At 58.4% G+C, this 113,609-nt stretch carries 109 protein-coding genes, 2 tRNA genes and 1 pseudogene (2 of these 112 only partly in view); 55 read left to right on the forward strand and 57 right to left on the reverse strand.

Features of this window, described 5'->3' with window-relative positions; translation table 11 throughout:
* A protein-coding gene (mqo, locus tag H8F21_RS18145; protein ID WP_203480605.1) for a malate dehydrogenase (quinone) crosses the window boundary here: on the forward strand, positions 1-813 show its 3' portion. The gene continues 693 nt to the left of window position 1, outside the view; the window shows 813 of its 1,506 coding nt (coding positions 694-1,506); its start codon lies beyond the left edge, outside the window; the stop codon is at positions 811-813.
* A 54-nt stretch (positions 814-867) separates the two neighbouring features.
* Here the strand turns inward: mqo and H8F21_RS18150 are convergent, their stop codons facing one another.
* The 4 genes from H8F21_RS18150 to H8F21_RS18165 all read right to left on the reverse strand — a co-directional run bounded on the left by H8F21_RS18150 (position 868) and on the right by H8F21_RS18165 (position 2,811).
* Positions 868-1,155: a PA4642 family protein gene (locus H8F21_RS18150; protein ID WP_203480602.1), complete on the reverse strand. Its 288-nt coding sequence runs from the start codon at positions 1,153-1,155 to the stop codon at positions 868-870.
* 70 nt (positions 1,156-1,225) lie between these two features.
* Positions 1,226-1,693: a hypothetical protein gene (locus H8F21_RS18155; RefSeq protein WP_203480599.1), complete on the reverse strand. Its 468-nt coding sequence runs from the start codon at positions 1,691-1,693 to the stop codon at positions 1,226-1,228.
* An 83-nt stretch (positions 1,694-1,776) separates the two neighbouring features.
* A complete protein-coding gene (locus tag H8F21_RS18160) occupies positions 1,777-2,250 on the reverse strand; it encodes a WbuC family cupin fold metalloprotein (protein WP_203480596.1) in 474 nt (157 codons plus the stop codon).
* A 3-nt stretch (positions 2,251-2,253) separates the two neighbouring features.
* The gene (locus tag H8F21_RS18165) at positions 2,254-2,811 is read right to left on the reverse strand and encodes a hypoxanthine-guanine phosphoribosyltransferase (RefSeq protein ID WP_203480593.1); all 558 of its coding nucleotides are present in this window, start codon (positions 2,809-2,811) and stop codon (positions 2,254-2,256) included.
* A 164-nt stretch (positions 2,812-2,975) separates the two neighbouring features.
* Here H8F21_RS18165 and upp point away from each other — a divergent pair, with 164 nt between their 5' ends.
* Together upp and H8F21_RS18175 are read left to right on the forward strand one after the other, a co-directional pair.
* A complete protein-coding gene (gene upp, locus H8F21_RS18170; RefSeq protein WP_136478160.1) occupies positions 2,976-3,614 on the forward strand; it encodes a uracil phosphoribosyltransferase in 639 nt (212 codons plus the stop codon).
* A 2-nt stretch (positions 3,615-3,616) separates the two neighbouring features.
* Positions 3,617-4,891, forward strand: a complete 1,275-nt coding sequence (locus tag H8F21_RS18175; protein ID WP_203480590.1) for a uracil-xanthine permease family protein — start codon at positions 3,617-3,619, stop codon at positions 4,889-4,891.
* A gap of 90 nt (positions 4,892-4,981) precedes the next feature.
* Here the strand turns inward: H8F21_RS18175 and hemH are convergent, their stop codons facing one another.
* Positions 4,982-5,995, reverse strand: a complete 1,014-nt coding sequence (gene hemH / locus H8F21_RS18180; protein WP_203480587.1) for a ferrochelatase — start codon at positions 5,993-5,995, stop codon at positions 4,982-4,984.
* Positions 5,996-6,008: 13 nt separating this feature from the next.
* Complete coding sequence (locus H8F21_RS18185; protein ID WP_203480584.1) at positions 6,009-6,914, reverse strand: TIGR01777 family oxidoreductase; 906 nt, start codon at positions 6,912-6,914, stop codon at positions 6,009-6,011.
* Positions 6,915-7,101: 187 nt separating this feature from the next.
* On the opposite strand from H8F21_RS18185, the gene H8F21_RS18190 reads away from it, so the two are divergent.
* The 4 genes and pseudogenes from H8F21_RS18190 to H8F21_RS18205 all read left to right on the forward strand — a co-directional run bounded on the left by H8F21_RS18190 (position 7,102) and on the right by H8F21_RS18205 (position 11,372).
* Positions 7,102-8,088 (forward strand): NAD(P)/FAD-dependent oxidoreductase, encoded by a 987-nt coding sequence (locus H8F21_RS18190; protein WP_203480581.1) that lies wholly within the window; start codon positions 7,102-7,104, stop codon positions 8,086-8,088.
* Positions 8,089-8,237: 149 nt separating this feature from the next.
* On the forward strand, positions 8,238-9,203 hold the full coding sequence (locus tag H8F21_RS18195; protein WP_203480578.1) for a DUF523 and DUF1722 domain-containing protein: 966 nt from the start codon (positions 8,238-8,240) through the stop codon (positions 9,201-9,203).
* Between the two features lie 26 nt (positions 9,204-9,229).
* Positions 9,230-10,651: pseudogene (phrB, locus tag H8F21_RS18200) on the forward strand (deoxyribodipyrimidine photo-lyase); the annotation flags it as partial.
* Between the two features lie 67 nt (positions 10,652-10,718).
* Positions 10,719-11,372 carry an SDR family NAD(P)-dependent oxidoreductase gene (locus tag H8F21_RS18205; RefSeq protein WP_203480572.1) on the forward strand — a complete coding sequence of 218 codons (654 nt, stop codon included), beginning with the start codon at positions 10,719-10,721 and terminating at the stop codon, positions 11,370-11,372.
* Positions 11,373-11,410: 38 nt separating this feature from the next.
* Here the strand turns inward: H8F21_RS18205 and H8F21_RS18210 are convergent, their stop codons facing one another.
* The 6 genes from H8F21_RS18210 to hemA all read right to left on the reverse strand — a co-directional run bounded on the left by H8F21_RS18210 (position 11,411) and on the right by hemA (position 16,772).
* A complete protein-coding gene (locus H8F21_RS18210) occupies positions 11,411-11,929 on the reverse strand; it encodes an acyloxyacyl hydrolase (protein WP_203480569.1) in 519 nt (172 codons plus the stop codon).
* 113 nt (positions 11,930-12,042) lie between these two features.
* Positions 12,043-12,843 (reverse strand): glutamate racemase, encoded by an 801-nt coding sequence (murI, locus tag H8F21_RS18215; RefSeq protein ID WP_203480566.1) that lies wholly within the window; start codon positions 12,841-12,843, stop codon positions 12,043-12,045.
* The gene (locus tag H8F21_RS18220; protein WP_203480563.1) at positions 12,836-13,591 is read right to left on the reverse strand and encodes a molybdopterin-synthase adenylyltransferase MoeB; all 756 of its coding nucleotides are present in this window, start codon (positions 13,589-13,591) and stop codon (positions 12,836-12,838) included. Before H8F21_RS18220 ends, murI begins: the two co-directional genes overlap by 8 nt.
* Positions 13,585-14,415: a peptide chain release factor N(5)-glutamine methyltransferase gene (gene prmC / locus H8F21_RS18225; RefSeq protein WP_203480560.1), complete on the reverse strand. Its 831-nt coding sequence runs from the start codon at positions 14,413-14,415 to the stop codon at positions 13,585-13,587. Before prmC ends, H8F21_RS18220 begins: the two co-directional genes overlap by 7 nt.
* Entirely contained in the window at positions 14,416-15,498 is a 1,083-nt protein-coding gene (gene prfA, locus H8F21_RS18230) for a peptide chain release factor 1 (protein ID WP_203480557.1), read from the reverse strand. It lies immediately after the preceding gene.
* Entirely contained in the window at positions 15,495-16,772 is a 1,278-nt protein-coding gene (hemA, locus tag H8F21_RS18235; protein WP_203480554.1) for a glutamyl-tRNA reductase, read from the reverse strand. The genes prfA and hemA overlap by 4 nt, the downstream gene beginning before the upstream one ends.
* A gap of 176 nt (positions 16,773-16,948) precedes the next feature.
* Here hemA and H8F21_RS18240 point away from each other — a divergent pair, with 176 nt between their 5' ends.
* From H8F21_RS18240 to ychF, 8 genes are all read left to right on the forward strand, one after another.
* On the forward strand, positions 16,949-18,673 hold the full coding sequence (locus H8F21_RS18240; RefSeq protein WP_203480551.1) for a tetratricopeptide repeat protein: 1,725 nt from the start codon (positions 16,949-16,951) through the stop codon (positions 18,671-18,673).
* A 4-nt stretch (positions 18,674-18,677) separates the two neighbouring features.
* Positions 18,678-19,298, forward strand: coding sequence for a lipoprotein insertase outer membrane protein LolB (gene lolB, locus H8F21_RS18245; RefSeq protein ID WP_203480548.1), 621 nt, complete (start codon positions 18,678-18,680; stop codon positions 19,296-19,298).
* Position 19,299: 1 nt separating this feature from the next.
* Positions 19,300-20,145, forward strand: a complete 846-nt coding sequence (ispE, locus tag H8F21_RS18250; protein ID WP_203480545.1) for a 4-(cytidine 5'-diphospho)-2-C-methyl-D-erythritol kinase — start codon at positions 19,300-19,302, stop codon at positions 20,143-20,145.
* A 34-nt stretch (positions 20,146-20,179) separates the two neighbouring features.
* Positions 20,180-20,254: transfer RNA gene (locus H8F21_RS18255), tRNA-Gln, on the forward strand.
* A gap of 47 nt (positions 20,255-20,301) precedes the next feature.
* Positions 20,302-21,243 (forward strand): ribose-phosphate pyrophosphokinase, encoded by a 942-nt coding sequence (locus H8F21_RS18260; protein ID WP_028944092.1) that lies wholly within the window; start codon positions 20,302-20,304, stop codon positions 21,241-21,243.
* A 138-nt stretch (positions 21,244-21,381) separates the two neighbouring features.
* Positions 21,382-21,981, forward strand: a complete 600-nt coding sequence (locus H8F21_RS18265; RefSeq protein WP_203480542.1) for a 50S ribosomal protein L25/general stress protein Ctc — start codon at positions 21,382-21,384, stop codon at positions 21,979-21,981.
* A gap of 74 nt (positions 21,982-22,055) precedes the next feature.
* Positions 22,056-22,640 (forward strand): aminoacyl-tRNA hydrolase, encoded by a 585-nt coding sequence (gene pth, locus H8F21_RS18270; protein ID WP_136478178.1) that lies wholly within the window; start codon positions 22,056-22,058, stop codon positions 22,638-22,640.
* Between the two features lie 21 nt (positions 22,641-22,661).
* Positions 22,662-23,762: a redox-regulated ATPase YchF gene (gene ychF, locus H8F21_RS18275; protein WP_203480540.1), complete on the forward strand. Its 1,101-nt coding sequence runs from the start codon at positions 22,662-22,664 to the stop codon at positions 23,760-23,762.
* Positions 23,763-23,856: 94 nt separating this feature from the next.
* On the opposite strand, the gene H8F21_RS18280 is transcribed toward ychF, so the two are convergent.
* Together H8F21_RS18280 and H8F21_RS18285 are read right to left on the reverse strand one after the other, a co-directional pair.
* Positions 23,857-25,149 (reverse strand): carbohydrate porin, encoded by a 1,293-nt coding sequence (locus H8F21_RS18280; protein WP_203480537.1) that lies wholly within the window; start codon positions 25,147-25,149, stop codon positions 23,857-23,859.
* A gap of 88 nt (positions 25,150-25,237) precedes the next feature.
* The gene (locus tag H8F21_RS18285) at positions 25,238-27,673 is read right to left on the reverse strand and encodes a membrane-bound PQQ-dependent dehydrogenase, glucose/quinate/shikimate family (protein ID WP_203585133.1); all 2,436 of its coding nucleotides are present in this window, start codon (positions 27,671-27,673) and stop codon (positions 25,238-25,240) included.
* A 624-nt stretch (positions 27,674-28,297) separates the two neighbouring features.
* On the opposite strand from H8F21_RS18285, the gene soxR reads away from it, so the two are divergent.
* On the forward strand, positions 28,298-28,756 hold the full coding sequence (soxR, locus tag H8F21_RS18290; protein WP_203480532.1) for a redox-sensitive transcriptional activator SoxR: 459 nt from the start codon (positions 28,298-28,300) through the stop codon (positions 28,754-28,756).
* Between the two features lie 84 nt (positions 28,757-28,840).
* On the opposite strand, the gene H8F21_RS18295 is transcribed toward soxR, so the two are convergent.
* The 3 genes from H8F21_RS18295 to H8F21_RS18305 form a co-directional block, all read right to left on the reverse strand.
* Complete coding sequence (locus tag H8F21_RS18295; protein ID WP_203480530.1) at positions 28,841-30,001, reverse strand: MFS transporter; 1,161 nt, start codon at positions 29,999-30,001, stop codon at positions 28,841-28,843.
* Positions 30,002-30,122: 121 nt separating this feature from the next.
* Positions 30,123-30,266 carry a hypothetical protein gene (locus H8F21_RS18300; RefSeq protein ID WP_168198419.1) on the reverse strand — a complete coding sequence of 48 codons (144 nt, stop codon included), beginning with the start codon at positions 30,264-30,266 and terminating at the stop codon, positions 30,123-30,125.
* Positions 30,267-30,343: 77 nt separating this feature from the next.
* Positions 30,344-31,561, reverse strand: coding sequence for an MFS transporter (locus H8F21_RS18305; RefSeq protein WP_203480528.1), 1,218 nt, complete (start codon positions 31,559-31,561; stop codon positions 30,344-30,346).
* Positions 31,562-31,729: 168 nt separating this feature from the next.
* Here H8F21_RS18305 and H8F21_RS18310 point away from each other — a divergent pair, with 168 nt between their 5' ends.
* The 4 genes from H8F21_RS18310 (at position 31,730) to H8F21_RS18325 (ending at position 35,887) form a co-directional block, all read left to right on the forward strand.
* Entirely contained in the window at positions 31,730-32,251 is a 522-nt protein-coding gene (locus tag H8F21_RS18310; RefSeq protein WP_203480527.1) for an RNA polymerase sigma factor, read from the forward strand.
* Entirely contained in the window at positions 32,248-33,192 is a 945-nt protein-coding gene (locus H8F21_RS18315; protein WP_203480525.1) for a FecR family protein, read from the forward strand. The genes H8F21_RS18310 and H8F21_RS18315 overlap by 4 nt, the downstream gene beginning before the upstream one ends.
* A gap of 104 nt (positions 33,193-33,296) precedes the next feature.
* A complete protein-coding gene (locus tag H8F21_RS18320) occupies positions 33,297-35,717 on the forward strand; it encodes a TonB-dependent siderophore receptor (protein ID WP_203480523.1) in 2,421 nt (806 codons plus the stop codon).
* A gap of 93 nt (positions 35,718-35,810) precedes the next feature.
* Positions 35,811-35,887, forward strand: a tRNA-Met gene (locus H8F21_RS18325).
* Between the two features lie 68 nt (positions 35,888-35,955).
* On the opposite strand, the gene H8F21_RS18330 is transcribed toward H8F21_RS18325, so the two are convergent.
* A complete protein-coding gene (locus tag H8F21_RS18330) occupies positions 35,956-36,924 on the reverse strand; it encodes a FecR family protein (RefSeq protein ID WP_203480521.1) in 969 nt (322 codons plus the stop codon).
* Positions 36,925-36,975: 51 nt separating this feature from the next.
* Positions 36,976-37,593 carry a LysE family translocator gene (locus H8F21_RS18335; RefSeq protein ID WP_203480520.1) on the reverse strand — a complete coding sequence of 206 codons (618 nt, stop codon included), beginning with the start codon at positions 37,591-37,593 and terminating at the stop codon, positions 36,976-36,978.
* Positions 37,594-37,716: 123 nt separating this feature from the next.
* Here H8F21_RS18335 and H8F21_RS18340 point away from each other — a divergent pair, with 123 nt between their 5' ends.
* A complete protein-coding gene (locus H8F21_RS18340) occupies positions 37,717-38,595 on the forward strand; it encodes a LysR substrate-binding domain-containing protein (RefSeq protein ID WP_203480518.1) in 879 nt (292 codons plus the stop codon).
* Here the strand turns inward: H8F21_RS18340 and H8F21_RS18345 are convergent.
* Positions 38,583-39,200: a YcbK family protein gene (locus H8F21_RS18345; protein ID WP_203480516.1), complete on the reverse strand. Its 618-nt coding sequence runs from the start codon at positions 39,198-39,200 to the stop codon at positions 38,583-38,585. The genes H8F21_RS18340 and H8F21_RS18345 overlap by 13 nt on opposite strands.
* An 87-nt stretch (positions 39,201-39,287) precedes the next feature.
* Between H8F21_RS18345 and H8F21_RS18350 the strand changes: the two genes are divergently transcribed.
* The gene (locus H8F21_RS18350) at positions 39,288-40,427 is read left to right on the forward strand and encodes a hypothetical protein (protein ID WP_203480513.1); all 1,140 of its coding nucleotides are present in this window, start codon (positions 39,288-39,290) and stop codon (positions 40,425-40,427) included.
* 67 nt (positions 40,428-40,494) lie between these two features.
* Here H8F21_RS18350 and can read toward each other — a convergent pair whose 3' ends face one another.
* Complete coding sequence (gene can, locus H8F21_RS18355) at positions 40,495-41,133, reverse strand: carbonate dehydratase (protein WP_203480510.1); 639 nt, start codon at positions 41,131-41,133, stop codon at positions 40,495-40,497.
* A 118-nt stretch (positions 41,134-41,251) separates the two neighbouring features.
* On the opposite strand from can, the gene H8F21_RS18360 reads away from it, so the two are divergent.
* Complete coding sequence (locus tag H8F21_RS18360) at positions 41,252-41,575, forward strand: serine kinase/phosphatase (protein WP_203480507.1); 324 nt, start codon at positions 41,252-41,254, stop codon at positions 41,573-41,575.
* Between the two features lie 5 nt (positions 41,576-41,580).
* On the opposite strand, the gene rimI is transcribed toward H8F21_RS18360, so the two are convergent.
* Together rimI and H8F21_RS18370 are read right to left on the reverse strand one after the other, a co-directional pair.
* Positions 41,581-42,033 (reverse strand): ribosomal protein S18-alanine N-acetyltransferase, encoded by a 453-nt coding sequence (rimI, locus tag H8F21_RS18365; protein WP_203480504.1) that lies wholly within the window; start codon positions 42,031-42,033, stop codon positions 41,581-41,583.
* Entirely contained in the window at positions 42,026-42,817 is a 792-nt protein-coding gene (locus H8F21_RS18370) for an energy transducer TonB (protein WP_203480501.1), read from the reverse strand. Before H8F21_RS18370 ends, rimI begins: the two co-directional genes overlap by 8 nt.
* A 179-nt stretch (positions 42,818-42,996) precedes the next feature.
* Between H8F21_RS18370 and mksB the strand changes: the two genes are divergently transcribed.
* From mksB to mksF, 3 genes are read left to right on the forward strand one after another with little or no spacing between them, the layout of a single operon-like run.
* Entirely contained in the window at positions 42,997-44,274 is a 1,278-nt protein-coding gene (gene mksB / locus H8F21_RS18375) for an Mks condensin complex protein MksB (RefSeq protein WP_203480499.1), read from the forward strand.
* The gene (gene mksE, locus H8F21_RS18380; RefSeq protein WP_203480497.1) at positions 44,264-44,965 is read left to right on the forward strand and encodes an Mks condensin complex protein MksE; all 702 of its coding nucleotides are present in this window, start codon (positions 44,264-44,266) and stop codon (positions 44,963-44,965) included. Before mksB ends, mksE begins: the two co-directional genes overlap by 11 nt.
* A complete protein-coding gene (gene mksF, locus H8F21_RS18385; RefSeq protein ID WP_203480494.1) occupies positions 44,962-47,796 on the forward strand; it encodes an Mks condensin complex protein MksF in 2,835 nt (944 codons plus the stop codon). Before mksE ends, mksF begins: the two co-directional genes overlap by 4 nt.
* Before the next feature lie 65 nt (positions 47,797-47,861).
* Here the strand turns inward: mksF and H8F21_RS18390 are convergent, their stop codons facing one another.
* From H8F21_RS18390 to rplU, 5 genes are all read right to left on the reverse strand, one after another.
* On the reverse strand, positions 47,862-48,320 hold the full coding sequence (locus tag H8F21_RS18390; protein ID WP_203480672.1) for a CreA family protein: 459 nt from the start codon (positions 48,318-48,320) through the stop codon (positions 47,862-47,864).
* A gap of 7 nt (positions 48,321-48,327) precedes the next feature.
* Entirely contained in the window at positions 48,328-49,446 is a 1,119-nt protein-coding gene (proB, locus tag H8F21_RS18395; RefSeq protein WP_203480491.1) for a glutamate 5-kinase, read from the reverse strand.
* 75 nt (positions 49,447-49,521) lie between these two features.
* Positions 49,522-50,745, reverse strand: a complete 1,224-nt coding sequence (gene cgtA, locus H8F21_RS18400; protein ID WP_203480488.1) for an Obg family GTPase CgtA — start codon at positions 50,743-50,745, stop codon at positions 49,522-49,524.
* Positions 50,746-50,938: 193 nt separating this feature from the next.
* Positions 50,939-51,196 (reverse strand): 50S ribosomal protein L27, encoded by a 258-nt coding sequence (rpmA, locus tag H8F21_RS18405; RefSeq protein WP_045187979.1) that lies wholly within the window; start codon positions 51,194-51,196, stop codon positions 50,939-50,941.
* Between the two features lie 33 nt (positions 51,197-51,229).
* The gene (gene rplU / locus H8F21_RS18410) at positions 51,230-51,541 is read right to left on the reverse strand and encodes a 50S ribosomal protein L21 (RefSeq protein WP_010225695.1); all 312 of its coding nucleotides are present in this window, start codon (positions 51,539-51,541) and stop codon (positions 51,230-51,232) included.
* A gap of 252 nt (positions 51,542-51,793) precedes the next feature.
* Here rplU and H8F21_RS18415 point away from each other — a divergent pair, with 252 nt between their 5' ends.
* The 3 genes from H8F21_RS18415 (at position 51,794) to H8F21_RS18425 (ending at position 53,619) form a co-directional block, all read left to right on the forward strand.
* Positions 51,794-52,762, forward strand: a complete 969-nt coding sequence (locus H8F21_RS18415; RefSeq protein WP_136478216.1) for a polyprenyl synthetase family protein — start codon at positions 51,794-51,796, stop codon at positions 52,760-52,762.
* A 134-nt stretch (positions 52,763-52,896) separates the two neighbouring features.
* Positions 52,897-53,238, forward strand: a complete 342-nt coding sequence (locus H8F21_RS18420) for a zinc ribbon domain-containing protein YjdM (RefSeq protein ID WP_203480471.1) — start codon at positions 52,897-52,899, stop codon at positions 53,236-53,238.
* 132 nt (positions 53,239-53,370) lie between these two features.
* Positions 53,371-53,619 (forward strand): PA4570 family protein, encoded by a 249-nt coding sequence (locus tag H8F21_RS18425; RefSeq protein ID WP_203585134.1) that lies wholly within the window; start codon positions 53,371-53,373, stop codon positions 53,617-53,619.
* 73 nt (positions 53,620-53,692) lie between these two features.
* Here the strand turns inward: H8F21_RS18425 and H8F21_RS18430 are convergent, their stop codons facing one another.
* The 5 genes from H8F21_RS18430 to H8F21_RS18450 all read right to left on the reverse strand — a co-directional run bounded on the left by H8F21_RS18430 (position 53,693) and on the right by H8F21_RS18450 (position 58,402).
* On the reverse strand, positions 53,693-54,310 hold the full coding sequence (locus H8F21_RS18430) for an FKBP-type peptidyl-prolyl cis-trans isomerase (RefSeq protein ID WP_136478219.1): 618 nt from the start codon (positions 54,308-54,310) through the stop codon (positions 53,693-53,695).
* 86 nt (positions 54,311-54,396) lie between these two features.
* The gene (locus tag H8F21_RS18435) at positions 54,397-54,702 is read right to left on the reverse strand and encodes a DUF6482 family protein (RefSeq protein WP_136478220.1); all 306 of its coding nucleotides are present in this window, start codon (positions 54,700-54,702) and stop codon (positions 54,397-54,399) included.
* Between the two features lie 148 nt (positions 54,703-54,850).
* On the reverse strand, positions 54,851-55,339 hold the full coding sequence (locus H8F21_RS18440; protein WP_038614811.1) for a TIGR00645 family protein: 489 nt from the start codon (positions 55,337-55,339) through the stop codon (positions 54,851-54,853).
* Positions 55,340-55,461: 122 nt separating this feature from the next.
* Positions 55,462-55,803, reverse strand: coding sequence for a PA4575 family protein (locus tag H8F21_RS18445; RefSeq protein ID WP_136478221.1), 342 nt, complete (start codon positions 55,801-55,803; stop codon positions 55,462-55,464).
* A 160-nt stretch (positions 55,804-55,963) separates the two neighbouring features.
* Positions 55,964-58,402 carry a Lon protease family protein gene (locus tag H8F21_RS18450; protein WP_203480467.1) on the reverse strand — a complete coding sequence of 813 codons (2,439 nt, stop codon included), beginning with the start codon at positions 58,400-58,402 and terminating at the stop codon, positions 55,964-55,966.
* Between the two features lie 277 nt (positions 58,403-58,679).
* Between H8F21_RS18450 and H8F21_RS18455 the strand changes: the two genes are divergently transcribed.
* The 4 genes from H8F21_RS18455 to H8F21_RS18470 all read left to right on the forward strand — a co-directional run bounded on the left by H8F21_RS18455 (position 58,680) and on the right by H8F21_RS18470 (position 62,110).
* Positions 58,680-59,168 carry a DUF3015 domain-containing protein gene (locus H8F21_RS18455; protein WP_203480465.1) on the forward strand — a complete coding sequence of 163 codons (489 nt, stop codon included), beginning with the start codon at positions 58,680-58,682 and terminating at the stop codon, positions 59,166-59,168.
* A 75-nt stretch (positions 59,169-59,243) separates the two neighbouring features.
* A complete protein-coding gene (locus H8F21_RS18460; protein ID WP_203585135.1) occupies positions 59,244-61,097 on the forward strand; it encodes a DUF7840 domain-containing protein in 1,854 nt (617 codons plus the stop codon).
* A gap of 91 nt (positions 61,098-61,188) precedes the next feature.
* Positions 61,189-61,545 (forward strand): hypothetical protein, encoded by a 357-nt coding sequence (locus H8F21_RS18465; protein ID WP_203480459.1) that lies wholly within the window; start codon positions 61,189-61,191, stop codon positions 61,543-61,545.
* 67 nt (positions 61,546-61,612) lie between these two features.
* Positions 61,613-62,110, forward strand: coding sequence for a GreA/GreB family elongation factor (locus H8F21_RS18470; RefSeq protein ID WP_203480457.1), 498 nt, complete (start codon positions 61,613-61,615; stop codon positions 62,108-62,110).
* On the opposite strand, the gene gdhA is transcribed toward H8F21_RS18470, so the two are convergent.
* Both gdhA and ettA read right to left on the reverse strand, forming a co-directional pair.
* Positions 62,107-63,444 carry an NADP-specific glutamate dehydrogenase gene (gdhA, locus tag H8F21_RS18475; RefSeq protein ID WP_203543364.1) on the reverse strand — a complete coding sequence of 446 codons (1,338 nt, stop codon included), beginning with the start codon at positions 63,442-63,444 and terminating at the stop codon, positions 62,107-62,109. The genes H8F21_RS18470 and gdhA overlap by 4 nt on opposite strands.
* A gap of 256 nt (positions 63,445-63,700) precedes the next feature.
* Complete coding sequence (ettA, locus tag H8F21_RS18480; protein WP_203480450.1) at positions 63,701-65,365, reverse strand: energy-dependent translational throttle protein EttA; 1,665 nt, start codon at positions 65,363-65,365, stop codon at positions 63,701-63,703.
* A gap of 267 nt (positions 65,366-65,632) precedes the next feature.
* On the opposite strand from ettA, the gene H8F21_RS18485 reads away from it, so the two are divergent.
* Positions 65,633-69,460 carry a sensor domain-containing protein gene (locus tag H8F21_RS18485; RefSeq protein ID WP_203585136.1) on the forward strand — a complete coding sequence of 1,276 codons (3,828 nt, stop codon included), beginning with the start codon at positions 65,633-65,635 and terminating at the stop codon, positions 69,458-69,460.
* Between the two features lie 132 nt (positions 69,461-69,592).
* On the forward strand, positions 69,593-70,846 hold the full coding sequence (gene glyA, locus H8F21_RS18490) for a serine hydroxymethyltransferase (RefSeq protein ID WP_203480445.1): 1,254 nt from the start codon (positions 69,593-69,595) through the stop codon (positions 70,844-70,846).
* 71 nt (positions 70,847-70,917) lie between these two features.
* Here glyA and yjiA read toward each other — a convergent pair whose 3' ends face one another.
* The 3 genes from yjiA to H8F21_RS18505 all read right to left on the reverse strand — a co-directional run bounded on the left by yjiA (position 70,918) and on the right by H8F21_RS18505 (position 74,255).
* Positions 70,918-71,889, reverse strand: a complete 972-nt coding sequence (gene yjiA / locus H8F21_RS18495) for a GTPase (protein WP_203480442.1) — start codon at positions 71,887-71,889, stop codon at positions 70,918-70,920.
* Positions 71,890-71,972: 83 nt separating this feature from the next.
* Positions 71,973-72,170: a YbdD/YjiX family protein gene (locus tag H8F21_RS18500; RefSeq protein ID WP_008094130.1), complete on the reverse strand. Its 198-nt coding sequence runs from the start codon at positions 72,168-72,170 to the stop codon at positions 71,973-71,975.
* 18 nt (positions 72,171-72,188) lie between these two features.
* On the reverse strand, positions 72,189-74,255 hold the full coding sequence (locus H8F21_RS18505) for a carbon starvation CstA family protein (RefSeq protein WP_203480439.1): 2,067 nt from the start codon (positions 74,253-74,255) through the stop codon (positions 72,189-72,191).
* 182 nt (positions 74,256-74,437) lie between these two features.
* Here H8F21_RS18505 and H8F21_RS18510 point away from each other — a divergent pair, with 182 nt between their 5' ends.
* Together H8F21_RS18510 and H8F21_RS18515 are read left to right on the forward strand one after the other, a co-directional pair.
* A complete protein-coding gene (locus tag H8F21_RS18510; RefSeq protein ID WP_203480436.1) occupies positions 74,438-74,803 on the forward strand; it encodes a PilZ domain-containing protein in 366 nt (121 codons plus the stop codon).
* Between the two features lie 260 nt (positions 74,804-75,063).
* Positions 75,064-76,584 carry a nucleobase:cation symporter-2 family protein gene (locus H8F21_RS18515; RefSeq protein WP_203480429.1) on the forward strand — a complete coding sequence of 507 codons (1,521 nt, stop codon included), beginning with the start codon at positions 75,064-75,066 and terminating at the stop codon, positions 76,582-76,584.
* Between the two features lie 70 nt (positions 76,585-76,654).
* Here H8F21_RS18515 and radA read toward each other — a convergent pair whose 3' ends face one another.
* Positions 76,655-78,022, reverse strand: a complete 1,368-nt coding sequence (gene radA / locus H8F21_RS18520; protein ID WP_136478233.1) for a DNA repair protein RadA — start codon at positions 78,020-78,022, stop codon at positions 76,655-76,657.
* A 175-nt stretch (positions 78,023-78,197) separates the two neighbouring features.
* Between radA and mscL the strand changes: the two genes are divergently transcribed.
* Complete coding sequence (gene mscL, locus H8F21_RS18525) at positions 78,198-78,611, forward strand: large-conductance mechanosensitive channel protein MscL (protein ID WP_203480426.1); 414 nt, start codon at positions 78,198-78,200, stop codon at positions 78,609-78,611.
* A 48-nt stretch (positions 78,612-78,659) separates the two neighbouring features.
* Here mscL and H8F21_RS18530 read toward each other — a convergent pair whose 3' ends face one another.
* Positions 78,660-79,436 (reverse strand): ferredoxin--NADP reductase, encoded by a 777-nt coding sequence (locus H8F21_RS18530; RefSeq protein ID WP_203480423.1) that lies wholly within the window; start codon positions 79,434-79,436, stop codon positions 78,660-78,662.
* A gap of 239 nt (positions 79,437-79,675) precedes the next feature.
* Between H8F21_RS18530 and H8F21_RS18535 the strand changes: the two genes are divergently transcribed.
* Positions 79,676-80,383, forward strand: coding sequence for an autoinducer binding domain-containing protein (locus H8F21_RS18535; RefSeq protein WP_203585137.1), 708 nt, complete (start codon positions 79,676-79,678; stop codon positions 80,381-80,383).
* Positions 80,384-80,470: 87 nt separating this feature from the next.
* Positions 80,471-81,595 (forward strand): methyltransferase, encoded by a 1,125-nt coding sequence (locus tag H8F21_RS18540; protein WP_203480417.1) that lies wholly within the window; start codon positions 80,471-80,473, stop codon positions 81,593-81,595.
* A 96-nt stretch (positions 81,596-81,691) separates the two neighbouring features.
* On the opposite strand, the gene H8F21_RS18545 is transcribed toward H8F21_RS18540, so the two are convergent.
* From H8F21_RS18545 to H8F21_RS18555, 3 genes are read right to left on the reverse strand one after another with little or no spacing between them, the layout of a single operon-like run.
* The gene (locus H8F21_RS18545; protein ID WP_136478238.1) at positions 81,692-81,847 is read right to left on the reverse strand and encodes a DUF2474 domain-containing protein; all 156 of its coding nucleotides are present in this window, start codon (positions 81,845-81,847) and stop codon (positions 81,692-81,694) included.
* 11 nt (positions 81,848-81,858) lie between these two features.
* Positions 81,859-82,866 (reverse strand): cytochrome d ubiquinol oxidase subunit II, encoded by a 1,008-nt coding sequence (gene cydB, locus H8F21_RS18550; RefSeq protein WP_203480415.1) that lies wholly within the window; start codon positions 82,864-82,866, stop codon positions 81,859-81,861.
* A gap of 3 nt (positions 82,867-82,869) precedes the next feature.
* The gene (locus H8F21_RS18555; protein ID WP_203480413.1) at positions 82,870-84,294 is read right to left on the reverse strand and encodes a cytochrome ubiquinol oxidase subunit I; all 1,425 of its coding nucleotides are present in this window, start codon (positions 84,292-84,294) and stop codon (positions 82,870-82,872) included.
* 355 nt (positions 84,295-84,649) lie between these two features.
* On the opposite strand from H8F21_RS18555, the gene H8F21_RS18560 reads away from it, so the two are divergent.
* Positions 84,650-85,888: an MFS transporter gene (locus H8F21_RS18560; protein ID WP_203480410.1), complete on the forward strand. Its 1,239-nt coding sequence runs from the start codon at positions 84,650-84,652 to the stop codon at positions 85,886-85,888.
* Between the two features lie 21 nt (positions 85,889-85,909).
* Here the strand turns inward: H8F21_RS18560 and H8F21_RS18565 are convergent, their stop codons facing one another.
* Positions 85,910-86,389 (reverse strand): GNAT family N-acetyltransferase, encoded by a 480-nt coding sequence (locus tag H8F21_RS18565; protein ID WP_203480408.1) that lies wholly within the window; start codon positions 86,387-86,389, stop codon positions 85,910-85,912.
* 212 nt (positions 86,390-86,601) lie between these two features.
* Here H8F21_RS18565 and H8F21_RS18570 point away from each other — a divergent pair, with 212 nt between their 5' ends.
* Both H8F21_RS18570 and trmA read left to right on the forward strand, forming a co-directional pair.
* Positions 86,602-87,897 (forward strand): NCS2 family permease, encoded by a 1,296-nt coding sequence (locus H8F21_RS18570; RefSeq protein WP_136478243.1) that lies wholly within the window; start codon positions 86,602-86,604, stop codon positions 87,895-87,897.
* Entirely contained in the window at positions 87,894-88,979 is a 1,086-nt protein-coding gene (gene trmA / locus H8F21_RS18575) for a tRNA (uridine(54)-C5)-methyltransferase TrmA (RefSeq protein ID WP_203480406.1), read from the forward strand. The genes H8F21_RS18570 and trmA overlap by 4 nt, the downstream gene beginning before the upstream one ends.
* Before the next feature lie 55 nt (positions 88,980-89,034).
* Here trmA and H8F21_RS18580 read toward each other — a convergent pair whose 3' ends face one another.
* Positions 89,035-90,201 (reverse strand): alkaline phosphatase family protein, encoded by a 1,167-nt coding sequence (locus H8F21_RS18580; RefSeq protein WP_203480404.1) that lies wholly within the window; start codon positions 90,199-90,201, stop codon positions 89,035-89,037.
* Positions 90,202-90,365: 164 nt separating this feature from the next.
* Here H8F21_RS18580 and H8F21_RS18585 point away from each other — a divergent pair, with 164 nt between their 5' ends.
* The gene (locus tag H8F21_RS18585) at positions 90,366-91,226 is read left to right on the forward strand and encodes a shikimate dehydrogenase (protein WP_203480402.1); all 861 of its coding nucleotides are present in this window, start codon (positions 90,366-90,368) and stop codon (positions 91,224-91,226) included.
* A 49-nt stretch (positions 91,227-91,275) separates the two neighbouring features.
* Here H8F21_RS18585 and H8F21_RS18590 read toward each other — a convergent pair whose 3' ends face one another.
* Together H8F21_RS18590 and quiC are read right to left on the reverse strand one after the other, a co-directional pair.
* On the reverse strand, positions 91,276-91,944 hold the full coding sequence (locus H8F21_RS18590; protein ID WP_136478247.1) for a TetR/AcrR family transcriptional regulator: 669 nt from the start codon (positions 91,942-91,944) through the stop codon (positions 91,276-91,278).
* Positions 91,945-92,021: 77 nt separating this feature from the next.
* Positions 92,022-93,929: a 3-dehydroshikimate dehydratase QuiC gene (gene quiC / locus H8F21_RS18595; RefSeq protein WP_203480400.1), complete on the reverse strand. Its 1,908-nt coding sequence runs from the start codon at positions 93,927-93,929 to the stop codon at positions 92,022-92,024.
* Positions 93,930-94,229: 300 nt separating this feature from the next.
* Here quiC and H8F21_RS18600 point away from each other — a divergent pair, with 300 nt between their 5' ends.
* Positions 94,230-95,570, forward strand: coding sequence for an MFS transporter (locus H8F21_RS18600; protein WP_203585138.1), 1,341 nt, complete (start codon positions 94,230-94,232; stop codon positions 95,568-95,570).
* On the opposite strand, the gene H8F21_RS18605 is transcribed toward H8F21_RS18600, so the two are convergent.
* The 3 genes from H8F21_RS18605 to pcaH all read right to left on the reverse strand — a co-directional run bounded on the left by H8F21_RS18605 (position 95,567) and on the right by pcaH (position 98,025).
* Positions 95,567-96,445: a DMT family transporter gene (locus H8F21_RS18605; RefSeq protein ID WP_203480394.1), complete on the reverse strand. Its 879-nt coding sequence runs from the start codon at positions 96,443-96,445 to the stop codon at positions 95,567-95,569. The two genes, H8F21_RS18600 and H8F21_RS18605, sit on opposite strands and share 4 nt — an antisense overlap.
* 244 nt (positions 96,446-96,689) lie before the next feature.
* Positions 96,690-97,295, reverse strand: coding sequence for a protocatechuate 3,4-dioxygenase subunit alpha (gene pcaG / locus H8F21_RS18610; RefSeq protein WP_203480391.1), 606 nt, complete (start codon positions 97,293-97,295; stop codon positions 96,690-96,692).
* Positions 97,296-97,305: 10 nt separating this feature from the next.
* Complete coding sequence (gene pcaH, locus H8F21_RS18615) at positions 97,306-98,025, reverse strand: protocatechuate 3,4-dioxygenase subunit beta (protein WP_203480388.1); 720 nt, start codon at positions 98,023-98,025, stop codon at positions 97,306-97,308.
* Between the two features lie 200 nt (positions 98,026-98,225).
* On the opposite strand from pcaH, the gene ypfJ reads away from it, so the two are divergent.
* Positions 98,226-99,107, forward strand: coding sequence for a KPN_02809 family neutral zinc metallopeptidase (ypfJ, locus tag H8F21_RS18620; protein WP_203480385.1), 882 nt, complete (start codon positions 98,226-98,228; stop codon positions 99,105-99,107).
* Positions 99,108-99,306: 199 nt separating this feature from the next.
* The gene (locus tag H8F21_RS18625) at positions 99,307-101,226 is read left to right on the forward strand and encodes a methyl-accepting chemotaxis protein (RefSeq protein WP_203480383.1); all 1,920 of its coding nucleotides are present in this window, start codon (positions 99,307-99,309) and stop codon (positions 101,224-101,226) included.
* A 52-nt stretch (positions 101,227-101,278) separates the two neighbouring features.
* Here the strand turns inward: H8F21_RS18625 and ggt are convergent, their stop codons facing one another.
* From ggt to H8F21_RS18640, 3 genes are all read right to left on the reverse strand, one after another.
* Entirely contained in the window at positions 101,279-102,946 is a 1,668-nt protein-coding gene (ggt, locus tag H8F21_RS18630; protein WP_203480380.1) for a gamma-glutamyltransferase, read from the reverse strand.
* A 117-nt stretch (positions 102,947-103,063) separates the two neighbouring features.
* Positions 103,064-103,960 (reverse strand): LysR substrate-binding domain-containing protein, encoded by an 897-nt coding sequence (locus H8F21_RS18635; protein WP_203480375.1) that lies wholly within the window; start codon positions 103,958-103,960, stop codon positions 103,064-103,066.
* Positions 103,961-104,027: 67 nt separating this feature from the next.
* Positions 104,028-104,618 carry an NADPH:quinone oxidoreductase MdaB gene (locus H8F21_RS18640; protein ID WP_203480371.1) on the reverse strand — a complete coding sequence of 197 codons (591 nt, stop codon included), beginning with the start codon at positions 104,616-104,618 and terminating at the stop codon, positions 104,028-104,030.
* A 195-nt stretch (positions 104,619-104,813) separates the two neighbouring features.
* Between H8F21_RS18640 and H8F21_RS18645 the strand changes: the two genes are divergently transcribed.
* A complete protein-coding gene (locus H8F21_RS18645; protein ID WP_203480368.1) occupies positions 104,814-105,128 on the forward strand; it encodes a putative quinol monooxygenase in 315 nt (104 codons plus the stop codon).
* Here the strand turns inward: H8F21_RS18645 and H8F21_RS18650 are convergent.
* The gene (locus tag H8F21_RS18650; RefSeq protein WP_203480365.1) at positions 105,118-105,882 is read right to left on the reverse strand and encodes a sulfite exporter TauE/SafE family protein; all 765 of its coding nucleotides are present in this window, start codon (positions 105,880-105,882) and stop codon (positions 105,118-105,120) included. The two genes, H8F21_RS18645 and H8F21_RS18650, sit on opposite strands and share 11 nt — an antisense overlap.
* A 77-nt stretch (positions 105,883-105,959) precedes the next feature.
* Here H8F21_RS18650 and H8F21_RS18655 point away from each other — a divergent pair, with 77 nt between their 5' ends.
* Both H8F21_RS18655 and H8F21_RS18660 read left to right on the forward strand, forming a co-directional pair.
* On the forward strand, positions 105,960-106,898 hold the full coding sequence (locus tag H8F21_RS18655) for a LysR family transcriptional regulator (RefSeq protein WP_203480360.1): 939 nt from the start codon (positions 105,960-105,962) through the stop codon (positions 106,896-106,898).
* 47 nt (positions 106,899-106,945) lie between these two features.
* On the forward strand, positions 106,946-107,290 hold the full coding sequence (locus tag H8F21_RS18660; RefSeq protein WP_203480356.1) for a cupin domain-containing protein: 345 nt from the start codon (positions 106,946-106,948) through the stop codon (positions 107,288-107,290).
* A gap of 102 nt (positions 107,291-107,392) precedes the next feature.
* On the opposite strand, the gene mmsB is transcribed toward H8F21_RS18660, so the two are convergent.
* Positions 107,393-108,280: a 3-hydroxyisobutyrate dehydrogenase gene (gene mmsB / locus H8F21_RS18665; protein ID WP_203480353.1), complete on the reverse strand. Its 888-nt coding sequence runs from the start codon at positions 108,278-108,280 to the stop codon at positions 107,393-107,395.
* Positions 108,281-108,290: 10 nt separating this feature from the next.
* Complete coding sequence (locus H8F21_RS18670) at positions 108,291-109,817, reverse strand: CoA-acylating methylmalonate-semialdehyde dehydrogenase (RefSeq protein WP_203480350.1); 1,527 nt, start codon at positions 109,815-109,817, stop codon at positions 108,291-108,293.
* Positions 109,818-109,954: 137 nt separating this feature from the next.
* Here H8F21_RS18670 and H8F21_RS18675 point away from each other — a divergent pair, with 137 nt between their 5' ends.
* The 5 genes from H8F21_RS18675 to H8F21_RS18695 all read left to right on the forward strand — a co-directional run bounded on the left by H8F21_RS18675 (position 109,955) and on the right by H8F21_RS18695 (position 113,077).
* Positions 109,955-110,905 carry a LysR family transcriptional regulator gene (locus H8F21_RS18675; RefSeq protein WP_203585139.1) on the forward strand — a complete coding sequence of 317 codons (951 nt, stop codon included), beginning with the start codon at positions 109,955-109,957 and terminating at the stop codon, positions 110,903-110,905.
* A 312-nt stretch (positions 110,906-111,217) separates the two neighbouring features.
* Positions 111,218-111,559 (forward strand): hypothetical protein, encoded by a 342-nt coding sequence (locus H8F21_RS18680; RefSeq protein WP_203585140.1) that lies wholly within the window; start codon positions 111,218-111,220, stop codon positions 111,557-111,559.
* A 12-nt stretch (positions 111,560-111,571) separates the two neighbouring features.
* Positions 111,572-112,147: an SHOCT domain-containing protein gene (locus H8F21_RS18685; RefSeq protein ID WP_203585141.1), complete on the forward strand. Its 576-nt coding sequence runs from the start codon at positions 111,572-111,574 to the stop codon at positions 112,145-112,147.
* Positions 112,148-112,271: 124 nt separating this feature from the next.
* Positions 112,272-112,709 (forward strand): hypothetical protein, encoded by a 438-nt coding sequence (locus tag H8F21_RS18690; RefSeq protein ID WP_203585142.1) that lies wholly within the window; start codon positions 112,272-112,274, stop codon positions 112,707-112,709.
* A complete protein-coding gene (locus tag H8F21_RS18695) occupies positions 112,706-113,077 on the forward strand; it encodes a hypothetical protein (protein ID WP_203585143.1) in 372 nt (123 codons plus the stop codon). The genes H8F21_RS18690 and H8F21_RS18695 overlap by 4 nt, the downstream gene beginning before the upstream one ends.
* Before the next feature lie 295 nt (positions 113,078-113,372).
* On the opposite strand, the gene H8F21_RS18700 is transcribed toward H8F21_RS18695, so the two are convergent.
* A protein-coding gene (locus H8F21_RS18700; RefSeq protein ID WP_203585144.1) for a recombinase family protein crosses the window boundary here: on the reverse strand, positions 113,373-113,609 show its 3' portion. It continues 393 nt past the right edge of the window; the window shows 237 of its 630 coding nt (coding positions 394-630); the start codon falls outside the window, past its right edge; the stop codon is at positions 113,373-113,375.

Here is a 113,609-nt window from a genome sequence, read left to right on the forward strand (position 1 = left end):
GAAGTGGATGCCCGCTTCGTGTTCCTCGGCGCCGGTGGTGCTGCACTGCCATTGCTGCAGCAGTCGGGCATTGAAGAGAGCAAGGGCTTCGGTGGCTTCCCGGTCAGCGGTCAGTGGCTGCGTTGCGACAACCCGGAAGTGGTCAAGAAGCACCAGGCCAAGGTCTATAGCCAGGCCGCTGTTGGCTCGCCACCGATGTCGGTACCACACCTGGATACCCGTGTCGTCGACGGCAAGACTTCGCTGCTGTTCGGCCCTTATGCCGGGTTTACCACCAAGTTTCTCAAGCACGGCTCGTTCCTCGACCTGCCGCTGTCGGTGCGCATGGGCAATATCGGCCCGATGCTCGCCGTGGCCCGCGATAACATGGACCTGACCAAATACCTGGTCAGCGAAGTGATGCAGTCGATGGAGCAGCGTCTTGACTCCCTGCGCCGCTTCTACCCTGAAGCGAAAGCCGAGGACTGGCGCCTGGAAGTGGCGGGGCAACGCGTTCAGATCATCAAGAAAGACCCGAAAAAAGGCGGCGTCCTGCAGTTTGGTACCGAACTGGTATCAGCCAAGGACGGTACCTTGGCCGCACTGCTGGGGGCTTCCCCAGGTGCATCGGTGACTGTATCGATCATGCTAGACCTGATCGAGCGCTGCTTCCCCGACCAGACCAAGGGTGCCTGGGCCGCCAAGCTCAAGGAAATTTTCCCGGCCCGGGAAAAAGTCCTGGCTACCGACGCTGCCCTGTATCACAAGATCAGCGTGCAAAACGACGAGGCCCTGGGCCTGGTCGAAAACAGCCCGGCGCAGCATTACGCGTAACGCACCGGCATAAAAAAACGCCCTTCGGGGCGTTTTTTTATGCACGCACGTTAATCAGCCACGCGCCTTGTCGATGATTTCGATGTAGTCAGCGGCGTTGCGCTGGTCCTTGATCACGTCGACGAACGTCTGGCCATGCTCGTCCTTGCCGTCGACATCCAGGCCGGCCTCAACGAAGAAGCCGACAAAACGCTCGAAGTCATCGATGCGCAGGCCACGATAAGCCTTGATCAGCTTGTGCAGCGAAGGTGAAGTAGCATCCGCCGGTTCGAACTGCAGGAAGGACTTGATGTAGTCGTCACTGATCTCGTCGCCAATCACTTGCTTCTTGTCTTTACGCATTACCGACTCCAACTGAACCATCACGGACATTTTCACGGGCCGGCAGTTTACCCCTGCCCGGCACCAGCGCTCAACGCGCGCGTACAGCCCCGGTATGCAAATCGGCCCAGACGTGGCCATTGGCGTAACTGAGGAATTGTACGTAGACCGTGTTGTTGCGCAGCAAATCGATAATCACCTGATATTGGCTCGACGGGTAGTTCAGGCTCAGCACTTTGCGCCTGTCATCGAACACGGCTTTTTTCAGGCTCTTGCTCTCGGCATCAAAGCTGATCACTACCTGGCTGACCGTAGTCCCCTTGCTCAGCGGCTTGCCCTTGAGGCGCAGGGTCAAAGGTGATGTCACCGGGATCGGCTGCTGGTTTGACTGACGCTGGTTACCGACGACTACCGAGTAGTCGGTGACCTGGAGCAGTTGCTGGAACTCAGGCGCTTCCTGACGCAGGGACAAGTCATCTGGTGGCAGGAACTGACTGTGCAAGGGCGCAGCGGCCAGGGGCATGCTCAGTAGCAGAAGGACAGGGACAATCGCACGCATGACAGGCTCCTAGAGGCGGCCTGGCACTTTAGCATGGGATGATCATATCGCGGGGCAAGCCCACTGTTGATGATGCGGGGGATTCACTCGAATTGAGCGCGCATCCAGGCGTGGTACTCAGCAACCCCAGGCTCACCCTCGCGCGGCGCCCAGCTCGCCATTTCACCCTCGCCGACCGGACGGTAAGGACCGGACTTGCATTCAAACATCATGCTATCGGCCGCAAGCACAACCAGGCCATGGTAGGTGCCCGGCGCCAGGTCCACGCCGAGGCAGTCCCCACCGGCTTCGAGCACCCGCTTGTCCACCACCACACCCTGCTCGTCGAAGATCAGCAGCCCCAACTTGCCACGCAGCACGATCAGGCATTCCGCCTTGTCAGCCGACAGATGCCGGTGCGGCGGGATGTAGGTGGAAGGCTGGAGCCCTACCGCCATACGGTGGCAGGGCTCTTCCATGGCGTGGAAATTATGGTGCTGGCGGCCACGTGGGTTGGCAGCAGCCTTGCTGGCCAGCTCGGTAAACAACGATTGGTCGAGAAAACCGGGCTGGCGCATGGGTCAGAGCCCCTTGACGGCAAAAATACCGTTGGCGTTGCGCCAGTAACCTTTGTAGTCCATGCCGTAACCGAACACGTAACGGTCGATACAGCTCAAACCGCAGAAATCAGCCTTGAGTTCGGCACTCGCCTTGCGGTCGTGATCCTTGTCGATCAACACAGCGGTGTGCACAGCGCGGGCGCCAGCGTGCTTGCAGAAATCGATGATCGCGCTGAGGGTGTGCCCTTCGTCGAGAATGTCGTCGATGATCAGTACATCGCGGTCAATGAACGAAACCTCGGGCTTGGCCTTCCAGAACAAATCGCCGCCGCTGGTCTGATTGCGATAGCGAGTAGCGTGCAGGTACGAAGCTTCGAGCGGGAACTGCAGGTGGGTCAGCAGCTTGCCGGCGAAGATAAGGCCACCGTTCATCACGCAGAACACCACCGGGTTGCGTTCGGCGAGCACGTCGCTGATCTGGGCGCCAACGCGAGCAATGGCGGCCTCTACTTCGGCTTCGTTGTACAGGCAGTCAGCCTCTCGCATGACTTGACGGATATGCTCGAGATCAGCGGACATGGCGCTCTCCAGGGGGCTGCAAATGAGAAAAGCGGGCAAAGGTACGCATCCCAGGGCATCAGATCAAGCATTTATGGACTAACGTCCAGATTGCCTAGAGGACACACACGGCTGAATAGATTAATCTACCGCGGTTTTTTTGCCCGCCCCCCGGAGCTTTTCCTATGCCTATCCGTGAGATCCGCCATCCGCTGATCCGCCACAAGCTCGGCCTGATGCGCCGCGCTGACATCAGCACCAAGAATTTTCGCGAACTCGCCCAGGAAGTCGGCACGCTCCTGACCTACGAGGCCACCCAGGACCTGCCACTCGAAACCTACGAGATCGATGGCTGGTGCGGTAAGGTCCAGGTCGAGAAAATCGCCGGTAAGAAGATTACTGTAGTACCAATCCTGCGCGCAGGCATTGGTATGCTCGAAGGCGTACTCAGCCTGATTCCAGGTGCCAAGGTCAGCGCCGTGGGCGTTGCTCGCAATGAGGAAACCCTCGAAGCCCACACCTACCTGGAAAAACTTGCCCCGGAAATCGATGAACGCCTGGCGCTGATCATCGACCCGATGCTGGCCACGGGCGCGTCGATGGTTGCCACTATCGACCTGCTGAAAAAAGCCGGCTGCAAAGATATCCGTGCGATGGTGCTGGTAGCGGCGCCGGAAGGCATTGACGTGGTCGAGAAGGCGCATCCGGATGTGCAGATCTACACCGCTTCGGTCGATGAACGCCTGAACGAGCACGGTTATATCATTCCGGGCCTGGGCGATGCTGGCGACAAAATCTTCGGCACCAAGCAGAAGGACGCCTGAACATGCAGGATGAGTTCAACGACCCGCTCTGGCGTCAGGTCCTCTCCGGCGCGCAAATGCTCTTCGTAGCCTTTGGTGCGTTGGTACTGATGCCTCTGATCACCGGCCTCGACCCGAACGTCGCGCTGTTCACCGCAGGTTTGGGAACTCTGCTGTTTCAGATCGTCACCGGCCGCCAGGTTCCTGTGTTCCTGGCGTCCAGCTTTGCATTCATCACCCCGATCATTCTTGCCAAAGGCCAGTTCGGCCTCGCCGAGACCATGGGCGGGGTGATGGCGGCCGGATTTGTCTACACCTTCCTCGGCCTTGCTGTGAAGATCAAAGGCACCGGCTTCATCGACCGCCTGTTGCCACCTGTGGTGATTGGTCCGGTGATCATTTCCATTGGCTTGGCCATGGCCCCCATTGCCGCCAACATGGCAATGGGCAAGGCCGGTGACGGAGCAGAGCTGCTGCCGTACGGCACCGCAATGATGATTTCCATGCCAGCGTTGCTGACCACCTTGATCGTTGCCGTGTTCGGCAAGGGTATCTTCCGCCTGGTACCAATCATCGCAGGTGTGTTGGTAGGCTTTGGTCTGTCGTTCTACTTCGGTGTGGTCGATACCGCCAAAATCGCCGCCGCGCCTTGGCTGGCCGTGCCGCACTTCACCGCGCCAGCATTCAACTGGCAAGCAATCCTGTTCATCGTACCTGTCGCCCTGGCGCCAGCCATTGAACATATCGGTGGGGTGATTGCGGTAGGTAGCGTGACGGGGCGTGATTACCTGAAGAAACCTGGCCTTCACCGCACCCTACTAGGTGATGGCATCGCCACCACCACTGCCGGACTGTTCGGCGGCCCGCCCAATACGACTTACGCAGAAGTCACTGGCGCAGTAATGCTGACCAAGAACTACAACCCGAAGATCATGACCTGGGCGGCAGTATTCGCCATTACCCTAGCCTTCATCGGCAAGTTTGGCGCCCTGCTGCAAAGCATTCCAGTACCGGTAATGGGCGGAATTCTGTGCTTGCTGTTCGGTTCGATTGCTGCGGTGGGCATGAATACCATGATCCGCCACAAGATCGACCTCAGCGAAGCGCGCAACCTGGTGATCGTTTCGGTGACCCTGGTGTTCGGTATTGGTGGCGTGCTGGTCGGTAGCGGAACTGGCCCCGACGATTGGGGCCTCAAAGGCATCGCACTATGTGCGGTGGTAGCGATCGCCCTGAACCTGCTGCTGCCGGGCAATGACGGCTGGAAGAAAAAGGCACTGGACGACCAACTGCCTTAATCAATCGGCAAGAGCGGCATGCCCCGCGATGCGATATGACTGGAAAATCGCAATCGCAGGGCAAGCCCGCGCCTACCGGCAGCTCAAGAATCAGGCTTTTTCGCACATTCCTTTCAGCGCCTGCACCCACTGCGGGTGATCATTCAGGCAAGGCACCAACACCAGCTCTTCCCCGCCTGCCGCGATGAACTGCTCACGTCCACGATCACCGATCTCTTCCAGTGTTTCGATGCAGTCGGCGACGAAGGCCGGGCACATGACCAGCAGCTTCTTCGCTCCCGCCTTGCCCAACTCATCCAGACGGGCTTCCGTGTAGGGTTCGATCCATTTCGCCCGCCCCAGGCGTGATTGAAACGATACAGACCATTTGCCGTCGGCGATTCCCATCTTTTTCGCGAACGCCTGCGCTGTTTTCAGGCATTGGCCGCGATAGCAAACAGCAAGCATCTGCGCTGAAGAATCCCGGCAGCAATCCGCTGCCTGAAAATCATGCTTGCCCGTGGGGTCGAGCTTTTTCAAATGGCGCTCGGGCAAGCCATGGAAACTCATCAGCAGATGGTCGTAATCCTGTTCAAGGTATGGCCGCGCACTCTCCACCAAGGCATCGATGTATTCCGGCTGATCGTAGAATGGCTGCAGCACCGTCATCTCCAGAGGCAAATGCTGGTTGGCTATCACTTGCCGCGCCTGCTCGACCACCGTGGTAACCGTGCTATCTGCAAACTGTGGGTACAGAGGCGCCAGAGTGACCTTATGCACACCCTGCGCGGCCAGGCGCTGCAATACAGTCGGCAACGACGGCTCACCGTAACGCATGGCTATTTCCACCGGACCATGCTGCCAATGCTCACGCATTGCTGCTTGCAGGCGGCGGGTCAGCACCACCAGTGGTGAGCCTTCATCCCACCAGATCGAGGCGTAGGCATGGGCCGATTGCTCAGGACGCTTGATCAGGATCAGCGACACCAGTAAGCGTCGTACCGGCCAAGGCAGGTCGATGACGTAAGGGTCCATCAAAAACTGATTGAGGTAGCTGCGTACATCAGCCACCGAAGTGGAGGCCGGCGAACCCAGGTTGACCAGCAGCAGAGCGTGATCGGTCATGCAACGTCCTATTTCAGAGGCGACCAGACAAGTCATCCAGCGCCGATTGCAAATCATTGAAGCGGAAAGTGAACCCCGCGGCGAGCAAGCGTACTGGCCGTGCTCGTTGCCCACCCAACAGCAGTGTGGACAGCTCGCCCAACCCCGCTTTTAACACCAGTGCCGGCAACGGCATGAAGGCCGGACGATGCAAGGTGTATCCCAGGCGCTTGGCAAACTCGCGATTGCGCACCGGTTCCGGGGCGCAGGCATTATATGGACCGCTGGTGTCCTTGTGCTGCAAGAGAAAATCAATCAAGGCGATTTGATCGTCTATATGAACCCACGGCATCCATTGTCGGCCATCACCGATCGGCCCGCCCAGGCCTAACTTGAACGGCAGCCGCAAACGCGACAAAAAGCCGCCCTCACTGGACAGCACCAGCCCCGTACGCACCAACACCACCCGCATACCCAAAGCCTGCGCACGTAGCGCCGTTTCCTCCCAGGCAATGCACAGCTGGCTGGCAAAGTCCTCCTTCACGGGCTGTGAAGCCTCAGTCAGCTCACGTTCGCCGCCATCACCATACCAACCTACCGCTGACCCAGAGATCAACACTGAAGGGCGTTGCTGGCGCTTCTCAAGCCATGCAAGCAATTGCTCGGTGAGCGTTATGCGACTGCCCCAAAGCACGGCGCGTCGATGAGCGCTCCAGGGTCGATCCGCTATCGGTGCGCCAGCCAGATTGATCACCGCATCAATGGGATCATCCTCACTCAGGGCTTCCAACTTGGCGACGCCTTGCACACCGACGCCACACAACTTAGGCACCTGTTCAGGCCGCCTGCTCCACACCGTCAAACGATGCCCGTGGGCCAGCCAGCGCTGACAAAGCTGTTGACCAATCAAGCCTGTGCCGCCGGTCAGCAATATATGCATGGCTGTGTCCTCACATAGCGCGCCCTGGTCTATTTTTAAGATCAAGGCACTTTTTTGACCCAAAGACCCTCGGATAAACATAGGCCAACCAGCGGGACCGAAGGAAGGCATCTTATACGGAAGTCAGAAGCTGTACAGGTTTACCCAACGGAGTAGTCTTAAACCATCACGGTTCAAAGAGGCCATCATGACCGTACCTATTGCCATCATCGGTGCCGGAATTGCCGGACTGTCCGCAGCCCAGGCTTTGCAGAAAGCCGGACAAACCGTCCACTTGTTCGACAAGGGGCACGGTAGCGGGGGACGCATGGCCAGCAAACGCAGCGATGCTGGCGCGCTTGATTTGGGAGCGCAGTACTTCACTGCCCGCGACCGGCGCTTTGTCGAGCAGATCCAGCAGTGGGTTGCTGCAGGCTGGGTCGCCGAATGGAAGCCCCAGTTGTACACCTATCAAAACGGCCTTCTCAGCCCGTCGCCGGATGAGCAGACCCGCTGGGTAGGCGTGCCGCGCATGAGCGCCATCACCCGCGGCCTGCTCAAGGATCTGACGGTCAACTTCACCTGCCGAATCGCTGAAGTGTTTCGCGGCAAGCATTACTGGCACCTGCAAGATACCGAGGGCTGCAGTCACGGCCCCTTCAGTCGAGTCATTGTCGCAGTGCCGGCGCCCCAGGCCACGCAATTACTGGCTGCCACACCCAAACTTGCTGCCGCCGCTGCAGGGGTGCAGATGGACCCGACGTGGGCTGTCGCCCTGGCCTTCGACTCCCCACTGGATACCCCCATGCAAGGTTGCTTCGTCCAGGACTGCGCCCTTGACTGGCTCGCACGCAACCGCAGCAAACCGGGCCGCGACGCGCACAAGGATACCTGGGTGCTGCATGCAACCTCGGACTGGAGCAAACAGCACATCGACTTGAGCAAGGAGGCAGTGATCGAGCACCTGCGCGGGGAGTTTGCCGAACTGGTGGGCTGTATGGTTCCGGCGCCCAACTTCGCCCTCGCCCATCGGTGGCTGTATGCACGCCCGGCCGGCAACCATGAATGGGGTGCCCTGGCCGATGCCGATCAGGGCCTGTATGCCTGCGGCGACTGGTGCCTGTCCGGACGCGTAGAAGGCGCCTGGCTCAGCGGCCAGGAAGCGGCGCGGCGACTGCTCGAGCATCTTGAGTAGGCCCTCGGGAAACCCGCCCGCACCTTGAGTATCTGCAACAACGGCCTCGGCTTGTTTTGTACAAATTCATTTACTTGTGCATTTTTGTCTCTATGATAAACCTGTACATCTAATTTGATTTGTACAAGATTAAAAAACGGGGCCCGCCTATGGACAGCTCTCATTCCGCCCGCAAGCCAAAAATCGCGGTAAGCGCCTGCCTAACCGGTGCCCAGGTCCGCTACAACGGCGGGCACAAGGCGTCGCGCCTGTGTGCAGTGCTAGGCGAGTACTTCGAACTCGTTCCGGTCTGCCCCGAAATAGCCATTGGTTTGGGTGTGCCTCGCGCCCCGATTCGACTGGTAGGTAATTCGCAGTCCCCGCAGGCCGTAATGAGCCACGACTCCGCGCTGGAGCTTTCCGGGCCATTGCAAGCCTATGGGCACCAGATGGCCCGGGAACTCACCGATATCTGCGGCTATATCTTCATGCAGAAGTCTCCTTCCTGCGGGCTCGAGCGCGTCAAGGTCTACCGGGCTAATGACAAGCCTGCGCACATCGACGGCCGCGGCTTGTACGCTGCAGCGTTCTGCGAGCAACGCCTGGATCTGCCGGTTGAAGAAGATGGGCGTCTGTGCGATCCGGTGTTGAGGGAAAATTTCATCACCCGCGTCTACGCCTTCGCTGACTGGCAGCAATTGCAGACCGAGGGGCTGAGCCGTGGTGCACTGATCGCTTTTCACGCACGCTACAAGTACCAGCTGATGGCCAACAATCCACAGCAGTACAAGGTGCTGGGCAAGCTGCTGGGCAGCATGACCCGCAATGATGACCCGCAGGTACTTGGCCAACACTATTTCAGTCAGTTGATGCTCGCCCTGCGTCGCTGCGCCAGTCGCGGCAACCACAGCAATGTGCTGCTTCACCTGAGCGGCTATTTGCGCACCGCGCTTAGCCAGGATGATCGCCAGGAAATCCGCCAACTGATCAATCAATATCATGCCGGCATCGTCCCTTTGGTCGTGCCGCTAACGCTGCTCAAGCATCATTTGCGTTGCCATCCCGATCCCTACTTGCAGAAGCAGGTCTACCTGCAGCCGCACCCGGAAGGCCTAAGCCTGCGCAATGCCATCTGAGCCGCCGATACCCAACAGGAATTACCATGCAACTTATCTGGCTGCGTAGCGACCTGCGCGTACTCGACAACACCGCACTGTCCGCCGCCGGCGAACAAGGTCCTACTGTGGCGCTCTGGCTCGTCAGCCCCCAGCAGTGGCGCAACCATGACGATGCACCGTGCAAGATCGACTTCTGGTTACGCAATCTTGCATTGCTGGAAAAACAACTCGCTTCGCTGAACATTCCATTGCTGGTGCGCGACGCCGACACCTGGGACCAGGCACCCGACGTGCTGCTCAAGGTGTGTCAGGAGTATCAGATTCAGGCGCTGCATCTGAACGAAGAATACGGCGTCAATGAAACTCGGCGCGACCAAGCTGTGAGCGACAGACTGACACGCGAAGGCATTGCCGTTCATTCCTACCTGGATCAACTGCTGTTCAAACCTGGAAGCATCCTTACTCGTAGCGGCGGCTATTTCCAGGTCTTCGGCCAATTTCGCAAGGTTTGCCATGAGCGCTTGCACTTGAGCCCACCGGCCCTGCAACGCCCCCCCACACCTCAACAAGCGCTGGAAATCACCAGCGATAAAATTCCTGCCCAGGTGCCGGGTTTTGCAGTGCCCCCCGCCAGTCTGCGCAACCTCTGGCCCGCCGGTGAGGATGAAGCGAATGCGCGCTTACAGCGATTTATCGATGAGTCCGTTGACGACTACCAAGAGCAACGGGACTTTCCCGCCGTCGCAGGCACCAGCCAACTTTCCCCCTACCTTAGCGCAGGCGTCATTTCGCCTCGCCAGTGCCTGCACCGGGCCCTGGCACATAACTACGGGGAGTTCGATAGCGGGAACAGCGGGCTGGTGACCTGGATAAACGAACTGCTCTGGCGTGAGTTCTACAAACATATCCTGGTGGGTTATCCGCGCGTGTCGCGAAACCGTGCCTTCCGCCAGGAAACCGAAGCCCTTCCCTGGCGTGACGCTCCCGAAGACCTGAAAGCCTGGAAGGAAGGCCGTACCGGTTTCCCGATCATTGACGCGGCGATGCGCCAACTGCTCGCTACCGGCTGGATGCACAACAGGCTACGCATGATCGTGGCGATGTTCCTGACCAAGAACCTGCTGATTGATTGGCGCGAAGGCGAACGCTTTTTCATGCGCCACTTGATCGACGGCGATCTGGCCGCCAACAACGGAGGGTGGCAGTGGAGCGCCTCCACCGGGACCGACGCGGTGCCGTACTTCCGCCTGTTCAACCCGATCAGCCAGTCGCGACGTTTTGACAGTAAGGGCCATTTCATCAAGCAATGGCTACCGGAGTTAGCAGATTCCGATGAAAAAAATGTTCACAACCCTGTTCCACAAGATGGATTATTTGCTACAAGTGATTACCCACAACCGATTGTGGACCTCAGTAGCAGCCGTCTTCGGGCGTTGAGCACCTACAAGGACGTGCTTACGAAACAGGTTGAGGAACCATCATTTGATCGACCCTATTGCCCGACGTGCCTGGATTACAGGTGCCAGCAGCGGTTTGGGACTTGCACTGGTAGAAAAACTACTGGAAGAAGGTGATTTTGTTGCGGCCAGCGGTCGCTCCAGTCCAGCCTTGCGCAACCTGGAATGGCAATACGATTCAAAATTTCTGTTACTGGATGGCGACCTCAGCAATCCGCTTGAAGCGACAGCCGCGGCCCAACAGATCTACCATCGATGGGGCGCGCTGGACTGCTTGATTATCAATGCCGGCACCAGCGATTACCTGGGAAGTGATGTCTCGGCCGCAACGTTGTTCGCAAGCCTTGTTCGCAGCAACCTCAATGCCGCCCTTTATTGCCTGGAGAGTGCCCGGGCATTACTGCAAAGCGGAAACTCGCCCCAGCTGGTGGGAATTCTCAGCCGATACTCAGCGCTACCGTTGAACGATCCCAGCGATCCCCCCGGGCCCAGCAACAGCTTGGCCGGATTATTCGACAGTCAGCGCGCCGCGCTGGCTGCGCAGTTCATCGACATGACGCTCATCGCTCCGCTCAACTGGAACTCACCACAAACATCGACACCTGTCTCGCCAGAACGCTGGACAGCGAAAAGCGCCGCAGAGGTGATTGTTGGGCTCCTGCCAAAACGTCACGGCAACCTGGTTTTGGAAGCGTTGCACCAGCACGATCTCTGGCCACTTCCCAAATAGGCATTCGGCCCCACAGTTACTGCGGGGCCGAAGTTGAACTACAGCGCCATACGGTAGTGCAGCGAATAACTTTCTACGCCATCGTTGGGTGTTTGCAACCCGGCGTTGGAGTAGTGAATGGCGCGTACGCCCACTTCATGCCCACCGGCAAAGCGCAGACCAAAACCGATACGGTCTTCAAACTGAAAGGACGACCCCAGTTTGTTGTCTTCGATCTCGGTGCTGGAAAATGCCGCCACCCCAATACCGGCTTCGATATAGGGCTTTACCGTCTCGCCAGCAAATTCGTAGACAAATACGGGAGCAAACGAAAGGCTGTTATTACTTGCGGTTTCGTCGCCTTCCCAATACGTGTACCCGGCATCCCAATAGCCAGTAAGCCGACCAACGCTGGTCTGCCACCAACTGGCATCCCAGTTCGACTGCAGACCAAGGCGATAGGTCATGGTCGAATCACCCGTCTGCCCCACCGAAAGGGAAACATCAGCCGCTTGAGTTGTAAACGATTGCCCCAGGGTCACAGCTGCAATAGCAGCCAAACAAAGCAGTTTCCTCATGAGAAACGTCCTTTTTCCTAATGCTAATAATGATTCTTTTGTCTCATCGGACAAATTATAGAAATCAGGGGTGTTGCGTTAGTTCATCTGGAAATCTGTGTTTATCGCACTTTCTACAGCAAGAAGCTTCGCACACTGTCAGATTTATTCCACAACATTGGCAATATCTTGCGCAAATGATCCGGGCTGGCGCTGGTCCAGAACTGCGCGTCGCGCGCAGGGCCGTCAGACAGCAAGTGCCGTTCGCCCAACAGCCGTTGCAGCTGACGCGCCACAGCTGCACCCGTATCGATAATGGCAATGTGTGCTGGAACCATCTGCGCCAGCAATGGCTTGAGGAACGGGTAATGTGTACAACCCAGAATCAGCGTGTCGCACCCTGAATCGAGCAAAGGCTTCACGTAACCTTCAAGCAAGTCACGCAAGTGCTGACTGCCAAGATCGCCCTCTTCGATGCACTCCACAAGCCCGGGACAGGGCTGAGTTACTACGCGAACATCGTTGGCAAAACGGTCAAGAAGCGCAGCGAACTTGGCGCTCTGCAGCGTTCCGGTGGTGGCAAGCACACCGACAACGCCACTGCGGGTGGCGGCAGCGGCTGGTTTGACCGCAGGCTCCATGCCCACCAACGGCCAGCTCGGATACTGCTCACGCAGGTCGGCGACTGCGGCGACGGTTGCGGTGTTGCAGGCAAGCACCATGGCCTTGGCGCCTTGTTCTCGGAAAAATTCGGCAACCCGGCGGCAACGCTTGCGGATAAATTCGGGAGACTTTTCGCCGTAAGGGATATTTCCACAGTCGGCGACATACAGCAGCGACTCGTTGGGCAGCAAACGCTGAATCTCGGCCAACACCGATAAACCACCCACGCCGGAGTCAAAAACGCCAATAGGCGCTGCTGCCGGATCAGTCATCCTGTGCGCCACAAACGCTGCAACCAGGATCACGCTTGACGCGCAGCTCGCGGAAACGGCTGCCAAGGGCATCGATCAGCAGCAACCGCCCCACCAGCGGCTGGCCAAAACCGGCCAAGACCTTGAGCGCCTCGAGCGCTTGCAGACTGCCGACCAACCCTACCAGCGGGCCAATAACTCCAGCCTCGCTGCACGTAAGCTCGGCTTCACTGCCGTGCCCATAGAGGCAATGGTAGCAAGGACTTTCCGGACGTCTCGGGTCGAACACCGACAATTGCCCCTCAAGGCGAATGGCTGCACCACTGACCAGCGGCTTGCCTTGCGCGACACAAGCGGCATTAACCGCCTCACGGGTAGCAAAATTGTCGGTGCAGTCGAGCACCAGGTCCACCGCCTGCACCGCTGCGGCCAGGGAGTCTTCGTCCAGAGCGCTACGATGGGCGACCAGGCGTATTTCAGGGTTGATCGCCTGCAGCCGCTTCAGGGCCGAATCGACCTTGCTCAGGCCAACCGATGGCGTGTCGTGCAGGACCTGGCGCTGCAAGTTGGTCAGATCGACGCTGTCGAAGTCTGCAAGGTGCAGTTCACCGACGCCCGCTGCGGCCAGATACAACGCCACCGGCGAACCCAGTCCACCAAGACCGACGATCAAGGCCCGACTGCCTTTCAGCCGCAACTGGCCGTCGATATCAACCTGGGACAGTAAAATTTGCCGGCTGTAGCGCAACAGTTCCTGATCACTTAGCACGATAGTCGCCCCAGGCTGATACGTTCGTGTCCACCCAGATCGATACGACTCTCGATCTGCTCGAAATCATGCAATGCCAGCAGTTCACGTACCAATGCGGCCTGATCGTAGCCGTGCTCGAGCAGCAACCAACCGCCCGGTTTCAGGTGCGCAGGCGCCTGGCTGATAATAGTCCGCAGGTCGTCCAGGCCATCAGCCCCGGCCACCAAAGCGCTGCTCGGCTCAAACCGTACATCACCGGCGTGCAGGTGCGGGTCCTGGGCGGCGATATAGGGCGGGTTGCTGACAATCAGATCAAAACGCTCGCCCTCGACGGAGTCGAACCAGTGACTGCTACGCACCTGGACGTTATCCAGTTGCAGGCGCTGACGGTTGCGCTCGGCCAAGGCGACAGCCTCAAGTACACGATCAACAGCCATCACCTGCCACTGCGGGCGCTCGCTGGCCAGCGCCAGTGCGATGGCGCCGGTACCGGTTCCCAGGTCGAGCACCTGAACCGGCTCACGCGGCAGCAGTTCAAGCGCAGTCTCTACCAGCAACTCGGTGTCCGGGCGCGGAATCAGTGTGTGTGGCGCAACTTCCAGGTCCAGATTCCAGAAACCTTGCTGGCCGAGAATATAGGCCACTGGCTCGCCGCTGCGGCGGCGCTGCAGGTATTGGGCAAAGGTCAATGCGGCCTCACTGCTGACGATCCGCTCCGGCCAGGTATGCAAGTAGCTGCGCGACTTGCCGATAGCGGCCGCCAAGAGCAATTCGACATCCAGGCGCGCCGTTGGCGAATCCGGAAGCTCCGCAGCGCGGAGCAGGCTGGCGATAATGGTCATTTACTCACCCAGTGCGGCCAGTTGGTCAGCCTGATACTCAGCCAGCAGCGGCTCGATCACGGCATCGATCCCTCCGGCCAGCACTTCATCCAGGGAATACAGGGTCAGGTTGATACGATGATCGGTAACCCGGCCCTGAGGATAGTTGTAAGTGCGAATACGCTCGGAGCGGTCGCCCGAACCCACCAGCAGCTTGCGCTCGCTGGCAATTGCATTCTGCGCCGCGCTGGTCTGAATGTCGTTGAGTTTGGCCGACAGCCAGGACATCGCTCGGGCGCGGTTCTTGTGCTGCGAACGTTCCTCCTGACACTCGACCACCGTACCTGTAGGCAAGTGGGTAATACGCACCGCCGAGTCGGTCTTGTTGATGTGCTGACCGCCCGCGCCGGAGGCACGGTAGGTATCCACACGCAGATCCGCGGGGTTGATCTCGATCGCCACCTGCTCGTCTGGCTCGGGTAGAACCGCCACGGTGCAGGCCGAGGTATGAATGCGACCCTGGGATTCGGTTTCCGGCACTCGCTGCACCCGGTGCGCACCGGATTCGAACTTCAGCTTGCCGTAGACATGGTCGCCCTCGATGCGAGCGATGATTTCCTTGTAGCCGCCGTGCTCCCCCTCGTTCTCCGAAAGAATTTCCAGGCGCCAGCCACGTCGCTCGGCATAGCGCGCGTACATGCGGAACAAATCGCCAGAAAAGATCGCGGCCTCGTCGCCGCCGGTACCGGCGCGGATTTCCAGGAACACGTTACGACCGTCGTTGGGGTCCTTGGGCAACAGCATGCGCTGCAACTGACTTTCCAGCTCGACCAGCAGTTCCTTGGCTTCGCGCACTTCTTCCACGGCCATTTCGCGCATGTCCGGATCGCTGTCCTTGAGCAATGCCTGGGCACCGGCCAAGTCATCCTGCACCTTGCGCAACTGGGCGTAGGCCAAGGCTACGGGCTCGACTTCGGCATATTCACGGGAATAGGCGCGAAAGCGGGTCTGGTCGGAAATGACTTCAGCATCACCCAACAGGGCGGTCAATTCCTCGAATCGGTCCTGGAGGGTGTCCAGCTTATTGAGCAGCGACGCTTTCATTGCGGGGTTTTATCCGTCGAACCCTCATTGAGGGCAAAGAGTTCCTGAGCCATGGCCAACGCATCGAGGCGGCCTTCGGCAGAGAGCTTTTTAAGTTGCACACTGGGTGCATGAAGCAATTTGTTGGTCAGCCCGCGAGCCAGTTGCACCAGCACCTCTTCAGCGCTGCCACCATTGGCCAGAAGACGCTGGGCCTTTTGCAACTCCTCGTCACGCAGGCGTTCGCTCTGTTGACGGTAAGCCTTGAGTACATCGACCGCTGCCAGCTCGCGCAAGCGCAGCATGAAATCCTCGGCACCTGCCGAAACCAGCTCTTCGGCGGCCTGGGCAGCGCCCTGGCGGCTCTTGAGGTTTTCGGCGACTACATCGTGCAGGTCATCGACGGTGTACAGGTACACATCGTCCAACTCACCGACTTCGGGCTCGATATCGCGCGGTACGGCGATATCGACCATGAAGATGGGCTTGTGCCGGCGCAGTTTCAAGGCGCTTTCAACCGCGCCCTTGCCCAGGATCGGCAGCTGGCTGGCGGTGGAACTGATAACGATATCGCTGTTGACCAGTTCCTGTGGAATATCTGCCAGCAGTACAGCATGAGCACCGAACTGCTCGGCCAGGGTACTGGCCCGCTCCAGGGTGCGGTTGGCCACCACGATACGCCGTACACCCTGCTCGTGCAGATGCCGTGCGACCAACGTGATGGTCTCACCTGCGCCGATCAACAAGGCTTGGCTACGACCCAGGTCACTGAAGATCTGCTTGGCCAGGCTGACTGCGGCAAAGGCCACCGAGACCGGGTTTTCACCAATGGCAGTGTCGGTACGCACCTGCTTGGCAGCGCTGAAGGTGGCCTGGAACAGTCGACCCAGCAACGGACCGATGGTGCCGGCTTCGCGGGCCACTGCATAGGCAGACTTCATCTGGCCGAGGATCTGCGGCTCACCGAGCACCAACGAGTCGAGCCCGGAGGCTACCCGCATCATGTGCCGAACCGCATCATGATCTTCGTGGACGTAGGCGCAAGCTCGCAGTTCATCGAGACTCAGCTGATGGTACTCAGCCAGCCAGCGCAGAATACTTTCCGCTGTCAGGTGGTCCTGCTCTATATAGAGCTCGCTGCGGTTGCAGGTCGAAAGGATCGCGGCTTCGCGGCTGGGAGTCAGTCGGCAGAGCTGCTGCAAGGCGTCCACCAGCTGCTCAGGGGTAAACGCCACGCGCTCGCGAACGTCTACCGAGGCAGTCTTATGGTTGATACCGAGTGCAAGAAAGGCCATGCAAGGTCGCTGATAATGACGAGAAGCCGATAATTGTCCTACTTCGCAGGTTCCAGAACAACCACCGCTCGCTATTGTCTCTATAGTCTACCTCTACTAAGACCTTCGCTTATGGGTTTGCCCCTGCGCTTGTGTCATGATGATCCGACCGCTGGTAAGCCGCCTAAATCCTTAATATGAATAGATCCTACGCGTTGTTCCTTGCCTTTGCCCTGCTTCAGGGCTGTCAGACCCTGGCCCCCGAATCGACGGATACCCAGGCGCCTGCCCTTGACGCTGCGCAACAGCCGGAAAAGCCTGTGGTGTATGGATCGTTCAGCCAGGACACCATCTACAACCTGTTGAGCGCCGAACTGGCCGGCCAGCGCAATCGCTTCGACATTGCCCTGGACAACTACGTCAGCGAAGCGATCAAGACCCAGGACGCCGGCATTTCCGAGCGCGCCTATCGCATTGCCGAATACCTGGGCGCCGATCAACCGGCCCTGGACACCGCCCTGATCTGGGCGAAAAACGATTCGGACAGTCTTGACGCCCAACGTGCCGCCGCAATTCAGCTGGCGCGGGCCGGTCGCTACGATGAATCGATGGTCTACATGGAGAAAGTCCTCCAGGGTAAGGGCGACACCCATTTCGATTTCCTCGCTTTATCGGCCGCGGAAACTGATCAGGACACTCGCGACGGTCTGCAAAAAAGCTTTGATCGCCTGCTGCAGAAATACCCCGACAACAGTCAACTGGTATTCGGCAAAGCCCTGCTGCTGCAACAGGACGGCGACGCTAACGCAGCCCTGGCGCTGCTTGAGGAACACCCCCCGGAAGACGGCGAGATCGCCCCAGTACTCCTGCGCTCGCGCCTGCTGCAAAGCGTCGGCCGTGGGGATGAGGCCCTGCCGCTGCTGCAGAAAACCATCCGCCAGTACCCGGACGACAAGCGTCTGCGCCTTACCTACGCCCGCACCCTGGTTGAACAGGATCGCCTGGACGATGCCAAAATCGAGTTTTCCAGCCTGGTCGAGCAGTACCCGGATGACGATGAGCTGCGCTATTCCCTGGCCCTCATCTGCCTGGAAACCAAGAATTGGGATGAAGCGGCCGGTTATCTGCAAGAGCTGATCGAGCGCGATAGCCATGTCGACGCCGCCCACTTGAACCTGGGCCGCATCCATGAAGAACGCAATCAGCAGCAAGCGGCACTTGACGAGTACGCCCAGGTCGGCCCGGGCAACGACTACTTGCCTGCCCAACTGCGTCAGGCAGACATCCTGGTCGCCAACGGCCGTAGCAGCGAAGCCTCGCGGCGCCTGTCCCTGGCCCGTGACACCCAGCCGGACTACGCCATCCAGCTGTACCTGATCGAAACCGAAGCCCTTGGCAACAACGACAAAGATGCCCAGGCCCTGCAGGTGCTGGAGCAAGCACTGAAACAATACCCGGACGACAACAACCTCCTGTACACCCGAGCCATGCTGGCAGAGAAGCGCAACGACCTGGCACAGATGGAAAAGGACTTGCGCAGCATCATTGCCCGCGAGCCGGAAAACGCCATGGCCCTCAACGCCCTGGGCTACACCCTGGCTGACCGCACCTCGCGTTATGCAGAAGCCAAGGCGCTGATCGACAAAGCCCATCAGATCAATCCGGACGACCCTGCAGTGCTCGACAGCCTGGGCTGGGTCAATTTCAGGATGGGTAATCTCGACGAAGCCGAGCGCCTTTTGCGCCAGGCCCTGGAACGCTTCCCCGACCATGAAGTGGCCGCCCACCTGGGTGAAGTGCTGTGGTCCAACGGCAAGCGCCGCGAAGCACGCCAGATCTGGGCCAAGGGTTTCGAAGCCCAACCAGACAGCCCAATCCTGCGCAGAACCATTTTGCGCCTGACCGGATCCGAGACTCTTTAAGCCTATGTTTTTGCGCCACTGCATCACCTTCAGCCTGATCGCCCTACTCGCCGGCTGTGCCGGATTCGGTTCCCGCGAGGCCCTTCAACAGGGCCAGGGCAGCCCACAACTCTGGCGCGAGCACAAACAACAGCTGAGCACGCTTGATGGCTGGCAGATCAACGGCAAGGTGGGAATCCGCGCGCCGAAAGACTCCGGCAGCGGCACCTTATTCTGGCTGCAACGCCAGGACTACTACGACATTCGCCTGTCCGGCCCGCTGGGTCGTGGTGCTGCCCGACTGACCGGGCGCCCGGGAGGCGTGGTGTTGGAAGTAGCCAACCAGGGACGCTATGAAGCCAAGAACCCGGAAGCACTTCTGGCCGAGCAGCTGGGTTGGGAGCTACCGATTTCGCATCTGGTCTGGTGGGTTCGCGGCCTGCCCGCACCCGACAGCAAAAGCCAGTTGACCCTGGGCAGCGATAGCCGCCTGGCGAACCTCAAGCAGGATGGCTGGAACGTCGAGTACCTGAGCTACACCGAGCAGAACGGCTACTGGCTGCCCGAACGCCTTAAGCTTCATGGCCAGAACATCGACGTCACGGTGGTAGTGAAAGACTGGCAACCACGCCAGTTGGGGCACTGACATGTCACGACTGACCCTGCCGGCACCCGCCAAGCTCAACTTGATGCTGCACATTCTTGGTCGCCGAGCCGATGGCTACCACCTGCTGGAAACACTGTTCCAGTTTCTCGACTACGGCGATGAGCTGTCCTTCGCCGTGCGCGATGACAGCGAAATCCGCCTTCACAGCACTGTCGAAGGCGTCCCCCATGACAGCAACCTGATCGTCAAGGCAGCGCGCAAATTGCAGGCACTGACCGGCTGCACACAAGGCGCTGACATCTGGCTGAAAAAAGTCCTGCCCATGGGCGGCGGTATCGGGGGGGGCAGCTCTGATGCCGCCACTACCCTGCTCGGCCTGAATCACCTGTGGAAGCTTCAATGCAGCGAAGATCAGCTGGCCGAGCTGGGCTTGAGCCTGGGCGCCGACGTTCCGGTTTTCGTCCGCGGTCACGCTGCATTCGCCGAAGGTGTAGGCGAGATCCTCACCCCTGCAGACCCGGAAGAACCCTGGTATGTCGTGCTGGTCCCGCAAGTATTTGTTAGTACTGCAGAAATTTTTTCGCATCCGCAGTTGACACGTGATTCTTTGCCCCTTAAGATGCGCCCCGTTCCCAAGGGAAACAGTCGAAATGACTGTCAACTGGTAGTAGAGCAGAGTTACCCAGAAGTACGTAACTCACTGAATTTGCTGAGCAAATTCACTGAAGCTAGACTTACCGGAACTGGAAGTTGTGTGTTTGGGGCCTTCCCAAGCAAAGCTGAAGCTGATAAAGTTTTGGCCCTTCTTGCAGATACCCAATCAGGATTTGTAGCAAAGGGAAGCAACGTTTCGATGTTGCATCGCAAGCTTCAAAGTCTGCTCTAGGAATCGAGTACCAAGTACTCGCAGCAACAGATACAGGGGCGTCGCCAAGCGGTAAGGCAGCAGGTTTTGATCCTGCCATGCGTTGGTTCGAATCCAGCCGCCCCTGCCATTTTCCTATACTCATCCAGGTATACCCTCAGCCTTCAGGTACTGCGCGTGTCCAAGATGATGGTCTTTACGGGGAACGCTAACCCCGATCTGGCTCGGCGTGTCGTACGTCAGCTGCATATCCCACTGGGTGATGTTTCTGTCGGTAAGTTCTCCGACGGCGAAATCAGCACTGAGATTAATGAAAATGTTCGTGGTAAGGACGTTTTCATCATTCAGCCGACTTGCGCGCCAACCAACGATAATCTGATGGAACTGGTAGTGATGGCCGACGCCTTCCGCCGCTCCTCAGCGTCCCGAATCACTGCCGTGATTCCTTACTTCGGATATGCCCGCCAGGATCGCCGTCCGCGTTCGGCGCGTGTTGCTATCAGCGCGAAAGTTGTCGCTGACATGCTCACCGTCGTTGGTATCGACCGTGTTCTCACCGTCGATCTGCACGCTGACCAAATCCAGGGTTTCTTCGATATTCCGGTAGATAACATCTACGGCTCCCCCGTTCTGGTGGATGACATCGAAGACCAGCGTTTCGAGAATCTCATGATCGTGTCCCCGGACATCGGCGGCGTCGTGCGTGCACGAGCTGTTGCCAAGTCCCTGGGTGTCGATCTGGGTATCATCGACAAACGCCGTGAAAAGGCTAATCACTCCGAAGTGATGCATATCATCGGCGACGTCGAAGGACGTACGTGTATTCTCGTCGACGACATGGTCGATACCGCCGGCACTTTGTGCCACGCGGCCAAGGCTCTGAAAGAACACGGTGCTGCCAAGGTTTACGCCTATTGCACGCACCCTGTCCTGTCGGGTCGAGCGATCGAGAATATCGAGAACTCCGTGCTGGACGAACTGGTGGTAACCAATACCATCCCGTTGTCCGCCGCCGCACAAGCCTGTGCACGTATCCGTCAACTGGATATCGCACCGGTTGTTGCTGAAGCGGTACGCCGCATCAGCAATGAAGAATCGATCAGCGCGATGTTCCGCTGAGGGTCCTGCCCTCGCGAAACACTCGTTGACGAAAAGCGCCCCGCCCCAACACCTGCTGTTGGGGCGGGGCTTTTTTGCCCACCCCGTTTGGCGCTGGTCGCAAACGCCTGCGGGAGATGGCTATTTTGGAGATTCAAAATGACTGATTTCACTCTGAACGCCCAAGCGCGTACCGACCTGGGGAAAGGTGCGAGCCGCCGCCTGCGTCGTCTCGCCGCCCAAATCCCTGCCGTTGTATACGGTGGTGACAAAGAAGCTCAATCCCTGACCATCGTGGCCAAGGAAATCGCCAAACTGTTCGAAAACGAAGCTGCCTACAGCCACGTTATCGAACTGAACGTTGACGGCGTTAAGCAAAACGTCATCGTTAAAGCGATGCAGCGTCACCCTGCCAAGCAGTTCATCATGCACGCTGACTTCGTCCGCGTAATTGCTGGCCAGAAACTGACCGCCAAAGTACCGGTTCACTTCGTCAACGAAGAAGCCCCGGTCAAGAAAGGCGGCGAAATCTCCCACGTAGTGGCCGAGATCGAAGTTTCCTGCGAAGCCAAGGATCTGCCTGAGTTCATCGAAGTCGACCTGGCTAACGCCGAAGTCGGCACCATCGTTCACCTGTCGGACCTCAAAGCTCCGAAAGGCGTCGAGTTCGTCGCTCTGGCCCACGGCAACGACCTGGCTGTTGCCAACGTTCACGCTCCGCGTGTTGCGCCTGAAGCTGCAGAAGGCGCTGCTGAGTAATTTCAGCACGCCGGCGTTGATCGGGTTACAGTGCCCCGCACTGTAACCCCCAACTCCAAGGAAGAGCCCCTGACGTGACCGCCATCCAACTGATCGTCGGCCTGGGAAACCCTGGCCCCGAATACGAACAGACCCGGCATAACGCAGGGGCTCTTTTCGTAGAACGCATTGCCAGCGCCCAGCGTGTCAATCTGACTGCTGACCGCAAGTATTTCGGCCTGACAGCTAAGTTCAGCTTTCAGGGCAACGACGTTCGTCTGTTGATCCCGACCACCTTTATGAACCGCAGCGGCCAAGCCGTTGCTGCACTGGCGAATTTTTTCCGCATCCCGCCAGATGCCATCCTGGTGGCCCACGACGAACTCGATCTGCCTCCCGGCGTCGCCAAACTCAAGAAAGGCGGCGGTCATGGTGGGCATAACGGCCTGCGCGACATTATTGCGCAGCTCGGCAACAACAACGACTTTCACCGTCTGCGGCTTGGCATTGGCCACCCGGGTGACAGCAGCAGGGTCTCCGGTTTTGTCCTGGGCAAGGCGCCACGCGCCGAGCAGGAAAAACTGGACGCCAGTATCGATTTTGCCCTCGGCGTGCTGCCGGACATCCTCGCCGGCGACTGGACGCGTGCGATGAGAGAGCTGCACAGCCAGAAGGCCTGACTCCACGAAGAGGGATTCACCATGGGTTTCAATTGCGGCATCGTCGGTTTGCCCAACGTCGGCAAGTCCACCCTGTTCAACGCCTTGACCAAATCCGGCATCGCGGCAGAGAACTTCCCCTTCTGCACCATCGAGCCGAACAGCGGTATCGTGCCGATGCCTGATCCGCGCCTGGACGCCTTGGCGGCCATCGTCAAGCCGAACCGCGTGCTGCCGACCACCATGGAATTCGTCGACATCGCAGGCCTGGTAGCCGGTGCATCCAAAGGTGAAGGCCTGGGCAACAAGTTCCTGGCCAACATCCGTGAAACCGACGCCATTGCCCATGTGGTCCGCTGCTTCGAAGACGAGAACGTGATTCACGTTTCCAACAGCGTCGACCCCAAGCGCGACATCGAGATCATCGACCTGGAACTGATCTTCGCCGACCTCGACAGCTGCGAGAAGCAACTGCAAAAGGTCACGCGTAATGCCAAAGGCGGTGACAAGGATGCCCTGGCCCAGAAGGCTGTCCTGGAAAAGCTGATTCCGCACTTCACCGAAGGCAAGCCTGCACGCAGCCTGATGAAGGACATGGCAGATGACGAGAAGGCACTGATCCGTGGCTTCCACCTGCTGACCAGCAAACCGGTCATGTACATTGCCAACGTTGCCGAAGACGGCTTCGAGAACAACCCGCTGCTGGACGTTGTTCGCGCCATCGCTGAAGAAGAAGGCGCTGTCGTGGTACCGGTGTGCAACAAGATCGAAGCAGAAATCGCCGAGCTCGACGAAGGCGAAGAAAAAGACATGTTCCTCGAGGCCCTGGGCCTGGAAGAGCCTGGCCTGAACCGCGTTATCCGTGCTGGTTACGGCCTGCTCAACCTGCAGACCTACTTCACTGCAGGTGTACAGGAAGTTCGCGCCTGGACCGTACGCATCGGCGCCACTGCCCCACAGGCCGCTGGCGTGATTCACACCGACTTCGAAAAAGGCTTCATCCGTGCCGAAGTGGTCGCCTACGACGACTTCATTCAGTTCAAGGGTGAGAGCGGCGCAAAAGAAGCAGGCAAGTGGCGCCTGGAAGGCAAGGACTACATCGTCAAGGACGGTGATGTGATGCACTTCCGCTTCAACGTCTGATTGGAGCATCCCCCTCAGTGTGATAACTCGCACACTGAGAAACTGCTCCCTGAAAAACCGCGCCTGGTCGCGGTTTTTCTGTTTCTGGATGCCGTTAAAACGTCGCCTTGACCTGCAACCCTAGCGCCAATGCGTTACCCCTTTTCTTGCCAAAGAACGCACCAGGCTCAATGTAGTACTGCAGGTCGGGACGCACCAGCAACCAGGGTGTGACTTGCGCGCCATAGTTGAGCTCCAGCATCTGCTCTGCATTGTCCAGGCCAGCGATCATGTCGTATTCGCCTGGGTTGCTTGCAGCCGCTTCCTGCACCTCCCGCGTGCGCGAGTTGAGCACTGCACGGCCATAGCCAAACGAGATGGAGTCCTTCGGGCGACTCGCAAAAGGCTTCTGCTTGACCAGTCCTATCGAATACCAGCGGCGCATCGGCGAGGTTGCCGCATTGCTCGTGGCCGCCTGGCCAAAAAGGCGCAGCACGCTTTCAGGGTCTTGCTCATCCTTCCAGATTGCCTGGTCCATCAGCACATAGGCGCCTGTGCGGTTGCTGCTTTTTTCCGTGCTGCCAATTTTGGGAGCGTCAGAGGTGTCGTAGTACCAACCCACCTTGTACTGGCCATCAAGAATATCGTCGTTATTGAAGATCGCTTCCAGGGGCAAAATTGCACCGGTGGTGCCGTTGCTGGGCATGGAAAAGGCTTTGGAGGAGCGCATGTTGTACTCCGGGTTAACCTGGAATACAGCCGTTTGTAGGGTCAGTGATGGGTTGACGTTGTAGCGCAACTCACCGCCCCAATGTGCCGTCGGATAGTTGCCCCAGCCACTACCGCTGCCCATGGTCAATGGGTGCGCACAGAAGCCTGCGCTGACAAAGTTGGCCAGGATTGGCATGCCGCCAAAGTCGGTACCCATTACCATGAAGCCGACCTTGGTCGACAGGTCTGGCGAGAACAGATTGCGCTGATAGCTGAACTCGGTCAGGCGGGTGTACTGGCCACCGTAGTTCTCCTGCGCTGAAAGGCGATTGCCGAGCAAGTCTTCCGTGGCGCTGTGACCGCGACGATCATTGACGATGATCTGCACTACCCCCACATCAGGCGTATCCAGCAGTTTGCTCAGATCGAACTGGGCGCCGATGCGAATTTGTTGGGCGTAGCGGGTGCCGCGTTTGATCCCGCCGTGCAGGTTGGAAATGGTTTCAGAACTGTAGTCGCCCGTAAGCTTGACCCCCGCGTCGGCCAGCTTCTGGCGTTCGCCCCCCCAGTCGCCGGTGAGTGTCGAACGACTCATCAGATCGAAGGCGTCAGCCTGTGCTGAGGACAGAGGCAAGATGCATAGCGACAGACCGCTGCACAGGCTGCTGGTCAGCAGTGCGCGGAAAGAAAAAAACATCCCAGATGTGCTCCGTTTCAAAGATGTGGGTGCTGCAAAAATAATCCCCGTAAACGGGGATTATTTTTCAACAACGTCAGCCGAGGCGTTACTTGCTAACGCTGTCGGGCAGCGCGTAAGCGATGATGTAGTCGCCCACATCCGGCGAATGGCTCATGCCACCGGCAGAGATAACCACGTACTGTTTGCCTGTGGCGGGTGATTTATAGATCAACGGAGCCGCCACTGCGCCAACCGGCAGGCGCGCTTTCCACACCTCTTTACCTGTTGCTGAATCGAGTGCACGCAGGTAGTAGTCCTGGGTACCGGCGAAGAACACCAGGCCGGACGCGGTCGAGGTTGGGCCGCCGAGTGTCGGCATACCGAGGGGGATCGGCATCTTCGTCTTGATACCCAGAGGCCCGGTGTCCTGGACGGTTCCCAGTGGAACCTGCCAGACCAACTTCTGCGTGTTCAGATCGATAGCGCTCATGCTGCCGAAAGGCGGGTTGTTGCATGGCACACCCAGTGGCGACTGCAGAATGTCGATTCTGATCCCACCATAGATACCGGCAACTTGCGGACGAATCGTGCCCATGAAGCCTGGTACTTCATCAGTCGAAACTTTGAATTTCTTGGTGTTCTCCTTGGTAACCAAGGACATTCGCAATGGCACACGCATGTCATTGACGAACATCATGCCGGTGTTTTCGTCGATGGAGATGCCACCCCAGTTCATGCCACCCAACAAGCCTGGCCATTCGATGTAGGGCTTTTCAGTTGGCGGCGTGAAGGGTCCAACGTAGACCGAGTCCTTGAACATGATTCGGCAATAGAGTTGGTCGAAGGTACTCACGCCCCACATGGACTCTTCAGTCAGTGGCTCGGCACCAATCACCGGCATGCCAACCGAGTACGGCTGCGTCGGCGACAGGTGCTCGCCTTCGGCTGCTGGCGAGGTCGGTACTGGACGCTCCTGAACTTCAGTCACCGGCTTGCCGGTACGCCGATCCAATACAAAGATATGACCGGTCTTGGTGGTCTGGATCAGCACCGGGGTGGTCTCGCCCCGAGCATTCTTCATGTCATAAAGAACAGGCTGCGAAGGCAGATCGTAGTCCCACACATCGTGGTGGACGATCTGGTAGACCCATTTGGCCTTGCCTGTGGACGCGTCGACGGCGACCACTGCCGAGCCGTATTTTTCCTTGGCCTGGTTCCGATCACCACCCCAATAGTCGGGTGGGCCGTTACCGGTTGGCAGGTAGACCAGGTTCAACGCTTTATCGTAGGTCGGAATGGTCCATACGTTCGGCGTTTCGAGCGAGAACTGATGATCGTCGGCGGCTGCATCTACGCTCTCAGGCGCGCCTACATCCCAAGCCCATACCAACTTGCCGGTGAGCACGTCGAACGCCCGCACAGCGCCTGAAGGCTCGTTTGCGACGATATCGCGTACCCAGCCACCCACGACAGTCAGGTGGCCCATGACCACCGGCAGCGAGGTTGGGTGATAGCGCTTGCTGTTCTCTGTCGGGCCCATGCCTTTCTTGAGGTCGACATAGCCGTTGTCGCCAAAGCTTGGGCACAGCTCGCCGGTGTGGGCATCGAGCGCGAACAAGCGGGCGTCCACCGACGACACCAGAATGCGCTGGCGGCATTGCTGGTCGTTGCTGTACGACGCCTTGACCTCGGCCGTGAGACTGTCGTCCTTGTCGATATCGTAGTAACCGACGCCACGACAGGTTACGTGCTCTTCACTTTTGGCATGCGGATCGAACTTCCAGATCGGCTTGCCTGTGTCACCGTCGAGCGCTGTAATCAGATTTTCCGGGGTGCAGGAGTACAGAACACTACCAATCTGCAGCGGGGTGTTTTCGTCCACACCCGCGCCCGCGCCCGTGGTTCTGCGGCCTGTTCTGTAAGTCCAGGCAACCTGCAGCTCATTGACGTTTTCCGGAGTGATTTGCGTGTAGGGTGCAAACCGGGTGCCCGACGCATTACGGCCAAAGAACTCCCAGTTTTCCGGGGCCGATTGGGACGCCTTGGAAGCAGGCGCAGCCGTCGTAGCCACGGGGTTGGAGATCGCACCATGGGGAAAAAACGCCGCAACAAATGTGGCGATCAGTCCCAGCAACACGGCAAAACCAAAACGATTGGCTACGCGCTGCGTGCGCAAGGAAGTACCAGCAAGCGCTGCGCTCACCCACAGACTAAGCGTGAGGATAACGGCCGGAACGACCAGGCGCGGAAGCAGTTGCCAATAACTGAACTGGCGCACTTCGTAAAAAGCCCAGACACACGTCGCCAGAAATATAACCACAGAAAGTGCAAGGGCAAATCGCTTGCGAAGTAGATAAAGTGCAGCTAACAACAAGTAAGCCAGGCCTGCTATCAAGTAATAACTTGATCCGCCCAAGGCCAGCAATTTGATCCCGCCATAGATCAATGCAAGCGCCACGATAAAAGCCAGCAAGGAAAACAGCACCCTTGCGACCTCACTGATTGAGCGTCTTCCCTTGTGGGAAAGATTGTCGTCCGTCATATGTAAATATGCCCTGTTGGTGAAATACAGAACGGCTCCCACAGAAGGTGAGCAAATCGGCCGAATGATCGGGCCGCCCTGTATTTGGCTACGCGTGGTTAGTTCAAAATCCCTATGCACTACCCTGCCGAGGCAAGTAAGCATGGAAGATCGGCGGCGCACATTGCCGCCAATACGTTTAGGCTCGGATGCTGACGTTAGATCGCCGCAACCCGGCAACCTGGAATCGAAACTCGACGCGAGTTCGATATTCAAGATGGAGTCAAGGCGGCTGCTATCAGTTTGGATAGTTAGCTGCGCGCCCTGACTCTAAGGACAGTTTATCGCGATGGCCTTTTGGGATAATTCCAAAAGACTGGAAAACAATGTTGATGAAACAGTAACAATCCGCGATTCACGGCCTTACCCCTGCCCTCCCATCAACACGCCTCGCAAGTTCATTGTTGCGCGGCAGTTGCTTGTTGAAGCTGCGCGCTGCTTGCACGCGTTCGCCAAGTAAGTGTGTTCTCCAGTTTGACGGCGTGGCGATAGGCCGCGGCCTCCAGCCGATTGCAAGAAAGCGCGCAGCGGACTATAAAACCTCAACTTAGATCGAGGTCAACCGCTGTGGCAGTGACAGAAAAAATGGATAGCTCACGGTCACTTACCGTCGGTGAGGTTGCCAAACGCAGCGGTATTGCTGTTTCCACCCTGCACTTCTACGAGTCCAAGGGTTTGATCGCCAGTACACGAAGTGCAGGCAATCAACGGCGATTCCCGGCATTGGTACTGCGTACTCTCGCCATCATCAAGGTAGCGCAACGCACCGGAATTGGGCTGGAGGAAATCAAGAAAGCTATAGGCAAATACCCACCAAACAGCAAAGTGACGGCCGCTCAGTGGAGGGAAATGTCATCAGCCTGGCGCGACGACTTGAACGCCCGCATCCGCACCCTGGAAGCGCTGCGCGACAGCCTGGACAATTGTATTGGTTGCGGGTGCCTGTCCTTGGATGACTGCCCGTTGCGCAACCCTGATGACGCCTTGGGCAAAGAAGGCCCGGGGCCGAGAATCCTTGAAGGCAAGGCTATACAGCGCCGCTGAATTGCTGGATTCAGGCCCGTCTCGGCGACGCCCAAGACGACAATGTCAGTACCTAGGTCTCGAGAGGGAAGACTCGGGTGTCGCCTACCGAGCCGCTGCTCTGAGCCGGTAGGCCTTGCGATTGGCATTGCGAGCAAAGCAGACGAACAGCGCCGCCATGGCCGCCAGTGCCATGGGCAAGCCATGGGGAGCAACTTCCATTGCCGCGCCACTCACCAACGGCCCGACCAGACTGCCGACGCCCCACAGCAAACCAACACTGGCGTTAGCCGTGACCAGATCCTGCCCCTTGAACTGCTGGCCAATCAAAACCAGCGCCAAAGTGTAGACCCCACCGGCAACAGCACCCAGCACCACCAGCGCCGGCCACAGCAGCCATTGCACTTGCAACAGCCATGGCAAGGCAATGCCGATGAGCATCGCCACGACGCCACAGATCAGGTGCACTCTGGTTCGCTCACTGCGGTCCGCCAGCCAGCCAAGCGGCAACTGGAACAGCATGTCACCGGTCAGAATCACCGTGACCATCAACGCTGCCACGCCCACCGCAAAGCCATGGCTTGAGGCATACACCGGCATCAGCGAAAGAATTACCGCGTCGAAGAAAGAGAAGAACAGCACGCCCATGCACAGGGCCGGTGCCACCTTGAAGAACCCTGCCAGAGAAAAACTCTTCTCGGCTTCTTCACCATGTTCGACGTGGTCGTCTGGCACGGTCAACACAATGCTGATCAGGGCCACGCCATAACAGGCAGTTACCACCGCTGTCACCCAGGCGCTCTGCGCGCCAACCACGGCCAGCATTGCCGGGCCAAGCATCTGGAAGCCGGTGAAGGCCGTGGCGTACAGGGCCATGATTTTGCCGCGGTTGTGCTCCGGGCTCAGTTCATTGACCCAGGACTCGCCGAGAATGATCGCGATGCCCATACCGATACCCAGCCCCAGGCGCAACAGCCCCAGCAGGTAGATCGACGAGAACGCCCATTCGAGCAGGCCGATGCTCAAGGTACACAGGGCAAAACAGAGCAAATAAATAGTGCGCCGGGTCAGGTGCCGACAACAGGCATCGACCATGAATGCCGAGAGCATCATTCCTGCCGCCGGGATGGCCGAGAGGATGCCGATCTGCAGGGTGCTGGCACCCGCCTCGAGTAGACGCAGGGACACCAGTGGCAAGCTTGCCCCAAGGCTGAAACCAACCACCGACACAGCGAACAACAGGCCCGCCAGAAAACGCTTGTTCATTACCACTCCACTCACCACCACCGGCGCGACATCGCTCCCGGGCGTGGCTATACACGACCATGAAAATGTTCAGGTGCACAACGACCGGCCACGGCTAGACACCGGGCGAATAACGGCCTTGTCAGAGGGCGTGGAGGTGTGGGGAGAAGGTAAAGGCGAACAGCACACTGCGCCGACGCTTGAGGACAGTATCGCTCGGCCAATCGCAGCAGCGGGTCAGGATGACCGGCTGGCAGAACTGGTAGGAGTGTTGGGAGCGATTCATCAATCGGTTACACATGTGAGGACGGGCGGCACTCTAGGAGAACCAATGCCACCCGTCAATAGCCCGGTCTTGAGCCTTCAGCGCTTTGCGGTAGACGGCAGCAAAATCGCCAGCAGACCGAACAACGGCAAATACGAGCACAAGCTGTAGACGTATTCGATGCCTTTGAAGTCGGCCAAGTAGCCAAGCAAGGCGGCACCGATACCGCCAAAACCGAACATTAAGCCAAAGAAGATCCCGGCGATCATGCCAACGTTGCCCGGCACCAGCTCCTGGGCGTACACCACAATGGCCGAGAAAGCCGAAGCCAGGATGAAGCCAATGACCAGGCTCAGGACGCTGGTCCAGAACAGGTCGACGTAAGGCAGCAGCAGCGTGAACGGGGCAACACCGAGGATGGAGAACCAGATCACCGCCTTACGTCCGATACGGTCACCAATCGGTCCACCGAAAAACGTCCCGGCAGCCACGGCGCCGAGAAACAGGAACAGGTACATCTGTGAACTGGCAACCGACAGATCGAACTTCTCGATCAGGTAGAAGGTGTAATAGCTAGTGAAACTGGCCATGTAGAAGTATTTGGAGAACACCAACAGGGCAAGCACTACCAGCGCCCCGGTCACTCGACCACGCGATAAACCATGAGTCGCCGCCTGGCCAGCCTTGGCCTTGAACAGATTCAAGTGCTCGCGATACCAACGGCTCAAGCCATAGGTAACCAGTACCGCAAAGACCGCGAACAGACCGAACCAGACCACGTTGCCCTGGCCGAACGGAATGATGATCGCTGCCGCCAGTAGCGGACCGAAAGCGGAGCCGGCATTGCCACCCACCTGGAAAGTCGACTGCGCCAAACCAAACCGCCCGCCCGAGGCCAGGCGGGCAATACGCGAAGTTTCCGGATGGAAGGTTGAAGAACCGATGCCTATCAAGGCCGCCGCAAGCAGGATCATGGCAAAACTGCCGACGTAGGCCAGCATGACGATCCCCACCAAGGTACACAGCGTGCCCAGCGGCAGCAGGTTCGGCATCGGCTTGCGGTCTGTATAGAAGCCTACCCAGGGTTGCAACAGCGATGCTGTGACCTGGAACGTCAAGGTAATCAGGCCCACCTGGGCAAAGCTCAGATCGTAGTTGGCTTTGAGCAGTGGGTAGATCGACGGAAGCACTGCCTGGATCAAGTCGTTGATCAGGTGCGCCAGCGCACACGCGGCAATGATCCGCATAACCAGCGGGCTGCTCTGGGCGGTCGGGGCGCTTATGGGTGAAGGGGACGAGGCGCTGCTGACAGCCATGACAAAGTCTTCCATCCGGTGGTTGGGATCCAATTATCCAGAATTCGTTAGCAAGCGCACTATTATTTTCGACGAGCGTTATCTCGATGTGCTTGTTAATAATTCTCAATAACGTTAGCATTTTCTTCCTTACCAACCGCCCCCGCCCTTCAGAGCAGTGCGCACGCCATGTCCAACGATCCGGACAACCGCAGCCTAACGCTGCTTTATCAGCAGCACCGCAGCGAACTGCTGGCGTTCCTGACTCGCCGAGTGCGATGCCGGGAGACTGCCCGCGACCTGCTGCAAGATGCCTTTGTGCGCCTGATGCACAGCGAGCGCGGTGAGATTGGCAACCTGCGCGCATTTCTCTACCGCATCGCCAACAACCTGAGCATCGACCATGCTCGGCGCAGCCAGGTGCGCGGGGTTAATGATGATCAAGCGTTGGATCAATTGCTCAATGAAACCTCACCCGAGCGTAGTGCCGTGGCCGGAAATACCTTGGATCACCTTGAACGCCTGATCGATTGCTTGCCATCGCCGACCCGCGAAGTATTTCTGCTAGCCCGCGTCGAGCAACTGAGCTACAAGGACATCGCCGCACGACTGGGGCTCGATCCTCGCGCCGTGGAGCGTCATTTGAACAAAGCCCTGAGCCATTGCGCAGCGGCCGCCCTGAATACTTCACGCAAGACTGAACAGCCATGAACACAGCGCCTAATTCAGCTCAACCGACCGAAACTGGCGACCGTGAACAACAGGCCCTCGACTGGTTCACCAGGTTGCGCGCCGATGACCTCGACGATGAGCAAATGCAAGCGTTCGAGCACTGGCGCCTGACGCCTGAAAACGCCCGGGTATTTGCCGAAGTCGAGCTGTTCTGGCAGCAACTGGAAATGCCAGCCCGCCGCCTGCACAAGATCGAACGGCGCTGCGCCCCTCGCTCTTGGGGCGGCTGGGCGGTAGCGGCGAGCATCTTGCTGATCAGCGGCCTGGTCATGCTGCAACTGCCTCTGCTGCAACGTTTGAACAGTGATGTGGCCACTGCTCCCGGCGAGCGTCGGCAGATTCAATTGGCCGACGGTTCCAAGCTGACACTTGGCAGTGCAAGCGCCGTGGATGTCGACCTGCGTGGACCTGTGCGCAAGATTCGCTTGGTCCAAGGGCAGATGTTCATCGATGTAACCCACGACGGCCGTCCCTTTGTGGTGGACGTCGACGACGCACAGGTTCAGGTGCTGGGCACGCGTTTTTCGGTAAGCCGTGGCCACGATCGTGATGAGGTCGTGCTGCTCAAGGGCAAGGTCGAAGTCAGCAGCCGTGGTGGCGACAAGCGCATGCTTGCCCCTGGCCAGCGCTTGACCCTGAGCGGCAACCGCCTGGATCAGGTCGAAAACGTCGATGCCGAGCGCTTGCTGGCTTGGCGCAGCGGTCAGTTGCGGGTACGCGAAGTCCCTTTGCGCGAAGTGCTGCAGCAGCTTGCCGATTACCAGGGCAGCCGCCTGCTCTACATCGACGAGCAGGTTGGTCGGCGTCTGGTCAGTGGCAGTTTCAACCTTGACCAGGCCACGTCTGCCCTCGACGCCCTTGCCAGCAACCAGAACCTGCACATCGACAACCTTGCAGGGCAATGGATGATTGTTCGCTGATCTGGGCGAAGAATATTTTGGCGGCCACTCGGTAATTCCTGAGTCTGCTGCGTCACACCTCCACATAAGAAGCATTAACATTTGTATTCTCTGGGGGAGGACACATGCAGTACCCACGCGATTTCGCTTTCACGCGCCAGCCGCTTGCCCGCGCCATCTTTGCCGCCACACTTTTTTCAGCTGCCCTGGCCCTTCCTGCGCAAGCCGCGCAAGCCGCCCCGGCGCAGAACCAAACCCAGCAAGTAAGGTTCAACATCAAGGCTCAGCCACTCGCTGATGCCTTGGACCAGTTCAGTGCGCAGAGCGGCCTGCAGGTCATCTATGACGCCAACCAACTGCGCGATCGCAGTTCGCCTGGTGTACAGGGCACCCTGAGCCCAGCCCAGGCGCTGGAAGCACTCACCGCAGGCAGCAACGCTCGTTTTAGCCAGCCCAACGCCGACAGCTTCGTCGTCGATTTGCCGATGGAATTGAGCGGTGCATTGCAGCTGGATGCCATGAGTATTTCCGGTAAGGCGCCCGGTTCCACCACCGAAGGCACCGGGCTCTACACCACTTACTCCTCAAGCAGCTCGACACGCCTGAACCTGACGCCCCAGGAAACCCCGCAATCGCTAACGGTGATGACCCGCCAGCGCCTCGATGACCAACGTCTTACCAACCTCAGCGATGCCCTCGAGGCGGCCCCGGGGATCATCGTCACCCGTGACGGCCTGGGCGCCGAAACCGACACCTACTACTCGCGCGGCTTTGTTATCCAGAACTACGAGATTGACGGTGTACCGACTGTCTCGCGCATGGACAACTACACCCAGAGCATGGCGATGTACGACCGCATCGAAATCGTTCGTGGCGCCAGCGGCCTGATCAGTGGCATGGGTAACCCTTCAGCGACCATCAACCTTATTCGCAAACGCCCGACTGCCGAAGGCCAGGCCAGCATCACAGGTTCGGCCGGCACCTGGGATCGTTACGGCACCGGTTTCGATGTTTCCGGGCCGCTGACCGAGACAGGCAACATTCGCGGTCGTCTGGTCGCTGACTACAAGACCGAAGGCGCTTGGGTAGATCGTTACAAAATGGAGAGCCAGTTGCTCTACGGCATCAGCGAATTCGACCTGAGCGAAGACACGCTGCTGACAATGGGCTTCAGCTATCAGCGCACCGATGTCGACTCGCCCTTGCGTACCGGCTTGCCCACACGCTTCAGTACAGGTGAGCGATCCAACCTCAAGCGCTCGATCAACAACGCACCGACTTGGTCATACAACGACCACGAACAAACCAGCTTCTTCACCTCGCTGGAGCAGCAACTTGGCAACGGCTGGAGCGGCAAGATCGAATACAGCCATTCCGAGAACCAGTTTGACGAAGTGTTCGGCTTTCTCATGGGCGACCTGCACCCCGACGGCAGCGGCCTGAGCCAATTGCCGGTACGCTTCTCCGGCACCCCACGCCAAGACAACCTAGACCTGTACGTCACCGGCCCGTTCAGCCTGTTCAACCGCGAGCACGAGTTGATCGGCGGCGTGACGTTGTCCAGGTACAACGAAAACGTCCCAAGTTGGGGCGGCTGGCGCTACGACTACAACGCGACCCCTGGCGCAGCAATCGACAATATTTTCGACTGGGACGGCAAACAGCCCAAACCGGACTTCACCATCAGCGGCAAATCCTCCATGGAGGAAACCCAGTACGCAGCGTACCTGACCTCGCGCCTGCACCTGAGCGACGACTTCAACCTGATTCTTGGCAGCCGGGTAATCGACTGGAAGCGCGACACTGAAGACCGTCCATACGGCGCCGCCAGCACCGAGGTCAATCGTAAGGAAAGCGGCGTATTCATCCCCTACGCCGGTGTGGTCTATGACCTGGACGAATCCTGGGCGCTGTATGCCAGCTACACCAAGATCTTCAACCCGCAAAGTTCCTGGGTACGTAACGAAAACAATCAGCCACTCGACCCCATGGAAGGCGTGGGTTATGAAGTCGGCGTCAAGGGCAGTCATTTCGACGGCAAGCTGAATTCGAGCATGGCGCTGTTCAAGCTGGAACAGGACAACCTGGCAATCTGGCAACACGACGATGTCTATGAGGCCAAGCAGGACACCACCTCCAAGGGCCTGGAACTGGAGCTCAATGGCGAGCTGGCCGATGGCTGGCAGGCATCGGCGGGGTACACCTATACCCTGACCACCGACAACCAGGATGAACGCATCGCCACGCTGATGCCGCGTCACAGCCTCAAGACCTTCACCAGCTACCGCCTGCCTGGCGCGCTGGACAAGGTCACCGTGGGTGGTGGGGTCAACTGGCAAAGCAAAGTCGGCCTGGACCTGCACAACTTTACCCAGGGCAGCTACGCACTGGTCAACTTGATGGCGCGCTACGACATCAGCGAAAACCTCAGTGCCAGTGTCAATTTGAACAACGCCTTCGACCGGGAGTACTACTCCATGGCCTCCTCGTTCGGAAATTACGGCGCGCCACGTAACCTGATGACAACGTTCAAATACGACTTCTGAACCGATGATCGGCTAAGCGGTTGATCGTGCGTAAAATTTTTTGAAAAGATGTGTTGACACAACTTCGTTTCAAGCGAATAATGCGCGCCACTTGGCTACATAGCTCAGTTGGTTAGAGCATAGCATTCATAATGCTGGGGTCCGGGGTTCAAGTCCCTGTGTAGCCACCAAGTACCGAAAAATGGCTTACCGCAAGGTAGGCCATTTTTTTTGCCTGCTCGTTTTACCCCCCTTTCAATTACCTCTTCCTACTCCCACTACCAGCCAGCGCAACGCGGGTGATCCATGGTGTGTAATATTCGAGCCTGATTGGCAGGCTGCGCGCCAGCAAGCGCAATGCCCGCTGACTGTCGTCGGCAGGTAGTACTGCCGTGACCTGCAGCACTTCAAGCGCCTCGGCGTCATACAGCAAATAACCATGATGATTGCGCGCCAAGCGTTCGAGCACCAGATTCAAGGGTTGCTCGTGAACCAGCAATTGATGCTGCAGCCAAGCCTGTTCCAGCGCGGCGGGATCAATGCTCTGCGGTGTGCCCAACCCTGTAGCGTTGAAGCGCACTTCCTGCCCACCGTGAACAGCCAAGCGCTTGCCATCGCTTTCGACATGCGCGGTCGAATTGATCATCGCCACACGGGTGGCATCACCAAGCTGCTCGACGACAAACCGAGTGCCCATGACACTGACACTGCCATGCTCGGTCAGCACCAGGAATGGCCGCGAGGCATCCTTGACCACATCCACCCGTATTTCCCCTTGCACCAGGCGCACGGTACGGCGCTGAGCATCGAACTGTAGATCCACGGCGGAGTTGCCATCAAGGCTGATAAGGCTGCCATCGGGTAGTGTTTGTGAGCGCCACTCGCCATTGTTGGTACGGATGTCCGCCAGCAAGTAGGACAGCGGAAACTGTTGTATCGCCAAGCCGACCGGCAACAGCAGTAACGCTGCCAGCGCCAGCGCTTTGATTGGCTGACGCAGGGTGCGCCGTCGGACGATGCCGTCCAGAGCCTCCCGTGCAGGTTCGCGGGACAACTCATGCAACGCTGCCAGACTTCCCTCCAGTCGTTCGATGGCCGCCAGGTGCTCTGGATCAGCGTTGAGCCAGTCACGAAAAGCATTGCGCTCGACCGTATCGACCTCACCGTCCAGGCGCACCAGCCATTCGGCTGCCTCTTGCAGCGCTTTCACAGAAGGTGACTTGTTCATGAGCGTTTGTCGCTGGCAGCATGACACTGCAACACGGCCGCTGTCTGCGCGTCACCGCGCGTTGGCCAGAACCACCGCCAATCCCAGGCCAATCAAGGCCACGCCGATGACTCGATCGACCAGCAATTGCCGATCGAGCATGATCCGACGCAAGGACGGCGAAGAGAAAAACACCGCAACCAGACTGAACCACAGCCAGTGAGCGACGGACATGAACAGACCATAACCAAGACTGGTTGCAAGAGAGCTACCCGGTTGTACAGCTTGAGTGTAGGCACTGACAACGAACAACATGGTCTTGGGGTTCAGGGCATTGGTCAGAAACCCTGACCGCAAGGCTGCGCCTACCCCAAGCTGATTGGAAGTTGGGCCGCCATCGAGGGAAATGCATGCGCGATTGGTCAGCGATTTGTAACCGAGGTAGATCAAATAACCCGCCCCCAACACCTTCATCGCCAGGAACAACGAAGGGGTCTGGCTGATGATCAGGGCAACGCCGAGCACTGTGTACATCACATGCACCTGCACCCCCAGCGCGATGCCCCATGCCGCAGACAATCCGGCACGCCTGCCAAAGGCGTAACTGCTGCGCGTGACCATGGCAAAGTCCGCGCCCGGGCTGATCACCGCCAGGATGGTGAACAAGGCAACGGCGATGAGTTCATTCACGAAAAGCTCCTCGATCGGTTAGGCATCCGCACAGATAACATTGTGAATCGCCATTATCGAAAGCTTCGTACTGGGTAAAAAGCGATTTATAGTGCAGCAAATCCGCTAGTTTTCCTCACAGATATGAAACTGCCCGCACTTTCGGCCTTTCGCTACTTCGACGTCGCCGCGCAGACCGAAAGCTTCGTCCGCGCAGCCGACATACTTAACGTTACCCACGGGGCGGTCAGCCGCCAGATTCGTCTGCTGGAAGAGTCACTGGGGGTGACGCTGTTCGAGCGCCGCAACCGCGCCGTGTTTCTCACCCCTGCCGGTCGCGCCCTGCATGGCACCACCCTGTCGGTCTTCGAACAGCTGCAAGGCGCGGTCTACCGCCTCCAACAGCAAACCCGTGAGAATGTGCTGGTGCTGTCCTGCGAGCCGACCATCGCGATGAAATGGCTGATTCCCCGCCTGCCCGACTTTCATGCCGCCCACCCCGACATCCACCTGCATCTGGTGGCTGCCGGCGGCCCTGTCGATTTTTCGCGAAGCGGTGTCGACCTGGCGTTACGGCGTGACGATTTTCACTGGGAAGCCGGCCTTCACGCAGTGAAGATCTGCGATGAATGGGTGGGGCCGGTAAGCACCACCAACCTGACTATTGCGAGTCATGGACTGGGTGGCCTGCGCTTGCTGCACAGTGCCTCACGCCCCAGTGCCTGGAACACCTGGCTGGGCTTGACCGGCCAATCAGCCAAGGACACCCGCCGCGCCGATTACGAGCATTTCTACCTGTGTATACAGGCCGCCGTGGCCGGACTGGGTGTAGCCATGGCTTCATTCCTGATGGTGGCGGACGAAATCGCCAGCGGCCAACTGCATGCTCCGCACAGCTTTATTCGCGATCAATCGGCGTACTACCTGCTGTGCCCTCCCAGCATGGCCAACGACGAAAAGTGCCTGCGTTTCACCCAATGGATCAGTGCACAAGCCGCCACTTGCCTGGCTCATTTGCTCTGAGGCGTAGTGCCAGCCGGCAACGTACAGAAAGAAGAATGGGCGCTGAAATCCCCACCCCAGGTGCGAAATCCAGCAGTATCGATATGAATACGCCCCGAAGGATAACGACCCAGCCCCATGTTCCAGGCTTTGCCCTGAGCCTGCCAGAAGCTGCATAGCGGCCTCGGGTCGGCCCCCGGAGGCAGCAATACATCCACGGCAAACGCCCGCATATGGGCACTATCGATTGCACCACCTGCACAGCGATTGAGCCGCGGATCACGGTACGTGGAGACCACTTCATAGCGCCGCAATACGCCTTGATCCGCCAACGTCTTGAGCAACTGCAGTGTAGAACGCACCGCTGGCCACTGGGCGGCGGGCGCCACCGCGAAAGGCTCGGCGGAGCACAAGCGCCAGTCACTGGCACTGCGCAGCAACTGATAGATCGGCACGACGCCATACAGGCGCGCATCCACCAGCATTTGCCGAAACGCCCGGGTTTCATGATCGCCTGCCCACTGGGCAAACAAATACACATCCCTCTGGTCGGCGCTTGCCTGAGCGCCGTACAACAACGTCAATAAAAGCCCTGCATGGATCCCAGCCCTACGCCACCCCAACATTCGCATCTTCTCCTTCCCAATCCCCGGGAAACGCCTCCAGTATGGCCTGCGCTCCCACTCTGGGGAGCTACTGACAAGGAGTTAAGCATGTACAAGACAGTTCGATGGGTCCTTGGCCTGACAGCCCTGGCTTGCAGCGCAACTGCGCTGGCCGACGCCCAACTTAACCTAGGCAGTACGGAGCGTGTGACCCGGCTGTTCGCTTATCCCAACAACTGCAATGTCATATGCTTTCGCGACTGGAGCCTGGAACAGACAGTCGAGCATTACCTGACCATGAGCGTTCAGCGCGATGGCTATACCGCTGCCACGGTGCGGGTCAGCCGTGACAACAACAATCTGCATGCTGACATTCAGGGTGTTCCCGGTAGCTACAGCGCGCCCTTGGCGGCCTTGCTCGACACTGGCGAGCTGGCCTATCAAGGTGCCAGGCGCCTGAACAGCGACGGCAAGTGGGCCTATAGCTGGAACCTGTTCCTGCCGCTGGGCATGGCTCTGGAGAACCGTCGCAGCATCGAGTTGCTGCACTTCCCGCCAGACTACTCACTGACCCAGGCCCAAGACTATCTGCGTTCCAACACCACCGATCGCTGGGCGACGCTACTGACCTACAACGGCATTGTTGCTGAACAGACACCGGCCTATCAGACCATCATCGACATTGCCCCGATCGCCGCGCCCGCCAGCGCCGGCAAGGATCTGGAAGGTGTGTATGGGTACTTCAAGGATTACCAGCTACGCATGGTCAAAGAGTTCACCCGCAACGCCGATGGGGCCGCCCTGCCGATGGTCGCGTTCGGTGCGCCGGTGCGCAATTGGATCGAGCAACAATACGGCCCAGCGCTCAGCGTATTGGGACTGGTAAGCATCAGCCCTCAGAGCGGTCAACAGGTGCCGGTGCTCGGCGCCAACCACCCAAGCGCGATCTGGTATGCCGCTGACAAGAAAAACCACGATGGCGATCAAGATAAAGCCGATCAGGCAGGCTTGAAAATGATGGGCCAGGACTTGAGTGCCGCCTGCTGGCAGGCCGGCATGGGTCACAACCCGCACGCGGATGCCCAGGCGACGCTGAACGCATGCACGCAAAAGTGGCAAGTGACGGCGAAGAAGCAGACGTGCGAATTGTACTTCCGCACAGTGGCCAAGATGACCCCGGATCAGGCCAGCGCCAAGTGCAACACCGGATCGATAACCCGGAGCCTGCGCGAACTGAAGAAGGCGTGAGCATCGTCGTGGGACAAGCCCACGGGCTAGCGATTGCCCTGTGGGTTTGCCCTCGACACGATCTTACTCAGTCCTGCGGACGCAACCGATACTGTGGCGGCAATTGGTCCAGGCCACTGATGGTTGCATTCAAACTTTTCCAGCGTCCGTCCTTGATACCGTAGATGCAGCCATGAATCGACAGGCTCTGCCCTCGGTGCCAGGCATTCTGGACGATAGTGGTGTGACCAACGTTAGCCACCTGCTGGATCACGTTGAGCTCGCAGAGACGATCGACACGTTCTTCTTCGGTGGGCAATTGCGCCAATTCGCCGCGCTTTTCGTAATACAGGTCTCGAATCGAGCGCAGCCAACCATCGATCAGGCCCAACTGACGATCCTGCATCGACGCCCGGACACCGCCGCAACCGTAGTGCCCGGTGACCAGGATATGTTTCACCTTGAGTACGTCCACCGCGTACTGGATCACCGACAGACAGTTCAAGTCGGTGTGCAGTACCACGTTGGCTACGTTGCGATGAACAAACAGGTCGCCTGGCAACATGCCGACGATCTCGTTCGCCGGAACACGCGCATCCGAGCAGCCGATCCAGAGGAACTCAGGCGTCTGCTGACGCGCAAGCTTGGCAAAGAAATCCGGATCCTGCTGTTTGATCGCATCGGCCCAGCGCTCGTTGTTATCAATCAGTTCTTGTAGATCGTGCATGGTCAAGCCTCGTGGTTGATGCCCATTTGTGACTGGCGCAAGCCCGTTCGGGTCACGCTTTGGAATCTTCCGGCAGTCGTTGGGTCCACCCTTTACAGCCACCCGCAGGAGACTGACCATGACCCAACCCCATCGTCCGCCACACGCTCCCGAACCAGCCCCGATCGACGACAACGAAGACCGCATGGGCTCGATGCAAGAGCTGCACTTTGATGAGAATACTCCCAACGTCGACAGCGGTTTCGATCCAACCGACGACGACCTCGAACCTGAAACGCTGATTCCCGAGGATGGAGCACGCTCCCCGTCGGAGCCAGGCGCAAATCATCCGGCAGATTGGGACCTGAGCGTGGTCGATGAAAGCGAAATTGGTGGCGGCGACGGCCTTGATGAGGCCGAACTGGCTCGCCGCGACCCGCTGGACGGCAAGCCAGAGCGCTAAGTGCCCTAATCGATCAAGGTACAGGCCATTACCAGGGCATCTTCCCGACCGCCAGCGACCGGATAATAGTCACGACGTCGGCCGATTTCATTAAAGCCATAGCGCTCGTACAGGCGATACGCAGACTGGTTGCTGGCGCGTACCTCAAGGAAGCACTCACGACCGTTCATCTCGTAGGCGCGCTTCATCAGCTCTTCAAGCAGGCGTAGGCCCAGGCCCCGGCCTTGGCTTTCCGGCTTGACGGTGATGTTGAGCAGGTGCGCCTCGTCGATGATCACATTGATCACGCCGTGGCCCACCTGCTGTTCGCCTTCGAACATCAGCCAGATTTCATAGGACTTGAGCCCGTCGAGGAATATTCCGCGGGTCCAGGGGTGGCTGAAGGCTGCGTATTCGATCTTCAGTACGGCTTCCAGATCCGCCTCGGTCATCCGGCGGAAGCTGATTGTGTCACTCATCACTTGGTTTCCAGCGCGCCATAAGCCGGCGCATGGCTTGCCAGACGTGCGCCTTGCGCTGCGGCTCGTCCATCAACAATTCGAGGCCGGGTAAGGCCCAGGCAGTGCCCAGCCCTTCAATCGGCAACTCGCGATAATAAGCTTCGGCGTCCGCCTCACCGGCAAAACGCACGGCGGGCAGGCCAATCAGCCATAAGCAGGCACAGGGTGTGTCTTCAAGCCGGGCCTGGATGAAGCCCTGGACAAAATCGGTCGCCGCTTGTGGGCCCTGGTCGAGATTTCCGCGCACCAGCAACGGCCAACGCACCGGCTCGCCAATGATCTGCGGGCTATCGGGCAGCCCGGCGGCACGCAGCATGTCCTTGAGCAACAGGTAGGAAGGGTCACGGCTCTGGAACGCCTCACCCGTAGCCAGTTCCACCAGCAGCAGGCAGTTGCCAGCACGCAGCAACTGCAGCGAAAAACGCGGCGGTGCAACCGGCTTCGGTTTGGCCACCTCGGTCGCAGGCTCGGTTTTCTCTACTGGCTTACTGGCTGTCTTGGCGCTGCTGCCAGGGCGTGGAATCTCGATCTTCGGTCGCTCGCCACTGCGCGCAACCGGCGCATTGACCGCCACCCGTGCCGGCTGTGCCGGCGCCTCGTCGAACTCGGGCACGGCCTCAGGCACCAGCGCCAGCAACAACTCCGGGCGCGAAGGGGCAGCGAACGGCAGTTCGGTACGCGGCAGCCAATGCACCACTTGCATGGCATTGAGATAAGCGCGGCGGCGGGACTCGATTAACAAGAAGGATCGGCCATCTGTGGATAAGTCAGGGACGATATTCTACCGTTGTTCGCGCGTCGGCGCCGCTGTTGATCGGCAGAAAACCGCCCGACAGCAGCTTCAAGCGATCAGGGGGTGAATCGACAGGCACTTGATGCAGTACAATCGGCGCTTTTATTTGGCAACGAGTCGACCCGCCAATGATCGAACCCAAGCGCGTCCTGCGCGCCCTAGCCGAACACTGGGCCCTGCTTGAGCCGTTGTGCGAACGCTTCGACGGGGGCACCCTGAGCCTCGGCGAACTGCGCCAGCAACTGGCCAACCAGCAGTTGGAGAGCACGCCCCAGGACATTACCAGCCTGCTCGACGTGTGGATCCGTCTGGATATTCTGGTGCCCGTGGCGAAAAGCCCCAACCGTTTCGAGCTCAACGCCCAGATCCACGACTTCCTCGCTTACCTGCGCCGCGAGCACCGCCTGGGCCTGTGCCTGGAAATCGAAGCCTACTTGCGCCACCTGGAACGTCTCGCCGGACACATTCAGGACGCCTTCGAAATTCGCGACGGTAACGATCTGGCACGCCAGCTGCGTCTGCTGGACATGCGTGTGCGCGACGTCTTGAAAAAACTCGATAACGACGAGCAGGCCCTGGTTGCCGTGGCCGAACGCGCCAAGACCAGCGACCGCCAGATCCCTCTGCGCCAGCGCTATGCCGAAGTACTGGCCACCTGGGACGAATACGTCGAGCCGATGATCCAGCTGGTCAACGCCGATGGCGCATTCGAACAGGGTGTACGCAAGGTCGAGACCGTCCTGCTGCGCCTGCTTGGCGAACAGGCACGCCTGGGGCACCTGGTTGACGACGATATGCTCCTGCGCACCCATGCCCGCATCCTCGAGATGCAAACCAGCGCCCAGTTGACCCTGCGCCATGCTCGCGAACTGCTGTTGCCGCTGCGTGAAGAAGCGCGCCGTCACAACGCCGTAACCCGTGGCGCGGCCCTGGCGCTCTCGGTCATCCGCCGCAAAGGCCTGGACGCGGTGCCGCAAGCGGCGATGCCAATGTTCACTCGGCCACAAAGTACGTTTCTTGGCAGCGCCAGCCAGGTCGAAGCCTATGTTTACGCCCTGGCCCGCTTCGAACCCAAGCCTGCGCAATTCCCGAAAGCACACAAAACCCGCAAGGGCGAAACACCGCGAGCGCCGCGCACCGTCAAGGAAATGCTCGAACGCTGCGAAAACGCCCTGCCGCTGCCCGACCTGATGGTCTGGTTGCTGGAGCAAGAGCCCGAAGGCGCCACCGACGAGCTGTTGTATTGGTTCTCACGCCTGTCCCGGGAAAAGCGCTTTAGCCGCGAACGCCTGGAGCGCTGTGAATACACCACCCGCGAACACCTGGTCAGCCTGCGCTCGTTCGCCCTGACATCGAGCCGCGAACCATCGCCTGAGCCTACTGCGAGCCCTGCCAATGCATCTTGATCTTTCCGAACTGCCACAGCTCGCACCGATCTTCCGCGAGTTGTTCAAGGGCTTTCATATCAGCCGCCGCGACCCGGAGCTGTACGCCCAACTGTCGAACTTCCAGGACCAGTACCGTGGCCTGTTCAAAGCCCTTGGCTTCGAACTGGTATGTGATACCCGCGGTTTCTATTACTTCGTCCCGGACCTGGCCGCCGCCCAGGTAAACAAGACCGCCCAGCGCCTGTCGCTGTTCACCTTCATCCTGGTCGAGCATCTGGCCGACCAGGGCCGCGACCCAATGTCGGTGCTCGACGGAGGCAGCCTTGGCCGTGATGAATTGCCGTCGATGCTGGAGAAGTACCGCGACCTGTTTATCCAGGCTGAAGTACAGACGCCGGATGAGCTGGAAGAAAAAATCATGCGGCGCATGACCCAGCTCGGTTTCGCCCATGAAGAAAACGGCATCTACCGCTTCCTGCCACCGATGCACCGTTTCCTTGATGTCTGCCTGTCGGTCCAGCAGGACCGGGACCTGGCCGCCAGCCTGCACAGCAATCTGCCGCTGCCAACACCGGTATTGGTCGAGGAAGAGAGCCCCGAAGAACTCAACAAGACTGACGATCCGCTCGACCTCAGCCCGTTCGAAGAAAGCGAAGAGGACGCCTTGGCCCGAGCCATCGCCGAAGAGCAACAGGAGATTGACGCATGAGCCAGGAACGCTACGGCATTCGCCGCTTCGCATTGCTCAACACCGCCGGCTACAGCCTCGGCCTGTTCCCCCTGGAACACCCGTTGTCGGTCTACGGTGCCAACAACCTGGGCAAGAGTGCCTCGATCAACGCTCTGCAGTTTCCGATTCTGGCGCGCATGTCCGACATGAGCTTCGGCAAGTACAGCCTCGAGCAGTCGCGCCGCTTCTACTTCGCCAGCGACACCAGCTATATTCTTTGCGAGGTCAACCTGCCCCACGGTCCTCACGTGATCGGCGTGGTCGGTCGCGGCCCGGGCGGCGGTTTCGGCCACCAGTTCTTTGCCTATGCCGGTGAGTTGGACCTGGCTCACTACCAGAAGAACGACACCTGCCTGCGCCAGAAAGAGCTGTTCAGCAACCTTGAGCGCAATGGCCTCAAGGCCTACGAGCTCAAGCCTGACGAACTGCGTCGTCTACTGGTCGGTGGCCATACCACCATTCCGCTGGATCTCACCCTGATCCCGCTGCGCTCCACCAGCGAACAAAGCCTGAAGACTTTCCGCGCCCTGTTCATCAACCTGCTGCACATGCGTGAAATCACTGCCGCCAAGCTCAAACAGCTGTTCCTCGATGCCTTCGAGCACAGCCTGCGCTCAGGCAGCGTCGACTACATTGCCGCTTGCGAAGAAGCCTTCCGCGATGTGCGCCGCATGGAGCAAGACTATAACTCGCTGGTCGCCGCCGGTCCGCTGGTCGAAGCCCTGGCCAACGGCGTGGCCCAGCGCGACATTCTGCGCGGCAAGCTGCATCGGCTGTCGCCGCTGCTCGACTCGCTGCTTGGCACCTGGCAGGACTACGCCAGTGCGCGCAAGGAAGAACTGGTCATTCAGGCCGAGCACTACAAGAACGAACAAGACAGCCTGCAGAACGATCAGCGTGGCGGTACCCAGGAACTGATGCGCCTGGAGCGCGAGATCACTGGCGTGCAGCGCTGGCTCGGCGAGCTGTCGGTACTCAAGCACCGCTTTGCCCTGGTCGACGACGTCAAGGTACTGGAGCAGCAACTGCTGGCCGCCAAGGACGCCCACGACGAACTGGCCGGCGCCCTGGCCCAGTCGCGTCAGTTCAGCGCCGAAGACCTCGAAGAGCGTCTGCGTGAGCTGGAGAAACGCCTCAAGTCGGTCAAGCAGCAGCTCGACCATGCCGACAACAACAGCTATGCCCGTCTGCGCGAAGAATTCTCCCAACAGGATGTCGAGCGCCTGATGCGCCTGTTCAACGGCGCGCTGTTCAGCCTGCCGTTGGGCGAACGTGGCATCGAGCTGGATGACAGCGACGTCTGGGTCAAATCCCTGGAAGCGGTGCTGGACGGATTCAAAGGCGAACGTTTCGAAGTGCCTGGCCTCTCCATCGACCTGTCGCATATCGAGCCCCCTGCCCTGCAGGCCCTGGCCGATCGCGCTGCACTGCGTGACCAGAAAGAACGCCTGGAGAAAGAGCTTAAACAACTCAAGACCCAACAAGCCGTCAGCGCGGATCGCGCCGCCAGCAAAACCCAGACCGAAGCCCTGTACCAGCAAGTGCTGGATGCGCAAAAGGCCCTGGAAGACTTCCGTCGCAGCCAGACACTGACTGCAGAAGAAGGCGACAAGCTAGAACAACTGGCGCAGATGGAAGCCGCCCAGGACGAATTGAAACGCTCCAGCGACGCCTTCACCGAGCGCGTTCAACAGCTATCGGCCAAGCTGCAACTCGTCGGCCGGCAGATCGCCGACATGGAAGCCAAGCAGCGCACCCTTGACGACGCCTTGCGCCGTCGCCAGCTGCTGCCCGCCGACCTGCCTTTCGGTACGCCGTTCATGGAGCCGGTAGACGACTCTATGGATAACCTGCTGCCCCTGCTCAACGATTATCAGGACAGCTGGCAAGGCTTGCTGCGCGTTGATGGCCAGATCGAAGCGCTGTACGCCCAGGTACGCCTCAAGGGCGTGGCCAAGTTCGACAGCGAAGACGACATGGAACGCCGTCTGCAACTGCTGATCAACGCCTACTCGCACCGCACCGAGGAAGCCCTGACCCTGGGCAAGGCGCGCCGTGCAGCGGTGACCGATATCGCCCGGACCTTGCGCAACATCCGTAGCGACTATGACAGCCTTGAACACCAGTTGGCCTTGTTCAACCGCGAGATCAACAAACGTCAGGTTTCCAACCTGCAGAGCTTCCGCATTGTTCTGGCCCCGAACAAAGAAGCACTCAAGCACATCGACCAAATTATCCACAGCGCCGGACAGTACGAAGAAGGCGAAACGCTGTCGGTGTTTGACCTTAACGCAAGCGCCGAGCAGGACAACAAGAACGAAGAGGCCAAGGAGTACCTGGCGCGGCTGGTAGCGGCAAACCACAACCAGTTGGGCCTGAAGGACCTGTTCGAGCTGGCCTTTGAAATCACCAAGGTCGGTGGTCAGCCAGTGATCCACACCGACATCGACGGTGCGGCATCCAACGGCACCACCATGACCATCAAGGCGCTGACCAACATGTATTTGTTGCTGCACCTGATGGACCGTGACCTGGCTGGCCGCGTACGCCTGCCCTACTACCTCGACGAAGCGGCCGACATCGACGAACGCAACCAGGCGGCATTGCTGGAAACCAGTCTGCAGTTGGGCTTCGTGCCGATTCTGGCGAGCGTGAAGCCACAGGTGTCGGCACATGTTGCCATCGACCTGGAAGGCGGTAGCGGACCGAACGGGATCTACATCGACGAAGCGGACTGGAAGTACATCAGCCGCCGCGACGTGGAAAAGGCAGTGGTGCGCAACGAAGAAGAGGAAGAGGCTTCAGCGTAAGGTCGATCGCCGGTTAAGCCCGCACCGTGGGAGCGGGTTTGTCCGGCGATGCGTTGAGCCCGGTGTTACTGGGCCCAAGGCAGGATAGGAATCGCGGTGACCGCATTCTGCGGGCTGCCTTCAATCAGGCGGTCCGAGTACACCAGGTACACCAGGGTGTTGCGCTTCTTGTCGAGGAAGCGCACAACCTGCATCGTCTTGAATACCAGCGAAGTGCGCTCCTTGAACACTTCGTCACCGTCCTTGAGCTGCTCCTTGAAGCGAATCGGCCCAACCTGGCGGCACGCAATCGACGCTTCGGCACGGTCTTCAGCCAGACCCAAGCCACCTTTCACGCCACCGGTCTTGGCCCGCGACAGGTAACAGGTCACGCCTTCCACTTTCGGATCGTCGAACGCTTCTACGACGATACGGTCGTTCGGCCCGACAAACTTGAACACGGTCGACACCTGGCCAATTTCTTCGGCCGATGCCAGCACCGGCAATGCCAGCAGCGCGGCTGCCACAATTCCCTTGAACACAATTATTTCCTCAGACCAGAATCAGGTTGTCGCGGTGTACCAGCTCCGGCTCGGCGATGTAGCCCAACAAACCTTCGATGGCTTCAGACGACTGTCCGATGATTTTTTGTGCTTCCAGCGCACTGTAATTGGCCAGGCCGCGAGCGACTTCCAGACCATCAGGCCCCACGCACACGACCATCTCGCCACGGCGGAAGCTGCCTTGCACCGTTTTGACCCCTACCGGCAGCAGGCTCTTGTTGGCTTGGCGCAGGGCGTTGACTGCTCCCTCGTCGAGCACCAGGGTGCCACGGGTCTGCAGGTGGCCGGCCAGCCACTGCTTGCGCGCTGCAAGCATGCCACGCTCAGGTGACAGCAGGGTGCCAAGGCGTTCGCCGGCCTTGAGACGGTCGAGTACGCGCTCCAGACGACCACCAACGATGATGGTATGGGCACCGGAGCGCGCTGCCAGGCGAGCAGCACGCAGCTTGGTCTGCATGCCTCCACGTCCCAACGCACCACCGGTGCCACCGGCTACGGCATCCAGGCTCGGATCGTCGGCACGGGCTTCGTAGATCAGTTGCGCGTCGGGGTTGTTACGCGGGTCGGCATCAAACATACCGTCACGGTCGGTGAGAATCACCAACAGGTCTGCCTCGACCAGGTTGGCCACCAGCGCGGCCAAGGTGTCGTTGTCACCAAAACGAATCTCGTCGGTGACCACCGTGTCGTTTTCATTGATTACCGGCACCACGCCCAGCTCCACGAGCGTGCGCAACGTGCTGCGGGCGTTGAGGTAACGCTTACGATCCGAGAGGTCGTCGTGGGTCAGGAGGATCTGCGCGGTATGCCGGCCATGCTCGGCAAAACTCGACTCCCAGGCCTGCACCAGCCCCATCTGGCCAATCGAAGCTGCAGCCTGCAGCTCATTCATGGCGCTCGGTCGTTTGGCCCAGCCCAGGCGGCTCATCCCGGCGGCAACCGCCCCGGACGACACCAGTACCAGCTCAACACCCGCCTCATGCAACGCCACCATCTGCTCGACCCAGACACCCATGGCCGCACGATCCAGACCCTTGCCATCGGCGGTCAACAGCGCACTGCCGATTTTCACCACCCAGCGCTGCGCACCCGTCACCTTGCTCCGCATCTTCTTCCAACCTATATAGATCTTTAGATACTAAAACGCCGCTCCAGAGAGCGGCGTTTAGTGTACTGCAACGAATCAGTCGCGCACGTAAATGATTTCCGGACCGTCTTCCTCGTCATCATCCCAATCGTCGTCATCGTCGTCGCCGATGTCGTGCACGCTCTTGACGCCGCTACGGCGCAAGGCGCGAGCATCGTCGAGCGCCTGCAACTGGGCACGGGCTTCGTCTTCAATACGCTGGTCGAGGTCAGCCAGTTCGTCGGCATAGGCCGGATCGTTGGCCAGACGGTCGGCGCGGTCTTCGAGGTAGCGCATGATGTCGCGGCTGAGCTGTTCGGTGCCTTGCTTGGAGATTGCCGAGATCACGTAGACCGGGCCTTCCCACTGCAAACGCTCGACCACTTCCTTGACGCGCTCGTCGCGCTCGTCGTCCATCAGCATGTCGGTCTTGTTCAGCACCAACCAACGATCACGCTCGGCCAGCGACGGGCTGAAGCGGGTCAGTTCGTTGACGATGACTTCGGCGGCATCGGCACTGCTGCTTTCATCCAGCGGGGCCAGGTCAACGAGATGCAACAGCAGGCGAGTACGCGCCAGGTGCTTGAGGAAACGAATGCCCAGGCCAGCTCCATCGGACGCGCCTTCGATCAAGCCGGGAATGTCGGCAATTACGAAACTCTTCCAGCGGTCGACACTGACCACACCCAGGTTTGGCACCAAGGTAGTGAACGGGTAGTCGGCAACTTTCGGCTTGGCAGCCGAGACCGAACGGATAAAGGTGCTCTTGCCGGCATTCGGCAAGCCCAGCAGACCGACGTCGGCCAGCACTTTCATTTCCAGCTTCAGGTCACGCTGCTCACCCGGCTTGCCCGGAGTGGTCTGGCGTGGCGCACGGTTGGTACTGGATTTGAAACGGGTGTTGCCCAGACCGTGCCAGCCGCCCTGAACCACCATCAGCTTCTGACCTGGCTTGACCAGGTCGCCGATCACTTCCTGGGTAGCGGAGTCAATTACGGTCGTGCCCACTGGCACACGCAAAACCAGGTCATCACCCTTCTTGCCAGTGCAGTCGGTGCTGCCGCCGTTGGAGCCACGCTGGGCTTCAAAGTGACGGGTGTAACGGTAGTCAACCAGGGTATTGAGGTTTTCGTCGGCGACCATGAACACCGAACCACCGTCGCCACCGTCACCGCCGTTGGGACCACCATTTTCAATGAATTTCTCGCGGCGGAAGCTCATGCAACCGTTACCGCCATCACCGGCTTTGACCCGGATCGATACTTCGTCAACAAACTTCATAAAAACCGCCTCTCGTCAGCTTGACGAGCTGAGTGACACAAAGACATAAGGCTCTTGCAAAAGTGAGCGCGGCGGCCCCCGTCAACGACCGAAACACCAGCGCCGGCAGCCCATACAAACAGCTTTGCAAGAGACTCACCCCACAAACGAAAAAGCCCCGTCGCGAGACAGGGCTTTTCCAGCGTCAACGCGATCAGGCCGCGACGATGCTCACGTAACGACGACCGAAGGCGCCTTTAACTTCAAACTTGATCTTACCCTCGATCTTGGCGAACAGGGTGTGATCTTTACCCATGCCAACGCCGTAGCCAGCGTGGAATTGGGTGCCGCGCTGACGCACGATGATGTTGCCAGGAACGATAGCCTGGCCGCCATACATCTTCACGCCAAGGCGTTTGGCTTCTGAGTCGCGACCGTTACGGGTACTACCACCAGCTTTTTTATGTGCCATGGTTCAATTCTCCAGAAATGGGGATTTAGGCGATTAAGCCGAAATACCGGTGATCTTGATTTCGGTGAACCACTGGCGGTGGCCCATACGCTTCATGTGGTGCTTACGGCGGCGGAACTTGATGATGCGCACTTTGTCGTGACGACCTTGCGAGATCACTTCAGCAACAACCTTGGCACCAGCAACAACTGGAGCGCCGATGTTCACGTCGTCGCCATTGGCAACCAACAGAACGCGGTCGAAAGTAACGGATTCGCCAGTGGCGATTTCCAGTTTTTCGATTTTCAGGTATTCACCTTCGGCGACTTTGTACTGCTTGCCACCGGTAACAATTACTGCGTACATGGGTATTTCTCCGATAATCCTGCTCACCCAGCTCTTTATAGTAAGAGTATTGGCTGGCATGGCTGCATAGGGCTGGAACGGCCCAGTGCAATTGCGTAAGGCAGGTGCTGCCCAGGAAGTTCAGGGTGCGCGATTGTACGCAAGGCGTGCGTCCCTTGCAAGTCCCGCCCCCTGCGTGCCGGGACCGTGCCTTGACAGGCCGGGACCCGCGACCTAGCATGCCGCGCAACCTTTATGGAGCACCTGTGGCCGATGCAACCCCAAGCTTTCTACCGTGCGGTAGCGGATGACTTCAGCGCCGTTGACGAGATTATCAAGAAACAGCTGACTTCGCGTGTACCGCTGGTATCGAAAATCGGCGACTACATCACTTCAGCTGGTGGCAAGCGCTTGCGCCCGTTGCTGGTCCTGCTGTGCGGCAAGGCCCTTGGTCGCGAAGGCGACGACGTGCGCCTGCTGGCCGCCACCATCGAATTCCTGCACACCGCCACCTTGCTGCATGACGACGTCGTCGACATGTCCGGCATGCGCCGCGGCCGCTCCACGGCCAACGCCTTGTGGGGCAACGCCCCCAGCGTGCTGGTGGGTGACTTCCTCTATTCGCGCTCGTTCGAAATGATGGTCGAACTGGGCTCGATGCCGGTCATGCAGATTCTCTCCAAGGCCACCCGCGTGATCGCCGAAGGCGAAGTCCTGCAGCTGTCCAAGGTACGCGACGCCAGCACCACCGAAGAAGTCTACATGGACGTCATTCGCGGCAAGACCGCGATGTTGTTCGAAGCGTCGACCCACAGCGCCGCTGCCCTCGCCCAGGCGACACCTGAGCAGAGCGAGGCCCTGCGCACCTTCGGTGATCACCTCGGTGTCGCGTTCCAGCTAGTCGACGACCTGCTCGACTACAAGGGCGATGCTCAGACCCTGGGCAAGAACGTCGGCGACGACCTGGCCGAAGGCAAGCCAACCCTGCCGCTGATCTACACCATGCGTGAAGGCACCCCCGAGCAGGCGGCACTGGTACGCCAGGCCATCCAGAAAGGCGGCATCGAAGACCTCGAGAGCATCCGTGCTGCGGTCGAAGCCTCTGGCTCGCTGGATTACACCGCGCAACTGGCCCGCGACTATGTAGCCCGTGCCATCACCTGCCTGGAAGTGCTGCCAGCCAGCGAATACCGCGACGCCCTGGTGGAACTGAGCGAATTCGCAGTCGCCCGCACCCACTGATCAGCGCCTCCCCAATCGCGGGGCAACCCCGTTCCCACTGTGGGCGCGGGCTTGCCCCGCGATTGCATTCGCCCCCCAGGCAACAAAACCCTATATAATGTAGGTTTTGTACCTGTACGTCTTGAGGAACCCTAGTGAGCACTTTGCCACCCTGCCCTAAATGCAACTCCGAATACACCTACGAAGATGGCGTCCAACTGATCTGCCCCGAGTGTGCACACGAGTGGTCCGCCGCTGGTGAAACCGAGGCAACCAGCGATGAAGCAGTCAAGAAGGATTCGGTGGGCAACGTCCTGCAGGACGGCGATACCATCACTGTGATCAAGGACCTGAAAGTCAAAGGTACTTCGCTGGTGGTCAAGGTCGGCACCAAGGTCAAGAACATCCGCCTGTGCGACGGCGACCATGACATCGATTGCAAGATCGACGGCATCGGCCCGATGAAGCTGAAATCCGAATTCGTCCGCAAGGTCTGACCCTGCTGGTTTCGAGGCTGGCGCCCAGCCTCGAAACAACTTGCTGCACCATTGGGCGCTTTTTTACCAATAGACCCTTGCTATTTTGATAATAAGAATTATTCTCATTGGACGCTTCCAAGGAGAATAGCCATGACTTATCTGATAGACGCCTGGCTTGATCGGCCCCACCCTTACCTTCGTATCCTGCACCGGGAAACCGGCGAAGTCTGTGCCGTGCTCGAACAAGAAGCACTGGACGAACTGCGCGAACAGGGTGACCTGGATATCAATGGTTTGAACTCAAGTGAGCCGATAGTGCTCAAGGAACTGGTGAGGAACCTGTTCCTGTTCTGCTACGCACGGGCGTTGCGCCCTGGCGGTGGTACCGAGTGGAACTGAACAGCATCGCGGGGCGAGCCCGCCCCCACAGCAGTTACAACCCTGTGGGAATGAGCTGGCCCCACGATAGGTCTTACAGGACGTCCAGCAGCTCGACGTCGAATACCAGTACGCTGTGCGGCGGAATGCTGCCAACGCCCTGAGCGCCGTAAGCCAGCTCGCTCGGAACGTACAGGCGCCACTTGCTGCCGGCATTCATCAGTTGCAGAGCTTCGGTCCAGCCTGCGATCACGCCGCCAACCGGGAATTCAGCTGGCTGGCCGCGCTCGTAGGAGCTGTCGAAGACGGTGCCGTCGATCAGGGTGCCGTGGTAGTGGGTGCGAACGCTGTCGTCGCGGCTTGGCTTGGCGCCTTCGCCTGCGGTCAGCACTTCGAACTGCAGACCCGAAGCCAGGGTGGTAATGCCGTCACGCTTGGCGTTTTCGGCCAAGAATGCTTTGCCTTCGCCAGCAGCCGCTTCGGCCTTGGCAGCCGCTTCAGCCTGCATTACTTCACGGATGACCTTGAAGCTGGCCGACAGGTCTTCTTCGCTGACGCGGCTGTCTTTGCCGTTGAATGCGTCGGTCAGGCCGGCCAGGATGGCGTCCAGGTTAACGCCCGGTGGCGGGTTGTCGCGCAGTTGGCCACCCAGCTGACGGCCGATGCCGTAGCTGACGCGAGTTTCGTCGGTAGACAGGTTGATTTCGGACATTTGCTTGCTCCGCTGCAGGGCGCACGACAACCGCGCCCTTTATGAAAAGGGCGAGCAGCCTAGCACACTGCGGCAACGCAGTTCAGCTACCAGGCGGAACGTCGAGGCATCGGTATTTTCATATCGCCATCGCCGGCACTGCTGCCTCCGCACATCTCGTCATCCATCGACCAATGGACAAGGTGCACAGGCACGGCGGGCAAACCATTGAGCAGACGTTGCGCATCGACCACCGAATGCACTTTCAGACGCTGCCCCTGCGTATCAGAAAGGGGGTGGGCATGGCCTTTGACACGGGCCTCAAGAATGAAGTCGCCGCCTTCGATGGCAATCAGGTTGAGCTCTTCCACATGACCGGCCTTGGCCTCAGTGTTCAGTTGTTGAAGGTTCATTGCGATACCTCGCTACTGGAACGTGGAGCAGGCACTTCGAGTGACGGTTCATTTTTTGTACAGCACGCGCCAAAGCACAAGGCAAAAATACAACCGCCCGTCCGTTTTGCAACGCACGGGCGGTCAGGTAATACGCCTCGCAGAGCGATCAGTGCTTGGTCAGTTTATCCAGATAGCCCATCGCGAATGCCGAAACCACGAAGGTCATGTGGATGATCACGTACCACATCAAGTACTCCGTCTCGATGTTGCGCGCATCCATGAAGACCCGCAGCAGATGGATCGAGGAAATTGCCACGATCGATGCCGCAACCTTCATCTTCAGCGAAGATGAGTCCATCTTGCCCAACCAGTTGAGCTTTTCCTTGTCTTCGTCGATGTCCAGTTGCGAGACAAAGTTCTCGTAGCCGGAAATCATCACCATCACCAACAGACCGCCCACCAGCGCCATGTCGATCAGTGACAGGATCACCAGGATCAGGTCGGCTTCGGCCAGGGAGAAGATATTGGGCAATACATGGAAGATCTCTTGGAAGAACTTCAGTGCCAGCGCCAACAGGCCCAACGACAGACCAAAATAGATCGGAGCGAGCAGCCAGCGCGAGGCATACATCGCATTTTCGATAATACGTTCCATTGATAACTCGTCAGGTGGCATTAAAAGCGAACAGGAGTATAAACAGCCAGCCATGACAGAAAAAGCCCGTGGCACGTTGACACAGGCAGTACCGGGCTAGATTGGCGGTCCGGAGGAACGCTTCAGGTTTCCGGGTGGAACTGGAAATCACCGACATGGTGGACGCGCTCGCCATTGATCCGGCGAAGCTGTGCTTGCAGATGCACGCACCAGATCTGCGGGTCGTCAGCCAACTGATAGCCGTGAAGGGTCAAGCTGTCGACGATGGCATCGAGTACCGATTCGGCCACGAAAGGCCCATGAAACGGCCCTTGAGCCTTGATCGCGGAAGGTTGTTCGCCCGCCATCCCAGCGGCAAAAAGAAGGGTCCACATGCCGTTGTCGCCGGCCAGCGGACGAATACTGCATTCAATGCGAGTCACCAGGCCCAGGCATTGACGAGTAAGGCTGAGGCTGCGCGGCATGGCGTCGATCCTCGGTAAAACCCTTGTTCAACCCTGCGCACAGGGCTGTTTCATTCCTGTAGTGACTACAGTCCTTAATGTGAAGAATAGAAGAGATTTGCTTTCGCGTGGAAAAACCGGCGCCCAGCGGTCACAACCGCTGGGGCGCCGATAATTTGACTCAGGACGATTTGACCTGGGCCAAGGCCAGTTCGGCCTGCTCTTTCTCGGCCTCCTTGAGGTCTTCCTCACTGATCATCTCGGCAATCACTCGCAGGCGTTCGACCACACGGGCGTTGACACTGCCTTCGGGGAATTCGCCCTCGGCATTCGGCTCGCCAGCAGGCTCGCCTACCAGCAGGCTCAAGGCTTCGTCGGCCTGGCTGACCGCGTAGACATGGAACATGCCAGCCCGTACGGCCTGCAGAACCCGTTCATCCAGCATCAAGGTGGCAACGTTGGCGCGCGGGATGATTGCGCCCTGCTCGCCCGTCAGACCTCGTGCTTCACACAGCCGGAAGAAACCTTCGATTTTCTCGTTGACCCCACCGACCGCCTGCACCTCGCCGAACTGGTTGATCGAGCCGGTGATCGCGAAGCACTGCTTGAGTGGCGTCTTCGACAGGGCTGAAATCAGTGTGCACGCCTCACCCAGCGATGCACTGTCACCGTCCACATATCCGTAGGACTGTTCCAGGGCAATACTTGCCGAAATTGCCAGCGGGAATTCCTGGGCATAACGGCTTCCCAGATAGCCGGTGAGGATCATTACCCCTTTGGAGTGAATCGGCTGGCCAAGGTTGACCTCACGTTCGATATCGACAATACCGCTGCCACCTGGATAGACCGTAGCGGATATGCGCGCCGGCACACCAAAGGCCGAATCCCCGACCTCCAGTACGGTAAGACCGTTGCATTTGCCTACCGCAGCCCCTTCGGTATCGATGAGGATGATGCCGGCGAGCATGTCGTCGAGGATTCGCGCCGACACTCGACCGGTACGGGTAGCCTTGGCCTTGAGCGCCCGCTCGATATGACCGACATCGGTCATCTCGTCGCTGGCCAAGTGACGGATGAAGTCTGCCTCACTGACCAACTGGAACAGATCGCCAATACGCGCGGACAGGCGCCCCTGGTTTTCAGCCAGGCGTGCGCTGTAGGTCGCCAGACGCGCCACGGCATCCCCGGTAAGCGGCGCCATGCCCTCTTCGCTGGTACGGGTCTTGAGCAACTGGGCGAACTGCTCCAGGCTTTCATCGACCATTGGAATGTCTTCATCGAAGTCCACCAGCACCCGGAACATCTCCTGGAAGTCCGGGTCGTGGTCTTGCAGCGCGTAGTAGAGCTGGCGCGAACCGATGATCACCACCTTGATGTTCAGCGGCAGCGTTTGCGGATTGAGGGTGATGGTAGCCAAGCGGCCGTATTCACCCAGCGGCGACTCCATTTTCAGCTTGCGCGATTGCAGCGCTCGCTTGAGCGCGTCCCAGACAAAGGGCTCGCCAAGCATCTTCTCGGCTTCAAGAATCAAGAACCCACCGTTGGCCCGATGCAGGGCGCCGGGGCGCAACTGACGATAGGTGGTGTACAGGGCACCCTGGTCGGTGCTGTATTCGATCCGACCAAACAGATTGTCATAGGTCGGGTGCGGCTCGAACACTACCGGCGCACCACCACTGACGTGATGGCCAACCACCAGACTAGGCGCATACTGCTCTTCCAGAAGCTTGCGCGCCTGGGCGTCGGTCTTGCTGTCATCGACCAGTTGCTCAACCACTGTGCGCAACAGATACACCTGCATGGCCTGCAGGTAAGCGCAGACGGCCGCATTTTCCGCGTATTTTTCCGACAGCGGCGCCAACAACGGCTGCAGCGCCAGGGTAATGGTTTCTTCGTTCAGCTGACGCAACTGATTGTTCGACTCACGCTTCCACTGCGGCAGGCTGGCGAGCTCTTCGTTGAGACGCTCCTCCAGATCAGCGATATCGTCATGAAAGCGCTCGCGCAGGGCCTCGGGCAACTGCGCAAACTCTGCCTCATCCAGTGCCTTGCCATCGGCCATCGGCGTAAACGCCACGTTGCTGCTATCGCGGTACAAGGCGACGTCTTTCTCCAGCGACGCACGCTCGATCACATCCAGCGCGCGGTCGTATCGCTGGTTGAAAGCGCGGTCGATGGCGCTTTTCTTCTGCTGGTAGGACGGATGCTCAAACACCGCCGGAAAGGTTGCCAGCAAATTGTCGATCAAACCGTTAATGTCACAAATGAACGAACCTGCGCTGCCGGGCGGTAGCTCCAGGGCCCGCGGTTCGCGAGGGTCATCGAAATTGTTGACGTAGACCCAGTCCGAAGGCGTCTGCAAGCGCTTGCCTTCGGCCTTGAGGTACCGTTTGACGAACGAGAATCGCCCGGTACCGGGCTCACCCATGACAAATACGTTGTACCCAGGACGAGGCATGGCGACGCCAAACTGCAAGGCTTCGACAGCACGTTCCTGGCCAAGCACACCGCGAAAAGGCTCCAAATCATTGGTGGTGGAAAAGGCGAACTGTTCGGCGGAAAACGGCCGGGTCAAGGCTTCTGGCGCAAGACGCAGGCTCGCAGCAACAGGATCGGGCATCGGGCTTCCTTACTTCGGCGGGGCAGATGAAAGCATTCTGGCGCCGCCTGCCCGCGCCTTGCAAGGCTCATCGGAACAATATGTCGCAGGGGCGAAAACCTGCGTCCCGTCAACTTCCTCAGCAATTTTTCGCAATAAATCACGGAACCCTTAGATCGTGCCTAAACTCCATTACTGCGCGGCTGGGTAAATAACCGACCCGCCCCTGGCACTCTGCTGACAGATATGCCAGACAACCCTGACCTTTGGTATCTACGACTAGAAAGAGAACAAAGCTATGAAACGGATTCTTCTGGGTACTCTGTTCACCGCGGTCTCTCTCAACGCCATGGCCCAGGCCCCTGGTGGACCTGACTGCGGCTGGGGCAACATGCTGTTCGAGGGCCAACGAGGCACACCGGCCCACTTCCTCGCATCCACCACCAACGGTACCTCCGGCAACGCCACGTTCGGCATGACCTCAGGCACTAATGGCTGCTCGACCAATGCAGCGCTGACCTATGGCGGTAAATCCTGGTTCGCCATGAACGGGATGATGAACGAGCTCTCCGAAGATATGGCCAAGGGCCAGGGTGAAGCCCTGACCACCTACGCCGTGGTACTCGGCGTGGCCCCAGAAGACCGTGCGCACTTTGCCACTGTCACCCATCAACACTTCCAGGAAATCTTCAAGACTGCGGATGTGACCGCCGAAGATGTCCACAGCAACACACTGGCCATTCTGAAAAGCGATCCACGCCTGGCCAAGTACGCTACCCAGGCTTAAGCTCGGCCACCCGCCCCACACCGGGGCGGGTTGTTTCCTGCCTCTATCGGCATCATTCAGACTTAGTTGCCCGACATGCTCAAACGCCTTGCCTACCTGACGCTCTGTGCCTGCGCCCCGCTGGATGCTGCCCCCTCGATCGATGAATCCCGCCTCTCCCAATTGGCTGCCGATCGTTACTGGATTTCCTTGGGCCACTACGAAACAGCCAAGCTCGGCGGCTGGCGCAGCTATGTCGATGACCGGCGTTTTTTCCTTGCCGAGGACGGAGCGCACCATCCCGACCAGGAGCTGCGTGCCACTGTTGCGGCGCTGTATGCCCCCGCAAGCCTTGGCGATAAGCACGCACAATGTGTATTTCCGGCACGCACCCGCTGGCTGCGTGAGCAACTGCAACTCACCGACCTGCCTGCACCCGACTGCAAGGAATACACGCAGTGGTACAAGGATGTTTCACCACATAGCGCGGTAATGATCTTTCCGGCGGCCTACCTCAACAGCCCGTCCTCGATGTTCGGCCACACGCTGCTGCGCATCGATCAGGCCGACGTGCAGAGCAACGAGACGGCCCTGCTCAGCTATGCGGTCAACTTCGGTGCCTACATTGAAGGCAACGACAACAGTATTCTTTATGCTTGGAAAGGCCTGATGGGTGGATATCCGGGGTTGTTCGCCCTGGTGCCCTATCAGGAAAAGCTCGCCGAATACCGCAGTCTGGAAAACCGCGACCTGTGGGAGTACCGGCTCAACCTTACGCCGGAAGAAACCGGACGCATGGTCGAGCATATCTGGGAGCTCAAGCAGATCCAGTTCGACTACTTCTTCTTCGACGAAAACTGCTCCTATCGCCTGCTGGAACTGCTCCAGGTGGCCCGCCCCAGCCTGGACTTGACTTCACAGTTCCCGCTTACGGCAATCCCCACCGACACTGTCAAGGCGGTCAAACAGTCTGGCCTGGTGGAGCGTATAGATTACCGGCCCTCACGCGAGCGCGAACTGCTTGAGCGGGCCAAGCCTCTGGACGCCAGCGAGCAACAGCAAGTGCTGACGATAAGCGCCGATACCACGCAGTTGCAGAGCCCCGCGTTCACCGCCCTGCCCCGCGAGCGCCAAGCCTTGATACAAGATGCCGCCTACCGACTGGAACGCTATCGGGCCAACGGTCAGGAACGTGACCCTGCGCGAACCCAGCGCAGTTTCGAATTGCTGCGAGCCATCAACCGTAATCCAGCACCAGAACTGGACATCGAGCGACCGGGTCTGCCCGAAGACGGCCATCAGTCCCGCACCTGGCAGCTAGGCGCAGGCACTCGCGAAGACCGCGCCTTTGCAGAGTATGGTCTGCGCATGGCGTATCACGACCTCAACGACAACGCGTACAGCTTCCCGCTCGGCGCGCAGATCGAAATTCTGCAACTCAAGGTACGCCAGTACGAAGGCAACGACTGGCAGGTACAACGCCTGGACCTTGCCACCATCCGCTCGATGACACCGCGCAACACACTGCTGCAGCCGTGGTCGTGGCAGGTTACCGGCGGTCTTGAGCGCGTACTGGGCAAGCATGAGGATGAAGTGCTGGTCAGTCACGTCAACGGCGGCGCAGGGGGCACCTGGCAGCTGGCTGACGAGTTGCTTGGCTTTGCCCTGGGTACGGTGAGGGTTGAGCACAATAACGACTTTGCCGAATTCATTTCTCCGGCAGCAGGCTTCAACACCGGCCTGCTTTGGCGCAACCCGTTGGGCACTTTGAGCCTTGAAGGCAAAGGCGATTATTTCACCAATGGCGAGGTCCGCCGCAGTTTGAGCCTGAACCAGCAATGGGAACTGTCCCGCGACCTGGGCTTGCGTCTCAGCGCCAAGCGCGAATTCAGTCAGTTGGCAACGGCGCAGAACGAACTGATGCTGGAATTGAAGTGGTACTACTACTAGGCCGAGATAGCCCAACACCTTGATCACATCCTTTTGACACCGTACCGACAAGCCACGCCCTAGACTTTCCCGGCACGTGGAGAATCTGAATATGTGGCGGTACGGCGCGGTAATGGGGATGGTGGTGTTGCTCGGCGGTTGCCAGACAACCCACGAACAATTGATAAATCAAGGTTACCCGCCCGCCTACGCCGACGGCTTCCAGGACGGCTGCAGCAGCGGCCGCCAGGCCGCTGGGGTAATGGCTGGGGATTTTCGCAAGGACGTACCGCGCTACCTGCACAGCCGGCAGTACGAAAGCGGTTGGGATGATGGTTTCCGCCAATGTCACTCAATGCAGGAAAACCAGGACTTGCAGAGCTACCGCGCCAGCCATTGGGATGAACGCGACGAACAGTGGCAGGAGGAGAAAGACCGCGATGCGGCGCGCGCCTATCGACGCAAATAGGTCGCTTGCACACAATCGATGCAACGGATGATCTGTCAGCATGGTCTCCTCTAGAAAGGAGGACATCATGAGCCGAGCATTCGTCAACGAAGACCAGGCCGCCGCTCAGGCAGACCAGCCGGTAGAGCGCAGGATCAGCGAACAATCCAACTATGTCACCGCTCTAGGGCTTGCCCAGTTGCAGCAGCGGGTAAGTGCACTCAATACCTTGCGCGCTGAGTTGCAGTCTCAAGGCGAACACGCAGACAAGCAACGTCTGGCCGACACCGAACGCGACCTGCGCTATTTCAACGCTCGCGTGCAAAGCGCTCAGGTGGTGCCTAAGGCGACTTCCAAAGACAAGGTACAGATTGGCAGCCGCGTGACATTCATCGATGAACACAACCAGCAGCACCAGGTGCAACTGGTCGGTGAAGATCAGGCCGATGCGGCTAAAGACCTGATCAACTGGGGCTCACCGCTGGGTCGCGCACTGTTGGGCGCGGCACCCGGCGATGAAGTGGTGTGGCGACGACCCGCAGGCGATCTGTCGATCGAGATCGTCGCCGTTACACCAGAGGCTTAAACCACACCCTGGGCTAGCATGGCGTCGGCAACTTTAACGAAGCCGGCGATGTTGGCGCCTTTCACGTAGTTGATCCGGCCATTTTCCTCACCGTAGTGAACACAGGCGTGGTGGATCGACTGCATGATGTTGTGCAGCTTGCTGTCTACCTCACCGGCAGTCCACAACAGGCGCATGGCGTTCTGCGACATTTCCAGACCGCTCACAGCCACACCGCCAGCGTTGGAAGCCTTGCCTGGGGCGAAGAGAATGCCGGCTTCGATGAAGATATCCACAGCGTCGAGGGTGGTCGGCATGTTCGCGCCTTCTGCCACGCAGATGCAGCCGTTGCGCAGCAGCGTACGGGCGTCTTCACCGTTGAGCTCGTTCTGGGTAGCGCATGGCAGGGCGATATCACAGGCCAGGCTCCATGGGGTCTGTCCCTTGCGGAATTCCAGGCCGAAACGCTCGGCAAGCTCGCTGATACGGCCACGCTTGACGTTTTTCAGCTCCATCAATGCGTCCCACTGCTCGTCGGTCATGCCCGCTTCGCAATACAGGGTGCCCTCGGAGTCGGACAGCGAGATGACTTTGCCACCCAGATCCATGACTTTGCGCGCAGCGTACTGGGCAACGTTACCGGAACCGGAGATGGCCACACGACGACCGTCGATACGCAGGTCCTGACGCTTGAGCATTTCTTCAGCGAAATACACGCAGCCATAGCCGGTGGCCTCAGGACGAATCAGGCTGCCACCGTAAGTCATGCCCTTGCCGGTGAGCACCGAGGTGAACTGGTTGGCCAGACGCTTGTACTGACCGAACATGTAGCCGATTTCGCGGGCCCCCACACCGATGTCTCCGGCAGGTACGTCCAGGTCTGCGCCGATGTGACGATACAGCTCGCTCATGAAAGCCTGGCAGAAGCGCATCACTTCAGCGTCGCTCTTGCCCTTCGGATCGAAGTCCGAACCACCCTTGCCGCCGCCCATAGGCAACGAGGTCAGGGAGTTCTTGAATACCTGTTCGAATGCCAGGAACTTGAGCACGCCCAGGTTTACTGAGCGATGGAAACGCAGGCCGCCCTTGTACGGGCCGATGGCACTGCTCATCTGGATACGGTAGCCGCGGTTGACGTGGACCTTGCCGGAATCGTCGACCCATGACACGCGGAACAGAATTGCACGCTCCGGTTCGACCATACGCTCAAGAATACCTGCCTGAAGGTAATGCGGATTGGCTTCAAGGAAAGGCCAGAGGCTGCGCAATACTTCTTCCACTGCCTGGTGGAATTCAGGTTGGGCCGGGTCGCGCTGTTTCAGGCGCGCAAGGAAGTCTTCGACGGATTCGATCATTTAGACACTTCACCAGATAGAGATTGGACTTATTGGTTTTTTCCAGACTTTACCAAGAACCAGTCGCACCGCAACAGGGCGTTATGTCGTTTTTTCGAAATTAAATGGTGCATTTGTATAAGTGTATACATGTTACTGCACGTATCGCTGAGTAATCCCGCGCCCACACACGGAGGTTGAAGCGTAGAAGAGGATGCTTTTTCTGCGATAAAAAAACGGGGCCAGAAGGCCCCGTTTCAGTGCAAAACCCGAAGGGTTATGCCAGTTTTTTGTGCCGTACTCGATGCGGCTGGGCAGCAGCTTCACCAAGGCGCTTCTTACGATCGGCTTCGTACTCGGTGTAGTTGCCTTCGAAGAACACCGCTTGCGAATCATCTTCGTAAGCCAGGATATGAGTGGCCACGCGGTCAAGGAACCAGCGATCGTGAGAGATCACAATGGCGGCGCCAGGGAAGTCCAACAGGGCTTCTTCGAGCGAACGCAGGGTTTCTACGTCGAGGTCGTTGGACGGTTCGTCGAGCAGCAGGACGTTGCCGCCCTCTTTCAGGGTCAGGGCCAAATGCAGGCGACCACGCTCACCACCGGAGAGGTCCTTGACGAACTTCTGCTGATCGCCACCTTTGAAGTTGAAGCGACCCACGTAGGTGCGCGACGGAATCTCGTAGGTGCCGATTCGCAGTTGATCGGAACCGTCGGAGATCTGCTGGAACACAGTCTTGCTGCCGTCGAGGTCCTCGCGGCTCTGGTCAACACAGGCCAGTTGCACGGTTTCACCGATTTCGATGGTGCCCGAATCCGGCTGTTCCTTGCCCATGAGCATGCGGAATAGGGTCGATTTACCGGCACCGTTACCGCCGATTACGCCAACGATGGCACCTTTAGGCATGCTGAACGACAGGTTGTCGATCAGGACGCGATCGCCATAACCTTTGGTGACGTTCTTGAACTCGATGACCTTGTCACCCAAGCGCGGACCGGCCGGGATGTAGATCTCGTTGGTTTCACTGCGCTTCTGGAATTCCTGCGATTGCATTTCTTCGAAGCGCTGCAGACGGGCTTTGGACTTGGACTGACGAGCCTTGGCGCCTTTGCGCACCCACTCCAGTTCTTCTTTCATAGCCTTTTCGTGTGCCGACTGCTGCTTGGATTCCTGGGCCAGACGATCCGACTTGGCTTCAAGCCAGCCGGAGTAGTTGCCTTCGTATGGAATGCCGGCGCCGCGGTCAAGCTCGAGGATCCAGCCGGCAACGTTGTCGAGGAAGTAACGGTCGTGGGTAATCGCTACCACGGTGCCCGGGAAGTCATGGAGGAAGTGCTCCAGCCAGGCAACGGAGTCGGCATCCAGGTGGTTGGTTGGTTCGTCGAGCAGGAGCATGTCGGGTGCAGACAGCAGCAGGCGGCAAAGAGCCACACGACGTTTTTCACCACCGGACAGGTGCTCGACCTTGGCGTCCCAGGCTGGCAGACGCAGTGCGTCGGCTGCCACTTCCAGTTGGCGCTCAAGGTTGTGGCCATCGCTGGCTTGCAAAATGGCTTCGAGCTTGGCCTGCTCGGCGGCCAGCTTATCGAAGTCGGCATCCGGCTCGGCATAGGCTGCGTAGACTTCGTCCAGGCGCGCCTGGGCGTTCTTGATTACGCTGACCGCCTCCTCGACCACTTCACGAACGGTCTTGGTCGGATCCAGCTGTGGTTCCTGCGGGAGGTAGCCGATATTCAGGTCAGCCATTGGACGGGCTTCGCCGTCGAACTCTTTATCGACCCCAGCCATGATCTTCAGCAGGGTGGATTTACCCGAGCCGTTCAGGCCCAATACGCCGATCTTGGCGCCGGGGAAAAACGACAGGGAGATGTTTTTCAAAATTTCCCGCTTCGGCGGGACAACTTTGCCCAGCCGATGCATGGTGTAGACGTATTGAGCCATGGAAAAACCTAGCGTCAGAGACGAAAAAATGAAAGCGATACAAATGAGGGAAGCCGTGGCTTCCCGGAAAGGGCCAAAGCTACCGTAATGCGCCTTGTTGGGCAAACCATCGACGAACAGAGCTGGCACTTTGCCACGTTTGCGGGCATGCTAGCCGGTCCGTGGGTGTCGGGCTTATAGTGCTCGACCAGAGTAGCCGCCAGGACCGCGGCCCTTGCCAGCCAGCAGCTCTAAACCTGCCATCCAGCCATACCGCAGGATCATCGCTTGACCAATCTCAATCAGCCGAAATCCCTGCGCAAACCGTCCAGCGCGTCCGGCTCTCCATTGCGCGGCTCGCTCAAAAGCGCCTTGGCCCTGCTGGTCCTGTTGCTGCTCGGCTTGCTGCTCTGGCAACTGGTCGACCAGTATCGCCATACCCAGGCCGACGAGTATCAGCACAGCCTCGACGCCAATGCCGAGCTGGCCGATCACATGACCTTGAACATGCAGCTCAAGGCCCAAGTCGCAAAGAACATTCTACAGCCTTACCGTTCGTCGCCAGATCCGGCTCAAATGCCGCACGTGCTCGCACACCTGCGCGCACAGTTGCCGGCCTTGCAAAGCGTGGCCTGGATCGATGCAAGCAAGCAGGTGCTGGCCGACAGTCTCGGCAGCACGCCAGATCTGCCTACGTTGCAAGAGCTTCTGCGCCTGAGCCAAGGCCATGACTTTTACTTCAGCAACTCGGCGGACAATAGCCAAGTCTATTTATTGATACGCCAATCCGGCGACTCACCGGGCCATTGGTTCCTGCGCCTGGGAGCGGCGTACTACACCGTACTGACCGCGCAACTTGATCGCCCCAATCACCCCCTGTGGCTCCTGGAAAACAGCCGTACCGGCGAGATCATCAATCGCCACCAGCCCGCCCCAGGCAGCGACGAACCACTGCAAAGTGTGATGCTGGCATTTTTGGACAACAGCACCTGGCAACTGCGCGGACTGTTCGATGCGGGATTGGCCCGCCAACAACTTCTGCCGGCGTTGATCGGCAAATGCGTGCTCGGGTTGTTCTGCGCACTTATCCCTTTGCTCGCCCTGATCAACATGCGGCGCCGGCAGCGTCTGCTACAGGAAAGCCGCCGTCGCTATCACGATATTTTCGAAGGTACCGGCGTCGCCCTTTGCGTGCTGGACCTTTCCGGCCTGCCCGGTCAGTTGGAGCGCCATCGCCTGCGCAGTCGCCAGGCCCTGCAACAACGCCTGACATACGATCGTTCGCTTCGTCGCGCCTTGCTGCAGGAACTGAAGGTCACCGAGGTCAACCAGGTGGCTCTGCAATTGCTGGGTGTGAATTGCTGCAACGGCGCCTGGCAGTGCCTGGTGGAGGGAAATGACGCCGGTATCGAAGGTATTGGTGTGCAATTGCTCGAAGCGGTGCTGGACAATCAGCGACAGCTGGAACTGGAAGTACGCTTGCCAATCGCTGACGGCCAGGATTTGCACCTGTGGTTAATGGTGAAGTTTCCCGAGCAACAGCGCGACTATCAGGCGGTGATTCTCAGCATCAGCGACATCACCAGCCGTAAACAGGTCGAACTCTCCTTGCTTGAACGTGAAAGCTTCTGGTCTGACGTGGTGCGCACCGTGCCCGACCAGTTGTATGTACAGGACGTCCAGAGCAAACAGATGATCTTCAGCAACCGTAACCTGGGCCACACCCTGGGTTACGACCGGGCCCAGCTTGCACAGATGGGCGAACGCTTCTGGGAGATTCTCCTGCACCCGCAAGATGCCGAGCGGTATCAGCAGATTCGCCAGCAACTGCTCGACTCCAGCGGTGTTGAACAACTGCATTGCCAACTGCGTTTTCGCCATCAGGATCAGCGCTGGCGGCGCTTTGACATTCGCGAGCAAGCCTTGACCCGCGATCCGAATGGCGTAGTTACTCGCATCATCGGCGTGGGCAAGGACATCACCGATCAGATCGAAGCCAGCGAATCGCTGCGCGACAGCGAACAGCGTTATCGCATGCTCGCCGAGAGCATCAGCGACGTCATTTTCTCTACCAACAATCAGTTGGAACTCAACTACGTCAGCCCCTCGGTACAGAACGTGCTGGGCTATGAGGTGAACTGGATCTTCGACAACGGCTGGCATTCGACCATCGCCAACCCCGCTCAGTTGACCGGTATTTACACTCTGATCGAGCGCCTCAATCGGGCCTTGGACGATCCTGAGCAATTGGAGCTATTGCGCACCCAACTGCCGAACCAGCTGTTCCTGTTCGACTGCCTGCGTGCAGACGGTCGCAAGATTCCCATAGAACTGCGCCTGGTGCTGGTCTGGGATGATCAACAACGCTTCGAAGGTATCCTCGGTGTCGGCCGTGATATCAGCCAGCAGCGCCGGGCCGAAAAAGACCTGCGCATGGCCGCCACGGTGTTCGAACACTCGACCTCGGCCATTCTGATCACTGACCCAGCCGGCTACATAGTTCAGGCCAACGAGGCTTTCAGCCGAGTCAGCGGGCATGCCGTGGCCGACGTGCTCGACCAACTGCCGAGCATGCTGACCGTGGACGAACATCAGGAAGCGCACCTGCGCTACGTGCTCAAGCAGCTCAACCAACGCGGCACCTGGGAAGGTGAAGTATGGCTCAAGCGGCGCAGCGGCGAGCACTACCCGGCCTGGGTCGGCATTACTGCGGTTCTCGACGACGAGGGTGACCTGGCCAGCTATGTGTGCTTCTTCACCGACATCAGCGAACGCAAGGCCAGTGAGCAACGCATTCATCGCCTGGCCTATTACGACGCCTTGACCCACCTGCCCAACCGCACCTTGTTCCAGGACCGCTTGCACACCGCCCTGCAACAGGCCGAGCGGCAGAAGGCTTGGGTGGTGTTGATGTTCCTTGACCTTGACCGCTTCAAGCCAATCAACGACTCCCTCGGTCACGCCGCCGGCGACCGCATGCTCAAGGATATGGCAGAGCGCCTGCTCGATTGTGTCGATGATGATGACACTGTGGCACGCATGGGCGGCGATGAATTCACCTTGCTGCTGCAACCCCGAGCGTCGCGAGAAATGGCCCTTAACCGCGCCATCAACGTTGCCGAACAAATTCTGGGCAGCCTTGTACGGCCGTTCGTGCTGGAAAATCGCGAGTTCTTTGTCACCGCCAGTATCGGTATTGCCCTGAGTCCACAGGACGGTAGCGAACTCAGTCAACTGATGAAAAACGCCGACACCGCCATGTACCACGCCAAGGAGCGTGGCAAGAACAACTTCCAGTTCTACCAGGCCGACATGAACGCCAGTGCTCTGGAACGCCTGGAGCTGGAAAGCGATTTGCGCCATGCCCTGGAACAGAACGAATTCACGCTCTACTACCAACCGCAGTTCAGCGGTGACGGCAAGCGCCTGACCGGCGCCGAAGCCCTGCTGCGCTGGCGCCATCCACGACGTGGGCTGGTCCCGCCCGGGGACTTCATCCCGGTTATCGAAGAACTGGGGCTTGTCGTCGATGTGGGCGACTGGGTACTCAAGGAAGCCTGTCGCCAGCTCAAAACCTGGCACCAGGCCAAGCTGCGGGTACCAAAGGTATCCGTAAACATCTCGGCGCGGCAGTTCTCCGACGGTCAACTGGGCGAACGCATTGCCACCATCCTCAAGGACACCGGCCTGCCACCGGCATGCCTGGAGCTGGAACTGACCGAAAGTATTCTGATGCGTGAGGTCCACGAGGCCATGATGATCCTCGACAGCTTGAAGAAGCTAGGCCTGAGCATCGCGGTCGACGACTTCGGCACCGGCTACTCGTCACTCAACTACCTCAAGCAGTTTCCGATCGATGTGCTGAAGATTGACCGCACCTTCGTCGACGGCTTGCCAGAAGGTGAACAGGATGCGCAGATCGCTCGGGCCATCATTGCCATGGCCCACAGCCTGAACCTTGCGGTAATCGCCGAAGGCGTCGAAACCCATGAGCAACTGGAGTTTTTGCGCGAGCACGATTGCGACGAAGTACAGGGATATCTGTTCGGACGGCCGATGCCGGCCAACCAGTTCGAAGCGCAGTTCAGCAACGAAACCCTGTTCATGTTCGAGTAGGCGTCAGGCCCAGGCGCGCAGCTTGTCAGTCATGAGCCCCATTTGTCTGCGACATGATGCCCTTTCATATGCCAGACAAAAGCTGATGAGGTAGAATGCCTGCCTATTTCAGCACGATCCTTGAGGACCGCCATGTTCAGCCGTGATTTGACCATTGCCAAGTACGACGCCGATCTTTTTGCCGCTATGGAGCAAGAAGCTCAGCGCCAGGAAGAGCACATCGAGCTGATTGCTTCGGAAAACTACACCAGCCCGGCTGTCATGGAAGCCCAAGGCTCGGTTCTGACCAACAAATACGCCGAAGGCTACCCTGGTAAGCGCTACTACGGTGGTTGCGAATACGTCGACGTCGTTGAGCAACTGGCCATCGATCGCGCCAAGGAACTGTTCGGCGCCGATTACGCCAACGTCCAGCCACACGCAGGCTCGCAAGCCAACGCTGCCGTCTACCTGGCACTGCTGTCGGCCGGTGACACCATTCTGGGCATGAGCCTGGCCCACGGTGGTCACCTGACCCACGGCGCCAACGTCAGCTCCTCGGGCAAACTGTACAACGCTGTCCAGTACGGAATCGACGCCAATGGCCTGATCGACTACGACGAAGTAGAGCGCCTGGCTGTTGAACACAAGCCAAAAATGATCGTTGCCGGCTTCTCGGCCTATTCGCAGATCCTGGACTTCCCACGTTTCCGCGAAATCGCCGATAAAGTCGGTGCCTACCTGTTCGTCGACATGGCTCACGTTGCCGGTCTGGTCGCTGCAGGCGTGTACCCGAACCCAGTTCCTTTCGCCGATGTGGTCACCACCACTACCCACAAGACCCTGCGCGGTCCACGTGGCGGCCTGATCCTGGCTCGCGCCAATGCCGACATCGAGAAGAAGCTGAACTCGGCCGTATTCCCGGGCGCCCAAGGCGGCCCGCTGGAGCACGTCATCGCCGCCAAGGCTATCTGCTTCAAAGAAGCCCTGCAGCCTGAGTTCAAGACTTACCAACAGCAAGTCGTGAAAAACGCCCAAGCCATGGCCGGTGTGTTCATCGAGCGCGGTTTCGACGTGGTTTCCGGTGGTACTGAAAACCACCTGTTCCTGCTCTCGCTGATCAAGCAGGAAATCTCCGGTAAAGACGCCGACGCCGCCCTGGGTCGCGCCTTCATCACCGTCAACAAGAACTCGGTGCCAAACGACCCACGCTCCCCGTTCGTCACTTCCGGCCTGCGCTTCGGCACCCCGGCTGTGACCACTCGCGGCTTCAAGGAAGCAGAGTGCAAGGAACTGGCTGGCTGGATCTGCGACATCCTGGCCGACCTGAACAACGAAGCGGTGATCGACGCCGTTCGCGAGAAGGTCAAGGCCATCTGCAAGAAGCTGCCGGTATACGGCAACTGATCGCAGTTGACTGAAGTGAAAAAGCCCGGCTCTTGAGCCGGGCTTTTTATTGGTTATTACTCAGTCAACTCTCAAGACCTGCTCAAAGCTTCGAACCCTTCACGAATCGTTACTTCGGGCAGGTCATCGGCAATAAACACCATCACACTTTCCCGAGCCTCACCTTCAGCCCATTCGGTATCCCAGTCGAAACCATATAGTTTCAACACGCCCTGGAACACCAGGCGCCGATCTTCACCGGCGATATTCAGCACACCTTTATAGCGCAACAACTGTTTGCCATGATTCTCCAGCAACTGATTCATGAAGTCGCTGAGCCGGTCGATGTCCAGCGGGGTTTCTGTACGTAGTACCAGACTGGAAATGCGATCAGGGGTGAGCGCCTGGGTAACAGGCCGCAGGCTCAAACCGCCACCGAGGTCGGCGTTAAGGTTGAAACCGCGCACATCGAGCAACTCGGCCAGATCGATGCGACCATGCTCGACCACCCGGATCGGCGCGCGCCGGTTGATTCGGCCAAGGCGTTCGCTTAAAGCCGTGAAGCTGGCCGGATCGACAAGGTCGGTCTTGCTCACCAGCAAGCGGTCGGCAAAGCCTACCTGCGCCTGCGCAATGGCCTGGGTCAAATGCTGCTCGGCATGAGCCGCATCGACCAAGGTGATGATGCCGTCGAGAATGTAGCGGTCGCGCAGTTCCTCTTCAATGAAAAAGGTCTGCGCCACGGGCGCAGGATCAGCCAGGCCTGTGCATTCGATCACCAATCTATCGAAGGCAATGTCGCCGGCATCCAGACGCTCAAGCAGCAGGAACAGCGCTTTGGTCAGGTCGGTGTGAATACTGCAGCACACGCAACCATTGGCCAGCGTCATGACCTGCACCGGCTCGTCGCCAAGCAGCTGGCTGTCGATACCGGCATCACTGAATTCGTTTTCGATCACCGCGATCTTCAGGCCATGTTCAGCCTTGAGCAGATGGCGTAGCAAGGTAGTCTTGCCGGCCCCCAGAAAACCGCTGAGTACTGTTACGGGAATGGGCGCGTGCAAACGGAAATCTCCTGAGCTGAAATGACTGTGGGAGCACGGCAAGCCGTGCTCCCACAGGTTGTGTCGCCGTCAGTAGCTGTGATTCAACAGCACTTGGGCCCACTCTTGCCGCCGTAACGGGCTTCTTGGCGTTCGCGGAAGAACGCCTCGTAGCTCATCACCGGCTTGTCCGGATGCTTGGTCTGCATGTGCTCGACGTAGTTGTCGTAGTCGGGCATTCCGACCATCAGGCGGGCTGCCTGCCCCAGGTACTTACCCAGTCGACCGAGATCGTTGAACATCACTGCATTCCTCTTGAGTTACGCATCCGGCAGTGCCTGGAACGGGGACTCTTTGTCAGTCCGTTCTTTCTTGTTCAGGGCGCCAATGCCGACCTTCAGAGCAAAGAACAGAATGGCGAAGACCACGAACAGGAACAGGCCGGTCAGGGTCGCGTTGGTGTAGGCGTTGAAGATCACGTGTTGCATCTGACCAATGTCCTTGGCCGGTGCCAGTACCTGGCCTGCATCCAGCGCAGTGCTGTACTTATTGGCCAATGCCAGGAAGCCGACTGCCGGGTTCGGATCGAAGAGCTTGATGAAGCCTGCAGTCGTGGTGCAGATCAGCAGCCACACAGCCGGCAGCAAGGTGACCCACATGTAACGCTGGCGCTTCATTTTGATCAGCACCACAGTACCCAGCATCAGCGCGATACCGGCCAGCATCTGGTTAGAGATACCGAACAGTGGCCACAGGGTGTTGATGCCGCCCAATGGATCGATAACCCCCTGGTACAGCAGGTAGCCCCAGAGCGCCACACAGCCGGCGGTGGCGATCAGGTTGGCAGTCCAGGACTCTGTGCGCTTGAGCGCTGGAACGAAGCTGCCCAGCAGATCCTGGAGCATGAATCGACCCGCTCGAGTACCGGCATCCACGGCAGTAAGAATAAACAGCGCTTCAAACAGGATCGCAAAGTGGTACCAGAAAGCCATGGTGTTTTCACCCGGCAGCACCTGGTGCAGGATCTGCGCAATACCCACCGCCAGCGTCGGCGCACCACCGGCACGCGCCAGAATGGTGTGCTCGCCAATGTCCTTGGCGACCGCTTCAAGTGCATCAGGTGTAATCGCAAAGCCCCAGCTACTCACCGTTTGCGCCACCGACACCACGTCGGAGCCAACAACCGCGGCGGGGCTGTTCATGGCGAAATACACGCCTGGCTCGATCACCGAAGCGGCAACCATGGCCATGATCGCCACGAATGACTCCATGAGCATGCCGCCGTAACCGATGTAACGGGCGTTGGTTTCGTTGTCCAGCAACTTGGGCGTGGTGCCCGACGAAATCAGCGCATGGAAGCCCGACACCGCGCCACAGGCAATGGTGATGAACAGGAATGGGAACAGGGTGCCCTTCCAGACAGGGCCTGTGCCGTCGGTGAACTGGGTCAGCGCCGGCATTTTCAGCTCAGGCGCGATGATCAGGATACCGATGGCCAGACCGACTATGGTACCGATCTTGAGGAACGTCGACAGGTAGTCACGTGGCGCCAGTACCAGCCAGACCGGCAGTACCGCAGCAACGAAGCCGTAGCCAACCAGCATCCAGGTGATCTGTACACCGGTGAAGGTGAACGCCGGGCCCCAGACCGGATCCGCCGCAACCTGGCCCCCCAGCCAGATGGACAGCAGCAACAACACCACGCCCATCAGCGAGATTTCACCGATACGACCTGGGCGGATGTAGCGCATGTAGATGCCCATGAACATCGCGATCGGAATGGTCGCCATGACCGTGAACATACCCCAAGGGCTCTCGGCCAGGGCCTTGACCACGATCAGCGCCAGCACCGCAAGGATGATGATCATGATCAGGAAGCAGCCAAATAGCGCGATGGTCCCGGGAATACGCCCCATTTCTTCACGGACCATGTCACCCAGCGAGCGGCCGTTGCGACGGGTCGAGAGGAACAGGATCATGAAGTCCTGCACCGCACCGGCCAGCACCACACCGGCAATCAGCCAGAGCGTACCGGGCAGGTAGCCCATTTGTGCAGCCAGCACCGGGCCGACCAGTGGGCCTGCACCCGCGATGGCAGCGAAGTGGTGACCAAAGAGGATGTGCTTGTTGGTCGGAACATAGTCCAGACCATCATTGTTGAGCACCGCGGGGGTAGCCCGACGCGGGTCCAGCTGCATCACCTTGGTGGCAATAAACAGACTGTAGTAACGGTACGCGACCAGGTAGATAGCCACTGAAGCGACGACAATCCACAAGGCGTTGATGGCTTCGCCTCGACGCAGGGCAACCACACCCAGCGCACAGGCTCCTATGACTGCCAGCGCCAGCCACGGTATGTGGCGTAGCAGGCTATTATTGTTGTTCATGGTTTGCTTCCAGCTAGTGGATAAAAGACTGCCTTTCGAGTCTAGCGATACTGTCAGGAAAGACCACCCCCCACGTTGGTCTAGAGCCCTCAACGCGGGTTGAACACAGCCCGTTATGCGCCCTGGAGCGGACCTTGGCAAGTGTTGAGCTATAGTCAGGAAGAACCCCGGAGTGACTGAACATGAGCGACCACGAAGAACGTCGATGTTTCCAGCGTGTCACCTTCGATGCCCCCACCCTTCTGCGCCAGGGAGAGCAAAGTTGGGAGGTCGAGTTGCTCGACTTGTCCCTCAAAGGCTTGCTGATCAAGTGTCCAGAGCCCTGGGCTCCCGATCTGACCCAGGATTTCGAGGCCATCGTCACGCTCAGCCCGGAGGTAACGTTGCAGATGCAAGTCGAACTGCGCCATGAAGAAGGCCATCAGTTGGGCTTTATCTGCCTTTATATCGATGTCGACTCGATGAGTCATTTGCACCGTCTTGTGGAACTCAACCTGGCAGACAGCACAAAAATGATGCGTGAGCTGCGGGAATTGATCGAAGTTTAAAATCTTTTAGCCTGCTACCTAGTTTGCCGCTCTCGGCATTTCTGTCCGTTTGGACAGCTTTCCAACCCTTTCCTGTGTCCCCACGCAGCCTTGCGCGGCCTGCGTGCGGGTGTTGGAACGATAACTGCATTCACTTACCGAGCCAAATGGCCCGTAAGACTGTTCCTACGCAAATCTAAAAATTGTATACAATTGTTCTGGCGTTCCCATGCCGGACTTGTCTACAGTAGCGCCACAACAATAAATCAGAGACCCCGTCCATGAATACGTCCTCCCCTAGCACGTCTTCAGCCCCACGTCCCGAAGACGAGAATCTGGGCCTAGGTGCCAACCTGGCGTACGGCCTGCAACACGTTTTGACGATGTATGGCGGCATCGTCGCGGTTCCCCTGATCCTAGGTCAGGCTGCCGGCCTGACGCCGGCGGATATTGGCCTGCTGATTGCCGCCTCGCTGTTTGCGGGTGGTTTGGCAACGCTGCTGCAAACGCTGGGACTGCCCTGGTTCGGCTGCCAATTGCCATTGGTGCAGGGGGTTTCGTTTGCTGGCGTGGCGACAATGGGCGCGATCCTCAGCAGTGAGGGCGGCGGCGGCTTGCCCGGCGTCCTTGGCGCTGTCATGGCAGCGTCCTTTATCGGGTTTCTGATCACACCGGTGTTCTCGCGGATCACCAAGTACTTCCCGCCACTGGTGACCGGTATCGTCATCACCACCATCGGCCTGACGCTGATGCCAGTTGCAGCACGTTGGGTTATGGGAGGCAACAGCAAAGCCCCCGATTTCGGCAGCATGTCGAATATCGGCCTGGCAGCACTGACCTTCGCCATCGTCCTGATCCTGAGCAAACTGGGCAGCGCAACAATTTCGCGCCTGTCCATCCTGCTGGCCATGGTGATCGGCACCCTGATTGCCTGGTCGCTGGGCATGGCCGATTTCAGCAAGGTTCTAGACGGCCCGCTGGTCGCGATGCCTTCGCCCTTCCACTTCGGCATGCCGACCTTCCACATCGCCGCCATCCTGTCGATGTGCATCGTGATCATGGTTACCCTGGTGGAAACCTCGGCTGACATCCTCGCTGTCGGTGAAATCATCGACACCAAGGTCGACTCCAAGCGTCTGGGCAATGGCCTGCGCGCCGACATGGCATCGAGCATCCTGGCGCCGATTTTCGGCTCGTTCACCCAAAGCGCGTTCGCCCAGAACGTTGGTCTGGTGGCGGTAACGGGTGTGAAGAGTCGATATGTGGTGGCAACCGGTGGGGTGATCCTGGTGGTACTCGGCTTGCTGCCTATCATGGGTCGCGTGATTGCCGCCGTACCGACTTCGGTCCTCGGTGGCGCCGGCATCGTGTTGTTCGGCACCGTGGCAGCCAGCGGTATCCGTACGCTCTCCAAGGTCAGTTACAAGAACAACGTCAACCTGATCATCGTCGCTGCCTCGCTGGGCTTTGGCATGATCCCGATCGCTGCTCCCAACTTTTACGCGCAGTTCCCTAACTGGTTCGAGACCATCTTCCACTCCGGCATCAGCTCGGCAGCGATCATGGCCATTGTCCTGAACCTGGTGTTCAACCATTTCACCGCAGGCAACTCCGATCAGCAGTCTGTATTCGCTGCCGCCTATGAACGCACCATCCACTACTCGGATATCTCCGCCCTACGTGATGGTGACTACTTCGAGGATGGCAAGCTGTTCAACGCTGATGGCGTAGAAGTACCAGTCAGGGGTGAGGGCGAGCATGGAGAGCCGCCAGCGCGACGAGAGGCCGTGTCGGAGCATTGATTCGACAGGCTGAAAAATAAAAAGGCCGGTGCACATGCATCGGCCCTTTTGTTTTATTGGCACCTGATCGTTATTCGAACAGCGCATCCAGCGCCTGTTCCAGCCGGGTTACCGCAATTACCTGCAACCCAGGTGGTGATTCCTTCGGCGCGTTGCCCTTGGGTACGATGGCGCGCTTGAAGCCATGCTTGGCCGCTTCCTTGAGGCGCTCCTGACCACTGGGCACTGGGCGTACCTCGCCAGACAGCCCCACTTCACCAAACACCAGCAGGCCGTTGTCCAGCGGACGATTGCGCAAGCTGGACATGATCGCCGCCATCAGCGCCAGGTCGGATGCCGTTTCCAGCACCTTGACCCCACCGACCACGTTGAGAAAGACATCCTGATCATGGGTGGGAATACCGCCATGCCGGTGCAGTACCGCCAAGAGCATGGCCAGGCGATTCTGGTCCAGGCCCAAGGTAACCCGCCGCGGGTTGGACAGGTGGCTGTCGTCAACCAGTGCCTGAACCTCCACCAGCATTGGCCGGGTGCCTTCCCAGGTTGCCATGACAACGCTTCCGGGTACTTCTTCCTGAGCTCGGGTCAGGAAGATCGCCGAAGGGTTGGAGACCTCCTTCAAACCACGGTCGGTCATGCCGAACACACCTAGTTCGTTGACTGCACCGAAACGGTTCTTCACCGCTCGCAGCAATCGCAGGCGCCCATCGGACTCGCCCTCGAAATACAACACCGTATCAACCATGTGTTCCAGCACCCGCGGCCCTGCCAGCGCGCCTTCCTTGGTGACGTGACCAACGAGGAAGATTGCCGTACCACTCTGCTTGGCGTAACGCACCAACAAGGCTGCACTCTCACGCACCTGGGATACACCGCCGGGTGCCGACTGCAACTGCTCGGTAAAAATAGTCTGGATCGAGTCGATCACCATAACCTTGGGCTTTTCCAGTCGGGCAGTGGCGATGATGGTCTCAATGCAGGTCTCGGTCATCACGCGCAACTGATCCTGAGGCAAGCCCAGGCGCCGCGCACGCATCGCGACTTGTTGTTGTGACTCTTCCCCCGTGACATACAGTGCCGGCATTCGGGTGGCGATGGCACACAGGGTTTGCAGGAGAATAGTGGACTTACCAATGCCTGGATCACCACCGATCAGCACCACCGAACCGTCGACCAAACCACCGCCCAACACGCGGTCCAGCTCTGCGCTGGCGGTACTGAAGCGTGGAATTTCTTCAATACTGACTTCAGCCAGGGTCTTGATCTGGGCTTGCTGCCCGGCCCAGCCGGTACGTCCACTGGGCGCTGCAGCAGCGCCGCTCTCCAGTACGGTCTCGACCAGCGTGTTCCAGGCACCGCACTCGCCGCACTGCCCTGCCCATTTAGGAAAGGTCGCGCCGCATTCGGTGCAGCCATACATGCGCTTGGCCTTGGCCATGGGGGACAGTCCTCGAAAAAAGGGTCCATGATAGCCGACCTGCGTGACTTGGACTGCCACAGAAACCGACAAAACTATTCGATATAACTGCAGTCTGTTGCAGCAGCGCGGCGCATGAAGCGGATAGCTGATTTACACTGCGTTTACCTACCTCATCTGTTACAAGGAATAAACCATGGGCGTGCTCAGTGAATTCAAGGCCTTCGCGGTCAAAGGGAATGTGGTCGACATGGCCGTCGGTATCATCATCGGCGCAGCCTTCGGCAAAATCGTTTCCTCCTTTGTAGGCGATGTGGTCATGCCACCCATTGGTCTGCTGATCGGCGGGGTGGATTTCAGTGACTTGGCCATCACCCTAAAAGCAGCTGAGGGTGACATACCCGCGGTGGTGCTGGCTTATGGCAAGTTCATTCAGACCGTGCTTGATTTCGTCATCGTCGCGTTTGCGATTTTCATGGGCGTAAAGGCCATCAACCGTCTCAAGCGCGAAGAAGCTGCGGCGCCAACGCTGCCTCCAGTACCGACCAAGGAAGAAGAACTGCTGACCGAGATCCGCGACTTGCTCAAGACGCAGAATCGCCAACCGTGATGCGATAAAAAACGGCGCCCCAGGCGCCGTTTTTTATTGATGCTCGATTTACCAATAGTTTTCCACCGCCACCTGGCCGGGGCGGCGACTCAAACTCAGTTGAAGACCCCGCTGCTTGAGCGCTTGGCGGGTGTCATCGATCATCTGCGGGTTACCGCAGAGCATGACTCGCGAATGCTCTGGCGTTAGTGCCAGTCCCGCCGCACGCTCAAGCTCGCCATTCTCGATCAGCGTAGTAATGCGATCGTTCAACGCACCTGGATGCGGCTCTCGGGTAACTACCGGAATAAATTGCAGCTTACCGGCGTATTCGGCCAGATAATCGCGCTGCTCAAGACCGGCGATCAAATCCTGATACGCCAGCTCCCTCGCCTCGCGCACCGAATACACCAACTTGATCGAATCGAAACGCTCCCAGGCTTCGAAGTCCTGGAGAATCGAGACGAACGGTGCGATGCCGGTCCCCGTAGCCAGTAACCAAAGATCACGACCATCGACGAAACGGTCCAGGGTGAGAAAACCGAAGGCCTGGCGATCGATAAGCAAACTGTCACCCTCCTTCAGACGACTCAGTTCGCTGGTGAACTCGCCACCTGGCACAACAATAGAGAAAAAATCCAGGTGCTCGTCATGCGGCGCCGAAACCATCGAATAAGCACGCCAAACCACACTGCCGTCGGCCTTGGTGACGCCCAGCCGGGCAAACTGGCCAGAACGAAAGCGAAAGCCCGGATCGCGGCTGGCCCGCAGGCTGAACAGACTGGGGGTCAGCGGCTGAACGTCGAGCAACGTCTGTCGGGTGAACTTTTCAGCGCTGGCAGTCATGACTTACTCCAAAAAACAGATGCGCCCAGTGTCGCGCAAACTCGGCAGGATAAACACCGTCGGATTGTAGTGGCATCGTTGCAGCAAACTCTTTGAACGGCCACAACACCTCGGGGTCGGAAAATTACCTCACCCGAAAAATTCAACGGCAGAGGTCAAACACTCAGCGCGAAAGCCAGACATTTCCTACGCTCCTTCCAGATAACGGAATCAAGTTTAAAATTAGGGAGATTATCGTCATGAATCATTGGAGGGAGCAGCAGCTAAAAATTCTGCTAAATGAAACAGATGAACTGAAAAAGTTCGAGCTTGCCTCAGCCTTGGCGAAATCACTGGATATGGAATATTTTTCCTATACCGCATGCCTGCATACCAAAGCCCTGCACCCACCCGTCGAGACATTCAACAATTACCCCAAAGCCTGGAATGACCGATATTGGCAGTGCGACTACGCTGGCATTGATCCAGTTTCCGCCCAGTGCCAAGCTTCCGCGCTGCTAATTCTGTGGAACGAAGATGTTTTTCGATCAACTCCAGAGTTCCGCGAAGCCTGCTGCTGTCATGGACTGCGCTTCGGTTGGAGCCAATCCCGCCACGACGCCCGCAAAAACCACAGCATTCTGAGCGTTGCCCGCAGCCATACGCCGGTCAGCATGGAAGAGTTTCATAACAACGCCGGACATACCCTCTGGATGTGTAATTTGATGCACGAACTGATGCTGGCTCAAAAGCTGAAAATGAATCCGCCTGCTTACCAGCTCTCAGACCGCGAACTGGAAGTATTGAAATGGTCGGCTGCTGGCAAGACGGCGGGAGACATCGCCTGCATCCTGACCCTTTCCCAGAGCACCGTACACTTTCACATCCGCAACTTCATCGCCAAGATGAACTGTACCAACAAAGCGGGCGCGATTGCGACGGCTGCCATGGACGGTCTATTGGACTGACCCCTTGCGCGACAAAGCGCTGTAGAATCACGGCCCTGTAACGCTCCGCCGAACTGGCGGGGTGATCATGCCTCAGAGCCTTACGCCATGCCCTTGTTGACCAGCCCCTTTGCCGAACTCGACCTGCTTCGTCAGCCCGAGCAAGCCAATGACCCTTTGCAAGCCTTCGATGCTGCCGACGAGTACCTGCTGGAATATCTCGCCGAACAGCCACTCGCTGCAAATGCGCGAGTATTGGTGCTCAACGATAGTTTTGGCGCCTTGGCCATCAGTCTGCGCCGCCACTTGCAGGTTACCAGCAGTGGTGACTCGTACCTGGCCAGACTGGCGCTGGAGAAAAACCTGGTACGCAACGGCCAGCCCTTCGACGCCGTGCCGTTCACGCCCGCCAATAGCCACTGGCAAGGTCCGTTCGAGCGAGTGCTGGTGCGCGTACCCAAGACCCTGGCATTGCTCGAAGAACAACTGATTCGCTTGCAAGCGCAACTGGCGCCAGGAGCTCAAGTGATTGCCGGAGCGATGATCAAGCACCTACCTCGTGCTGCCGGTGACCTGCTGGAAAAATATATCGGTCCGGTACAGGCTTCGCTGGCACGCAAGAAAGCCCGCCTGTTGATCGCTACCGCCCAGGCAAAGGGCCCTTTTGCCTCTCCCTACCCGTCGAGCTATCAACTCGATACACCACACCTGCAACTGCTCAACCACGCCAATGTGTTCTGCCGCGAAGGCCTGGACATCGGCACCCGGGCGTTTCTGCCACATCTGCCTAATGATCTCGGCTCTGCCCGGGTTGCCGACCTGGGATGCGGCAATGGTGTGTTAGCCATCGCCAGTGCGCTCAACAATCGGCAAGCACATTACACCCTGGTCGATGAGTCCTATATGGCCACTCAATCAGCATTGGAAAACTGGCAAGCGGCACTGGGAGATCGTGAGGTCGTTGTGCGCGCTGACGATGGCCTGGCCAGTCAGCCAGCCCAATCCCTGGACGTGGTGCTGTGCAACCCTCCTTTCCATCAACAACAGGTGGTCGGCGACTTCCTTGCCTGGCGCATGTTCCAGCAAGCGCGTGAAGCATTGGTGGTCGGAGGTGCGCTGTACATCGTCGGCAACCGCCACCTGGGCTATCACAGTAAACTGGCGCGGTTGTTCCGTGGTGTCGAACAGGTCGCGGCGACCCCCAAGTTCGTGGTGCTCAAAGCGCGCAAGTAAGTTCGTGCAATCAATTTTTCCAGGGCAAAAAAAACCCTTCGCAACCTGAGCTGCGAAGGGTGCTAAAGCCGCCGCAAGGCGGGATGGGAAATACGATCAGTGCGTGCTCAGGCCCGCGGCAGCCATGAACATACGCATCAGCCAGGCCACAATACCCAGGGCGGTCACGCTGCCTGCCCAGATCACGACCAGCCACCCCAGGCGCTGCCAGAGCGGCTTTTTCTCTTCCTCGAAGGTTTGTTTGCCAGTCATTTCAAGCCCTCCTAGTGGTAGCCATCTTCATGGGTCACCTTGCCGCGGAACACGTAATAGCTCCAGAAGGTGTAACCGAGGATGAATGGAATGATGAACAACGCCCCCACCAGCATGAAGCCCTGACTCTGTGGCGGTGCGGCGGCTTCCCAGATCGAGATTGATGGCGGGATGATGTTCGGCCACAAGCTGATGCCCAGACCGCTGTAGCCCAGGAAGATCAGCGCCAGGGTCAGCAGGAACGGTGTGTAATGGGCATTGCGGGCCACAGCCCGCAGCAAACCGTACAAGGTCACCAGCACCAGGATCGGCACCGGGAGGAACCAGAACAGGTTAGGCAACGTGAACCAGCGCGTAGCGATCTCCGGATGCGCAAGCGGCGTCCAGATACTGACGATACCGGTCACAGCCAACAGCACCAGGGCCAATGGTCGGGCCAGATCGTGCATCTGCAACTGCAACTTGCCTTCGGTTTTCATGATCAGCCAAGTGCAGCCAAGCAAGGCATAGGCAACGATCAAACCCAGCCCACAAAACAGGCTGAATGGGGTCAACCAGTCGAGGGAGCCACCGGCGTAGCTGCGGTCGACCACTTTGAAGCCCTCGATAAAGGCGCCAAGGGCCACACCCTGAAAGAATGTGGCGGTCAGCGAACCACCGATGAAGGCCTTGTCCCAGAGGTGACGTTTCTCGGCCGTTGCCTTGAAGCGAAACTCGAACGCCACACCGCGAAAGATCAAGCCGACCAGCATCAGCATCAACGGCAGATAAAGTGCCGAGAGCACTACCGCGTAGGCCAGCGGAAAGGCGCCAAACAGCGCGGCACCGCCCAGTACCAACCAGGTTTCGTTGCCGTCCCAGACCGGTGCGACGGTGTTCATCATCACATCACGGTCCTGCTCGCCCTTGACGAAGGGAAAGAGAATGCCGATTCCCAGGTCAAAGCCATCCATGACCACGTACATCATGATGCCGAAGATGATGATCACGGCCCAGATAAGCGGAAGATCAATACCCATGACTCAGTTCCCCTTGCTCAGGCTGGCGTGTTCGTCATCAGCAGCAGACAGCGGCCGTGCTGGCGTACGTTTCTGGCCAGGACCACCCGGCGTGGTTTCATCACCTTCGCCGATTTTCGGTCCCTTGCGCACCAGACGCATCATGTAGCCCAAGCCCGCACCAAACAGGGCGAAATAGACCACCACGAACATCACCAGGGTTATCCCTAACTGGGCATAACTGTGATTCGAGACCCCATCGGCAGTACGCATCAGGCCATAGACCACCCAAGGCTGACGACCGATCTCAGTGGTGAACCAGCCGGCGAGAATCGCGATCAGACCGGAAGGCCCCATCCACAGGGTCAGATAAAGGAATGGCCGCGAGCTGTAGAGCTTGTCGCCCTTGCGCAGCCAAAGGCTCCACACGCCTACAAGGATCATCAGCATCCCCAGGCCAACCATCACCCGGAACGACCAGAACACCACGGTGGAGTTAGGCCGGTCTTCCTTTGGAAACTCCTTCATCGCAGGCACTTGCTTGTCCAGGCTGTGAGTCAGGATCAAGCTGCCCAACGCCGGAATTTCCAACTTGAAGCGAGTGGTCTCGGCTTCCATGTCCGGGATCCCGAACAGAATCAGCGGGGTCGGCTCGTCGCCGACGTTTTCCCAATGACCTTCAATTGCCGCGATTTTTACAGGTTGGTGCTTGAGGGTGTTCAGTCCATGGAAGTCACCGATCACCGCTTGAATCGGCGTAACGATCAGGGCCATCCACATTGCCATCGACAGCATCTTGCGGATCGCCGGATTGTCACGCCCACGTAGCAGATGCCAGGCAGCCGAAGCGCCGACAAAAAATGCGGTGGCGACAAATGCCGCAGTAGCCATGTGTGCCAGGCGATAAGGGAACGACGGGTTGAAGATCACCGCGAACCAATCCACCGGGATCACTACGCCATTGACGATTTCGTAACCTTGGGGGGTTTGCATCCAACTGTTGGACGCAAGAATCCAGAAGGTGGAAATGATAGTTCCGAGGGCCACCATGACCGTGGCGAAGAAGTGCAGGCCTCGACCAACACGGTTCCAGCCAAAGAGCATGACGCCGAGGAATCCGGCCTCGAGGAAGAAAGCGGTAAGCACTTCATAGGTCAATAGAGGTCCGGTAATGGACCCGGCAAAATCGGAGAATTTGCTCCAGTTGGTCCCAAACTGGTAGGCCATGACCAGACCGGAAACCACACCCATGCCGAAGTTGACGGCAAAGATTTTCGACCAGAAGTGGTAAAGATCACGGTAGACGCTGTTGTTGGTCTTGAGCCACAACCCTTCAAGCACCGCAAGGTAGCTCGCCAAACCAATGGTGATGGCCGGGAACAGGATGTGAAACGACACGGTAAATGCGAACTGGATTCGGGCGAGATCTAGAGCCTCTAATCCGAACATAGTGCTTCCTCTGTCAGGTAAACCGGCGTCAGGCGAAGGCCTTGGCGCCAACTGCCCCCACGGTAGTTGAGTGCGGCTAGTTGGAATTGTTCTAAAAACTTCACTTCGCAGGGAATTCGGCCGTCGGGCCCACCGTTGCAAATGAAACTATTGATCCAAATCAACGATTGCCAGAAAGGATAGTCCTGAAAGCCCTGCACAGTTCTGTGGTTGATTGCCGCAGATCAGTTGTCACTGATTTTGCGCGCCCCAAAACAGTGCGCAAAAAGTCCCTCGCTCGCGTTTCCTGCAACCTACTGTTACAAACTGGTGTTAATCTGCACGCCGATTTCTTTACAGAGGCTCTACTTCGCCGATGTCAGACCATCAGCCGCTGTTGTTGCGCCACCATCGTCCCTTCCTCGCCTTCTGGCTGGCCCGGGTGTGTACCGCCAGCGGTTTCCAGATGCTCACCGTGGCCATTGGCTGGCATCTCTACCAACTGACTGGCAACGTGCTTGATTTGGGCCTAGTGGGCTTGGTGGAGTTCGCGCCGCGGGTGTTGTTCATGCTGCACACCGGGCATGTCGCCGACCGCTATGACCGGCGCCGTGTCGCCGCTGTGTGCCAAACTGCTCAGGCCTTGATCGCCCTGGCGCTGGTGGTGGGTAGCAGCACAAACAATGTCAGCCGCGAATTGATCTTCGTCCTTGCCTTCCTGCTTGGCAGTGCTCGCTCCTTCGAGGTGCCAGCCACCCAGGCGCTGCTGCCTAACGTGGTTCCCAGCCAGTTGTTTCCCCGGGCAGTGGCCGCTTCCGCGTCAGCGATGCAGGCTGCAACCATCGTCGCACCCGCTGTAGGCGGTTTTCTCTACGCATTTGGCAGTATCTGGGTCTATGGGCCAACGGTATTGTTGTACCTGATCGCCTGCCTGTTGACCCTGAGCTTGAACGTTCCCCGGCAACGCCCGCTGCAGGGCCGCGCCAACCTGGAGTCGCTGCTGGCCGGAATTCGCTTTATTCGCAGTCGCCCAGACATTCTCGGGGCCATCTCCCTGGACCTATTCGCTGTGCTGCTGGGCGGCGCGACGGCCTTGCTACCGGTATTTGCCAAGGACATCCTGCTCACCGGCCCTTGGGGGTTGGGGTTGCTACGTTCGGCGCCGGCGGTTGGCGCCCTGCTCATGTCGCTGTGGCTGTCGCGCTTTCCGGTAGAGCGCAAGGTGGGTCGGGTGATGTTCACCGCCGTCGGCATTTTCGGTGTGACGACAATAGCCTTCGGCCTGTCGACCTCGTTCTGGTTCTCTTTGGCCGTACTGGCGGTACTGGGAGCCGCGGATATGATCAGCATGGTTATCCGCGGGGCCTTTGTGCAGTTGGAAACGCCCGACGAAATGCGTGGCCGAGTAAGTGCGGTGAACGGACTGTTCATCGGCGCTTCCAATCAGCTTGGCGAGTTCGAGTCGGGGCTGACAGCGCATTGGTTCGGCACCGTACCGGCGGTGGTCCTGGGCGGGGTGGGCACCCTGGTGGTCACCGGGGTGTGGATAAAACTGTTCCCGAGCCTGGCGGGACGGGATCATCTGCACAGCCTGGCAGCTGGAACAAATCGCTAAGCCTGAACAGCGCACTGCCGCTCACAGCATGAGGGTCAACTGGCACTCGTAGCCCTGGCGAGCCCGATAGCCATTGCCAGAATCAACCCAACCGGTGGCCCGATAAAGTGCCAGCGCTGCGTCGTTGTTGGGCTCCACCGATAATTGCAGGCGGCGCACACCGGGCCACAAATCGCGAACCAGATCGGGAATGGCCTGCATGCAGAATCGCCCCAAGCCGCGGCCCTGAACCCTTCGATCCACTTGCAAGGCGTTGATCGCCGCCGCATCGGCAGCGGCCCAAGGCGGAAGAAACGCGCCACGCTGGAGCAACAGGAACCCTCGTGGCACGCTATCGAGCAACAACGCCACACCGCGCATGTCATCACTGTCGATACTTAAAAGAATGTACAACGCGCTGGAAATATCCCCGGCATAGCGTCGCTGCTCTGCGCTGACTTCGATGTCGATCAGTTGATCGCGCTGGGTCTGGCTCAGGTCACGGTAGTCAATCAGTTGCACAGCGGCTGCTCATGGGGTGATGGAGGGATCGGTGCAGAATTTGTAGATATCTGTAGTGTATCGCGACATTAATTACCGCTCGCCGAGCATGCTGGTATGATGCGCGGCTTTTTTGCGGCCCATTCAAAATCCACATACCGTCCGGTACGGTCTGTGCTTTGCTGATGGGGTCGATACATTCACGGCGCCGGGGCGCGCCACGGGGAGCAGGCATGCTGGAAAGGCTGTTTCAACTAAAAGCACACAACACCAATGTCCGCACCGAAATTCTCGCGGGCGTCACTACCTTCCTGGCCATGGCCTATATCCTGTTCGTCAACCCGAGCATTCTCGGCGAGACAGGCATGGATAAAGGTGCACTGTTCGTCGCTACCTGCCTGGCTGCCGCCATCGGTTCGACGACCATGGGCTTGATCGCCAACTATCCGATCGCCCTGGCACCGGGCATGGGCTTGAACGCGTTCTTCACTTATACCGTGGTCCTGCATATGGGGCACACCTGGCAGGTGGCGTTGGGTGCGGTGTTCATTTCCGCCGTGCTGTTCTTCCTGCTGTCGATCTTTCGCATCCGTGAATGGATCGTCAACAGCATTCCGCTGCCCCTGCGCTCGGCTATTGCTGCAGGTATCGGCCTATTCCTGGCGCTGATCGCCTTGCATAATGCTGGCATCGTGGTGGATAACCCGGCGACCCTGGTGGGTCTGGGCGACCTCAAGCAGCCAGCGCCGATCCTCGCCACCCTGGGCTTCTTCCTGATCGTCGCCCTGGAAGCGATGAAAGTGCGTGGTGCAGTGCTGATCGGCATTCTGGCGGTGACCGTGGCGTCGATCGTCATGGGTGTAACCCCGTTCAATGGCGTCGTGTCGATGCCGCCATCGCTGGCCCCAACCTTCCTGCAACTGGACATCAAGGGGGCATTGGATGTTGGTCTGATCAGCGTCATCTTCGCCTTCCTGTTCGTTGACCTGTTCGACAACTCCGGCACCCTGATCGGCGTAGCCAAGCGCGCCGGCCTGATGCGCAAAGATGGCCACATGCCGAAAATGGGCCGTGCCCTGATCGCCGACAGTACTGCGGCCATGGCCGGTTCCCTGCTCGGTACCTCGACCACCACCAGCTACATCGAATCGGCTGCGGGCGTGAGTGCTGGCGGACGCACGGGTCTGACAGCCATCGTGGTTGCCGTCCTGTTCCTCCTGGCGCTGTTCTTCGCCCCACTGGCCGGCAGTGTTCCAGCTTTCGCCACCGCTCCGGCACTGTTGTTCGTCGCCGTTTTGATGGCCTCGGGCCTGGCTGAAATAAACTGGGACGACATTACCGAGGCAGCCCCCGTGGTCGTGACCGCGCTGGCCATGCCGCTGACCTACTCGATTGCCAACGGCATCGCTTTCGGTTTCATTTCCTGGACCGCGATCAAGTTGCTCTCCGGTCGTCGCCATGACCTTAACGCAGCCCTGGTGATTCTTTCGATCCTGTTCGTCATCAAGCTGGGCTGGTTCAACGCATGAGTGCTGTATTAGACCCTTCGAACTACACCCAGCAACTCGACGCCAAGGCTGCACGCCTGCGCGAGTTGCTGGCGCCTTTTGATGCACCCGAGCCTGCGGTGTTTGATTCGCCACGCGAGCACTATCGCCTGCGTGCCGAATTTCGCCTGTGGCGTGAGAACGAACAACGTTTCTACGCAATGTTCGCCCCGGGCGAGAAGCACACGCCGATCCTGATCGAAGACTTCCCGATTGCCAGCCTGCGTATCAATGATTTGATGCCGCGGCTCAAGGCTGCATGGCAAGCCAGTTCGGCACTGAGTTTCAAGCTGTTCCAGGTGGAGTTTCTCACCACGCTGGCCGGCGATGCGATGATCACCCTGTGCTATCACCGCCCTCTGGACGAGCACTGGGAGGCAGCGGCGCAGCAACTGGCCAAAGACCTTGACGTAAGCATCATTGGTCGCTCCAAGGGCAAACGCCTGGTGATCGGACGCGACTACGCAGTCGAGGAACTGCAGGTCGCCGGCCGTAGCTTCCGCTATCGCCAGCCTGAAGGCGCGTTCACCCAGCCCAACGGTACGGTGAACCAGAAGATGCTCAACTGGGCCTACGAGGCGCTCGGCGAGCGTCAGGACGACTTGCTTGAGTTGTACTGTGGCAACGGCAACTTCACCCTGCCGTTGGCGACGCGGGTGCGCAAAGTGCTGGCCACCGAGATCAGCAAGACCTCGGTCAACGCCGCCTTGCACAACCTCGATGACAACGGCGTGAATAACGTGCGCCTGGTACGACTATCTGCCGAAGAACTGACCGAAGCATTGAACGAGGTGCGTCCATTCCGTCGCCTCGAAGGCATCGACCTCAAGAGCTACCAGTTCGGCAGCGTCTTCGTTGATCCGCCGCGTGCCGGTATGGACCCGGATACCTGCGAACTGACCCGACGCTTCGACAATATCCTGTACATCTCTTGCAACCCGGAAACCCTCGCGGCGAACATCGCCCAATTGCACGACACCCACCGCATCGAGCGCTGCGCGCTGTTCGATCAGTTCCCGTATACCCACCACATGGAAAGTGGTGTGTTGCTGGTTCGACGCTAACTAGGTAAGCGCGGGGCAAGCCCGCGCCGCCTGCGCTAATCCGCGCAGGCGTGGATTAGCGCAGCGCCCCTGAACACATCAGCAACGGCACCAACTGGTCGTCATCGGTCAACGCGCCGTGGTGCCCACGCCACTGGCTGGCGTGTTTTTCCATTTCACTGCGAATAATTCCACCGGCCCCTGTTGGCACCACGATCAGGTCGCCAATCCGCGCCTCGGCATCGCTGAGCAGTACATCACCGAACAGTCCTGCAGAGATGGCCTGGGCCTTGGAAAACACCCGATAATCGTCACCCAGACGATTTTGCCAACGTTCGTGCACCCGGTCCTGCTGTGCAGGGACATACAAATAACGCGCACGCACATCCCCGGCAATCGCGCGTACGCCCTCCTGCAACACCGGGTCTGAGTCGAAGTCGCGCACCTGCTCGCTATCGAGCGTCAACATTCCATGATCCGCGATCACCATGACCTGCGCCCGCTCCGGCAACTTGCTGACAATGGCTTGCGCCAATTGATCAGCAATTTCCAGTTGTTTGAGCCACGCCTGCGAACCTGGCCCGAACAAATGCCCGGCAAAGTCCAGGTCGCCGAAATAGGCAAAGCAAAAAGACGGTTCGCCGCCTTCCAGCGCTGTGTTGATCAAGTCTGGATAGGCGTCGTAAGCAGGCGCCGGAAGAATCCGCCCGGCCTTGTAGATTGCCCTGCTGAAATCCGAATTGGCATAGCGACCCAGCATGACGGTACTGATGGCTATGCCCTGGGCGCTGGCTAGGCTCCAAGCGTCGGGAGGCGCAATGAAGGACTCGGGGGAAGGTGCTGCAGCAGGCTGCACGTCAGCTTGCAGGGCCGCAGTAGTCCAGGACAGCGGCGACAACTCGGTCTGCTCGTCCAGGGCAAAGCTGCAACCGACTATGCCATGGGCGCCACTGCCCAGCCCGGAAGTTACCGAGGCAAGGCTTGCGGCAGTCGTCGCCGGGAAGCCCACGCGAAAGTGCGAGTCCGGTTGCATCAGCGAGACCAGAAACGGTGCATGCCGGGCGTGAGCCCGCAACAGATTCCAGCCCAAGCCGTCAATCAACAGCAAGCAGGTCGCCTGAGAGCGGTCGAGGCGGAAATTGTTACGCAAACCCCGCCCTCCCAGCGCGGCAAAGATCGATTGGGTCAGGTTGGCCAGGCCTGGCCAGGTCGCCCCCATCAACTGCGAGTCTCTGAGCGGCATTGCCGTGTCTCCCTCCGTGGTCAAGTGCAGAACAGGTGTAGCACACGCTGTGCGATCAGCGCACAGAAAAGTGGGGCGCGGCGCTTTGACCAATTGACCAAATTAACCATCCAGTACATTTTCAGGAAGCATCTCTTCCCAAGAACAACAATGGAGTCAACCCGATGAATCCGGTTACCTCTCCCGGCATTCTTGCCGGCCTGATCGGTGCAGGCATCCAGGCGTCACGCACCCCGGCACTGCATGAGCACGAAGGCCGTGCATCAGGTCTGAACTACCTATATCGCTTGATCGACCTGGACGTCCTGAAGCTTGATAGCAGCGCCCTTGAACAGCTGCTTACCGCCGCCGAACGCATGGGATTCACCGGTTTGAACATCACGTTCCCGTGCAAGCAGGCAATTCTGCCACTGCTCGACGAGCTTTCCACAGAAGCCCGCGGCATTGGTGCGGTCAACACTGTGGTGCTCAAGGATGGCAAGCGCATCGGTCACAACACTGACTGCCTGGGCTTTGCCGAAGGCTTTCGTCGAGGTCTGGCCGATGCTGCTCGTAGCAAAGTGGTGCAGATGGGAGCCGGCGGTGCAGGAGCAGCGGTAGCTCATGCACTACTGACAGAAAGTGTCGGGCAACTGTTCGTGTTCGACGTCGAGACAGCCCGCGCACAAGCCTTGGTAGACAACCTCAATGCGCACTTTCGCGGTGCCCCGGCGCGCATCGGTCATGATTTGCCAAGCGCCTTGAGCGACGCTGATGGCCTGGTCAACACCACGCCCCTGGGCATGGCCAAACTTCCGGGCACCCCCGTACCAAAAGCCTTGCTGCGGCCTGAGTTGTGGGTCGCGGAAATCGTCTACTTCCCGTTGCAAACAGAGCTGTTGCGTGACGCCCGAGCCTTGGGCTGCCGCACCCTGGATGGCTCGAGCATGGCCGTATTTCAGGCGGTGAAGGCATTTGAACTGTTCAGTGGCTTGAAGCCGAATGCGGCGCGCATGCTGGAACACTTCAACAGCATGGGAAGGTGAAGTGCAGCGCGGGGCAAGTCGTGTTGACCTGCTCCACGGCTGCAAAAGATCACGCCTGCAAAAACTTGAGCACTGCCTCGCAAATCATTTCGCGGTGGCGCGCCTTGAGCGTCGCATCCTCGAAATCGACCTGGAACATCTCGCCAAAGGTGTTGCGATTTGAAACGCGATAGAAGCAGAAAGAGTTGATCAACAAGTGCACATCCAACGCCTCCAGGCCCTGGCGAAATACCCCCTCGGCAGCCCCGCGGCACAGTACTTCGTCAAGTGCCGCCAGCACGGTGCTGTTCATCGAGCGAATGGCCGATGAGCGCTTCACGTACTCAGCGTGATGCATGTTTTCGTTGCAGACGATGCGCACAAAATCGACGTTGCGATCATGGTGATCAAAAGTGAACTCCACCAGGCGCCGGATGCCTTGACGCGGCTCCAGCTCGGCCAGGTGCAAGCTGCTCTCGGTATTGCGTATATCACCGTAGAGTTTCTCCAGCACCTCCACGTACAGCTGCTCCTTGCTGTTGAAGTAGTAATAGATCATGCGCTTGGACGTTTGCGTGCGCTCGGCAATGGCATCGACCCGCGCCCCTGCGAGGCCCTCTTGGACAAACTCGCTGATAGCCGCCTGAAGAATATTCTCGCGGGTCTTTTCCGGATTGTTCTTGCGACCCTTGCGCGCCCCTGGTGTAGAGGCGGCGCAGAGTGCTGGAGTAGTTGTCATACGGGACTCGTGGCCAACAATTAACCCGGCGATTATGAGCTGCAGGGCACAAGGAAGAAAGCCTGCAGCCCAACCCTCTACAAACGTGCTGGCGACTGCACGCCTGTGCGCGCCTTGGCCATGGCTGCCAGACGCACCGCGACATTGGCTGCGCCATAGCCGCTGTAGCCATCGCGCCGCTGCAACACTTCAAAGAAGAAGCGCTCCTCGAACGGCTCGGTGTAGACGTGAAACAGCTCCCCGCCCTGGGCATCACGATCGTAAAGCACATTGTAGTAGGCCAGCTCGCTGAGAAACTCATCATCGAAGTCGAAGCGTGCAGCCAGGTCGTCGTAATAGTTGAGCGGAATGTCGAGCAAGGCCACGCCGGCCTCTTTGGCCTGTTTTACCGCAGCAAAGATGTCATCGCACTCAAAGGCGATGTGGTGCACACCCGAGCCGCGATAGTGAGATAGCGCATGGGCAATGGCAGTATTGCGATTCTCCGAGATGTTCAAGGGCAGACGTATCGAACTGCAACGACTGCGCAAAGCACGGCTCTTGACCAGGCCATAGGGATCGGGCAACACCACTTCGTCATCGGCGGTGAAATCCAGCACGCTTTTATAGAACAGCGCCCAGCTGTCCAGGCCATCAGCGGGCAACGCCAGGGCCATGTGATCGATGCGTTTGAGACCCAGGCCTTTGCCTGAGGCTTGCACTTGGCTGAAGTCGGTATCGTAGATAGTTCGACCCAGCGCATCCTGATCGACCAGGTAGATCAGGCTGCCATCTGGAGCACGTACAGCTGCCAGTTCACGCTCATTCGGGCCGACCAGACCACGATAAGGTTGGCCCTGGTAAGCAACCGCTCGTGCCAAAGCCTGCGCGCTGTCCTTGACCCGGATTGCGGTGGCACACAACGACGGACCATGACTCTCGAAAAAGTTGTGCGCAAACGAATAGGGCTCGGCATTGAGGATCAAATTGATATCGCCCTGACGCAACAAGCTGACATTCTTCGAACGGTGCGCACCGGCGCGGCTGAACCCCAGACGCTCCAGCCAATTGCCAAGCTTGGCTCCCAGGGCATCATCCACCGCGAACTCAAGGAACTCGATCCCATCGTAGGCATTGGCCGCAGGAGGCGCGAACAACAGATCATCGAGCGGCTGCCGAGCCTGCTGTTCAAGACGCTGGCGAGTCTTTTCCTCAAGGTACAGCAGCGAACGCAGGCCATCGGCTGCATTGGCCCTGGGCGGCGCGGCGCGAAAGCCATCGTTGAAGATTTCCAGCGACAAGGGCCCACGGTAACCACTGGCCAGAATCGGTGCCAAAAAGCCTGCCAGGTCAAACTCGCCCTGCCCCGGGAAACAGCGAAAATGGCGGCTCCACTCCAGCACATCCATCGCCAGCAGCGGCGCGTCGGCCATCTGCACGAAAAAAATCTTGTCCCCGGGGACCTGGGCAATTGCCGCAGGATCGCCCTTGAGCGACAAGGTATGAAAACTGTCGAGAATCATCCCCAGGCTTGGATGATCCGCAGCCTGGACGATTTTCCAGACCTGCTGCCAGGTGTTTACATGGCGTCCCCAGGCCAGCGCCTCGTAACCGATTCGCAGGCCACGCGCACCTGCTCGTTCCGCCAGCAGGCGCAGATCATCAACCAGCAACTGACGCTCGCCCAAAGAGTCGGCGGCGACATTGCTGCACACCAGCACCAGGTCGGTTTCCAGTTCCTGCATCAAGTCGAACTTGCGCTCGGCGCGATCCAGATTGCGCCCCAGACGATCACGACGGCAGCCTTCAAAATCTCGAAACGGTTGGAACAGGCTGATGGTCAGACCCAGGTCGGCGCAGCGCTGGCGAATTTCTCGCGGGCTGCCGGCGTAGTACAGCAGGTCATTTTCAAAGATCTCGACCCCATCGAAGCCCGCCGCAGCGATAGCTTCAAGTTTCTCCGGCAGGGTACCGCTCAAGGATACGGTGGCAATCGAACGCTGCATTTTTATGGCTCCGATGGGCAGGCAATACCCGGATATCGCGATTATTGGAGCTGAGCACTTTTTGCTCAATAAAAAAGGGACTAACCGGTTAGTTTTGTGTTCGATTATCGCCCATAATAGCGATCCACGAATTGACCCGTTTTTGACCACAGGCGCACCATTTCGACACAGGGCAACGCGATCCACGGGCCAAAAGCTCATTGACGCTTGCCGTTTCAATCGACAGCCGGCACCCCGGCGGCTTTGAGCATTGCGTCACCAGGCTTGACCCATAAACATAAAAATACGGGTAACCTTCCCATGATTCATTCGCAAAGCACCCGCATAGCCCAGCCAATGGTCAGTACTGCGCACGCCGGTATCGGCGACAAAATTCGAGGTGCCATGGCGGTCGGCAAGATCCGTTGGTCCATGCTTGCCCTGGTATTTTTCGCCACAACCCTGAACTACATCGACCGCGCCGCCCTTGGCGTCATGCAGCCCATCCTGGCCAAAGAAATGAGCTGGACAGCGATGGACTACGCCAACATCAACTTCTGGTTTCAGGTCGGCTACGCCATTGGCTTTGTCCTTCAGGGACGCTTGATCGACCGCATCGGTGTCAAGCGTGTGTTCTTCTGCGCCGTGCTGCTCTGGAGCCTGGCCACCGGCGCCCATGGCCTGGCCACTTCAGCGGCAGGTTTCATGGTCTGCCGATTCATTCTTGGCTTGACCGAGGCGGCCAACTACCCCGCGTGCGTCAAAACCACGCGCTTGTGGTTCCCGGCAGGCGAGCGCGCAGTGGCCACTGGCATATTCAATGCCGGAACTAACGTGGGGGCGATGTTCACGCCAATGTTGCTGCCGCTGGTTCTCACCGTATGGGGGTGGCAGGCCGCTTTTTTTGGCATGGCGGCGCTCGGTCTGGTCTGGGTGATTTTCTGGGGCTTGAAGTACTTCAATCCGGAAGACCATCCAACCGTCAGCAAAGAAGAGCTGGCCTACGTGCAGAGTGAAGTTGAACCCGATCAGGCTCGTGTCCCGTTCTCACGCATCCTGCGCATGCGCGGCACCTGGGCATTCGCGCTGGCCTATTCGATGACAGCGCCGGTGTTCTGGTTCTATCTGTACTGGCTGCCGCCTTTTCTCAACCAGCAGTACAGCCTGGGGATCAACGTGACGCAGATGGGTATTCCACTGATCGTCATCTACATCAGCGCCGACTTCGGCAGCATCGGCGGCGGCATTCTCTCGTCGTTCCTGATCGGCCGTGGCATGGCCCCGGTCAAGGCGCGCCTGCTGTCGATGCTGTTGTTCGCTGTCACTATCATCGGCGTGATCTTTGCCGCAGGTGCCAGCAGCTTGTGGGTAGCAGTGATGGCCATTGCCCTGGCAATTGCCGCACACCAGGCATGGACTGCCAATATCTGGAGCCTGGTGATGGACTACACGCCCAAGCACATGATGAGTACGGTATTCGGTTTCGGCGGGATGTGCGCAGCTATTGGCGGGATGTTCATGACCCAGTTGGTGGGCTATATCCTGACCACCACCAACAACAATTACACCTTGCTGTTCACCATGATCCCGGCCATGTACTTCATTGCGCTGATCTGGATGTACCTGCTGGCGCCACGCAAGGTGCCGAAAGTTGAAGCTTAACGCCTGCGTTGCAACCAGGCTGCGCCGAGTCCGCTCAAGCAGATCAAGGCAATACCGATCAGCCCGGCCATGTCCGGGCTGTGTCCGAACAGCACCAGGCCGAGTACTCCGGCAAACACGATCTGACAATAACTGAATGGCGCCAGCATGGCCGGTGGCGCATGCCGGAAGGCCTGGGTCAGAAACAGGTGCGCGGTCATCCCGAAAGTACCCAGTGCCACTGCCATCAGCCCGTGAATCAGGCTCGGCGTCTGCCAGAACATCGGTACAACAGCACTCATCACCAGCGTATTGAGCAAGCCGGTAAAGAAGTTGCTGGTGGTGGGGCTATCAATACCGCTGAGTTTGCGGGTCAGTAATTGGTAGAAACAGAAACACAAGGCCGAACCGAAAGGCAGCAACACCGCAGGTTTGAACAGTTCACCGCCAGGATGAATGATCACCGTCACCCCGACAAAGCTCACCAACACTGCCACCCACTGACCTCGAGTGACCTTCTCGCCCAGCAAGGGTAGCGACAGCGCTGTCACCAGCAATGGCGCAAGGAAGTTGACCGCCGTCGCTTCGGCGAGCGGGATGTATTGCAAGGCGGTAGTAAACAAAAGGCTGGTGCCCAGCAGGCACAAGGCCCGCACGGCTTGCAGACCCGGTCGTTTGGTGCGCAACACGCGCAGCCCGGACTGCGGCAGAAAAATCACCATCATCAGCAGGGTATGCACCAGGTAACGCGCCCACACCACCCACAGGATCGGATAAAACCCGGCCAGGTACTTGGACAACGCGTCGTGACTGGCAAACAGGAACGTTGCCAACACCACCAGCAAAATGCCCCGTAATGGCTGGCTGGTATCGGTGAGCGAGGTAGGACGGGGCATTTGCTCGGCTCGCAGGATAGCGCTGCAACAGCAGCGGACTGGACGGGTCAGTCTATAGGGTTATTTTGCATGGGCAACCCGCGTGGCTCGCTGGTGAGCCGCTCAAGAAGATTGAAGGCGCGTTGGATCTGACCGCCAGCCATGGTTTCGGTCCCTGGGATGTGTGCCGATGCTAAAGAGCCACGGCCAAAGCGCCGATAATCGCGGGGCGTCTCTATTTGCCCCGCGACAGGATCCACTCACCTCAGAAGTCGAAAAATACCGTCTCGTCTTCACCTTGAATACGAATGTCGAAGCGATAGGCCAACTTGCCATCAACTTCACAACGGGTCGCCACCAGTGTTTCGCGTCGTTGCGGTTGCTCGATCAGGTTGAGCACCGGGCACTGGCTGTTGGCCTGGGCCTCATCATCGAAGTACAGGCGCGTTTGCAGATGAATGTTGATTCCCCTGGCAAACAAGCTGACATTGATATGCGGCGCCATCGGTACACCTGCACCATTGTTCACCACGCCCGGCTTGACGGTATGCAGGGTCCATTCACCCGCATCAAAGGTGGTGGCGGTACGGGCAAAGCTATTGAAGGGCTTTTCCAGATCGAAATCGCTCTGGTACTGGCCATTGTGATCTGCCTGCCAGAACTCCAGGAACGAGTCGCGCACCAAGTGGCCATTGCCATCGTAGACGTTGCCGAACACCAGAATATGCTCACCGGGCGCATCCTGGCGTGCCATGCGGTTCCAGATTTCCTGATCACGGCCAGGGTTGCCGGCCGCTTCCAGGGCCAGACCAATGTGGACATACGGACCAGCGGTCTGCGAAGGGGTTTCTGGCAGCAATTGAATGGGCATAGACACCTCCTCAGCAGTTTTCAAAATGGGTTTTGCGCTGGCCGCGCAAGACGATGTCAAAACGATAAGCCAGGCAATCCATCGGGTTGCCGTTGCTCATGTCCAGGCGTGCGATCAGGCTCTGCACTGCTTCAGGGTTGGTGATCGATTTGACGATAGGGCACATCGGAATCAATGGATCACCCTCGAAGTACAGCTGGGTGATCAAGCGCGTGGCAATCGACGGGCCGCTGATCGACACATGAATGTGCGCCGGGCGCCAGTCGTTTGGACCATTGCGCCAGGGGTACGGACCCGGCTTGATAGTGCGGAAACTGTAATAGCCTTCGCTGTTGGTCAAGGCGCGGCCGACACCACCAAAATTGGGGTCCAGCGGTGCCAGATAGCGGTCGTTCTTGTGGCGGTAGCGGCCGCCGGCGTTGGCTTGCCAGATTTCTACCAAGGTGTGCGGAATCGGCTTTCCATACTGATCGCAGACGCGGCCGGCAAGAATGATCCGCTCGCCAATCGGCAAACCGCCATTGTTGAAATTGAGCAGCAAGTCATGATCGTGCTGGCCAAACTTCAGATGGGAGAAATCCGGACCCGTGCTTTCGCTGATCGATTGGGGAATGCTCACCAGCGCCTGCCGTGGCGAACGGGCAATGGAGGTTTTGTAGTCTGGGGTAAGGGCTTTTGGATGCCAGTTGCGATCACGGATAGCGAAGCGCCTATTGTCTTGCGCAGACATGCCGTTCTCCTGTCTTGGAATTATTGGAGCGCCTGGTCGTGGCAGGCGAGCTTGCAGTTTCCGATAAGCAGGCTGTAGATAACATTGAAAAGAGTCCGGGCTAACATAACCAAATGGTTATGCTTAACGCAGGAACCTGACAGAGCAATGGCGGGTGAACTAATCTTTGAGCTCATGTTTCCAAGCGCAGGAGAGCACTCATGCAATGGCGAAAAGGCAGGCGTAGCGACAATGTGGTCGATGCCCGGGGTGAGGGTGGCGGCGGCATGCGCTTCGGCGGTGGCAAGGGCCTGAGCATAGGCGCGATCCTGTTGATCGTCGGCATCGGCTGGGTAACAGGGCAGGATCCTCTGCAGATACTCGGCCAGTTGGCCGGGCAGATGGATCAGCAAAGCGCCCCCGTCAGTAGCGGCCCTGCAAAGGCTCCCCCAGCCAACGACGAACAAGCAGAATTCGTCGCCTCGATTCTGGGTGACACTGAAGACACCTGGCAGGCGATCTTCGCCCAGGCTGGTCGTCAATACAAAGACCCGACCCTGACCCTGTTCAGCGGCCAGATCAATTCAGCGTGCGGGTTCGCTTCGTCGGCTGTCGGCCCGTTCTATTGCCCGGCCGACCAGAAGGTCTATCTGGACATGAGCTTCTTCCGGGAAATGGAGCAGCGCTTCTCTGCTGCGGGTGATTTCGCCCAGGCTTATGTTATTGCCCATGAAGTCGGCCACCACGTGCAGACCCTGCTGGGTGTTTCGACCAAAGTCCAGGCCGCGCGCCAGCGGGGCGAACGTATGGAGGGCGATAACGGCCTGCTGGTTCGTCAGGAGTTACAGGCCGACTGCCTGGCAGGTGTCTGGGCCTACCAGGCGCAGCAACGTCTGAACTGGCTTGAGCCAGGTGACATCGAGGAAGCCTTGAACGCCGCCAACGCGATTGGTGATGATCGTCTGCAACAACAAGGTCAGGGTCGTGTAGTACCGGACTCGTTCACTCACGGCACGTCCCAGCAGCGTGTACGCTGGTTTAAAACCGGATTCGCCAAGGGTGATATCAACCAGTGTGACACCTTCGCTGCCCGCGCCTTGTAGCCCTCGCTTCTGTTGCCGCGGCAGTCTTTGGTCTGCCGCGGCAACACCTCGAAACGACCATTGAGCATATTTGCTGAAAAAGCGTTTCAGCTCCGGCGCAAGCCGCCGATAAACCCTGCTCAAAGCATCGACTGGCCTTCAAAAAGAACAACCTTCCAGCGATATGGATCAAGAAGCACAACGTTCCTGGAGGGACTGTATGAATAGCTGGTTTGCCAACATCAGCGTCAACCTGAAACTTGGCCTGGGCTTCGGCCTGGTGCTGCTGCTCACCAGTCTGCTGGCCTTGACCGGCTGGAACAGCATGGGTGGATTGATCAATCGCAGCAACTGGATGAGCGACATCACCCAGCTCAACAGCGACTTGACCAACCTGCGCATCACCCGCCTGCAGTACATGCTGACCAATGGCGACGATGCCGCCGCCGGCAACGTGCAGGTCAAGTTGAATGCCTTCAGTGAACAACAACAGAAGCTGCTTAAAAGCTTCAAGAGCCCGGAAAACGTCAAGCTGCTCCAGGACCTGGGCCAGACCATTAGCGAGTACCAGGTTTCGATCAATAAAATGCGCGCGGGCTACAAAACCAGCCTTGCCGCGCGAGACGCGATGAACCTGGCAGCCTCACGCGCCATCGAACTGGTGGAGGCGATCAATCGCGATATTCTCGCCCTGCCCGAAAGCGACGCCAGCCGTCTGGATCAGTTCCGCACTATCACCCAGGCCAAAGAGCAACTGTTTCAAGTACGCCTGGCAGTGCGCAGCTACATCGCCGACATCAGCAGCGAAACCGAACAACTGGCCCTGCGTCAGCTGGATGGCGCGCTCGCTGAAATTGCCGGTCTGAACCGTCAGATGCCGAATGAGGCAGCGCGTATCCAGCAGTTCGAAAGTGCCGTGCTGGCTTACCGCGATGCCGTGCGCCAGTTCCGCGATGCCACTGCCGATGTTGCTGTCGCTCGCCAGGAAATGACCGTACAAGGCGCGACGATCGTCAAGACCAGTGATGCCCTGTACAAAATCCAGCTCGATCGTCGAGACAGCGAAAGTGCCCAGGCCCGCACTTTGCAGATCACCGCGACGCTGCTGGCATTGCTGGTCGGCATACTGGCTGCAGTGATCATCACCCGCCAGATCACCCGCCCGCTGCGCGAGACCCTGGCCGTGGTGGAAAAGATCGCCTCCGGTGACCTCACCCACAACATGCACATTACCCGTCGCGACGAATTGGGCGTACTGCAACAAGGCATCCAGCGCATGGGCGCGACCTTGCGTGACCTCATCAGCGGTATCCGCGATGGCGTAACTCAGATCGCCAGCGCTGCCGAAGAGCTGTCGGCGGTGACCGAAGAAACCAGCGCCGGGGTCAACAGCCAGAAAGTCGAGACCGACCAGGTCGCTACCGCCATGCACGAAATGGCTGCCACCGTGCAAGAAGTCGCACGCAACGCTGAACACGCCTCCTCTGCCGCTACCGATGCCGACGCTCAGGCACGCGCCGGAGACCAGGTGGTTGCCGAGGCGATCGGCCAGATCGAACGCCTGGCTGAAGAAGTGCGTCGCTCCACCGAAGCCATGGGGCAGTTGCAGCAGGAAAGCCAGAAGATCGGCAGCGTCATGGATGTCATCAAGTCGGTTGCCGAACAGACCAACCTGCTGGCGCTGAACGCAGCGATCGAAGCAGCTCGCGCCGGTGAAGCCGGACGTGGCTTCGCGGTTGTTGCCGATGAAGTTCGCGGCCTGGCTCAACGCACGCAGAAGTCCACCGAAGAGATTGAAGAACTGGTGGCCGGCCTGCAGAGCGGCACTCAACAGGTGGCCAACGTAATGCTCGGCAGCCGCAACTTGACCGAAAGCAGTGTTGAGCTGACGCGCAAGGCCGGGGCTTCGCTGGAAAGCATCACGCGCACCGTGTCGAGCATTCAGTCGATGAACCAGCAGATTGCAGCTGCAGCCGAACAGCAGAGCGCAGTGGCCGAGCAGATCAGCCGCAGCATCCTCAATGTGCGTGACGTCTCGGAGCAGACCGCGGCGGCCAGCGATGAAACTGCGGCCTCCAGCGTTGAACTGGCTCGACTTGGCAACCAGCTACAAACCTTGGTCAGCCACTTCCGCGTCTGAGCATAAAAACCGAGCCGCTCCTACAGATCATGATCTGCAGGAGCGGTGGTGCTTACTTGATAACGTGTCCAACCCCACGACCACGTGGGTCGGAAGCGGTTTCCAACGTCGTGCCATTGACGCGGATCGCCTGGATATCACCCATTTCCCAACCTTGATCCTCAAGGATGTAACCCATCTTCTTCAGCTCTTCGGCAACCTTGCCGGTCAGCGGCGCGTAGGCATCGAAATAGATAGTGTCCTTAGGCAGCAGTTGGTGATGGACACGTTGTGCGGCTACGGCTTTTTCCAGTGGCAGGTTGTAGTCATACAGGTTGTTCAACACCTGGAAGATCGAAGTGAAAATCCGCGAGCCGCCCGGCGTGCCCAGTACCAACGTGACCTTGCCATCGCGCGTGACCAGCGTCGGCGCCATGGACGAGAGCATGCGCTTGCCCGGCTCGATGGCATTGGCATCGCCGCCCACCACGCCGAACGCATTGGCCACGCCTGGCTTGGAACTGAAGTCGTCCATCTCATCGTTGAGCAGGAAGCCCGCCCCCTTGACCACCACGCCACTGCCATAGTCCCAGTTCAGGGTGTAGGTGTTGCTGACCGCGTTACCCTCCTTGTCGACGATGGAGAAATGAGTGGTCTGATGCGGTTCCAGGCCCGGACGGACCTTTTCGGTTTCGGAAATTGCCGTCGGGTTGATCTCTTGGGCGCGTTTAACCAGGTAATCCTTGGCAATCAACTTATCCACAGGCACCTTGGAGAACGCCGGGTCTCCCAGGTAATCGGCACGGTCGGCAAACACGCGTTTCTCGATTTCTGCCAACAGATGGATGTAGCGGGCAGAGTTGAGTTCGACGCCCTTGAAGTCCGCTGCACGGTTTTCCTTGATGCCCAGCAGCTGTGCCAGGGCTACGCCGCCCGAGCTTGGCAGCGGAGCGGTATAGACCATGTTGCCGCGCCACTCGATCCCCATCGGATCACGCCATACAGCTTTGTAATCCTTGAGGTCATCTTTGCTGATCAAGCCGTTGTCGGCCTGCATCTGCGCGACCAGCAGATCGGCAGTCTTGCCCTGATAGAACTCGCTGACGCCCTTGTCGGCAATGCGCTCCAGCGTTTGCGCCAACTCAGGCTGCTTGAAGGTTTCGCCAACTTTCATGGTGCCGAAGTAGTCATTGAAGTTAGTACTGTCCTTGAACAATCCCAAGGCATCTTCGCGATACTGGTATTGCTTGGCAGCAATTTTGAAACCGTTTTTCGCGTAGCCCACTGCCGGGGTGATCAACTCGGCCCAAGGCAACTTGCCGAACTTCTGATGCGCCTCCCACAAGCCCATCACCGTGCCTGGTACGCCAGCTGCGCGGGAACCGACCAGGCTCAGGTTTTCGATGATCTCGCCCTTTTCGTCCAGGTACATGTTGCGACTGGCCGCTTTGGGGGCCACTTCGCGGTAGTCGAGAAAGTAGGGTTTGCCATCCATGTACAGGGTCATGAAACCACCCCCACCGATGTTTCCGGCTTCAGGGTAGGTCACAGCCAGGGTAAAAGCAGTGGCGACGGCGGCGTCCACCGCGTTACCGCCTTTCTTGAGCACTTCAGCGGCTACCTGTGCACCATATTGATCAGGGGCGGCTACCGCGCCACCCTCCAACGTCACAGCGTAGGCCGATGAGCTGGCGATTATCGCGGCACTCAGGCCCAGGGTTCGGAACATCACAACGCGCATGAGAGCTTCCTTGGTGTTGTTTTCGTTGAACAGCCATTAAGGCTGATGTCCGAAAACTAATCAAACAGCGCCGGAGAAATCGCCGTTTGCAGGAAGGTTTTGTCGCGCTTGAAGCAATCAGCAGGCGTAGATCGCCAGCTTGTGCTGAATGAAATCGAGAAAACACTGAATGCGCAGGGCCAACTGCGAGTTGCGGTAGTACACAGCGTTGATTGGCTGACGATAGCCGCTGTTGAATTCGGGCAGCACCACCTGCAAACGTCCCGAACGAATGTCTTCATGCGTCATGAAGTGCGACAGGCAAGCAATGCCTTCTCCGGCCAGGGCCAGTGAACGCAAGGTTTCACCGCTGGAAGCAGACAGGCTTGGACGGATCAGCAGACGATCCCCTTCGGCATGACGTAACGGCCAATGGTTGAGCGTTTCGGTTTGGGTGAAGCCCAGCAGCGAATGCTCCAACAAGTCTTCGACTCGTTTGGGCTGGCCATGGCGCGCCAAATAGTCCGGGCTGGCCAACACGTTCAGTGGACTGCACCCCAACGAGCGCGCATGCAGGCTGGAGTCGGCCAACTCGCCAATACGAATGGCCACATCCGTACTCTGTTCGATCAAGTCGATGATCAAGTCGCTGGTATTGAGCTCCAACTGAATCTGCGGGTACAGCGTGCGGAACTCACTCACCCAGGGCACGATTGCGTGCAGCATGAAGGGCAAGGCAGCATTGATGCGCAGACGCCCGGAAGGCGTTTGGTGATGGACCGACAGGTGCTCTTCAAGATCGTCCATCTGCTGCAGGATCGACTTGGCCCGTTCGAAGAAAAACCGCCCCTCTTCAGTGAGGTCCATGCGCCGGGTGGTGCGGTTGATCAGCGTGGTGCCAAGCTTGGCTTCCAGGCGCGACAAGGTGCGACTGATCGCCGAAGGCGTCTGCCCGCCCTGTTCGGCTGCAGCGGAAATAGAGCCGCACTCGATGACCGAGACGAACACCTGCAATTCATCGGACCTGGCTTTCACGGCTGTACCTCGGAGTGAGCGACAGCCGTGATAGATAGCCGCTTGCAGCTGGCAACGCAAGGTTTCATCAGGCCTGGTTCTGGAAAACCTGGGCAAGGTGCTGCTCATAGGCAGCGACTGCAGCCTCGACGTTTGGACGCTTCATCACATCCACCGCCAGGTAAGTCGGCAACGCGCTCATACCGAGAAACTGATTGGCCTTGTGGAATGGGAAGTAGACGGCGTCCACACCCTTGCCTTCGAAGAAATCATCCGGGTCATCAAACGCTTGCTGCGGTGCGTTCCAGGTCAGAGAGAGCATGTATTGCTTGCCCTGAATCAGGCCGCCGCTCCCGTACTTCTGCGATGCATCGGAACGCGTGCGCCCATCGTTGGCATAGAGGCTGCTGTGACCTGCGGTAAACACCTCATCCAGGTACTGCTTGACCGTCCACGGAGCACCCATCCACCAACCTGGCATTTGATAGATGATCACATCAGCCCAAAGGAACTTCTGCACTTCTTCGTCGTTGTCATAACCGCCATCGATGTAAGTGGTCTTGACGTCGAAACCGGCACGGTCGAGGAACGCCAGGGCGGCCTCGTGCAAGGTTTCATTCAGACGGCCATCGGAGTGAGCAAACTTTTTACCGCCGTTGAGCAACAGGACCTTTTTCATCACTTGCCTCATCTGTCGTGCGATCAACTACGGCGTCTTGGCCGTCTGATCGGATCAATTTGGATGGCGGCAGATTAGAGGTAGAAACACGACAGAAAAACCATCGCCCAGGCAAAATACTTTTGACTAAACAGCACGAATAAAGCATGCATTATTGACATAAAATCAGCTCACCCTAATCAAGAGGAGCACCTCATGAGCGAACCCTACGGCTTTATTCTCAAAGCCAAGACCCGTCCGGAAAAAGCCGAGGCCTTCGAAGCGCTGTTCCGCGCCTACGTGCAACCCAGCCGTGGCGAACCCGGCTGCATCGAATACCACATGCTGCGCGACAAGGAGGATCCGAGCCTGTTCGTGTTCTACGAGATCTGGGCCAGCAAAGCCGCGCTGGATGTGCACTCGGCCCTGCCGCACATGCAGGCATTCTTCGACAAACGCATGGACTATCTGGAGCGCGACTTCGACATTCAATTGATCGATATGCTCAGCCCGTCCTCCGCTAGCCGTTAAGCAACAGGTGCGCGCCAAGCAGCGCCAGGCCGACAAAGAAACAGCGCTTGAACAGCGCGGCGCTGATGCGTTGGCGCAACCATTGGCCCGCCAGCATGCCCAGCAGCGCCGGCGCCAGCATCAGCAAGGAGGCTGCCAACGTCTGCGCACCGAGTGCATCCTGACCAGCCAGGCCCAGCGCCAACGCCAGCGTCGACACCGTGAAAGACAGGCCCAAAGCCTGAACCATCTCATCGCGGCTCAGGCCCAGACTCTGTAAGTAAGGCACCGCAGGAATGACGAAGACACCCGTGGCCGCGGTAACTATTCCGGTGAGCAAACCGCACACGGGGGCGCACCAGCGTTCCCATGAGGGCGGCGTCGCGAAGCCACGAGCGACCAATCCATACACTGCATACACCAGCAGCGCCCCACCCAAAGCGTGGGCCGCCCAGGCACCACTGTTGATTCCCAGCCAGGCACTGCCCACCAGGGTGCCAACAAAGGTCATCAGCATCAGCGGCCACAAGCGCCGCAACAACGCCGCCAAATGCCCGCCCGCAGTCAGTTGCCAGAGATTGGTCAAGGTTGAGGGCACGATGAGCAGCGCCGCAGCCTGTGCCGGGGACATAGCCACCCCGAGCACGCCCATGGCAACGGTCGGCAAACCCAGGCCGATCACGCCCTTCACCGCGCCCGCCAGAACAAAAGTGAGTAGTACCAGCAGCGACAGAGCCGGGCCAATTTCCTGATAAAAGCCAATGAAGTTCGTCATGGGGTCATGGTGCCTGCCGCGCCGACCGCTGAATATCTGCCATATACTGAGCCAGACTATTGCCCAGGCAGAGGCTCATGCATTTCGATCTGATTGACCTGCGACTTTTCCAGCACACGCTGGAATGCGGCAACATCACTGCCGGTGCGCAGCGCAGCCATCTTTCCCTGCCGGCAGCCAGTGCGCGTATTCGTGCCATGGAGGCATCCCTTGGTACAGCACTGCTCGAACGAAACCGCCGTGGCGTACAAGCGACCCCGGCGGGTCAGGCCCTGCTCCAGCATGCGCGGCTGATCGGCCAGCAGGTGGAGCGCTTGCAGTTCGATCTGGCCCAATATGCCCTGGGCCTGCAAGGCCAGGTACGCTTGCTATGCAACACCGCAGCATTGAGCGAATACCTGCCTGAACTGCTCGCAGGCTTTCTGGCCGGCCATCCGGCCATCACCCTTGACGTCCAGGAACTGCCGAGTTTGCGTATCGTCCAGGCCATTACCCAGGGCGCGGCGGATATCGGCATCATTTCTACCGCCGTTACCAGCGAGCACCTGCAAACGCTGGCTTTTCGTGACGATCCGCTCGTGCTGATCATGGCGCCAGAACACCCCTTGGCCGTCCACACCCACCTGCGTTTTGCCGACACCCTCGCCCATGGCTACGTGGGCCTGTCGACGGACAGTGCCTTGAGCCTGCATCTTGAAGAGCAAGCCCTGCACCTTGGCCAGCGACTCCAGGTGAGAGTTCGGGCCGAAGGCTTCGATGGCATGATCCGCATGGTGGCCCATGGCGCAGGATTGGGGGTGGTGCCGCTGGCAGCCGTACGGCGCTGGCAGGGCGTACTGGCCTTGCGCAGCATGAGCCTCGAAGAACCCTGGGCCCAGCGTCAATTGCTGTTGTGTGCGCGTGATTTCGCTAGCCTGCCTGGGCATGGCCAAGCGTTGGTGCGGCACCTGCAAGCCCAACACCAAGAGGCGCAGATCGAGCGCTCGAGGTCGAGCCCAGACAACTCCAGCAATTAGATCGGACCTATGGTAGCGGACCTCTCATCAGACCGTTTGGAGCTGACATGTCCGACTTCATCACCGTTCTACGCAACACCTGCCCGACCCCGGTACTGGATGCAACCAAGTGGAAACGCATTGCCGGCGACCCGCACACCGTGAACCTCAACGCCTACCTCTCCACAGATGGCAGCAAGATCATGGGCACATGGATCTGCACCCCGGGCACGTTCGAAGTGGATTACGAGAAGTGGGAATACTGTCATTTCCTCGACGGCTACTGCGTGATCACGCCAGAAGGCGAACAACCGATTCACCTGAAGGCAGGTGATGTATTCGTGATCGAGCCGGGAATGAAAGGCACCTGGGAGGTGGTGGAGACGGTGCGCAAATATTTCGTTTTTGCCTGATGACATCCGGGCGGCCAAACAACTCGTCGCTGGCAAGGCGAGCTCCCACAGAATCAGGTGTGCGCAGTACCTGTGGAAGCCCGCCTTGCTGGCGATGCCTGGTTACTCGGGTTTGCGATAGCCTTCGACAATCGCCGAGAAGTCCTTGCCGCCATCACCGCGCAGGCTCATGGCTTGGTAAAGCTGTTGGGCCACGGCGCCCATGATTACCGGTTGATGCGCCTGGCGCGCAGCTTCGGTAGCCAGGCCCAGGTCCTTGAGCATCAACTCGGCACCAAAGCCACCGGTATAACCCCGTGACGCTGGCGCGGTCTCGACAATGCCCGGCCAGGGGTTGTAGGTATCGGAGCTCCAGCAGCGCCCCGTGGAGCTGTTGATAATGCCCGCCAGCACTTTCGTGTCGATTCCCAAGGCATTGCCCAGGGCCATGGCTTCGGAAACACCGACCATCGAAATGCCCAGCAGCAGGTTGTTGCAGATCTTAGCGATTTGGCCAGTCCCTACCTTACCGCAATGAACAATGTTGCGTCCCATCTGTGCCAGCACCGGCTGCAGCGTGGCAAACAGCGCCTCGCTGGCACCGACCATGAACGTCAGGGTGCCCGCGGCCGCACCGCCGGTACCGCCTGAAACCGGTGCGTCGGCCAGATCCACACCCTGCTTGGCCGCCGCAGCGGCGACATCTCGGGCGGTCTGCGGGTCGATGGTGCTGCAGTCAACCACCGGGGTGCCGGCACGCACGCCTGCCAACACACCGTCTTCGTTCAGATACACACCGCGCACATGGGCGGCGGCAGGCAACATGGTGATGACCAGTTCGCTCTGCTGCGCTGCATCACGGGGCGAGCTGCTAATCTGGGCGCCGAGTTCGGCAAGCTCGGCCAGCACGGTTTTGTTCAGGTCAAACAGCTGCAGCTGGTGTCCGGCCTTGATCAGGTTGCGGGCCATTGGCGCGCCCATGTTGCCAAGGCCGATGAATGCAATACGCATGATGAACTCCTTAGCGCAGGCTGATAGTGGTGTTCACACCGTCGTTGACACTGTCGTCATCGAACCAGCGGCTGGTGACGGTCTTGGTCTGAGTGTAGAACTGCACCACTTGCTTGCCGTACGGGCCCAGGTCGCCAAGTTTTGAACCACGCGAACCGGTGAAGCTGAAATACGGGACCGGCACTGGAATCGGGATATTGATTCCGACCTGGCCGACGTCGATTTCGTTCTGGAACTTGCGCGCCGCAGCACCACTTTGGGTGAACAGGCCAGTACCGTTACCAAACGGGTTGCGGTTGACCAGGGCAATGGCTTCGTCGAGGGTGTCGACTTCCAGCACTACCAATACGGGGCCGAAAATTTCCTGGGTGTAGATCTGCATGTCGGTGGTCACCCCGGAGAACAGGGTTGGACCGACAAAGTTGCCCTGCTCAAAGCCTGGCACACTCACATCACGGCCATCGAGTTCGAGCTTGGCGCCTTCCTTGATGCCGCTTTCGATCAGGCCCAGCACACGCTCCTTGGCACGCTTGGAAATCAGCGGGCCGACGTCGGTGCCAGGTTCGCTACCGGCGTTGACCTTAAGGTTGGCAGCCAGCGCCTTGAGATCAGGCAGCCACTCACGCGCCTTACCGACCAAGACCGCCACCGAAGTCGCCATGCAGCGCTGGCCAGCCGCGCCGAAACCGGCACCGACCAGGGCGTTCAGGGTTTGCGTACGGTTGGCGTCCGGCAGCACCACGGCGTGGTTCTTCGCGCCCATCATCGACTGCACGCGTTTGCCGTGCTGGCCTGCGAGGTTGTAGACGTGGGTGCCCACCTCGGTGGAACCGACAAAGGAAATGGCCTTGATGTCAGTATGAGTGCACAGGGCGTCGACCACTTGCTTGCCGCCATGTACCACGTTCAGCACACCGGCCGGAACACCGGCTTCCAGGGCCAGCTCCACCAGCATCATGGTCGACAGCGGATCCTGCTCGGACGGTTTCAGGACAAAGGTATTACCGCAGACGATGGCCATCGGGAACATCCACAGCGGAATCATCGCCGGGAAGTTGAACGGCGTAATGCCCGCGCACACACCAATAGGTTGGCGCAGGGTATAGGTATCGACACCACCGGCGACGTTCTCAGCGAACTCGCCCATTTGCAGGCTGCCGATGCTGCACGCATGCTCGACCACTTCCAGGCCGCGGAAAATATCGCCTTCGGCGTCGGCAATGGTCTTGCCTTGCTCGGCGCTCAGTACCACTGCGATGCGCTTGGAATGCTCGCGGATAAGCGCCTGGAGCTTGAGCATGATGCGCATGCGTGCGCCGATCGGTGTGTCGCGCCAGGTCTTGAAAGCACGCTGGCCGGCAGCGATGGCTGCATCAACTTCTTCGGCAGTGGCAAACGGCACCCGGGCGAGCACTTGTTGCGTGGCCGGATTGACCACGTCGCGCCATTCGCTGGTCTTCGACTCGACCCATTGGCCGTCGATCAGCAGCTTGACCTGCTCGACCTTGGTTTGGCCGGGAGTAAGGGATGCGTTCATGTGCGTTCTCCTGAAATTGTTGTTAGGGAGAGATCGACGCCGGCGGGACATCCACGACGGGCGCTTGGGTCTAGGGCTTGTTTTGGAGTATAGATGTGCAAAGATCCAATAAAAACGCACATAAAAGCCGGACCAACATGCAAAAAAACATCACTTCGCTAGGCGCTTTGAACTGGGACGACCTGAAGTTTTTTCTGGAAGTAGCCCGTACCCGCAAGGCCAGCAGCGCGGCCAAGCGCCTCGGGGTGGACTACACCACGGTGTCCCGACGCATCAGTTCGCTGGAAAGCGCACTGGGCACCTTGCTCTTCGAGAAATCGCGGACCAACGGCTTTGTCCTGACCGCTGAAGGCCAGCGCCTGCTCAGCTACGCCGAGTCGATCGAAAGCACCCTGCACATGGCCTGCGAACAGGTATCGGGCTCCGGCGTGGCGCTATCCGGGCATGTGCGCATGGGCTGCACCGAAGGCTTTGGCAGTTTTTTTGTTACACCGCAGTTGAGCCACTTCGTCGATGCCTATCCGGCTATCTCGGTGGACATCCTGCCGCTGCCGCATTTCATCAGCCTGTCCAAGCGCGAAGCAGACATCGTCATCGCCCTGGAACGACCAGAGCACGGCCCCTACGTGTGCTGCAAATTGTGCGACTACCGCTTGCGCCTATACGCCACCCAGGAATATCTGGACAGCCACGAACCGATCACCCGCAGCAGCGACCTGGCGCGTCATCAATTCATCAGCTACGTCGACGACCTGGCCTTCAGCTCGGAGTTGCTGTACCTGGCCAACCTGATTCCCTCCGCCAGCGCCAATCTGCGCAGCACCAGCGTGATCGCCCAGTACGTGGCGGCTCAACAGGGCCGTGGGCTGGCGATCCTGCCCTGCTTTCTGGCCGCACAAGACCCACGCCTGGTAGCGATACTGCCCGATGAGGTGGAGATTACCCGGCAATTCTGGATGTACTGTCGCGAGGACTTGCGCAAGTTGAAGCGGATTACCCTGTTGTGGGATTACATCCGTGGGGTGACCGAGCGCAACGCGCCACTGTTGATGGGCGAGTCGCGCACGATGCGGTTCAACGAGGGGTAGATCGACAAGGAGTAAGGGTTGCTCATCCTACCTACCGCAAGGGGCTGAAAGCAACGCCTTGTAACACCACTTGTGACAAGGGTTGTGACAGGATTTGTAACACCGCTTGTGACAGTTTATCGCCCTGCTGCTCGGTGACCGGCTGAGCAGTATCACTTCAATGAGCATCAGCCGTCGGCATGTGTGACCAACCTACTGATCACTGGCCATAAGCCACCTATCTGAGTGTAGAATCTACAGCCACCGCGAGTAGGCAACCGATATTGGGGTTGTCCGTCACCTACGGTCTGTTGAACACCATAAGGATTGGATATGGAAGTTGCTGCAAGCCAAAGACCAAAAATTCATCAAGCGAAAACATCATTGCTTTTGTGGGCTTCTGCTTTAACAATTGCATCTACTGTTCTTGTTTTTATTGCCACTATTGGTAAAGATTATGGAATGTCGGGCATCTCATCGGTAATAGGTGAGCCTGTAGTATTCCAAAGCTACATATTTCAAGCATTGGGCGGTAGCATCGGGCTTCCTGCTATTCATGTATTGGTTGCTTCCTTATTCAAATCAAAGCGGAACTCTACTTCGCGCCGCCGCATATTCATTGTATGGTCTGTGGTTGTGATTACTCTTCAATTGATTGTCATTAAATCCTTGTAAGGTGCTTGCCACATGGAAAATACACCCTTAACCAGTTCTGACCATAGTAAGATTCTTGTCTTTGCCTTACTCATGCTGCCAATCATTGGTTTCTTTGTTGGTGTTGCACCAGCTGTATTCCTGCTGTTTGGTGTATTTATGATGAAGAAGAACAATGACTTCTCTCATATTTCCACAGCTGTCAGGAATGCCAAAATCTACCTGTATATCGCATTAGCCATCGCTGGAGTCTGTACTGCGTGGTTCGCTACTACGCTGGGTGCTTATAATCGCTGGGATCGACAGGGAGAAGAGTTTATAGTCTCATGCTTTGCAGTTGGCATAGTACTCTTCTACTTGTTTATCTTGAACGCGCTTTTCTACAAACCTCTTCTCCAGCATAAAACATGGGTTGCTGATAATGGCATATTCAGCAACAAGCCTAAGACAAATACGCACTCATCTGATATAGATATCATCAAGGGCGAGAGAATGAAATCATTTTCTGTAGCTGATGAATTGATTAAATGGGCAAAACTGAAAGAGGATGGCCATATTAGCGAGCAAGAGTATAATGACGCTCGCAACAAGCTTTTGCAGCGGGAATAGCTTTTGGTTCGGGTGGCGATAGTACGGCGTCAGCGCCTATTTGATTGCCATATAATCATAACGCCCCAATAGAACTCGAATAGAATTAAAGAGTTCGGAGGCAACCGGTGTCGGAGAATGTTGTGTGAAATTCATTATAGATGCTGCATCATTTGGCTCTAATTTGCTAACCATCGCAGCATCATCTATTGCGATTTACTTGTTTTTTGCCAAGCGCAAAGAAATATCCTCAGTATTTTCGCTTTTGGTAAACTACACCTTTCAAATGTCTCTTTCTGAAATTAAAGAAAAGCTTGAGCGTTTAAACGACTACAATGCAAAGGATCAGGAAAGCTGCGAAATAATAGAAAACATCTTTCATGAAATAATTGGGCAAATTCGCGGAAATGATAAGCTTCGCGGCCATTTCTCTGAGCTGACAGATAGAATGGAAGAGCTTGCCTCTAATAGGAAGAAGCTCACTGAGCCGAAGAAGCGAGCAGTAGTAAGCGAACTACGTGAAAGGCTCAGAAATTTAAATGTCGCAAATATCGATAGTTTGATTGGAGACGAAAGGGCATGAGCAAAATCGTTGAAGCTGTGAATGTGATGATTTCGAATCAAGACAAGATAGATTCGACATACCAAGGCATTTATGAACCCGAGGTTTTCTTTAGATACGACAAGAAACATAATTGGTCAATTCTGAGAAATGATGCTGGCGATTTTTATCTCCACTATTATCCAGCGAAGTATAAAGTTGAGGATTTAGCCTCGTGGCCCGAAGAGGCTTGGCATGAATTTAGGGGAACGGTTTCCTACAACTCAAAAGATTTAGGAACCAAGGAAGCTAAAGACTCTCTTAGAGAGCTCTATACAGTCGTTAAAGAAAAGGTATTCGGAATGGATGATGTTCTTGCCGACATTATCAAAAGTGACGCTACTTGGTAAGGAGTTGCTACATCGAGCTGCTACTACCTCAGTTCAATTTACCATCCCCCAAATCAAAATCCCAATTGGTGATGGAATCCGACCAAGTTGTAAGTGAAAATCCCCTGAGGTAGGGCACCCATGTTCAGTAGGGCCAGACCACAGAACGGGTGGAAAAACTTTATGATTTCAAAATCCGTGCAGATACAAACAAAAAGCCTTGCCACAAGCTCAGATTGGGCTCACAGCAAGGCTTTTGAGTGCATGTCCACCCTACCCCACGGGCAAGGCTGTAAACGGCTGTATGGGACTAGTTTTAACCACCTGCTTTCAGTTCCTTCTTGATTCTGTAGACCGTGGCAACTCCGCACTCTGCCAGCTTGGCTACATCGTCGGCGGTCATGGTTGGGTGTTTGGCCATGATGTTAGTCACCTTCTCCCACATCGCAGCATTCTTACCTTTGCCCGCTGGTTTCCATTCAGGGTTAGCGGCCTTCTTATTCTCGATACCCTGCTTGATACGCTCCACACGTTTCTCTTGATCGAGCCGTGC

Origin of the sequence: Pseudomonas arcuscaelestis, from assembly GCF_016881005.1 — a bacterium.
Taxonomy (GTDB): domain Bacteria; phylum Pseudomonadota; class Gammaproteobacteria; order Pseudomonadales; family Pseudomonadaceae; genus Aquipseudomonas; species Aquipseudomonas arcuscaelestis.

Excerpts from the sequence above, each read along its gene's own strand:
- H8F21_RS18455 (WP_203480465.1), top strand. The coding sequence starts at position 58,680 with ATGAAACGGATTCTTCTGGGTACTCTGTTCACCGCGGTCTCTCTCAAC.
- H8F21_RS18175 (WP_203480590.1), top strand. The coding sequence starts at position 3,617 with ATGCAGGATGAGTTCAACGACCCGCTCTGGCGTCAGGTCCTCTCCGGC.
- H8F21_RS18685 (WP_203585141.1), top strand. The coding sequence starts at position 111,572 with ATGGAAAATACACCCTTAACCAGTTCTGACCATAGTAAGATTCTTGTC.
- hemH (WP_203480587.1), bottom strand. The coding sequence starts at position 5,995 with ATGACCGATCACGCTCTGCTGCTGGTCAACCTGGGTTCGCCGGCCTCC.
- mmsB (WP_203480353.1), bottom strand. The coding sequence starts at position 108,280 with ATGCGTATTGCATTCATCGGCCTTGGCAACATGGGCGCGCCAATGGCC.
- ggt (WP_203480380.1), bottom strand. The coding sequence starts at position 102,946 with ATGCGCGTTGTGATGTTCCGAACCCTGGGCCTGAGTGCCGCGATAATC.
- H8F21_RS18440 (WP_038614811.1), bottom strand. The coding sequence starts at position 55,339 with ATGGAACGTATTATCGAAAATGCGATGTATGCCTCGCGCTGGCTGCTC.
- can (WP_203480510.1), bottom strand. The coding sequence starts at position 41,133 with ATGCACGATCTACAAGAACTGATTGATAACAACGAGCGCTGGGCCGAT.
- H8F21_RS18240 (WP_203480551.1), top strand. The coding sequence starts at position 16,949 with ATGAATAGATCCTACGCGTTGTTCCTTGCCTTTGCCCTGCTTCAGGGC.
- mksF (WP_203480494.1), top strand. The coding sequence starts at position 44,962 with ATGAGCCAGGAACGCTACGGCATTCGCCGCTTCGCATTGCTCAACACC.
- hemA (WP_203480554.1), bottom strand. The coding sequence starts at position 16,772 with ATGGCCTTTCTTGCACTCGGTATCAACCATAAGACTGCCTCGGTAGAC.
- H8F21_RS18625 (WP_203480383.1), top strand. The coding sequence starts at position 99,307 with ATGAATAGCTGGTTTGCCAACATCAGCGTCAACCTGAAACTTGGCCTG.
- rpmA (WP_045187979.1), bottom strand. The coding sequence starts at position 51,196 with ATGGCACATAAAAAAGCTGGTGGTAGTACCCGTAACGGTCGCGACTCA.
- H8F21_RS18300 (WP_168198419.1), bottom strand. The coding sequence starts at position 30,266 with ATGAATCGCTCCCAACACTCCTACCAGTTCTGCCAGCCGGTCATCCTG.
- H8F21_RS18540 (WP_203480417.1), top strand. The coding sequence starts at position 80,471 with ATGCCCTTGTTGACCAGCCCCTTTGCCGAACTCGACCTGCTTCGTCAG.
- H8F21_RS18165 (WP_203480593.1), bottom strand. The coding sequence starts at position 2,811 with ATGTCCGCTGATCTCGAGCATATCCGTCAAGTCATGCGAGAGGCTGAC.
- H8F21_RS18675 (WP_203585139.1), top strand. The coding sequence starts at position 109,955 with ATGCAAAAAAACATCACTTCGCTAGGCGCTTTGAACTGGGACGACCTG.
- H8F21_RS18430 (WP_136478219.1), bottom strand. The coding sequence starts at position 54,310 with ATGTCCGAAATCAACCTGTCTACCGACGAAACTCGCGTCAGCTACGGC.
- H8F21_RS18155 (WP_203480599.1), bottom strand. The coding sequence starts at position 1,693 with ATGCGTGCGATTGTCCCTGTCCTTCTGCTACTGAGCATGCCCCTGGCC.
- upp (WP_136478160.1), top strand. The coding sequence starts at position 2,976 with ATGCCTATCCGTGAGATCCGCCATCCGCTGATCCGCCACAAGCTCGGC.
- H8F21_RS18450 (WP_203480467.1), bottom strand. The coding sequence starts at position 58,402 with ATGCCCGATCCTGTTGCTGCGAGCCTGCGTCTTGCGCCAGAAGCCTTG.
- H8F21_RS18605 (WP_203480394.1), bottom strand. The coding sequence starts at position 96,445 with ATGCCCCGTCCTACCTCGCTCACCGATACCAGCCAGCCATTACGGGGC.
- H8F21_RS18435 (WP_136478220.1), bottom strand. The coding sequence starts at position 54,702 with ATGAACCTTCAACAACTGAACACTGAGGCCAAGGCCGGTCATGTGGAA.
- ispE (WP_203480545.1), top strand. The coding sequence starts at position 19,300 with ATGTCACGACTGACCCTGCCGGCACCCGCCAAGCTCAACTTGATGCTG.
- H8F21_RS18545 (WP_136478238.1), bottom strand. The coding sequence starts at position 81,847 with ATGACTGGCAAACAAACCTTCGAGGAAGAGAAAAAGCCGCTCTGGCAG.
- murI (WP_203480566.1), bottom strand. The coding sequence starts at position 12,843 with ATGACTGATCCGGCAGCAGCGCCTATTGGCGTTTTTGACTCCGGCGTG.
- mscL (WP_203480426.1), top strand. The coding sequence starts at position 78,198 with ATGGGCGTGCTCAGTGAATTCAAGGCCTTCGCGGTCAAAGGGAATGTG.
- H8F21_RS18285 (WP_203585133.1), bottom strand. The coding sequence starts at position 27,673 with ATGACGGACGACAATCTTTCCCACAAGGGAAGACGCTCAATCAGTGAG.
- H8F21_RS18570 (WP_136478243.1), top strand. The coding sequence starts at position 86,602 with ATGCTGGAAAGGCTGTTTCAACTAAAAGCACACAACACCAATGTCCGC.
- cgtA (WP_203480488.1), bottom strand. The coding sequence starts at position 50,745 with ATGAAGTTTGTTGACGAAGTATCGATCCGGGTCAAAGCCGGTGATGGC.
- H8F21_RS18460 (WP_203585135.1), top strand. The coding sequence starts at position 59,244 with ATGCTCAAACGCCTTGCCTACCTGACGCTCTGTGCCTGCGCCCCGCTG.
- H8F21_RS18660 (WP_203480356.1), top strand. The coding sequence starts at position 106,946 with ATGTCCGACTTCATCACCGTTCTACGCAACACCTGCCCGACCCCGGTA.
- H8F21_RS18500 (WP_008094130.1), bottom strand. The coding sequence starts at position 72,170 with ATGTTCAACGATCTCGGTCGACTGGGTAAGTACCTGGGGCAGGCAGCC.
- rimI (WP_203480504.1), bottom strand. The coding sequence starts at position 42,033 with ATGAGTGACACAATCAGCTTCCGCCGGATGACCGAGGCGGATCTGGAA.
- H8F21_RS18640 (WP_203480371.1), bottom strand. The coding sequence starts at position 104,618 with ATGAAAAAGGTCCTGTTGCTCAACGGCGGTAAAAAGTTTGCTCACTCC.
- prmC (WP_203480560.1), bottom strand. The coding sequence starts at position 14,415 with ATGACCATTATCGCCAGCCTGCTCCGCGCTGCGGAGCTTCCGGATTCG.
- H8F21_RS18330 (WP_203480521.1), bottom strand. The coding sequence starts at position 36,924 with ATGAACAAGTCACCTTCTGTGAAAGCGCTGCAAGAGGCAGCCGAATGG.
- H8F21_RS18600 (WP_203585138.1), top strand. The coding sequence starts at position 94,230 with ATGATTCATTCGCAAAGCACCCGCATAGCCCAGCCAATGGTCAGTACT.
- H8F21_RS18655 (WP_203480360.1), top strand. The coding sequence starts at position 105,960 with ATGCATTTCGATCTGATTGACCTGCGACTTTTCCAGCACACGCTGGAA.
- H8F21_RS18680 (WP_203585140.1), top strand. The coding sequence starts at position 111,218 with ATGGAAGTTGCTGCAAGCCAAAGACCAAAAATTCATCAAGCGAAAACA.
- ychF (WP_203480540.1), top strand. The coding sequence starts at position 22,662 with ATGGGTTTCAATTGCGGCATCGTCGGTTTGCCCAACGTCGGCAAGTCC.
- H8F21_RS18590 (WP_136478247.1), bottom strand. The coding sequence starts at position 91,944 with ATGACAACTACTCCAGCACTCTGCGCCGCCTCTACACCAGGGGCGCGC.
- H8F21_RS18470 (WP_203480457.1), top strand. The coding sequence starts at position 61,613 with ATGAGCCGAGCATTCGTCAACGAAGACCAGGCCGCCGCTCAGGCAGAC.
- H8F21_RS18415 (WP_136478216.1), top strand. The coding sequence starts at position 51,794 with ATGCAACCCCAAGCTTTCTACCGTGCGGTAGCGGATGACTTCAGCGCC.
- H8F21_RS18580 (WP_203480404.1), bottom strand. The coding sequence starts at position 90,201 with ATGCCGCTCAGAGACTCGCAGTTGATGGGGGCGACCTGGCCAGGCCTG.
- H8F21_RS18305 (WP_203480528.1), bottom strand. The coding sequence starts at position 31,561 with ATGGCTGTCAGCAGCGCCTCGTCCCCTTCACCCATAAGCGCCCCGACC.
- H8F21_RS18310 (WP_203480527.1), top strand. The coding sequence starts at position 31,730 with ATGTCCAACGATCCGGACAACCGCAGCCTAACGCTGCTTTATCAGCAG.
- H8F21_RS18295 (WP_203480530.1), bottom strand. The coding sequence starts at position 30,001 with ATGAACAAGCGTTTTCTGGCGGGCCTGTTGTTCGCTGTGTCGGTGGTT.
- H8F21_RS18505 (WP_203480439.1), bottom strand. The coding sequence starts at position 74,255 with ATGAACAACAATAATAGCCTGCTACGCCACATACCGTGGCTGGCGCTG.
- H8F21_RS18340 (WP_203480518.1), top strand. The coding sequence starts at position 37,717 with ATGAAACTGCCCGCACTTTCGGCCTTTCGCTACTTCGACGTCGCCGCG.
- H8F21_RS18670 (WP_203480350.1), bottom strand. The coding sequence starts at position 109,817 with ATGAACGCATCCCTTACTCCCGGCCAAACCAAGGTCGAGCAGGTCAAG.
- soxR (WP_203480532.1), top strand. The coding sequence starts at position 28,298 with ATGGATAGCTCACGGTCACTTACCGTCGGTGAGGTTGCCAAACGCAGC.
- radA (WP_136478233.1), bottom strand. The coding sequence starts at position 78,022 with ATGGCCAAGGCCAAGCGCATGTATGGCTGCACCGAATGCGGCGCGACC.
- H8F21_RS18585 (WP_203480402.1), top strand. The coding sequence starts at position 90,366 with ATGAATCCGGTTACCTCTCCCGGCATTCTTGCCGGCCTGATCGGTGCA.
- H8F21_RS18645 (WP_203480368.1), top strand. The coding sequence starts at position 104,814 with ATGAGCGAACCCTACGGCTTTATTCTCAAAGCCAAGACCCGTCCGGAA.
- lolB (WP_203480548.1), top strand. The coding sequence starts at position 18,678 with ATGTTTTTGCGCCACTGCATCACCTTCAGCCTGATCGCCCTACTCGCC.
- H8F21_RS18530 (WP_203480423.1), bottom strand. The coding sequence starts at position 79,436 with ATGACTGCCAGCGCTGAAAAGTTCACCCGACAGACGTTGCTCGACGTT.
- pcaH (WP_203480388.1), bottom strand. The coding sequence starts at position 98,025 with ATGTCTGCGCAAGACAATAGGCGCTTCGCTATCCGTGATCGCAACTGG.
- pcaG (WP_203480391.1), bottom strand. The coding sequence starts at position 97,295 with ATGCCCATTCAATTGCTGCCAGAAACCCCTTCGCAGACCGCTGGTCCG.
- H8F21_RS18190 (WP_203480581.1), top strand. The coding sequence starts at position 7,102 with ATGACCGTACCTATTGCCATCATCGGTGCCGGAATTGCCGGACTGTCC.
- gdhA (WP_203543364.1), bottom strand. The coding sequence starts at position 63,444 with ATGATCGAATCCGTCGAAGACTTCCTTGCGCGCCTGAAACAGCGCGAC.
- H8F21_RS18315 (WP_203480525.1), top strand. The coding sequence starts at position 32,248 with ATGAACACAGCGCCTAATTCAGCTCAACCGACCGAAACTGGCGACCGT.
- cydB (WP_203480415.1), bottom strand. The coding sequence starts at position 82,866 with ATGGGTATTGATCTTCCGCTTATCTGGGCCGTGATCATCATCTTCGGC.
- rplU (WP_010225695.1), bottom strand. The coding sequence starts at position 51,541 with ATGTACGCAGTAATTGTTACCGGTGGCAAGCAGTACAAAGTCGCCGAA.
- H8F21_RS18535 (WP_203585137.1), top strand. The coding sequence starts at position 79,676 with ATGAATCATTGGAGGGAGCAGCAGCTAAAAATTCTGCTAAATGAAACA.
- H8F21_RS18425 (WP_203585134.1), top strand. The coding sequence starts at position 53,371 with ATGACTTATCTGATAGACGCCTGGCTTGATCGGCCCCACCCTTACCTT.
- ettA (WP_203480450.1), bottom strand. The coding sequence starts at position 65,365 with ATGGCTCAATACGTCTACACCATGCATCGGCTGGGCAAAGTTGTCCCG.
- H8F21_RS18280 (WP_203480537.1), bottom strand. The coding sequence starts at position 25,149 with ATGTTTTTTTCTTTCCGCGCACTGCTGACCAGCAGCCTGTGCAGCGGT.
- H8F21_RS18695 (WP_203585143.1), top strand. The coding sequence starts at position 112,706 with ATGAGCAAAATCGTTGAAGCTGTGAATGTGATGATTTCGAATCAAGAC.
- ypfJ (WP_203480385.1), top strand. The coding sequence starts at position 98,226 with ATGCAATGGCGAAAAGGCAGGCGTAGCGACAATGTGGTCGATGCCCGG.
- H8F21_RS18185 (WP_203480584.1), bottom strand. The coding sequence starts at position 6,914 with ATGCATATATTGCTGACCGGCGGCACAGGCTTGATTGGTCAACAGCTT.
- glyA (WP_203480445.1), top strand. The coding sequence starts at position 69,593 with ATGTTCAGCCGTGATTTGACCATTGCCAAGTACGACGCCGATCTTTTT.
- mksE (WP_203480497.1), top strand. The coding sequence starts at position 44,264 with ATGCATCTTGATCTTTCCGAACTGCCACAGCTCGCACCGATCTTCCGC.
- H8F21_RS18210 (WP_203480569.1), bottom strand. The coding sequence starts at position 11,929 with ATGAGGAAACTGCTTTGTTTGGCTGCTATTGCAGCTGTGACCCTGGGG.
- H8F21_RS18465 (WP_203480459.1), top strand. The coding sequence starts at position 61,189 with ATGTGGCGGTACGGCGCGGTAATGGGGATGGTGGTGTTGCTCGGCGGT.
- H8F21_RS18350 (WP_203480513.1), top strand. The coding sequence starts at position 39,288 with ATGTACAAGACAGTTCGATGGGTCCTTGGCCTGACAGCCCTGGCTTGC.
- H8F21_RS18555 (WP_203480413.1), bottom strand. The coding sequence starts at position 84,294 with ATGTTCGGATTAGAGGCTCTAGATCTCGCCCGAATCCAGTTCGCATTT.
- H8F21_RS18195 (WP_203480578.1), top strand. The coding sequence starts at position 8,238 with ATGGACAGCTCTCATTCCGCCCGCAAGCCAAAAATCGCGGTAAGCGCC.
- H8F21_RS18320 (WP_203480523.1), top strand. The coding sequence starts at position 33,297 with ATGCAGTACCCACGCGATTTCGCTTTCACGCGCCAGCCGCTTGCCCGC.
- proB (WP_203480491.1), bottom strand. The coding sequence starts at position 49,446 with ATGCGGAGCAAGGTGACGGGTGCGCAGCGCTGGGTGGTGAAAATCGGC.
- H8F21_RS18510 (WP_203480436.1), top strand. The coding sequence starts at position 74,438 with ATGAGCGACCACGAAGAACGTCGATGTTTCCAGCGTGTCACCTTCGAT.
- H8F21_RS18265 (WP_203480542.1), top strand. The coding sequence starts at position 21,382 with ATGACTGATTTCACTCTGAACGCCCAAGCGCGTACCGACCTGGGGAAA.
- mksB (WP_203480499.1), top strand. The coding sequence starts at position 42,997 with ATGATCGAACCCAAGCGCGTCCTGCGCGCCCTAGCCGAACACTGGGCC.
- H8F21_RS18445 (WP_136478221.1), bottom strand. The coding sequence starts at position 55,803 with ATGCCGCGCAGCCTCAGCCTTACTCGTCAATGCCTGGGCCTGGTGACT.
- H8F21_RS18650 (WP_203480365.1), bottom strand. The coding sequence starts at position 105,882 with ATGACGAACTTCATTGGCTTTTATCAGGAAATTGGCCCGGCTCTGTCG.
- H8F21_RS18150 (WP_203480602.1), bottom strand. The coding sequence starts at position 1,155 with ATGCGTAAAGACAAGAAGCAAGTGATTGGCGACGAGATCAGTGACGAC.
- trmA (WP_203480406.1), top strand. The coding sequence starts at position 87,894 with ATGAGTGCTGTATTAGACCCTTCGAACTACACCCAGCAACTCGACGCC.
- H8F21_RS18515 (WP_203480429.1), top strand. The coding sequence starts at position 75,064 with ATGAATACGTCCTCCCCTAGCACGTCTTCAGCCCCACGTCCCGAAGAC.
- quiC (WP_203480400.1), bottom strand. The coding sequence starts at position 93,929 with ATGCAGCGTTCGATTGCCACCGTATCCTTGAGCGGTACCCTGCCGGAG.
- H8F21_RS18160 (WP_203480596.1), bottom strand. The coding sequence starts at position 2,250 with ATGCGCCAGCCCGGTTTTCTCGACCAATCGTTGTTTACCGAGCTGGCC.
- prfA (WP_203480557.1), bottom strand. The coding sequence starts at position 15,498 with ATGAAAGCGTCGCTGCTCAATAAGCTGGACACCCTCCAGGACCGATTC.
- H8F21_RS18560 (WP_203480410.1), top strand. The coding sequence starts at position 84,650 with ATGTCAGACCATCAGCCGCTGTTGTTGCGCCACCATCGTCCCTTCCTC.
- H8F21_RS18360 (WP_203480507.1), top strand. The coding sequence starts at position 41,252 with ATGACCCAACCCCATCGTCCGCCACACGCTCCCGAACCAGCCCCGATC.
- H8F21_RS18345 (WP_203480516.1), bottom strand. The coding sequence starts at position 39,200 with ATGTTGGGGTGGCGTAGGGCTGGGATCCATGCAGGGCTTTTATTGACG.